Genomic DNA, 115343 nt, shown 5'->3' on the forward strand with positions numbered 1-115343 from the left:
GTGCCGCCTCTTGGCGTTGGCGTTCTGCTTCATCTTCCGCCGCTTTGATTGCGGCTAGCTCGGCTTGGCGCTGACGCTCTGCCTCTTCCTCTGCCTTTTTAATAGCAGCTTGGTCTGCTTGATACTGACGCTCTGCGGCTTCTTCAGCCGCTTTAATTGCAGCCTGCTCCTCTGCTTTTTTCTCTTGATACTGACGTTCAGCTTCTTCTGCCATTTTTGCAGCATCAATGTCTTGTTTTTGCAGCTCTATCTCTTTGTCTGCATCTATCTTTTTTTGTTGTTCTGCTTCTTGCTGTTGAGCCTCTTTCTCGTCTTTACGACCAAAACCCAACCATGAGAAAAAGCCTTTTTTCTTGTCTTTAGCCATCAGCCACTACACTCCTCGCGGTAAAAACATGGCGCTTCATAATTAAATCGCAATAAAATTACATGCAGTCTATCATTTCATCGCGCCGCAACACATATCTGAAAGAAAAATCATGACAATTTAATCTGATTTTTTAAGTTAAAACTGTGAAAATGGCGCGTTACAATAAGACAACGCATTTTATAAAGCTCAACAAAACTGAGTAGCAATGGATATTATGGCAAAAAAACCACAAAGCGCCTCTTTAGGTCAGATACGCATTATCGGTGGCAAATGGCGCGGGCGAAAGCTCCCTGTTCGTGATAGTGAGGGCTTACGTCCCACTACAGATAGAATCAAAGAAACTTTATTTAACTGGTTAATGCCTATCATACGTGAAGCTCGTTGCCTTGACTGCTTTGCTGGTAGTGGTTCATTAGGATTTGAAGCACTATCACGCTTTGCCGATAGTGTGACGTTTATTGAATTGGATAAACAAAACGCCCAGTTACTAACAGAAAATAAAGCGCGCCTGCAATCTGATAATGCTAACATTATCAACGGTAACAGCCTTGAAATACTGGGTCAAAATGGTACACCTTTTGATGTTGTATTTATTGATCCTCCTTTTCGTAAAGGACTCTTAAGCGACACTATCCAGTTGTTAGAAAAAAACCAATGGCTGGCAGATGAAAGCTGGATATATGTTGAGTCAGAGGCGGAGTCACCACTTACTGACATCCCCACTAATTGGCAACTGCATCGTGAGAAAATTGCGGGGCAAGTGGCTTATCGTTTATTTATTCGCCATTCAATTGAGGAAAACAGCCATGCTAGTTAATGCAGGTCGAGTGCTAATGATTTGCGTTTGGGGGTTTATGATATTTAATCTAATCCAGCCTTTTCCTAAGCCATTTAAATATTTTATGGATATTGCCATGATATTTATGATTGTTATGCATGCACTGCAAACTGTCCTCCTGAAAGCAACACTCGCTAAAGGAGAAAAATTATCCGGCTGGTTACAGACCCGAATTTTTTTCTTCGGTGTCTTTGAAATGTTAGCAATGCAAAAAAAGCAAAAACAAGCGCTTGAGAATAATAAGAAAGAATAATTAGGTTATTCGTCAGGCTCAAAACTTAAGAACCGGGTTCCTTGCATACGGAGCGTTCCTTGGCGACCCTGTTCAATAGCTTGATATTGAGATTCACTGACGATCACTTTAATCACAGCCGTATTATTTAGTGGTTTAAAATAGACCTCATAACGAAAGGTTTCAGGTGAAACCACATCCCGTTCACGGGAACGCATATTGGGATAAGGGTAATCTTTTTTACTATCAACAACCACCGAATAACTGACTGGCACAGCATTATCATTGATCTCATTTTGCTTGCGTTGGTCAAAAAAGCGCTTTGTTGCCAAGACAGCAATAATCGCCAATACGATAATAAGTAAGATAGGTTTATTCATAAAGTTAACATTGTGCTTAAAGTGTTCATCAGTATAGTTTATCTTAATCATACAGAAGGAACACCACCCTAGTTGCTTCATTCATTGAATTTATAAGGATGTGTTTATGATTAGTTGGCCATTCCTTGCAGTACTTTTTTCTGGTTGGCTGTATGTTGATGCAGCATATCGTGGCCCTGAGTGGCAACGTTGGTTATTTCGTCCCGTCACACTGATACTGTTATTGCTCTGGGGCTGGAATGCAGATTTTCTCACCACACAAGGATATTTGATCCTTGCTGCATTGGCAGTTTCATTACTCGCCGATATGATGAGAATGTTTTCAAGTGAGCGCTTACTTGCATCTGTAACCTTGCTGTTTGTAAGTTATCTTCTTTATACCATCAGTTTTGGTATGCAGTTAGATTTCAGCCTATATCTCCCTTGGCTCCCAATACCTCTGATTATTGCAGCTATCACTTTAGGTGTAATTTGGACAAAACTCAAAGAGTTACAGGCAATGATCTTTGCATTATTAATCATGAGTATGATTATGGCTTGGGTAGCCGGTGACCAATTCTTTGGCCTAGGGCGCGATTACAACTTCTCAATCATGGTTGGGGCATTTTTGCTGTTTATTTCTAACTGTATTTGGCTAATTGCTCGTTTCCGCTTTCCTTTTAAAGCGTCGAAAGCCATTGTCGCGGCCCTCTATTTCCTCGGACAATTCTTCATTATCCGCGCGGTCTATTTATAACTTTCTTCACTGCCAATTGATAAAATTCTCAAATAGCATTTTTTATCAATTGGCATCCCCTAATCTATTTGACTCTGGAGTAGACTCCAAAGTATAGACTTATCAATATTGATTAAGGTCATTGTTTGATAAGGGGGCGCATATGCACTCACACAACCATAAAGAAGCACATCAACATAATAGCGCTTGCTGTTCGAGCAGCAGCTGCTCTTCAACTGCGGTTCAAAACAGTAAAAATGTAAGTAATGACTCACATACTCACGAACACGATACTGTCGAGAAACATCCTGACGATGATGAGGAGGCTCATCAGCACCAGAGCTGCTGTTCAACCTCTCATCAAGCACATGATCATCAAGAACATGAGCATAGCCATCAGCATACGGCATGTTGTAGTTCTTCAAGTGAGCTGCAAAATGATGTTGCACCTGCACAAGCCGCAGGGCAACGTTTCAATTGGATAATTCGCGGTATGGATTGTCCTAGCTGCGCTCAAAAAATCGAAAATGCGGTAAAACAAATCACTGAGGTAAAACAGGCTAAAGTCCTATTTGCCACAGAAAAACTCGTTGTTGATGCCGATAAAGATATTAGTTCCGCTGTCCGCGCAACCGTAGAAGCGGCTGGCTATGAGCTATTAGATGTTGGTATCAATAGCGCTGCTGCTATTACACCTCCGCCTAGCCTATTAAGCGAGTCGAAGCCTGTGATCATCTTAGCCATCTTAATGGCTATTAGCTGGGGGGTGGAGCGCATTAACCCTCAAATTGGTCTCATTGCTTTTACACTAACGACTTTATTTGGCCTTTATCCCATTGCGCGTAAATCATTACGTTTGATCCGTACTGGTACACCTTTTGCGATCGAGACCCTGATGACTGTCGCCGCTATCGGTGCCATCTTTATTCAGGCAACAGAAGAAGCCGCGATGGTTATCTTACTATTTATGTTGGGGGAAATGCTGGAGTCTTACTCTGCTGGTCGAGCACGACGCGGTGTCAGTGCTCTTATGGCACTTGTACCAGAAGAAGCTTTATTAATTAAAAATGGTCAGAAAACCACAGTTCCAGTCTCACAGCTACGTCCAGGTGATATCATTGAAATTGCACCCGGTGGTCGCTTACCAACTGACGCGGAATTGATCTCCGGCTTCGCCAGCTTTGATGAAAGCTCACTCACGGGTGAATCTGTTCCCGTCGAACGTAATGTTGGCGAAAAAGTAGCGGCAGGCTGCTTATCTGTCGATCGCACAGTACAGATGAAAGTGGTTTCAGAGCAAGGGCAAAACGCGATTGACCGTATTTTGCAATTGATTGAGGAAGCTGAAGAACGTCGAGCACCAATTGAACGTTTTATCGACCGCTTTAGTCGTATCTATACTCCACTGATCATGCTATTTTCAGCATTAGTCGTGGTGATCCCTCCCGTATTCTTTGGCGCACCATGGGAAACGTGGATCTACAGAGGCTTAACCTTGCTGCTGATTGGTTGTCCATGTGCTTTAGTGATTTCTACACCTGCGGCAATCACCTCTGCGTTAGCAGCCGCCACACGTCGTGGTGCATTAATTAAAGGCGGTGCAGCGCTCGAACAGTTAGGTTCAGTCACCACTATTGCACTAGATAAAACAGGAACGTTGACGGAAGGTAAACCTCATGTTACTGATTTGGTTCCTGTCGACGGTATAACTGAAAATGAACTAGTACAAATCACTGCATCTGTTGAGGCAGGCTCTCATCATCCTTTAGCAAAAGCCGTTATAAATAAGGCAGAAGCCTTATCAATTAACGTCGTTGAAGCCGAAAATCGTAAGGCTCTCGCAGGGAAAGGGGTTGAAGGTTATCTTAATGGTAAACATGTGTTAGTGAGCGCCCCAAGCCGTTTGGATAGCCCACTTGATGGGATTTGGCAAAATCGAGTTGAATTACTAGAGGCGGAAGGCAAAACAGTCGTTATCACACTGGAAAATAACCGAGTCATCGGCTTAATCGCGCTGCAAGATACATTACGAAGCGATGCGATAGATGCCATGAGTATGTTAAGGGCTTTGAATGTTAATGCGGTGATGCTAACAGGCGACAATCCTCGCGCAGCCGCAGCTATAGCTGGTCAACTAGGTATGGAATACCGTGCAGGTTTACTGCCTGAAGATAAAGTCACTGCTGTGATGGAATTAAACCGTAACCATAGCACTATGATGGTCGGCGATGGTATTAACGATGCCCCAGCCATGAAAGCATCAAGTATTGGTGTAGCAATGGGTAGTGGAACGGATGTTGCTTTGGAAACTGCCGATGCTGCCTTGACTCATAACCGTTTAACTGGATTACCTGAAGTGATTGCTTTATCACAGTCCACTCGTAAGATTATTCGTGAAAATATCACAATAGCCTTAGGGTTAAAGGCAATCTTCCTAGTTACCAGCCTACTGGGAATAACAGGGCTTTGGGTCGCTGTTCTTGCTGACTCAGGAGCAACAGCTTTAGTGACAGCAAATGCGGTACGTTTACTAAAAGTAAAACTACCACAAATTAAAAAATAATATTTATTGTATTATTAAAGAAGCGCCATAACGGCGCTTCTTTGTTATAAATAGAACGTTTAATCATTATTATCTAGTAAACTATCATTTCTTACATTTTAATTTTTATTAAATAGTAATAAAAACTTTAAATACAACAAGTAATGAGATGTCACTTATAAAAAATAAATTATTTTTTCACGCTAAATTAGGAGTAACTTTTTTCTATTTTATCTCTATATTCGCTAATATCTTCGTAACATAAGGACATTGATGAAGGCGAGTATGATACAAAAAGCCCCTACAACACCACATGATGCCGCTTTTAAAGGTTTTTTAACCCAAATAGATAATGCTCGCGATTTTTTCGACATTCATTTGCCAGAACATATTCAGTCTTTATGTGACTTTAATACATTAGCACTTACTAACTCTTCTTTTATCGATAAAAAACTGCGCTCTCGATTATCTGATGTTCTTTATACTGTACAAACAGAAGTTGGTGATGGCTATCTTTACCTCCTTATTGAACATCAATCAACACCTGATAAATTAATGAGTTGGCGCTTAATGCATTATTCATTTTTGGCAATGAATCAACACCTTCAGCAAGGCCATAAAAGTTTACCACTCGTAGTACCTATTTTATTTTACCATGGAGATAGCTCCCCCTATCCCTATTTGAAAACATGGACTCACTGTTTTTCTTGGCCCGAACTCGCTGATGAACTGTACTTTAATCCATTTCCATTAGTGGATATCACTGTTATTGATGACAATGAATTAGTTAATCATCGAAAGATTGCAGTAATGGAACTTGCATTGAAGCATAAAAATCTACGTGACGAATATCAGCAAGTGACTAGTCTGCTCGCCCAAGCATTAAATAGGCACTATAATAGTGAGCAAGATACCAGCATTATTATTAATTATCTGCTCACTACGTTAGATTCATCTCAGTATTTTGAACAAATAATTCAACAGTTAATTGAACAAATCGAAAACCATCAAGGTGTTGCTATGAATATCGCTCAACGTTTAAAAGATAAAGCCAAACTAGAAGGTAAGATTGAAGGTAAGATTGAAGGTAAGATAGAAGGCAAGATAGAAGGCATGCAAAAAGCCAGGCATGAAAATGCACTTTCACTCCTAAAAAATGGTGCAAGCTTCGAACTTGTGATGAAGAGCCTAAATTTTAGCTATGAGGAGTTACAACTTATCATTCAAGAGGATAAGGGTACTTACCAGTAATAATGCCATATTCGTGCGATAGCCTTTAAGCTCACCGCACGCAAGCAGCCTATTTAACTAAAAAAGGCTTACAGGCCTTCCGTTTTTTTACGTAACAAATAACGGTATGGGGTTTGTTCCGTTTCAACTGCCAGCAATTCATGCTCCATAAAACGGCAAAAACCGGGGATATCACGTGTAGTTGCAGGATCATCTGCAATGATGAGTAAAGTATCGCCAGCATTCATTCCTCGAACAGTTTTACGAACTAGCATAACTGGCTCAGGGCAACGCAAACCAAGTGTATCAAGAGTTTTAGTGGCATTTAAAAATAAATCAGACATAACTACGCTTCTAAAAAATAAAAGATGCTCTAATTATATAATAAAATTATCCTCTCTGACGTAACAGTTTTGCTTTTGTTGCGCAACAAGCGTATTATGCGCACTTCCCAATGTCGGGAAAGTTTTTTTATGGGTTCCCTCACCCCATTGCTACTTAAAAAGGTACAATATGTTTTCATTCACAGCACAGCAAAAAGCCAGTGCATTAATTTGGCTGTCTTTATTTCATATTTTAATTATTACCTCTAGTAACTACCTTGTACAGTTGCCGATTAATATTTTCGGTTTTCACACTACATGGGGAGCGTTTACCTTTCCATTTATTTTCTTAGCAACTGATCTTACTGTACGTATTTATGGTGCACCACTTGCACGTCGGATCATCACTGCGGTCATGTTGCCTGCTCTACTCATTTCCTATGTTATATCTGCTCTATTTTTTCAAGGTGAATGGCAAGGAGTAGCAGCATTAAATACATTTAACTTATTTGTGGCTCGAATTGCCGCTGCTAGCTTTATGGCTTATGTTCTTGGGCAAATAATGGACGTCAGTGTGTTCAACCGATTACGTCAAAATAAACGTTGGTACGTTGCCCCCGCCTGCGCCATGTTCTTCGGTAATTTAATTGATACCATTGCCTTTTTCTTTATTGCATTTTATCAAAGCAGTGATCCTTTTATGGCTGCGAATTGGGTAGAGATTGCCTTAGTTGACTATACCTTTAAGCTATTTATTTGTATGCTATTTTTCTTACCTGCTTATGGTGTTTTACTCAATTTTATTTTGAAGACATTTTTTGCCAAAACTGCCGAGCAAAAACTCGCCAATCAACATTAGTGCAACTGCGAGGGGGAAATAGCACTCCCCTTCGCTCACCTCTGAAAAATTACCGATCTAACTCTCATTTTATTGGTTTTATTCATCAATAATCTCACAGCCGTGATAGTCTGGTTGCACAATCGAAACGATCCGCGCCAATTCCGTTTTAATTCAACCAAAAAAGAACACAAACGAACAGAAATAACCATCACTCTCTATCTTTTGGAGTTTATAAGATGAAAAAACTGATTAACCGTGTTGAAGATATTATAAGTGAAGTCAATCAAGGGCTTATTGCTGCTCATCCTGAATTACGTTTGAATGTTGACCCAACCTACCTCGTTCATAGTAATACACCTATCAAAGGCAAAGTTGGCCTACTTTCCGGTGGGGGTAGCGGTCATGAGCCGATGCATAGCGGATATATTGGTCAAGGAATGTTAGATGGGGCATGCCCAGGAGAGATGTTTACATCCCCGACACCAGACCAAATGATGGAATGTGCAATGGCCATCGATAGCGGCGAAGGTGTATTAATGATCATAAAAAACTACACTGGTGACGTCCTAAATTTTGAAACGGCCGCTGAACTCTTACACGATGCAGGGATCAAAATCGCTACCGTATTAGTTGATGATGATGTTGCAGTAAAAGATAGTTTATACACAGCAGGACGCCGAGGTGTCGCTAATACCGTTTTGATGGAAAAAATACTCGGCGCGGCAGCGACCAAAGGATATTCTCTTGAGCAATTAGTGGAACTAGGCCACAAGATCAATAATCATGGTTATAGTTTAGGTGTTGCCTTACAAGCCTGTACCGTACCCGCTGCAGGAAAACGCTCATTTGAACTTCCGGATAACGAAATGGAATTTGGCGTGGGGATCCACGGAGAGCCCGGCATTGAACGGCGCAAATTTACTAATTTAGACGATACTGTCGATCAAATGTTTGAAACTTTGCTCGAAAACGGTCACTACGAACGCATAATCCGCCAATGGGATCGTGAAAATGGCTGCTGGCAAGAGCATAAACACACTAAACACCCTCTGAAAAAAGGCGATCGCGTAATTGCATTAGTTAATAACCTTGGCGCCACACCATTATCTGAGTTGTACGCTGTGTACCACCGACTACAAACTTGTTGTCACGATTTTGGTTTGACTATTGAACGTAGCCTTGTCGGCTCCTATTGCACCGCACTTGATATGCAAGGCATCTCAATTACGCTATTAAAAGTGGATGATGAAGACTTAATGTTATGGGATGAACCAGTCAATACCCCGGCTTTACGTTGGAAGTGTTGATAACACAAAACTTCTACTCCCAATAACCAATAAATTAAGCAGTAAAAATGGAGCCAAAACATCATGAACTTAACACAACCGCAAATTTATCATTGGTTGATACAGTGTTCACAAACTTTTGCTGATGAACAAGATCGGCTTACCGAGCTAGACACCGCTATTGGTGATGGCGACCATGGACTCAACATGCATCGTGGTTTTCAGAAAGTAGCCGAAAAATTACCTTCTGTTGAAGACAAAGATATTGCTACCTTACTGAAAACCACCGGAATGACACTCTTATCTAGTGTCGGTGGCGCAAGTGGTCCACTCTTCGGCACATTTTTTATTAAAGCTTCGCAAAGTGCTGCGGGTAAAGAAAATTTAAGCATTGCTGATTTAGCTGAGCTGTTCAAAGCAGGAACGGAAGGTGTTGTATCACGAGGCAAAGCCGAACCTAATGATAAAACCATGTGCGATGTTTGGTGGCCTGTTTGTGAATCACTTGAAAAAGCGACTTCACAAACCTTAAATGAAGCAATAAGTGCGGCTGTAGAAGCAGCAAAACAAGGTGTTGCATCAACAATCCCTATGCAAGCACGAAAAGGCCGAGCCAGTTATTTAGGTGAACGCAGTATAGGCCATGCAGATCCTGGTGGAACATCAGTGTTGCTACTGCTGGAAACTTTACAGAAATCACTTTAACTCTCCATCACGCTGGTATAGTTTACTCATCACCAGCGTGATGTTTTATCGATTTAATTCATAACAAATATCATCATACACAAAACCATTAATCTCATAGTTTGCAGTAATCACTTTTTGTTTAGAAAATCCGTTTTTAACCAACACTTTTTCAGAAGCAATATTACCTTCGGTCACTACTGCTATAAATGTGCGAATTTGTGCATAATCAGGGGATGATAACAGCATTTTCAGAGCCGACGTCGCAATGCCCTTACCTGAAAAAGTAGGGTCAATCAAATAACCAATTTCACCAACTCGCTGTTGATTTACTAATGATAAACAAAAGCCAATCAATCCCATAGGCCGGTGAGTTTCAATATCTTCAATCACTAAACATAGCCAATGTTCAGAATGTAAATTCCATTCGATTAATCGACTTTCAAACGCGGCAAGAATTTCTTTTTCCGTTTTTGGGTTAGAAATAAAACGTAAAACATCGAGGTTCGTATACAGTTGAAAAAAGAAGTCCTTATCTTCTCGCATCAATTTTCTAAGTCTAAAGGAGGGATCCGTGTCTAACATGTCAAACCTATCATTATGCATTAAATCATAAGGTTACTACGACATGATAGAATATGGCAGTACTATTACAAAAAAGGGAGAAAGGTGGGCTCCTTTCTCCCTAACGGGTTAACTAAACAGCTCATTATTTTTATTATAATGCTTTGGCTAACAGGCTTATCGGGTGTTCACATTTTTTACTGGTCGACATCTCTATCTGCCATTTACAGGTTTCGCAATCTGTAATCACCATATCAACCCCACTGTCTTCAATTTGGCGAAATAACCCTGCGCCAATCCCTTGAGAAACTTCATAGTTTTCTTTTTTAAAGCCGTATGTTCCTGCAATACCACAACATTGAGAATCGAGTACGATCAATTCAACGCTAGGTACACGCTTAATCAACTCCAATGTGTATGATGTCCAACCCATTTTTTCCATATGACAAGGCGTATGATAAGCCACTTTCAGAGGTGTATGCTTGAGTTTAAGCTCTCTGCCTTGCTCTAATAAGCGATAGATATAACGTGTTGCTAATTCAATGTTATCGCGCATTTGTGAGGTATCGACATCTAAAACATGTGTATACTCATCACGGAGTGTAAAAGTACACGTCGATGACGTTGCAACAACCGGAATATGTTTCTCAAGGATGGTTTCTTGTAGCGATTCTAAATTAACATTTGCTTGCCGCTTAGCTTGTTTCATAAAGCCATTCGCAATTAACGCCACACCACAACATTTTTCGCGTTTTAATAGTTGAACGCCAATTCCCATTCCATTAAACACTTTAATTAAGTCTTTACCGAGCTGTGGATGGTTATAATTGACATAGCAACCATGGAAAAAGGCAACTTGCTCTGCAAATTTTTGTTGTTCCGCCGCTTGTTTTGCATACCAACGTCTAAATGTTCCAAAGGAATATTTAGGCAACTCCCGACGATGGTCAATTTTTAAAGCTTTATCGAGAATTTGACGAACTGGTTTTAGCCCCGTGATGGTATTTACCACTGGAGCAAAAGGTGTCGATAGTGATCCCATTAAATCGGTATGACTGAGTATTGCATCACGTAATTTCGGCTTTTGTTGGCTGTATGTATTACGAGCACGAGCAATAATATCGCCTATTTTAACATCCGATGGGCATGCAACTTCACAACGTTTACAGTTAGTGCAATATTTCAATGCCTCATCATATAACATTGGGTCTTTTAAACGTAAACGCTCACCATCAGGACCCGCTTGTTTTGGCCCAGGATATAACGGATTAACTTTCGCTACAGGGCAATAGGTCGTACAAACAGTACATTTAATACAACTTTCAAAGCTTGCATCCTGAATACTCATTGCGCCACCTCCGCCTGCATGGTTCTTTGTCGTTCAAAATAGCCCACAATTTCATTTGCTGCATGTAAGCCACTTATCAATGAAACTCCCGCACCACAACCTTCAGTTAAAGGGTCAAAACCGCCTAAAACCGCGCCTGCCACATAGAGATTTTCGACAGTTTGCCCCTCTTTTTGTGCCCGTAGATGCTCATCTGTTTGAACACCAAACGTCATATATGGCTGTGAAGCAAAAAATGCTTTATTGGTCCACTGTGCACGCTGAGGAATATGGCATAAATCAAGGTTCATTAATGGCTCATAAATACGATCGAACTCAGCAACAAGCCCATTATTAAAAAAACTGCCGGTGGCTAAGACAAACTGAGAAGCCTTGAGTGAAATATCACCATGATTACGTGTATTCACTGATTCTATGCGTGACCCAATACAATTCACTGAAGTCACCTTATCACCCGGCATGATGATCCCACCTTGACGGCGAAATTGACGTAACAGCATCTCATGCAATCGGATCCCCAGCAATGAAGGGGGTAATGTAGGCAACAAGTAGATGGGTTTACCAAGCTGCTTTTGTAGCTCAAGCAAAGGCTCTTCACTATCTAATCCGATACACGCTGGCATAAAAATAGTATCAGAATCAACGACTAGTGGTGCTATTTCAGCCACTATTTGCGCCATGTTTTCAGGCCTATCTAACCAACGTGCCACATTGATAGCTCTAAATTCGCTGGGGTTTTCTCTAAGTCTATCAAGGAGCGGCAAATGAACATAATAAGCACTCGCACTGACTCCCTCTCTTTGCAACTCATCAGACACCATTTGCGGCTGAAAATCTAAAAAACCTTCAATACCAACAACCGCTATTTTTCCCATATCCATTTTTTTATGGAGGTTAACTGTAGGCACAAACTCAGGACTCAACCATGTTAGGCGCTTATGACCCAATGGCGTTATGCGATAATGATTTTCATCGCTAGAACCTTTAAGTTTCACGCCACTTTGCTGTAATAGTGTCTCTGCAAGATGAGTGAGTTTAATCACCGAAAGTTTACCAAGCCGGCTATACGGGTGTTCTGGCGCCTGCTCACTCAGTTTATCTAGGGCATCTAATGGTTTTTCTACGCTTTGGCCATCGGGTAAATGCGTTAATAAATCCAAAGATCCAGATGAAAAGTGCAACGCATTTTGCCCTGCGCTCACAATGGCACAAGATAAACCTGATTGCGTTAAGCGAATACCACAGATAAGCCCAGCGAGCCCCCCGCCCATCACGACTGCATCATATTTCATGGTCAGCCTCCTCGTTAGAAACCTTATCTAAGGTACTTTCATTCATGCCACATAAGCCATGGTAAACCCAACTAGTAAATTCACTTTCTCGCAATGCATCCCCCCAAGCGATAGGTCTTACGCCTTTCCAACGCTCATTCAAAAAATGTCCTAGCTGCTGTTCGGTTTCATGTGGTGTTGTCACATTAAAACGGTTTAATAACCCAGCGGCTCGGCAAGCACATAACTCACCTTGGCATGTTCCCATGCCAACGCGAGTCCGACGCCGTAAATCAAGTAAGTTATTAACTGTTAATGAGTTAACAGCATAACGTACTTCACCTGCGGTAACCGCTTCACATTCACAAACAAGGCTCTTATCTAGTCTATCGGTCGTTAATATCGCGGTAGCACGGTCACCATGACGATAGACTGCAGAACCACGAATGGGGGCTGGAATTGAAATAACGTTACGCAGTGCTTCTTCAGCACTATGTTGCGACCCTGGTAAAGGGGCATCTGCTGTAGTGCATTTGGCGGTATGCCCTAATTTTTCACACACTTTATCTGTTGCCCATTCAGCCATGAGGCGATAAGTCATTAATTTACCACCAGTAATTGTGATAAAGTTTTCAAGGCCATCGCGTTTCGCATGGTCCAACAACACAATACCGCGACTCACATTACGACCAGAAGGATCATCATCGCTGGCAACTAATGGCCTAACCCCCGCATAAGCGCGCAATATGCGTGTTTTCGCTAATGCAGGTGAGAGCATTGAACCCTCACGGATCAAAATATCGACCTCTTCCGGTGTCACATACATATTATCAATTTGATCATATTCGATGTGTGTCGATGTTGTGCCGATCAGTGAAATCGTATCTCCAGGTACCAAAATATCCGCATCAGCAGGCTTGCGGCAGCGGTTAATAACCATGTTATTTAATCGGTGGCCTAAGATCAGAAGCGCACCTTTTGCAGGGAACATTTTGATTTTCAGATCTGCGTATTCCGCAATTTTTTGTCCCCAAATCCCCCCAGCATTAACCACAATTTCAGCATAAATATCATATTGTTGTTTAGCTTGATGATCGTAAACTGTTACACCGCGTACTTTATCACCTTCTCGAATTAGTCCGATGACTTCATGATAAGTGAGCACTTTCGCACCATGTTCGCGAGCATCCAGCATATTAGCTGCGGTTAAACGAAAAGGATCAACAGTACCATCAGGCACTCTCACAGCACCGATCAATTGGGGATTGACTGACGGCTCAAGGCGGATCGCTTCTGCGGGGTCGAGAGCATGAGCATCAATACCTGCCGCTTGGCAAGCTTGAATAAATTGCTGTTGGTATTCGAGAGAATCTTCAGGCAACGTAATAAATAAACCGTCAGTTTTCTCAATACAATGATGTGCAATACGTTTTAGTATCTTGTTTTCTTCAATACACTCTCTTGCTGATTCCCCGTCCGTGACAGCATAGCGAGCACCACTATGTAGCAAGCCGTGGTTGCGTCCTGTTGCGCCTGTTGCAATATCATGCCTTTCGAGTAAAACTGCTTTCAATCCTCGGCGGGCGCAATCACGAGCAACACCTGCACCTGTTGCGCCACCACCGATAATGATGACATCCGTTTCAGTCACAGATGAGCCATTCATGTCGCATTCCTCACATTAATCAACATTACTTTTAGTATGGTCTATTTTTATAATCTATAACTAAATATAGACAAGAAACGTGCTTGATGTTTGATAAGGAACAAAAACGAAAGCAATCAAACCAAAATTAGCGATAAAAAGACAAAATTCGTGATGTTAATCACAATAATTTCATCTGTTATGGTTTCTTTTCCTCCTTAAATGACTTTAACTATGCCTCCCATAAATAAAACAGATATTTGTGCAGTAGATTACAGATAGAATGTTTTTTTATGACTATCATAAGAGCACTTATGAAAGAAATTGCTCGAAATTAAATTCGAATACTTTCGTTTTTATCACTCTATCAAGAATAAACACTCACTGTCTTTTATATAGAAAATATAAGAGATAAGAGTAAATAACGATTAATAAGCCATCGGAGGCTATATGTTAAGCATTTTTAAGCCAGCACCTCATATATCGAGGTTGCCAGCAGAAAAGATAGATCCAGTCTATCGCCGACTACGCTGGCAAATCTTCATGGGAATTTTCTTTGGTTATGCAGCCTATTATTTGGTAAGAAAAAACTTCGCCTTAGCGATGCCTTACCTTGTTGAACAAGGCTTTTCCAAAGGCGATCTGGGCTTTGCATTATCAGGGATCTCTATCGCGTACGGTTTTTCTAAATTTATTATGGGGTCTGTATCAGACCGCTCTAACCCACGGGTATTCTTACCGGCAGGCCTAATCCTTGCCGCAGTCGTCATGCTCATCATGGGCTTTGTACCATGGGCAACCTCTAGCATCATGGTCATGTTCGCGTTGCTGTTCCTATGTGGTTGGTTCCAAGGTATGGGCTGGCCTCCTTGTGGTCGTACCATGGTTCACTGGTGGTCACAAAAAGAACGTGGAGGTATTGTTTCTGTTTGGAACTGTGCTCATAACGTAGGGGGTGGTATTCCTCCTCTACTATTTATGCTAGGTATGGCATGGTTCAACGATTGGAAAGCGGCTCTGTATATGCCAGCATTCGCAGCAATCCTTGTTGCAATGATTGCTTTTGCTCTCATGCGTGATACGCCGCAATCATGTGGTTTACCACCAATCGAAGAGTATAAAAATGACTATCCACCTGACTACAAAGAGTCAGATGAAAAAGAGTTAACGGCAAAAGAGATCTTCATGAAGTATGTGTTCCCGAACAAACTGTTATGGATGATCGCAATTGCTAACGTCTTTGTTTACCTATTACGTTACGGTGTGCTTGATTGGTCACCTACCTATCTACGTGAAGTGAAACACTTTGCAATGGATAAATCCTCTTGGGCCTATTTCCTATACGAATATGCAGGTATTCCGGGTACGTTGATCTGTGGTTGGATGTCGGACAAAGTGTTCCGTGGTAACCGCGGAGCAACAGGCGTCTTCTTCATGCTCTTAGTTACAATTGCTACGATTGTATTCTGGCTGAACCCTGCTGGTAACCCAAATGTTGATATGGCTTGTATGCTAATCATCGGCTTCTTAATCTACGGCCCTGTTATGTTGATTGGTCTACATGCCCTTGAACTTGCACCGAAAAAAGCAGCGGGGACTGCTGCTGGCTTTACGGGTCTATTTGGCTACCTTGGTGGCTCCGTTGCGGCAAGTGCTATCGTTGGTTATACCGTTGACTACTTCGGTTGGGATGGTGGCTTTGCCGTCATGATCGGTGGCTCTGCACTCGCTGTAGTTTTACTCTTTATTGTGATGATTAGCGAATCTAAACACAAACGTGAATTAGCGAAAATGAACTAACACTTCATTAAAGATTCACGTTAACGCACTAAGCTCTGGGCTATATCAAAAAACGATATAGCCCTTTTTTTACCAAAAAAGTGACAAGGAGATACAATCATGCACTTCCCATTAAAAACATTGGTGGCAAGTATGGTTTTAGTGATGTCAGCTTCAGCGGTGGCACAAGCCGCCGAGAAAGTCGTGATCGCACACCGTGGTGCCAGTGGTTATCTACCAGAACATACATTACCAGCAAAAGCGATGGCTTATGCGCAAGGCGCCGACTTTCTTGAACAAGATTTAGTCATGACTAAAGACAATGAGTTAGTGGTACTTCATGACCATTACCTTGATCGCGTGACAGACGTCGCTGAGCGTTTTCCTAATCGAGCACGTCAAGACGGCCGCTATTATGCTATCGACTTTACTCTTGATGAAATCAAATCATTAAAGTTCACTGAAGGGTTTGATATTGTCGATGGCAAGAAGGTTCAGAGCTACCCTAACCGCTTCCCCATGGGCAAATCTGATTTTCGGATCCATACCTTCCAAGAAGAAATCGAATTTGTTCAAGGTCTGAATAAATCGACAGGGAAAAATATTGGTATCTACCCTGAAATTAAAGCCCCTTGGTTCCACCAGCAAGAAGGCAAAGATATTACGAAAAAAACACTCGAAGTCTTGAAACAGTATGGTTATACCGATAAAAACTCGAATGTTTACCTTCAATGCTTTGATGCAAATGAACTCAAGCGTATTAAGAACACCTTAATGTCTGAAATGGGGATGAATTTAAAACTTATCCAGCTGATTGCCTACACTGACTGGAACGAAACACAAGAACAGAAACCAGATGGAACTTGGGTTAACTATAGTTATGATTGGATGTTTAAACCCGGCTCAATGAAGGAAGTCGCTAAATATGCAGATGGTATTGGTCCTGACTACCATATGTTGGTTAGTGAAGATTCAACACCTAACAATATTAAGCTAACGGGTATGGTAAAAGATGCCCATGCCAATAATATGGCGGTACACCCTTATACTATCCGGGTCGATAAATTGCCAAAATACGCTAAGGATGGACAACAACTCTTTGATATTATCTACAATCAAGCTGACGTAGATGGTGCATTCACAGATTTCCCTGACTTAGGTGTACAGTTTCTCCAAAAACAGAAACAGCATCCATAATCACTAAAAAGCAGATTGCAGCCCTTTGGCTGCAATCTACACTGTTAAGCGATTGTGACAGGGAAAGCAATCACATCACTGATCTTTTCAGCCTTTAACGCAATCATAATCAAACGATCGACGCCAAGAGCCACACCAGAGCACTCAGGTAAGCCATGGGTTAGCGCAGCAAGCAAATGCTCATCAATTGGATGAACAGGCAACCCCAAGGCTGCACGTCGACGGTTATCTTGCTCAAAACGCTGGCGTTGCTCTTTCGCGTCGGTTAATTCACGAAAGCCATTCGCCAATTCCATACCTTTAAAATAAACTTCAAAACGTTCTGCAACACGATGATCTTCAGTACTAATTTCTGCTAAAGATGCTTGAGTTGCAGGAAAATGATACACCACAACTGGTTTTTCTTTACCGATATGAGGCTCTACGCCCATCGTAAATAACAGTTGCAACAGTGTATCTTTATCTTCTTCGTGCTCAGCGACATTACTCAAATCCAACCGAGCAGCGACTTCTTTTAACTCGCTTTTTTCTGCCGAGAGAGGGTCGATATCTAAATGACGTAAAAAGGCTTGTTGATAAGAAAGTAATTCAGCACTTTCACAATCCAGCACCTGTTGAAGCAAGTCATCCACTTCATTAATTAAACGGTACATATCATAATGTGGACGATACCATTCAAGCATCGTGAACTCAGGGTTGTGGTGTCTCCCTGCTTCCTCATTACGAAAACTACGACAGAGTTGGTAGATTGGTCCACTGCCCGCTGCCAATAAACGTTTCATGTGGTATTCGGGGCTGGTCATCAAATAGAGATCGATCCCTTGTGCTGCACCGGGCCCCACAAAGCGGGTATTAAAAGGTACAAGGTGAATATCTGTGATGGTCGCCTGACTCATGGCAGGAGTTTCAACCTCAAGCACACAGCGCTCTGTAAAAAAACGTCTAATTTCAGCGATGATTTTTGCTCGCTGTAGTAGGTTAGCGATGGGTGCGCTTGGCTGCCAGTCCGCTACTTCACTCATTAATATAACTCCAAAATAAACACAGTCGTGCAGTTTACTCACCTCTTGCCTGACAAACAATCCATTCGCACTAATCAAATGTAATTGATGTATAAGCTGCCGTAATAATCGCTGTAGACAAACAAAAATATAGCAAGGTGAGCGAAATAATGCGTGATTATCCTCGGCTTCAATCGATTAAGCAAAAAAACGTTTTTATACCATTAATCCTTAAGTCAACTTGAGAAAGCAATCATGATTATTTCTAATATGATGTTAACCTGATGTTATAAATGACATTCATTATTAATAAACAAATAGGTTATTATTTCGTGAAAGGAAACGTCAGAAATAACAGCACAAACATACTGTATTTAATTTTTGCGTAAATCTTTAGGACAAAAAATACAAGCTAACAACATTTTTGTTATTATTCTCTTTAGGCCAGTCGATTCCCAATCGTACAAATAGATTTCCCCTCCATCCATTTTGCTAAAGATGATGGTAATTATTTGAATTTATGTTTTTTTTACTCATCACCATACTTAAAATGCCACGCATGAAAAAACAATTAATAAAAACTTGGCATAGATCACACTTTATAGGCTAAATCACCTAAAACCCCCCTCTATATCAAATTTATCATGAGGACTATTCGCTATAATTCAAAGCATGATAAGTCATTATTAGCTATTATATTATTTACTATTAAAAAAGAGAGTTTTTGCAGTATCACATTACGTGGCACTGACAAGCAGATAGCTAAGTATCAAAAGTATTTAAAAGAATTTATCAATTTACACTTGAACAATGGAGAAGCGCAGTGCAAACCTTCAATGCCGATCTAGCGATTATCGGGGCCGGGGGCGCAGGCTTACGTGCAGCGATTGCTGCCGCAGAAGCAAATCCCAACATCAAGATTGCTCTGATCTCAAAAGTTTACCCTATGCGTAGCCATACCGTGGCTGCCGAGGGGGGATCAGCCGCAGTAACTCAGGCCCATGACTCCTATGACTATCATTTTAATGATACGGTTGCTGGTGGAGACTGGCTGTGTGAGCAAGATGTCGTCGAATATTTCGTCGAACACTGCCCAACAGAAATGACTCAACTGGAACTATGGGGCTGTCCATGGAGCCGTAAACCAGATGGTTCAGTTAACGTCCGTCGTTTTGGCGGTATGAAAATTGAACGTACATGGTTTGCAGCCGATAAAACTGGCTTCCATATGCTCCATACCCTCTTCCAAACCTCATTAAAATATCCTCAAATTCAACGCTTTGACGAACATTTTGTCCTAGATATCATCGTCGATGAAGGCCAAGTTCGCGGTCTTGTCGCACTCAACATGATGGAAGGCACAAAGGTTCAAATCCGTGCCAATTCTATCGTCATGGCAACTGGCGGTGCTGGACGTGTTTACCGCTATAATACTAATGGTGGTATTGTAACTGGTGATGGTATGGGCATGGCTTTCCGACATGGCGTACCACTGCGTGATATGGAGTTTGTTCAATATCACCCAACTGGCCTACCTGGTTCTGGTATCTTAATGACAGAAGGTTGCCGCGGCGAAGGCGGTATTCTTGTCAATAAAGATGGCTATCGCTATCTACAGGATTACGGAATGGGCCCCGAAACGCCACTCGGTAAACCTGAAAACAAATATATGGAACTCGGTCCTCGTGACAAAGTTTCACAAGCGTTCTGGCATGAATGGCGTGCTGGCCGCACAATTAGTACCCATCGTGGTGATGTTGTCTATCTAGATTTACGTCATCTTGGTGCAGAAAAACTACATGAACGCCTACCTTTCATTTGCGAACTAGCAAAAGCTTATGTCGGTGTTGACCCAGTCACTGATCCAATTCCTGTTCGTCCGACCGCTCACTATACGATGGGGGGTATCGAAACAGATCAAAACTGTGAAACTCGCATCAAAGGCTTATTTGCTGTTGGCGAATGTTCTTCTGTCGGTCTCCACGGTGCAAACCGTTTAGGCTCTAACTCATTAGCTGAGCTTGTTGTATTCGGTCGCTTAGCGGGTGAGCAAGCCGCAAAACATGCAGCAGAAGCAACCCCAGCGAATGCAAATGCTATTGAAGCACGTACTCGTGATATCGAAGATAATCTGAACAAACTTCTCAACCAAAAAGGTAAAGAAAGTTGGGCGAAAATCCGTGATGAAATGGGTATGTCAATGGAAGAAGGCTGCGGTATTTACCGTACCCCTGAATTAATGCAAAAAACCATTGATAAGATTGCAGAGTTGAAAGAGCGCTTTAAACACGTTGAAATTACCGACCATAGCAGCGTTTTCAATACCGATCTGTTGTATACCATTGAGCTTGGATTTGGCTTAGATGTTGCCGAATGTATGGCACACTCCGCACTCAATCGAAAAGAGTCTCGTGGTGCACACCAACGTCTCGACGAAGGCTGCACTGAACGTGATGATGTGAATTTCTTAAAACACACATTGGCATTCTATAACCCAGAAGGTGCACCTCGTCTTGAATACAGTGATGTGAAGATTACTAAATCTCAGCCAGCAAAACGTGTTTATGGTGCAGAAGCTGAAGCTCAAGAGAAGGCAAACAAGGAGCAAGCTAATGGATGATATGAAACACTTAAAAATGGAGATCATGCGCTACAATCCTGAAACGGATAATGAGCCCCATTTAGTGGCATATGATGTCCCTTATGATGAGCAAACCTCATTGCTGGATGCTTTAGGTTATATCAAAGATAACCTTGCGCCTGATCTGTCTTATCGCTGGTCTTGCCGTATGGCGATTTGTGGTTCTTGCGGCATGATGGTTGATAATGTTCCCAAACTAGCGTGCAAAACTTTCCTACGTGACTACCCTGAAGGGTTGAAGGTAGAACCGCTAGGCAACTTCCCGATCGAGCGTGATCTGGTGGTTGATATGACTCACTTTATTGAGCGCTTAGAAGCTATCAAGCCTTATATCATTGGTAACGATCGTAAGCCTTCAGAAGGTCCGAATAAGCAGACTCCGGCACAGATGGCAAAATACCATCAGTTCTCTGGATGCATTAACTGTGGCTTGTGCTATGCCGCTTGCCCACAATTCGGCCTGAATCCTGAATTTGTTGGTCCTGCTGCAATTACCTTGGCTGAGCGCTACAACTTAGATAACCGTGACCACGGAGCAAAAGAACGCATGCCATTATTGAACGGTGATGATGGTGTCTGGAGCTGTACATTTGTAGGCTACTGCTCTGAAGTCTGTCCTAAGCATGTTGACCCAGCAGCTGCAATCCAGCAAGCGAAAGCAGCCAGCGCGCAAGACTTTATTATCGCCATGCTGAAGCCACGATAAGGAGAATTGAAGTCATGACTACAAAACGTAAACCCTATGTAAGGGAAATGAAGGGCGACTGGTGGCAAAAGTTAGGTTTCTACCGCTTTTACATCGTACGTGAAAGTACCTCCGTTCTTCAGCTATGGTTTAGCCTTTTAGTGTTATTCGGCGTATTCGCATTAAAAGGTGGTCCAGAATCTTGGGCAAGCTTTGTTGGATTTTTAAGTAATCCAATCGTCATTATTATCAACATTATTACACTGGCTGCGACGCTACTTCATACCACAACATGGTTTAATCTAGCTCCAAAAGCCGTCAGTATTATCGTTGGTGATAAAAAAATGTCACAAGAGCCAATTGTTAAAGGTTTTTGGGCATTAACGATCTTAGTTACGGCAGCGATTTTAGCGATCGCACTGCTATTTTAATCAACGGAGGATCTGATGAATCTAACGCCTAAACGTTCCGATGAACCGGTTTTCTGGGGATTATTTGGTGCCGGTGGTATGTGGAGTGCCATTGTTGGACCTGCTATCATCATTCTCTTGGGAATATTAATCCCATTAGGTGTTGCACCTGAAATGCTAAGCTATGAGCGTATTGTCGCATTCTGCCAAAGTTTTATCGGGCGTATTTTCTTACTGCTCATGATAATTCTACCAGTATGGTGTGCTATGCACCGTATTCACCACACACTGCACGACTTTAAAGTGCATGTCCCAGCATCAAAATGGGTATTTTATGGTGGTGCGGCGATTATTAGCGTGATCGCTATTATTGGTGTCATTGCTCTGTAACAGCTTTACTGATCCCTCATATGCCTCACCGCTATGAGGGATTTTTCATTATACTGCCTCTCATCTCCCTTTCTATTTCCACGTTATTAAGCCGCTCTCTGGCTACTGTAATGACCGTTTCTTTATCAAAACTAGCGATTTCAATAAATCTGCTATGGCATGAATGATTACCCTACATGGTGCTATCCAAACTAGATTTGGCGATACCTGTATTATCCACTATTGCGTAAATCAATATGTTCGACGCAACGGCTTAACCCAACACTAGGGTGTCCTATTGGCACTCAACATCTTGGGCTATTATTTTTCTCACCAATTCTCGGGAAATGGCCCAATAAATAAGAGCATCATCCTATTCTTTTGCTCCCTTGCTCCCTGTTACAGAGTCTCATTGATAACAGATGTAACAGCCTTCTCAACCTACTGAGAGATTTAATTAATAAGGTGCCGCATTCCTGTTAAGTTAATTGCTACATCTATTATCGGCAAGATTACCAGACAATATTCACCTTATTCACCGTTTATGATTATCCCCATTTTTATGCTTACTTTTTTATGTTTGACTTGTTGTCTTGAATCAGCGAAAAATCAATAAAGAAGAAAAATAACATATCTGAGATATCACGTTAGTGTATTTCCCTCAATGATAAAACTGCTTTGATTATTACTGGTTGTGTTTTTTATCATGTAATTAATGGGTCAATTTTAATTATTAAAAAATAGAGAGGGGATCCCAATTTTAGACATTGAGATCCCCTCTATTTTATCAATAGATTTTTAATCATTTAGCAAAATGATTTAATTATCTAAAAAGTCTTTTCTCATTGGTACGAATATATCTAAAATTTCACCATTAGATAAACATTCACAGCGATGTTTCTCATTTGAAGGAATATAAACAACATCACCTTCTCCAACTTCTTTAGTCACATGCCCCACTTGATATCTAAATTTCCCTTTGAGTATATAACTCATTTGTTCATGTGGATGAGCGTGTAAGTCACCTGATGTACCGGTTGTGAAAGATAATCTTGCTATCATCATATTTTCACTGCCAGGGAACAACTTACGTCGCGTACCTGAGGCAATGTTTTTTGCCTCTATTTCCTTATCGAAAATAAACATTATGACCTTAACTTTAAATAATATAGCTGTTTAATTTGATTTTTCTAACGATTCATTATCAGGCGTAATCGGCTTAATATTTCTTAACATCACTAAATAAACCAATGCCCCTATTGCACAAGCAATACCAGATACAATTAATGCCCAAATAAACGAACCGGTTGCTGCAATAATATATCCAGTCACAATAGGTCCTAAAATACCGCCACAGTTAGAAACAGCGCTTTGCATTCCACCTAAGACCGACGTCATATTTCGTGGTGCAACATCTCCTGGTAAAGACCATATTGCTGAGGCTGCAAATGCGAGTGCCGCATAAGATAAGCACAGTAAAAACATCATTAAAGTAACAGATTCAACTAACCCCGAAAATGCGATACTGGTTGCAATCAGCATGCCGCCCACAATCGGTAATTTACGAGCAAGGTTGATATTATTATATTTAATATACAGATAATCTGTCGTCCAACCACCCAGCCATTGACCTGCGATCCCACATAGTGGTGGTAACATGGCAGCAAATCCCATTTCTTCTAAACTCATGCCTCGTTCCATCATTAAATAAGCAGGGAACCAAGTAATAAAGAAATAAATGGCGTAGTCCAACATAAAGAAGCCGATACACATAGCTTGTACATTGCGATAACGGATCAACTGATACCACTTCATCGGCTGGATATTATCAATACCATCTTTTTTAATTTGCCCATCACGAATATAAGCAAGTTCTTCAGCACTAATTTTTGGGTGTTGTTCAGGATCGTGATATACCTTTAACCATGCAAAAACCCAGAGAACCCCTAATGCGCCGCAAATAATAAATGCTGATTCCCAGCCCCATTTTGCAATGATCCACACCACTAATGGCATTGCGAACGCTGTTCCAAACTTAGAACCACTATCAAATAATGCCGTTATTCTGCCGCGTTCACGATCTGGAAACCATTTTGCCGCAATACCACTATTACATGGATATGCCCCCGCTTCCCCCATTCCCATTAGAATTCGCGTGGAAATAAAACTCAGTGGTGTTTTGGCTAATGCTGTGGCAGCCGTTGCTAATGACCACCACAACACAGACCCTGCCAACGTTTTTCTTTGACCATATTTATCCGCAATAAAACCCGCTGGTATTTGGCATAATGCATAACTCAAGAAAAACGCCGACATTATCCATCCCATCATCTCTGGCGAAATTTGCAGTTCTTCTGAGATAGTCGGTGCTGCTGCAGACATAACAGTTCTATCTAAGTAATTAATAACAATCGCAAGCGTCATTAATATCGCTATCGAAAACCTTATTTTTGTACCTTTGTTCTTATTTTTCATCGTAACCATACCTTTTAATAAGGAGAGGAAACCAGATAGTGTTGTCACTATCTGGCTTATGTATATGAAGTTACTTAAACAAACGCTCTGGATTAACTGTGAATTTCGCTAATTTATCGATGTCTAACTCAATACCAAGCCCCGGTAATTTTGGGATCGTTAAATACCCTTGCTCATCCACTTTAAATGGTGTTTTAACAATGCCATCAATATATTGGCTACCACCGATAAACTCGACAAAATCCACTTGTGGGAAGGCTGCAGCCATTTGTAAGTCGGCCGCCAGCCCCATTGCGGTATTCCAACCGTGTCCAACATACTTAACACCAAACTCATCAGCCAGCCATGCGATTCGGCGTTGCTCTGAAATGCCGCCCACTTTCGTCACGTCAGGTTGAACAATATCGAATGCCCCCTGAGAGAGCCATGGTAAGAAAGATTGACGACGGGTTAACACTTCACCACCCGCAATCGGCACTGGGCTTTCTTTACGCAGCACTTTAAAGTCCTCAAGGTCATCCGGACGTAACGCTTCTTCAAACCAACCAACTTGATATTCCGCTAACATATGCGATGTTTGGATTGCCCATTTCAAGCCATTTGGCCAATATGCATCACTTGCGCCCGCATCAACTAACAAGTGTGATTCGTAACCTGCCGCATCCCTTGCTGCCTCAACAATTGCTCTATCTAATTTGGCATCATTGTTACGTCCAAATGGGCCCCAACCAATTTTAAATGCTTTAAAACCAAGCTTTTTATAATCAGAGATCACGTTGAACATCGTCTCTGGTTCTTCCATGAGTAAAGAGCAATACGGCTGTACTTTGGAACGATAATTACCGCCAAGTAACGTACTTACGGGGAGTCCTGTTGCTTTACCTAAAATGTCCCACAATGCAATATCAATGCCGCTAATCGTATGTGTTAACGTTCCCCCGCGCCCCATCCAAAATGTATTTTGTCTAAGTTTCTCAGACACTCTTTCTGGCTGTAATGCACTTTCACCAATACATAAAGATGCTAGTACAGGGATGGCGGCTTCAACTAAGCGACCATCAGTGAATACGCTGCCGTACCCCGTGATGCCAGCATCAGTGTGCACCGCAATAATGGCGTGGATCGAATCTTCTGGTTTGATTTCATTGGACCATCCCCCTTTTGGGCTCTCCCCAAATAAAGGCACGGCAACAATTTCAGTAATTTTTATATCTTCAAGCATGTTGTTCATGTCTTTTCCTTCTCTTGCTTAACTGAATTTGAAGCATTTAACAACATTGTAAGATTGTATACAATATTCAATTGTTGAATATGTGATCCATTCTGGGTTTATCTCCCCCTCGAAAAAATATCGCAATAGTGGGTTTTTTATTGGTTTATTGCTGGCCAATGTGATAATTTTGATGCATTAAAGGCGCAATCAACTACCAATTAATTCTTTGATTAGTAACAAATTTAATAGGCTAAACATCATGACAGTTGGAAAAGGGCAACAATCGCAGAAAATCACCTCGCAAGAAGATTACTGGAAGCCAATCAAAGCAAGGACACTCACTGATGATGTGGTAGATAAAATTGTTGAGGCGGCAACCCGTGGATTTATCCTGCCAGGGGATCGTATTGTTGAAAAAGAAATTGCAGAAAAAATGAATGTCAGCCGTGTTCCTGTTAGAGAAGCCTTAAGAGTATTAGAAAGCCAAGGGATCGTGATTAATGAGCCATTTAAAGGCATTCGAATGGCCCCTGTTTCAGAAGAGAGGCTGGATGAACTGATCGAAGTCAGAATTCTATTAGAACGACAGGCTATTAAAACCTTTATCGCCAAAAATAAGCATTTAGATCCACAATCTATCGAACAGTTAAACCAGTGTATTGTGCAAATGGCGCGAGCAGCAAAATTAGCGGATAGCTATGAATTCTCGCTTTGTGACGTGAATTTCCACCGAACATTATGCCAATTAAGCGGTAACAATACCCTAACCGCATTATGGGAAAATGTCTCTAAGCAGTTGACCATTATCATTGGGATATCAACCTTTACCAAGCCTATGGAAGAAATTATTGATGAGCACAAAGTGCTATTAGATAAAATACGCTCAGGGGATCTCAATATTCTAGAAATTGAAATCAAAGAGCATATTCGCAATCAAAATAAAGAGATTAACTTCAATCAAGCTATTGATAAAAAAAGAGAACCCAAGTAAGTAAACCTAGCACAGTTTCCTGATAAAGAGACAGTGTTAATGAGCACACAAGTGAAAACACCTAGCACCTAACCCGAAAAAGAGCATGTTGACTAATGAATAAATGTCTCAGGGAAATTATTTCTACAGGATTTGGAAATATAACGGCGAATTTGGGATCTTCAACGTACTAAAGAACACAAACCTCTAGTCTATATTTTTCGGCACATTTTCACTGATTGAAACTTTATCATCTCCCGTCAATACGGGCGCCTATTTGCCCCCGTATTGACGAGCATATTTATTTTAGCTTGAAACTTTTAAGCCAATTAAACCAATAATAATTAACCCAAGGCTAAGTAAGCGGAATATATTGGCTGATTCACCCAAGAAAATAATCCCGACAATGGCCGTACCAACAGCGCCAATACCTGTCCATATTGCATAAGCGGTTCCTGCTGGCAAATCACGCATTGCGTAAGCTAATAGCCCCATACTCGCAATAATCGCGACGATTGTAATAATACTTGGGGTAAGACGTGTAAAACCGTGAGTGTATTTTAGGCCAACGGCCCAAACAACTTCTAATAAACCGGCAAATAAGAGGATGATCCAAGCCATTGCTTTTCTCCCGAATGTAACCGGGGTCGTCCCCATTATTTAATTAACGTGTGCACTCATCCATATTCGGCTTACAGTATTGTCGACTAAACCCGATTGTATCGGTTTATATGCTTCTATTGTCGTTCTACTGCACTTCAAACGGTTTAGAGTACATATTCAGGTCGTCCTGAAAACGTGAAGTGAAATATCATTATAAATCCTCAATTTCCCCAACTCAAGTAATAAAAAATAACAAATTAGCTGCAATCAACAATAGAAATTTACATATTTGTACTGTATTAAAATTTCTATCGCGAAATTATACAACCAGAGGTAGAGTAGAAAGCTTCACTTACGACAGCCATTGAGAGTAGCATGAGCTTCAAAGATATATTACTCGCCCTGTGTGTGGTTATCATTTGGGGTGTTAACTTCGTGATCATTAAGCTCGGCGTTACCGCGCTTCCACCATTATTATTAGGGGCATTGCGTTTTATATTCGTGGCATTTCCCGCTATTTTTTTCTTTAAACGCCCAAAGATCCCCTTCAAATTATTACTCTTATATGGGTTAACGATTAGCTTTGGTCAATTTGCTTTCCTCTTTTGTGCCATTCGTGTCGGTATGCCCGCTGGGGTCACATCCGTTATTTTACAATCCCAAGCCTTTTTCACCTTACTCTTAGGTGCCGTCATCTTAAAAGAATCTCTACAAGCCACCCATTTCATAGGAATGCTAATTGCCGTCGTTGGGCTAACAATATTGGCTAAAGGTGCAACAGCCAGCGGCTTGGATGATATTCCATTATTAGGATTAACTTTTACGCTAATCGCGGGGCTTTCATGGGCATGTGGTAATATCACCAATAGGATGATTATGCACAATCAGCAAGAGGAAAAATGCAGTGCACTCTCCTTGGTCAGTTGGAGTGCTCTTATCCCTATTATCCCTTTCTTAATAAGCTCATGGCTATTTGAAGGTGAAGAGGCCATTGTACAAGGCCTATCTGATTTTAATTGGCCAGTATTTGGCACCATCATTTACCTTGCTTATCTATCTACTTTTGTGGGTTATGGTTTGTGGGGTGTTCTATTAGGTCGCTATGAAGCTTGGCGGGTTGCTCCTTTTTCTCTGTTGGTGCCCGTATTCGGCCTAAGCAGCAGTGCATTATTCCTTGATGAGCATATAAATAGCATACAATTTGCTGGGTTGATACTCATCATGTTTGGGCTGATTATTACCTTATTTGGTAAAAAGCTCATCCAACGGATCAGAAGCCATTAAGCCAAACTAGGCAGGGTATAGACTTTCAAGCTCTGCCTATGATTTCGCTCTTTATATGCCCCAACCACACCAGCGCATAATAGCAACATAAAAAAAATAAATAGCATTTCTCACAAATCAATCGCTTTCCCTCTAGCTGAAATCGAAATAAAATCCAGTTAACTGCTATTATTTAGTGATATTAATAACAGTTATGAAATTTATTTTTACTCACTGTTAGGTTTCACGTTTTAGCTATCTTGCCTTTCCGTTAACTCTAGCTATATGTGTCAGTAATCTGCAAATACAAAAATGCAAACGGCTTAATAATAAAACGGATGGGATGGCTATGGGTAAACAATTAATTTGGATTGTGCTAGCGATATTAGGCGCTTTTGCTCTCGGTTATATCGCATTAAATCGAGGCGAGCAAATTAATGCGCTATGGATCGTCGTTGCAGCGGTTTGTGTCTATTTAATCGCATATCGTTATTACGGACTGTTTATTGCTAAAAAGGTACTACAAGTCGATTCAACACGAATGACACCCTCTATCCGTCATAACGATGGCTTAGATTACGTTCCGACAGATAAAAAAATTCTCTTCGGTCACCATTTTGCAGCAATTGCAGGGGCAGGACCACTGGTAGGCCCGGTATTAGCTGCTCAAATGGGGTATCTGCCAGGCATGTTATGGCTGCTAGCAGGGGTCGTATTAGCGGGTGCGGTTCAAGATTTTATGGTGCTTTTTGTGTCGACTCGTCGAGATGGCCGCTCACTGGGTGAATTGGTCAAAGAAGAGATGGGGAATACTGCGGGCATCTTAGCCCTTATCGCTTGCTTTATGATTATGGTGATTATCCTTGCAGTGCTTGCGATGATCGTCGTCAAAGCCCTTACACACAGCCCATGGGGCACCTATACAGTCGCCTTTACCATTCCTCTTGCGATATTCATGGGAATATATACCCGTTATATTCGCCCTGGTCGTATTGGTGAAGTGTCTATTATTGGTCTGGTATTCCTTGTATTTGCAATTATTTCAGGTGGCTGGGTTGCCGAAAGTGAAACATGGGCACCGTATTTTGACTATACCGGTGTGCAACTGACATGGATGCTTGTTGGATATGGGTTTGTTGCCGCAGTTCTGCCTGTTTGGCTACTGCTGGCACCTCGCGATTACCTTTCTACCTTTTTAAAGATTGGTACCATCATCGGGTTAGCCATTGGTATTCTTATTTTAAACCCCAATTTAGAAATGCCAGCGCTGACCAAATATATTGATGGCACAGGCCCTGTCTGGGCAGGTGATCTGTTCCCGTTTTTATTTATTACTATTGCTTGTGGTGCTGTTTCTGGTTTCCATGCTTTAATTTCATCAGGAACAACCCCCAAAATGCTTGCGAATGAGAACCAAGCTTGCTTTATCGGCTATGGCGGCATGTTAATGGAATCGTTTGTCGCGATTATGGCATTGGTTGCCGCTTGTGTGATTGATCCCGGTGTCTATTTTGCCATGAACAGCCCTATGGCGATGTTAGCACCTGCTGGTACTGAAGATGTCGTCGCTTCGGCTGCGCAAGTTGTCAGTAGCTGGGGCTTCCAAATAACACCTGAGCAGCTAACAAATATCGCCAATGAGGTCGGTGAAAATAGCATTATTTCTCGAGCAGGTGGAGCTCCAACACTGGCGGTAGGCATGGCCTATATCTTACACGGCGCCCTCGGCGGTTTAATGAATGTGTCGTTTTGGTATCACTTCGCTATCTTGTTTGAAGCGCTGTTTATTTTAACGGCTGTCGATGCGGGAACCCGTGCGGCACGCTTTATGCTACAAGATTTATTAGGCGTGATCTCACCTTCTTTGAAACGAACCGACTCACTTCCTGCAAACCTAATTGCAACAGCATTATGTGTACTTGCATGGGGGTATTTCCTTCATCAAGGTGTTGTTGACCCACTCGGTGGTATCAATACACTCTGGCCACTTTTTGGTATCGCAAACCAAATGCTAGCAGGTATGGCCTTAATGCTCTGTGCAGTAGTCCTGTTCAAAATGAAGCGTCAACGCTACGCATGGGTTGCTTTAGTGCCTACTGCGTGGTTGCTTATTTGTACAATGACCGCAGGATGGGAAAAAACATTCAGTGAAGATGCGCGCGTTGGTTTCCTCGCTGTAGCCAATAAATTCCAAGCAATGATTGATAGTGGAAATATTCCATCGCAATATACTGAGTCACAACTAACACAGTTGATTTTTAATAACCGTTTAGATGCTGGGTTAACAATTTTCTTTATGATCGTTGTCGTGCTACTCGCGATATTCTCAATCCGTACAGCATTAAAAGCATTGAAATCTTCTGAGCCAACAGCGAATGAAGTTCCATATGAACCAATGCCAGCTAACTATCAGGAAATTGTTGCGAATACACGCCATCACTAATTCATCGTGTATGGACAAGATACGCTTAGATTCAACGAAAACGAGCCACCTCATCCTATTTGTGGCTCGAGTTTTCAAATAACGCTCAAGCGCTCTAAAGTTAGAAGCGAAGTAAGGAGATTAAGATGTTTGGTTCACTCGGCAATGCGGCTCGTTACCTTGGGCAAGCAGCCAAAATGATGATTGGTGTGCCTGATTATGACAATTACGTTGCTCATATGCGACTTAATCATCCAGATCAAACACCAATGACATATGAAGAGTTCTTTAAAGAGCGCCAAGATGCTCGCTATGGTGGAAAAGGCGGGTTTAAGTGCTGTTAAATTCAGCTTCTCTTTTTGGGTAAAAAAAACCGTAATGTCTTACAACATTACGGTTTTTTAGCTTCAAGCAAACAGGTATTATTTCACGCGTGAAACGTATTCGCCTGAACGAGTATCAACTTTGATCACTTCACCAATCTGAACGAACAGAGGAACTTTAACCACTGCACCCGTGCTTAAAGTCGCTGGCTTACCGCCAGTACCCGCTGTATCACCTTTCAGACCTGGGTCAGTATCTGTGACTTCTAACTCAACAAAGTTAGGTGGAGTCACCGCGATTGGGCGGCCATTCCACAGAGTCAAGATACAATCAGCTTGGTCGATCAGCCATTTAGCGTTATCACCAACCGCTTTTTCGTCCGCTGCAAGCTGTTCGAAAGTTTCGTTGTTCATGAAATGCCAAAACTCACCGTCGTTATAAAGGTAAGTTAAGTTCATATCCATGACATCTGCGGCTTCGACAGAATCAGTAGACTTAAATGTTTTTTCCAACAGTTTGTTAGAAATCAGTTTACGAATACGAACACGTGCAAACGCTTGACCTTTACCCGGTTTAACGAATTCACTATCAAGAATTGCACAAGGTTCGCCATCTAACATGATTTTAAGACCTGAGCGGAATTCATTGGTACTATAAGTAGCCATGGAGATCCTCTAATTTATACACTAAAAATGGCATAGCCAAAAAATGGTCGATATTGTAACTCAAAATACCTCATCCAGAGAAGTCTGGATACAACAACTTGCTGAAGCAATCACTAATCCTGATGAATTGCTTCAAATACTGGGGCTAGAAAGCCATCAAGCATCGAAAGATGGCAACGACGCACGTAAATTATTTCCATTACGTGTACCAAGGCCGTTTATTTCGCGCATGAAAAAAGGCGATCCACAAGACCCTCTGCTATTGCAAGTATTAACTGCAAAAGCAGAATTTGATACCTATCCGGGGTTTTCTACAGATCCATTAGATGAACAAAATAATGCGATCCCCAGTTTACTCCACAAATATCACAACCGAGCATTGATGTTGGTGAAAGGGGGCTGTGCAGTAAACTGCCGTTACTGCTTCCGCCGACATTTTCCTTATGAAGATAATAAGGGAAACAAAAATAATTGGTTGATAGCTGTGGATTATATAAAAAACCACACTGAACTCAATGAAATCATCTTTTCAGGGGGTGATCCCTTGATGGCAAAAGACAGTGAACTGGATTGGTTAATTGGGCAACTCGAAGCGATCCCCCACATTAAGCGGCTGAGGATCCACTCTCGTTTACCTGTAGTGATCCCCGAACGCATTACCACTAACCTGTGTCAGCGACTTGCCCACTCACGTCTTCAAGTGATCATGGTAACGCATCTCAACCATGCTAATGAGATAGATGATCACTTTAAAGCCGCGATGCAAAAATTAAAAAATGCCGGCGTGACCTTACTCAATCAAAGCGTACTGTTACGTGGGGTGAACAATGATGCAGATACATTGGCGAATTTAAGTAATGCGCTATTTGATGCGGGTATCCTGCCGTATTACTTGCATGTTTTAGATAAGGTGCAAGGGGCTGCGCATTTCTTAGTGAGCGACCAAGAAGCTAGGTTGCTAATACAACAATTGCTTGGGAAGGTTTCTGGCTATTTGGTGCCAAAATTAGCACGGGAGATTGGCGGAGAGCCGAGTAAGACGTTACTCGACCTAAACCTAAGACAGTGCTGAAATAAAACGCCCGCATCGTCTATACGATCGGGCGTCAGATATTCATTTTAGGGGCACTTATAAACTTGGCCGACCATTTTACTATCAACTGGGATAAAACTAGAGAGGATAGTTTCACTTGGGCTAGTCGCACCAAAAATCACATTTCCGCCCATTGCGCCTGCTTTATTACGCAGATCATTTGCCGCGCCGCGCATAGAGCTTGATTCACTATTGACACCGCTCAACCAGTTGCTTTGAGTTCCTGTGACTTGACCAAGAAGCTGGCAATCACTTCCAGGTTGGTTTTCAACAAAACGAACTTGTGAGCCCGCCGCAGTTAAATTAGTTGTTGTCGAACAACCTGCTAAAAGTAGTAATGCAGCAGCACCAAGCAATACTTTAATACGCATGTTTTCCCTCATTTATCATAGTGTTTTTGCAGCTGGTTTGAGAACCACTCATTCCCTTCTTTGTTCAATATACCGTTGCTATTAACGGCATCATTGAATTGATCTTCATTAGCGCTACTAAATTATAGTCACTCGAGCGCCTATTTACAGCCAAAATTCGCCAGATCTATATTGAGAGATATGGATAACGGTTCAAAGTATCAACAAAGGCATGACTATAAAATTTGCCCACCCTCGTCAGCAAACAAAGCTTACCATAAAACGCGTATACTCTAAATAATTCGAAACATCACATGAAATATAAAGAGCCTATAACGCTTTCACCTTTGGTTACTCACCAAACCACCTTTTGCCTTACTCCAAATATAACCTGCCGCACGGTCTTTGCGCAAAAATAAATGCACAATTATACAATTAGCAAATTCAAGGGCTTTTACTCAAAATAAGCGTATCGAAATCTTTCGCGTCATTTTAGATTATCGATATTCTCCACTTTAGACATTCGGTCGGCCTACCATCAATCAACTCAAACATATTTATTCATATAAAAAACCGGTATTGTCGGTTAATACCAACAATACCGGTTAGAAGGCTTAACAGTTCTTATTGACTGTGTGAGCGTGATGCGGCCAATTGGCTTACATCATACCGCCCATTCCACCCATACCGCCCATGCCTGCAGCACCTAAGTCAGGGCCTTCATCTTTAGGCATTTCAGTAATCATCGCTTCAGTTGTGATCATCAGACCAGCGATAGATGCAGCGAATTGCAATGCAGAACGAGTTACTTTAGTTGGATCCAAGATACCCATCTCGATCATATCACCATAAGTGTCAGTTGCTGCGTTGTAGCCTTCGTTGCCTTGAACTGCTTTAACTTTGTTAACAACAACAGAAGCTTCTTCACCTGCGTTAGTGACGATTTGACGCATTGGTGCTTCCATCGCACGCAGTGCAACGCGGATACCCACGTTTTGCTCTTCATTATCGCCTTTCAGTGAAGCCAGTTTAGCGGCAACACGTACCAGTGCAGTACCACCACCAGCAACAACACCTTCTTCAACCGCTGCGCGAGTTGCGTGCAGCGCATCGTCGACGCGAGCACGTTTTTCTTTCATTTCAACTTCAGTTGCCGCACCAACTTTAATTACAGCAACACCGCCAGCTAATTTAGCAACGCGCTCTTGCAGTTTTTCACGGTCATAATCAGAAGTTGATTCTTCGATTTGTTGACGAATTTGTGCAACACGACCTGCGATAGCAGACTCTTCACCAACACCATCAATGATAGTTGTTGTGTCTTTGTTGATGACGATACGTTTTGCTTGACCCAGATCTTCTAATGTCGCTTTTTCAAGCTCCATACCGATCTCTTCAGAGATAACAGTACCGTTAGTCAGGATAGCGATATCTTGCAGCATTGCTTTACGGCGATCACCGAAACCAGGTGCTTTAACCGCAGCAACTTTCACGATACCACGCATGGTGTTAACAACCAGTGTCGCAAGTGCTTCGCCTTCAACATCTTCAGCGATGATCAGAAGTGGTTTGCTCGCTTTAGCAACGCCTTCTAATACTGGCAGCAGTTCACGGATGTTAGATACTTTTTTATCAACTAACAGGATGAATGGGTTTTCCAGTTCAACAACACCCGTTTCTGGCTTGTTGATGAAATAAGGAGACAGGTAACCACGATCGAACTGCATACCTTCAACAACATCCAGTTCGTCTTCCAGACCAGTACCTTCTTCAACAGTGATAACGCCTTCTTTGCCGACTTTATCCATTGCTTCTGCAATTAACTTACCAACGGTTTCGTCAGAGTTTGCAGAAATTGTACCAACCTGTGCGATAGATTTAGAGTCTGAACATGGAACAGACAGTGCTTTCAGCTCTTCTACAGCTGCAACTACTGCTTTATCGATACCACGTTTCAGATCCATCGGGTTCATACCCGCTGCAACGGCTTTCAGACCTTCAGTAACAATAGCTTGCGCCAGAACTGTTGCAGTTGTTGTACCATCACCCGCTGCATCGTTAGCTTTAGAAGCAACTTCTTTCACCATCTGTGCGCCCATGTTCTCGAATTTATCTTCTAATTCGATTTCACGTGCAACAGAAACACCATCTTTAGTGATAACTGGTGAACCAAATGATTTATCAAGAACCACATTACGGCCTTTAGGGCCCAAAGTTACTTTAACTGCATCTGCTAGAATATTCACACCACGAAGCATTTTTACGCGTGCGTCATTACCAAATTTAACGTCTTTAGCTGCCATTATTTCTTTCCTTTAAATTCTTTTCGTTAGTTGAGAAGATCTAAGTGAAAATTACGCTTCAACAATCGCGAGGATGTCACTTTCTGACATGATCAGCACTTCTTCGTTGTCGATTTTTTCAGCTTTCACGCCATAACCGTCGTTAAAAATAACGATGTCGCCGACTTTCACATCCAACGCTTTGATTTCACCATTTTCAAGGATGCGACCATTACCAACGGCGAGGACCTCACCACGCGTAGATTTACCTGCTGCAGTGCCAGTCAGAACGATACCGCCTGCAGATTTTGATTCAACTTCTTTACGCTTGACGATAACACGGTCATGCAATGGACGAATTTTCATTAATAGTTCTCCTATAAATAAAGTCCACACTAGGTAAAAGGACGATACCAGTATGCCTAAATAAACCAGTACCATGTTTCAGCAGATTGGGGCTAATTGGAGTGACTTCAAGGGGGGAAGATAAAATTTTTTTGTTTTTACCTTCCCTATTTTAATGGGGGCTCTTACTTATAGCGGTTATCTTTTTCTGATTCGTTAGAATCATCGGATTTATCGAGTTTATATGATGGATCATCCTGTTTACGTTGGAATTCCCCTTCAAATGTATCACCTTGTTGAAATGGGTTATTACGCCCTGCACTAAAACCATTTCCAGTTTGGGAAAAACGGATATGTGGAATCAAACGCATGACGAACAATTTTTGCACAGGAGGTAACAATAACAGCAAACCAATAAAGTCAGTAAAGAACCCTGGCAGGATTAATAAGAAGCCAGCAAGTACCAACGCAACACTTTTAATCATTTCTGCTGCGGGGCTTTCACCTGCTGCCATTTTTTGCTGGATCTGCATGACATTTTTCATTCCCTGATTTTTGACCAGAGAAATTCCCAAACAAGATGTCAACACAACCAGTATGAGTGTTGCCAATACCCCAATTTCTGAAGCAACACGAACGAATATGACGGACTCAATATAAATGAGAAGGCATATCAATATTAGCGGTAACCAGCGCACAAGTTCTCCTTTATTTCAATCAGCTATCTCCTTCGTTCTTCTTATTGCTCAAGTATCGACCACTCTCTATTCGAGTCATGCTCTCAGAGAGTTTGCCACCTATTCACACCCAGAAGTTCGTTGGATATAGGTTAGTTCTCGCCTCTTGGAAAACCTTTGTGAACTGTATCTAAGAGACAAACAACAACATTCGCTTTTTCACATAGTATAGACATAATGATGGAGGTCACTATAACGCTTTTCAACTCATGGAGATTTCTAATTTTTTTGGTTTCATCTGTGAGTATGTTCACATATTTTGAAATCTGTTTCATAAATCAAACTATATAGTGATCTAGGTTCAAGGTAATCATTAAAGAACCGCATATCATCTACTCATAAATCAGTAGATCATCATGCTGATAATGGAGTAACAGGTGTTTAACACCTAGAATGTTTTGTTTTACGGTATATATTTTTTAAAAGCGCATAATAGACAGTAACTGTAATCTAATTAAGAAGGTTCTCATGTCAAACAATACTCGTATCGAAGAAGACCTGTTAGGTCAGAAAGAAGTCCCATCTGATGCCTATTACGGTGTTCATACTCTGCGTGCGATTGAAAACTTTTATATCAGCGACCGCACCATTAACGACGTGCCAGAATTTATTCGCGGCATGGTAATGGTTAAAAAAGCGGCAGCAATGGCGAACAAAGAACTTCACACTATTCCACGTAACATTGCAGATACCATTATCAAAGCATGTGATGTTGTACTGGATACCGGTAAATGCATGGACCAGTTCCCTGTTGACGTATTCCAAGGTGGTGCAGGTACATCACTAAACATGAATACCAACGAAGTCCTTGCAAACATTGGTCTTGAACTGATGGGTCATAAAAAAGGTGAATATGAATACCTAAATCCTAATGACCACTTAAATAAAAGTCAGTCAACCAACGATGCCTATCCGACAGGTTTCCGTATCGCCGTATACAACTCCGTTGTAAAACTGATTGAATCGGTTGAATACCTGAAAAAAGGTTTTGAGAAAAAAGCAGAAGAATACAAAGACATTCTGAAAATGGGCCGTACCCAATTGCAGGATGCTGTACCAATGACCGTTGGTCAAGAATTCCATGCCTTTGCAACGCTCTTAAAAGAAGAAGAGAAAAACCTAAAACGTAGTATTGAATTACTGTTAGAAGTGAATTTAGGTGCAACGGCAATCGGTACAGGTTTGAATACTGCGCCGGGCTACCAAAAATTGGCTGTTGAGAAATTAGCAGAAGTGACTGGCTTACCTTGTGTACCAGCAGAAGACCTGATTGAAGCGACATCTGACTGTGGTGCATACATCACCGTTCACGCTGGCCTAAAACGCCTTGCCGTTAAGCTATCTAAAATTTGTAATGACTTGCGCTTACTGTCTTCTGGCCCACGTGCAGGCCTCAAAGAGATCAATCTGCCTGAATTACAAGCAGGTTCTTCAATTATGCCAGCAAAAGTTAACCCAGTTATTCCTGAAGTGGTTAACCAAGCTTGTTTCAAAGTTATCGGTAACGATGTTTGTGTTACAATGGCAGCTGAAGCGGGTCAGCTACAGTTGAACGTAATGGAGCCAGCTATCGGTCAAGCGATGTTTGAATCCATTTCTCTGATGAACAATGCGTGCCGTAACTTAGTTGAAAAATGCATTAACGGTATCACAGTGAACAAAGAAATCTGTGAAGCGTTTGTTTTTAACTCTATCGGTATTGTCACTTACCTGAACCCATTCATTGGTCACCATAATGGTGATATCGTAGGTAAGATCTGTGCTGAAACAGGCAAGAGTGTCCGTGAAGTCGTTCTGGAGCGCGGCCTACTGACCGAAGAGCAGCTGGATGATATTTTCTCTGTTGAGAACCTAAAACACCCAGCTTATAAAGCGAAAAGATTTGATGACTAATCGTTTATGCTAACCATAAATAACTCTTAAAAATCAAGGCACGCCTCTCCTTCGGAAAGCGTGCCTTTTTAGTTTTATGCACACACAAAAAATTAACACTACAGTTTCATATTTTTAATTTTAAATTTGTCGAGGAGTAAACACTATGTTAGCCGTAGAATTTATCATTGTTCTGCTGGCCATATTTTTGGGGGCCCGTCTCGGTGGGATAGGTATCGGCTTTGCCGGTGGCCTAGGTGTACTGGTACTCGCTGCTATTGGCGTAAAACCAGGTACTATACCATTTGACGTTATCTCTATTATTATGGCTGTGATCGCTGCCATTTCTGCAATGCAAATTGCAGGTGGACTTGATTACTTAGTCGATCAGACAGAAAAACTACTGCGTCGTAATCCTAAATACATCACCATCCTTGCACCAATCGTGACCTATTTCCTAACCTTATTTGCTGGTACAGGGAATATCTCTTTAGCAACTTTACCCGTCATTGCAGAAGTGGCAAAAGAACAAGGCGTCAAACCTTGCCGCCCACTTTCAACTGCGGTTGTTGCAGCTCAAATTGGTATTACAGCGTCCCCAATCTCAGCGGCAGTTGTGTATATGGCCTCTGTGATGGAAAACTCCGCCATGGTCGGTGCAGGTAACACTGTTAGCTATATTACGTTGCTCGCTATTTTACTGCCATCCACTTTCCTTGCTATCATTTTGATGTCATTCATCATCTCTTGGACGTTTAACTCGAAACTGTCTGATGATCCTGTTTACCAAAAACGTTTAGCAGAAGGCTTAGTTGAACTGCGTGGTAGCCAAGTTAAAGCTATCAAACCTGGTGCAAAATCATCTGTATTTTTGTTCTTGCTAGGCGTTGTCGGTGTTGTTGTCTACGCTATTATCAACAGCCCAAGCTTAGAAATAGTCAAAACACCATTGATGAACACCACTAATGCTATCTTAATCATTATGCTGAGTGTAGCGACCCTCATCACTATTTTATGCCGAGTCAATACTGACGCGATCCTTAACTCAAGCACCTTTAAAGCAGGTATGAGCGCATGTATCTGTATTTTAGGTGTTGCATGGTTAGGTGATACATTCGTACAACATAATATTGATTGGATTAAAGCAACAGCGGGTGATCTGATCCATGAACATTCATGGATGCTAGCCGTGATCTTCTTCTTCTGTTCAGCTCTACTGTACTCACAAGCTGCAACAGCAAAAGCGTTGATGCCTATGGCACTCGCGCTTCATGTTAGCCCACTGACAGCTATCGCATCATTCTCAGCAGTATCTGGTCTGTTTATTCTACCAACATACCCAACACTGGTTGCTGCTGTACAAATGGATGATACCGGAACCACACGCATTGGCCGTTTCGTCTTTAACCATCCATTCTTTATTCCGGGCACTATTGCCGTGATCTTAGCTGTTACCTTCGGTTTCCTATTCGGCGGTATGATCCTGTAGTTATTGGATATTCTACCCATACAAAAACCCGCAATATTTTGCGGGTTTTCTTTTAAAAAACTAAATAGCGTTGCACGGATAACCCAGACCGTATCCTACTAGCAGATTTATTCATACGCCATTGCACAGATAGCAGGGCATGTTTAGATTTGAATGTGCAGTCATCAAGCCATAAACCGCTATCATTCACCTCATAAAAGCAATTAAGTCATCAAAACAGCTATCCGTGATGAATTAACCTATCGTCGCGCGATTAAAGCTTCTGCCCTATTTTTAACACCTTCGCCACATTATAAGCGGTCTGCTGTAAATTAATGGCGCCTTCATTTAATGCTTCGTCGAGCGCGCACAAGCGAGGCAATATGCTAAAGAAAGCATCAATGCCTTCTTGATGTAAAGCGTCCACACCTTTCCCTAACACACCACTTAATGCTATCACTGGAACATAGTATTTTGCCGCCACTTTGGCAACACCAATCGGTGCTTTCCCCCCTGCGGTTTGCCCGTCCATACTCCCTTCACCAACGATCACTAAATCAGCATCCATCATCTCTTTTTCTAAATCGACCGCTTGAATCACAATATCGATGCCCGGTTTTAGTTGTGCTCCCAAAAAGGCGGCTGCGGCGACAGATATTCCTCCAGCCGCACCACCTCCTGCTAAGTGACGGTAATCTATACCTGTTGTGCTTTTTATTACATTTGCCAGTTGATTCAGCCCACGTTCTAACATGGCAACCATTTCAGGTGTTGCCCCTTTTTGAGGACCAAATACTGTAGCGGCACCACGCTCACCAACAAGAGGGTTGTCCACATCACACGCCACATCAATGTCACAATCTTTTAAACGAGGGTCGAGACCTGAAATATCAATACTGGCGATCTTATTGAGTACTTCCCCCCCTTGGCCTAGCCGTTGTTGCTGCTCATCATAAAAAACAGCCCCTAAGGCTTGCAGCATACCAACGCCACCATCAACCGTTGCACTGCCACCAATACCTAAAATAATCTGCTGTACGCCTTTATCTAAGGCATCTTTAATTAATTGACCTGTGCCATAACTGCTGGTTAGCATCGGGTTACGCTCTTTTGGTGGAACTAACATCAATCCACTTGCAGCAGCCATTTCAATCGCTGCTGTCGTTCCTTGATGAAGCAAACCATAAGCTGCTGTTATAGGTTTATTGAGTGGATCAAATACCTCAACAGATACTCTTTCTCCGCTCGCAGCGGCAATCAACGCATCAACCGTACCTTCCCCACCATCTGCTATGGGTAAACTTAAAAATGTTGCATCAGGAAATACCGCTTGGAAGCCTTGTTTCACGGCATCGGCAGCAGATTCTGCACTCATGCTCTCTTTGAATGAATCTGGAGCTATAATAATTTTCATGATGAGTACCTATGAAAAACACGATAATTATTTAATCGTATCATGTTGATAGCTCTCATACTGCAAATTGTCTGACAGTTACCCTGATCACACCTTACCTATTTTTGTCATCAACAATATTGCTCACAAAGCAAACTGCTATAAATCAATAATGATCATTGTTATGATGGGAAGATGAGAACAATATTGTGATGGAGCTAACAATGTCAGTACAGTGCGAACAAATTTTAAGCCATGCTCTAAACCAGTTAGAAAAACAAGGCCTCTCTGCCTCTACCGAGCATCTTCTCCATGAGATAGCCCCTGATTTCAACATGATCCGCCAATTTTGGCCTGATGATGAGGCCTTAGTGTACGATTGCCTGCGTTATCATGGGCAACAGATTGAAATTTGGCAACGTCAAACACGGTTAGATGAGTCGTTAAGCCCCCAACAAAAACTTTCCGCACGCTACCAACAGCTGTACCAACGTGTTAGCGAAGGGCGTTTCCCTGGATGTTTATTTGTCTCAGCCTGTAATCACTATCCTGATCCACAGCACCCTATCCATCAATTAAGCCGAATACAAAAAGATAACTCTTTTCTATATACCAAAGAGTTATTAGATGAATTAGATATTGAAGACCCCGTGCTCGTGGCAAATCAAATGGAATTAGTTTTAGAGGGCTGTTTGAATCGTTTACTGATTCAAAGAGATATTAAAGATGTCGAAATTGCTCAGCATCTCTCAGAGGATATTTTAACTATTGCGTTATGCCGTAAAAAAGGAGCTTTAAGTTAATAAAACAGTAATCGCGCGTTAAACCAACAATTTTTGCTGAAAAAGAAAACACTCAGTTAAAAACTGCGTTTTTTTAGCAAAAATTCGTTGACGCCAACCACCTAATACGGTTTAATGCGCCCCGTTGCCCGGATAGCTCAGTCGGTAGAGCAGGGGATTGAAAATCCCCGTGTCCTTGGTTCGATTCCGAGTCCGGGCACCACTTTCACTTCTACAGTGGTTTCCTCCAATCAAGTAATCCTATAGATATCATCTAATTATCTTAATTTACCACCTTAAAATTTAGCAAAACCACAACTAGGTTGTATGCCTTTTGACGTTTTTGATGGGCTGCGTATGCCATATTGTTTAAGTATTTAACGTTCAAGACTCAAGCCAGAACAAACCTCTTTCAACTGATCGTTTTTTTGCAAAGCCTTTTAACTTTTTAATATCAGAAGATCCCATCACACCATATTTAGCTTTCTAAGATAGTTATTCATCTCAGACCCACCGTTCTCTCAGAAAATACACTCAGCTAGACCGTTATCATGCCATTTGACTAGAGTTGCCGCATTTTTATTTTTGAGTAAAGACCAATTCTACATTCAATAAAATAGTCGTGTGATATAGTCATGACTATAGTTCTTAGCGTGTGATTACCTGAAAAAACGGATCAATGTGCTTCCCGCCCCTTACAGGCTTAACTTACTGTATTCCAGGGATTTACTACATATCATACCGTTTTAATTATCGGTTCCACTGCCGCAAGTACTTCGACAACCTCATCAAGGGTCACAATTAAATAATGCTCTATAATATCATCATGTATATTCTCACTGTAGTGGCATCGTTAATTTGGCCACCTTAATAGAGGTGTTACTATACACCTCATAACTTAACAATTGATAACAATGACAAAGCAAACTCGACGTAATTTCAGTGCGGAATTTAAACTTGAAGCGGCTCAACTTGTGCTTGGCCAGAACTATTCCGTGCTCGAAGCTGCTAACGCCATGGGCATAGGTAAATCCACCCTACTCTGGACAAATGGGTTCGGCAACTAAAACAAGAACGCAAAAGTATTTTACCAAAAACCTCACCGATGACACCAGAACAAGTCGAAATTCGTGAACTGAAAAAGAAAATTGCTCGCCTTGAAGAGCATAATGAGATCTTAAAGAAGGCTACCGCCATGTAATTGAAGCTCGACAGGAAGTTATTCATTATAGTATCTTACAGTCAACTTAGGCCGCATCAATATAATGGCGGTTTAACACCCAATGAATCGGAACGATTATTTTAGAAAAGCTCTAAAACCGTGGTCAGTTTTTATTGACCACTTCACACCATGCTCAATGTGCTTTCCAACATTGCTAGCCAAGCAACTAAAGAAAAAGTTGTCAAAATCAGATAGTATACTGTGAGTTACGTCCATTACCGAGGAAAACTCAACTGATTATTATCAGTAACAACATGATATATAACCCTTTATATAGGAAGTCACTACCCTCTCACTCGCCAAGCCAGACTGTTGATTATCCAGCAAACTGAATGGGAGTAAGATTTTAAGGAAAACTTTATCAGGGCTATCCTAATCTCATAGTGCATCATGAAGTTTTTTAAACCACTCCAATATAGTCAATCCATCTTCTGAGGGTATATAATAGCAATTGTGTTCATACAAATATTTTTCAGGTAACTCTTTTCCTGACTTTATTATTTCCGATAGTTCTTTTTTTAACTTCAAAATAGATTCAGATGTTTCTCTTCTTACAAAATTATTTAATGCCTCTATATCACTAGATGCTTCACAGTCCCAATCTTGATGAAAATAACAGCCTAATAAATAATTAATTCTTTCCATATTCATCATTTCCCTACACTAGTGAGGATACGCAGTTTGAATACGATAACCATTCGGTATTAGTGGATCTTTATCTATTACAATCACTATTTTATTTGAATCAATAGATTTCGTTTGTCCTCTATAGATAACTCTACCTATAGTCCACTCCCCATTGATTAAGACATCCTAAACTAGAGTTTTCTAACTGTTTACGATAAGCCTTCGGTGGGAGGTGATTTAAACTTTCATGCGTTCGGCTAAAGTTATAATCCTGCTGCCAATACCACGCTAATTCTTTAACTTGGCTCAACGATTCAAATAAATAAACATTCAAAAACTCACGGCGGAACGAACCATTAAAACGCTCGATAAAGCCATTTTACTGTAGCTTACCGAATTGAATATAGCATAACGCTATTTGATTATTTTCACAGTAGTTCAATAAATTAACAGCAATTAGCTCTGGAGCATTATCTATGCGAATTTGTTTCGGTAGCCCTCTGTCGACTCTCAAGCGTTCAAGCACTCTAATAACTCGTTCAGCAGGCAATGACGTATCCACTTCAATTGCCAGACACTCTCGCGTTCTTTCATCAATAATATTCAATGTTCGAAATCGGCTACCACAATATAAACCATCATGCATAAAATCCAATGCCCAATGAATATTCGGTGTTTTCTCAATTATTAGTGGTCTTTTTTCACTTACTGCTAGCTAATATCGTTAGCTTCCATGCCAGAATCAGTGAGTTTTAAAATATTAACGATTTGAGTTTCAGTAAAACGGGCTTTTTTCATCATGACCTCTGCAAATTTTAGGGCAGAAAATCTAATTATAGCTGTCTTATTTTAGGGAAAGTGGACATGAACAGTAGCCTACCGAAAGAAGAAAATTAAGATGAACCACGTTCTATAACTTAAAGTTGACATTTTTAAAACCGTTATCAAAGTCATGGATAGCGATTTTAGTGTTCGCTTATCAAAAAAGCGTAAAGCTGAGTTATTCAGGAAAAAATGGGGGTAGCTGATATTACTTATTTAAACCTAGTTACTAATGCTTATTCACGAAAAAAAAATCGCTGGTTATCATTTAGATGGCAACATGAAAATGAATATGGTAAAGAAATTGTTACTTCGAATCTTAAAAAGACAAAGTTCAACAATCCCTATAATCCATCACTCAAATCGAGGGCTACAGTATTGTTCATCGAACTATCTGAAAATCCATAATAATATTCAATGCTCAATGAAAGACATTTTTCATTAAACTATAAACCGCCCAATCAAGTTCATCGAGCGTTTTATACCTGAAGAGTTGTCAACCTATATCAGGGCTATTCGTGAGGTAAATAAATTAAATTAACTCCATGTATAGTTAAGAATATTCTCTTATTTAATAAATTGTGTTCAATTGCCACTGCATTAAATAGGAAAACATCGTATTATATCCATCGTTTTTTAATTCTAATACAGATGGAGTAGTAATGGAAACTAAGCAATACCCTATAAAATGGCAAAAACGTTTTGCATTTTTTGATACATATGGAGCACCAAAAACCCCTGAACACAAAGCTGCCATAAAGCAGCAACCTTATTTTGCTCGCTTTCTTATTATGTTTAATTTTTTTGCTTACTTCTTTGGACCTATCTATTTTGCAATTGTAGGATTATGGAAAAAAGCTCTAATCTTGTTAGCTATAAGCTTATGTATCACCATGCTTTTTGCAACCATTGAACTTATTATAGGTAGAGAATTCCCCAGACCAGTTTGGACAGCTATATCTCTAGGGGTATCTTTCATGTGGGGATTTACTGCAAACTATGCTTATTACCTAAAAAAAGTCAAAGGCCTTGATGGCTGGAACCCATTTGAAGGATTCAGCTTATATTAAATCAATAAGTTATCCGCTTATAACCTACCTCCAATCCCAATAGGATTTTATTCCATACAATAATGCTGCATGTAAAATGCAGCATTATAACAATAAATAAACTTGAAGATTATTTTAGATGCTTGTGAGTATCGAAATGCAGCATAAATACTCTACAAATTGACGGTGTTATAAATGAGGTATTTACAAGAATATCGTAACGGTATTCCGCCCATTCATAACCCAGCGTGCTTTAGAAAATATCGACGGCGACAATGCGGTATTTATTGTCATAGTGATATGAATATCTATTTTTTCATGCCACAGAACATCGCCAATAAATACATAAGTAAAGCTGAACATTTATTATAACCTACTGTAAATAGCAATTCCTCAATGATGAAAGGACACAAATATGCCCTTCATCTATGATCAACCTCAAAAAGCATTAATAATATTAAACTAAAGATGAAAACCCTTGTACCTGTCGCCGAATAACCTCATCACCAATACGTGTTTTATAAGATAATGCAAGTGGTCTTAACATGAATGGTAGATCTTTGGTGACTTTATTACCTGCAACGCCAGTATTGCATTCCTGTACTTCTTTGTTACCGCTATATAGCAAAACACCTTGGAATAATTTTTTCTCTTCATTCGTCAACTTAGCGCCTGGCTTACTCAAACTATAACCTTGATGATAATTGATAGCTTCCCGCTTGATTTCTGCGTCCAGCATACCTGTTCTATCTTTACCACTTTTGCAATTCCAGCAAGGCACTGCACCAATTTCGTAAGCTAACATCGCGATACGTTGTGCTATTTTATAAGGCTCATTACCATCATAACGATATGATTTTTTCTTCCATATTTCCTTTATCTGCTGACATAACTCTTCTACTTTATGCCTATTACTAGCATGAGGATGTTCAGATAAATAGTGACCTACCCATCCCCCCACTTCATTATTAATAAGATAGTTACACCCTAATATTTGGGCTAAAGCGGTTTTATTTAAATTATCATTTTGGCTGATCACCTTCGGGATGGAAAATGCCAGTTCATTAACGCCAAAGTTGAATATCGCAATATCCAGTTTAACTTTAACTTCTTGGGCTTCGCCTTTCTCATTTTTGATATTCAGTTTGATAACGCCATCGTTATTTAACATCTTCCAAGCAGCAACTTGATCATCAAGCATCCCTTTCTCTTTACCTAAATATGTTAGTAAAGAGGTTGAAGCGATCCGCAATGTCACCTCTTCATGATTTAATGCTCTCTTATACAATTCAGGCTTTGCAAACAGCGCAGCCATCACGACCTCTTTTGCTCTATTTTTAGCGCCTTGTAGACGTTCGGCACTGCGCTCAGGAAGGGCGTAAGGCGATAATACTCCGTGGCGGATCCCACTAAATAAAGTGGACTGATTATTATCTTTAACCTCTGAAAGCCATAAATTAACAGCGTGAGTCGTCTCTTCTGCTGATTTCGAACAAACACCTTTCCCTTTATAGCTGTTGTCACAAAATATCTCGTGATTGCCACCACAATATTTCATTTGAGATGCGGGAGTTAAGATAAATGAATATTCGCTATTTCCATAACTCAATTCTGTTTCTATTGTATGCCAATCTTTATTATTAAGATGCCTACTTAGCTCTTTTTGAAAAAGTTTCCCAACATCTTTTAAAGAGATTCTATTATTACTATTGAGCATTTCATGATGAATGATTTTAATTAATTTTTCTTCGAGTTTTTTAGCCTGCAACAATTCCCTTGATTGAATTAGTCTGTTTGGTTCACACGTTAACTGCTTTAATTTATCCGATATTGTAGCTAACACTTCCGTGGATAAATCAAGGTGTTTCAATATATTTTCTGCAGTACTGAGCAGCTCCTGCTGGAAACGAATAAGATCTTTTTTATCTTGAGTTACGTTAGTGAGGTTATTTTTTCTCTCCTCTGAACTTTGACCACGAGGTAGTGTTTTTATTGCCTCTCTAACAAGCTTTTGGCTTTTTATTGTGTTGTTAACTGAATCAATATTATAAGCAAATGTCTTACTTAACTGCTCCTGCCTTCTGGATGTGACATGATAAATTAATGGTTGGGTTTCATCTGACTTTGTTATGCAACACACACGGCTTCTCCATTGAAATAAAAATACTATTCAATCGAGAAATACCTTATAAATATATAAAAAACCGATTGTTTATTTTATTCATCATCACAATTTAAAAATAAGCTCCATCAAATTATTTGAGAGAACTCAACAAAATCCCATCATTGTCTTTAGCCAAAAGCTTAGCTAGGCTTAAAAAAGATAAACGATTATACGATGGAGCATCAAATGCCAAATATTCAATCGGATCATCACAGCTTCTTTATCTTAGCGGATGATAAACAGACTCGTCTTGCTGAAATTACCTTTGTCTATACCGGAGACGAACTCGCTATTATTGACCATACCGTCGTTGATGAAAGCTTAAAAGGGCAAGGTATTGCCAAACAATTGGTCGCAAAAGTCGTTGAAAGAATGCGTTCTGAAAAGCGTAAAATTATTCCTCTTTGCCCATTCGCCAAAGCTATTTTTGATAAAACACCTGAATACCAAGATATTCGCCACTAACCTGTTTTATTGATAAGAGGTAAAAATGAGCATACCGACCCCGAAAAATAACCTAGATTTCCAGCACATTCATGCACGTATCAAAGATGTTGGTGGGATCCCTGTCGCAAGGGTATTACCAACAAAACAACGGCGTTTAATTGGTGCTTGGTGTTTTCTCGACCATGCGGGCCCGACTGTATTTAAAGGTGACTCTGCTGGTATGCGCGTCGCGCCTCACCCACATACTGCACTGCAAACCTTCACTTGGATGCTTGAAGGTGAAATTCTACATCGGGACAGTTTAGGCTACGAACAAGTGATCCGCCCGGGCCAAGTAAATTTAATGACTGCAGGTAAAGGAATTAGCCATTCCGAAGATACCTATGGAGAAAACCGTCATTTACATGCCGTACAACTATGGATAGCACTGCCAGAAGCCGTGAAAGATATGCCCCCTCGCTTTGATCATTACCCTATTTTACCCAAATGGTCAGTTGGAGATATCGAATATCAATTACTCATTGGGGAATATGATTCTTATAAAGCCCCCACATTATCGTTTTCTTCTTTATTAGGCTTAGATATCACCACCCGCAATAGTCACTCATTATCGCTAACGCTACGCCCTGAATTTGAATATGGCATTTTTGTTATCGAAGGGGATGCGATTATCGATTCACAGCGCAGTCATCACAATGAGTTGGTCTATTTAGGCCAAGGCTTGTCGCAAGTCTCACTACAACTTTCAGCCAATAGCCACATTCTATTATTAGGTGGTGAGCCTCTGAATGAATCTGTTTTGATGTGGTGGAATTTTATTGGTCGCACAAAAGCTGAAATCACCGCAGCCGTTGCAGAATGGAACCAAGGTAGCCCTCGGTTTGGTAAAGTTATCAATGATGAACGTACGCCGACACCATCCCCCTTAATGCCATAAATATGCCAACCAAGTCGGTAAAAATGTTTATTCAATAAGTTTGATATTTGTATTGAAGTTATATCCATCAAAGATAATAAAAAGGTAGCCAATGAAGTTGCGCTACCTTTTTCTTTAAAACAAGTTAGCTCGCGGGAGTAAAGTAAATCGGAGAACCAGGACCTACGGGTAGTCCGAGTACAAATACCCAAATCACAAAGAACAGTGACCAGCCAATAAGGAAAATGATTGAATAAGGCAACATCATAGAGACCAATGTACCAATCCCGGCATCTTTCTTATATTTCACAACGATAGCCATAATTAAACCAAAATAACTCATCATTGGAGTAATAATATTGGTTACCGAGTCACCAATACGGTATGCCGCTTGGATTGTCTCTGGTGCATAACCCGCTAACATTAACATTGGCACAAAAATAGGTGCAGTCACCGCCCACTGAGCAGAAGCAGAGCCTATCATTAAGTTGATAAAGGCACAGATAATAATAAAGCCAATAAACAGCACACCACCATGTAAATCGATACTGTTTAAGAAATTGGCGCCTTTCACTGCGACCACTTGCCCGATATTTGTCCAACCAAAGAAGGCAACAAACTGTGCAGCAAAGAAAATAATAACTAAATATAATCCTAGAGTACTCATTGCGTTTGCCATGGCATCTACGACATCTTTATCAGAGCGCATGGTTTTAGCGACATAGCCATATACAATGCCTGGGATCGCAAAGAAGATAAAAATGAATACCACAATGGATTTTAAGAATGGTGAATTACTGACTAATCCGGTTTCTTGATTACGTAAAATACCATTTTCTGGCACGACCATAAGGGCAAGTATGGCGGCTAATCCCCAAAAGGTCACCGATGCCCAAAACAGCGCTTTTTTCTCAAGTGGGGTTACTTCAGCATCAGCACGTAATTTATCTTCATCTTCATCAACACCGCCACCTTGGTAAGGCCCTAATTGCGGTTCAACAATTTTTTCAGTGATGAAATAACCTAAGATAGTGATTAGGAATGTACTGGCAAACATAAAATACCAGTTCGCTTCTGCCCCGACAGTATAGGTTGGATCAATAATTTGCGCAGCCTGCTGGGTAATACCAGAAAGCAGTGGGTCGACAGTACCTAATAATAAGTTGGCAGAATACCCCCCCGAAACCCCTGCAAAGGCAGCGGCAAGACCTGCTAGCGGATGGCGACCAAGTGAATGGAAGATAATCGCAGCCAGTGGGATTAGTACTACATAGCCCAATTCGGCGGCAGTATTTGACATGATCCCCGCAAACACAATTGCCACTGTCGTTAGCTTACGCGGTGCTTTGATAACCACTAAACGCATCGCCGCAGATAAAAGCCCTGCTCGTTCAGCAATCCCAACCCCTAATAAGGCAACTAACACCGTGCCAAGAGGAGCAAAGCCCGTAAAGTTAGTAACAACATTAGAAAGGATTTTACGGATACCTTCAGCGTCTAATAGACTGACAACATGAATAACCCCATCCGCAGCACGCCCTTTTGCCCCCTCTGGACGTGGATCAGCAACGCTGACTCCAAAATATTGACCAATTGCTGAGGAGACCAATAAAATTGCAGTTAAAATAATGAATAAAATGACTGGGTGAGGTAAGGCATTGCCTAACCATTCCACCGTGCGTAACAAACGGCTCCCATCTTGTTTTTTTTGTTCCATATTTTCTCCTTATAAACAAGAGAAATGGACATTACACAATGTTTTGCCATTTAGCTATTTTCAAAAATATAACGCTGATTCAACAATTTATTTATTTTTAGATTGAAACCCCATCCCTATTAAAATTTAATCATAAAATATAGAATTAAAAGTCATCATGACTTAAATAAATAATTAATTTACCCTTTAAATAAAAAACACCGATAATTAATGAAAATGTGGTTCAGATAACAGTTTTTCACTATTTACTGAGTAATTTATTCTCTTTTTAAGCGTTAAATAGCCTGACTTTTGGTCTTTTTAGTAGAAAATCACCTCCAAATATCCGTATTCATGATTAGGTTTTCCCTACTAATTACACAAAGAATAATAAACCATGTAATATTTTTATTTCCCTATTTTAGCTATCTTTATGCCATCGCTGTTATAATCAGCTTATCCTTTTCAACTAAATAAACCATTATGTCTGTTATTGATGATTGGGCAGAACGCCATATTCAAGAAGCGTTAAATAAAGGTGAGCTAAAAAATCTGAAAGGCGAAGGACAACCGCTTTTACTTGATGACGATAGCCAAGTTCCACCTGAATTACGAGCGGGTTATCGTATTTTAAAAAACTCAGGGTATTTGCCCCCCGAATTACAGTACCGAAAAGATGCACTCACGTTGGTCGATATGCTAAAAGGGCTTGCTCATGATGATCCTAATTACCAGCCTCTAAGTAAGCAACTTTCTTTATTAGAGCTCAAACTTAAACAAGCGAATATCAATACTGATTTTTTACATGGTGAGTATGAAGCGCATATCCGCCAGCGTTTTAAACCTGAATAGATAACTTGATAGCTCCTGTTCGATATTCCATAGGAGTTTTACCATAGTATTGGCGGAATGCTTGGCTAAAAGCCGAGTGTGAATCATAGCCTACAGACAATGCAACTTGCTCGATTGAATTCGCCGTCATCAGCAAGCGGCAAGCCGCTTCCATGCGCCTTTGTACAAGTAATTGCATTGCGGTGAGTTGTGTCGCCGCTTTAATTTTCCGTTGTAGCGTACTTACTGACATACAAAACGCATTCGCCATATCTTGGCAACTGAGTGGAAGATGTAAGCGTGCATCAATCCATCGGGTCACCCCATCAATCCACTGCTCTTCAGGTTTCATTTGAGCAAGCAGCAATTTTGCAATGGTCGTATGTTGTTCGAGGGGTTGAGGAAACCGCTGCAACCAATTTAATAGCCCAATAGCAGCGGGAGTTAGCGAAAAAGACGTTGCTTTGTCATCAAGTGCCCATGGAGACGTGCTTGGCATCTCTAAAACATAATTTTGGTTGCCTGATAGACCGCTAAATGCATGACTTACACCAGGTGCAATGACCACACCATTTCCCGCCGCTAATAGAAAATGCTGCCGATGCATATTAATTTCCATGCCCCCCGATAACGCAAAGACAACCTGCCATTGCTCATCGTGTTGATGAGAAATCACATCTTCGGAATATTGGCGATAATGTAATTCAGGCAATAACAAAAGCGCACTCCTCTTTACTGGTAATAGGAGGAGTATAGCCCTTTTAGGGGGAAAAATGCACTTGATCACTTAGGCAAGTAATGCCCCGTTAGGCAACGGTAGATTAAATTCAGCAAGTACTATCGCCCCTTTTTCATCCGGTGCACCTGTGATCAAAACCTCTGATTTAATACCGGCAATACGTTTAGGCTCAAAATTACAAACACATAAAACTCGTTTGCCGATCAGCTCTTCAAGGGTGTAATTTACAGTGATCTGTGCACTTGAGCGCTTCACACCTAATTCACCCAGATCGACGTCCATCACGTAGGCGGGTTTTTTAGCTTTACTGTTCACTTCTGCTTTAATAATTGTGCCAACGCGCATTTCAACGCGAGTAAAATCATCCCATTCAATGAATTGCATAAACCTTACCTGAACTTAGTTATTAATAGACTTTTAGGCTAACACAAAATTGAAATAGGCTTTTATTGCTAAACACGCATTTTTTGTCGCCAAACCGTCATGGAAAATGATACAGATTGATTGGTCGATTTTATTTTAGTTATTCAGATAGTTATAAGTACTATAAACCGATAATAACCTGCCTGCTTTTGATTACCCGCTGTTTTTATATATCCAAAATTGGCTTTATAGAGTGATAAAGCGCTAAAATATATCAGCGAAGCATCCATTCACACTAGAGAAGGTTTAATTATGTCGAATCAATATAAAATTGGTGTCATCGTTGGCAGTCTACGCACAAACTCATACAACCGCCAAGTTGCAGAAGCCTTAGTGAAGCTTTTCCCTGATCATTTCACATTTAACTTTCTCGATATCAGTGAGCTTCCTTTATATAACCAAGATGCCGATAAACAGCTACCCAGCGTTGTTGCTAACTTTAAATCACAAATTGCCGAGTGTGATGGGATTATTTTTGTCACGCCTGAATACAACCGTTCAATCCCGGGCGTATTAAAGAATGCGATTGACCACGCATCGCGCCCTGCGGGGAATAATTCATGGAATGGTAAACCAGCAGGCATTTTAGGGGTATCAACAGGCAATATCAGTACTGCAATTGCGCAGCAGCACTTGCGTGTCTGTCTAGCATCTTTAAATATGCCAACCATGAATCAACCTGAATGTTATTTGAAATGGTTTGAAGGTATGGTTGATGCACAACATAATTTTGCGCCGAAAAGCCAAACATTTATTCAGGCGTGGGTAGATACTTATTGCCAGTTTATTATCCGAAATGTTGCCAACTAATTGAGTGATATAAGAATAAACAACATCTACTTTTATCGGCTATAATCCGTATTAACAACAAAAAAGCACCGTAATTATGAAGTACTCCCATAACGTTGGGGGCTTCATTACGGTGCCTTTTGGTTTGATTAACGTCCTGCTTTTAACTTCTGGAAATACTCTTCATAAATAATGTTGGTATTGCCAACATCACTTTGCCATTCCCCTTTTTGCAATACCTCTTCACTTGGATAAAGAGACGGGTCATTAGCAATTTCCGGTGGTAGCATTTTCTTCGCTTCAAGGTTTGGCGTTGGGTAACCAATAGATTCGGCAACTTGTGCTGCAATATCAGGACGTAATAAGAAGTTGATCAACTTATGTGCCCCTTCAGGGTTTTTCGCATTGGCTGGAATAGCTAAGCTATCCATCCAGAAAATTCCCCCTTCTTTTGGCCAAATCACTTCAATCGGTAAACCTGCTTGGCGAGCAACAAAGGCTGAACCATTCCACAGCATGCCGACATCAACCTCACCTTCGATAAACGGCGTTGCTGGGTTATCAGAGTTAAATGCAAGGATATTTGGACGTAGTTTTTGTAACTCTTTATAAGCTTCTTCAATCTCTTTAGGATCGGTTGTGTTACCTGAATAACCGAGTTTTGTGAGTGCAACTTGGAATACTTCTCGTGCATCATCCATCATTAACAGGCTATTTTTATATTCAGGTTTCCAAAAATCGGCCCAAGAGGTGATTGAGCCTGGGTCGACGGCCTCACCATTAATACCGATCCCCGTCGCTCCCCAAATATAAGGAACGGAAAAATCATTTTGTGGATCGAACTCTTTATACAGTAAATTTGGATCTAGGTTTTTAAAATTACTTAGTTTTTGTTTATCGATTTTTTGTAGCATCCCCTCTTTACTCATTTTAGAAATAAAATAAGTAGAAGGAACGACCAAATCATAAGCCCCTTCTTTATAGGTCTTAAGCTTGGTGTACATACTTTCATTTGATTCGTAGGTGGAGTAAATCACCTTGATCCCAGTTTCTTTAGTAAATTGCTCTAATAAACCGGGGGGAACATATTCTGTCCAGTTATAGAAATACAGTACGTCTTTATTTTCGTCTGCGGCGGTTGCCGTGCCAATACTTGCAGCCATTAAGCCAGCCGCTAGTAGATAGGACCATTTTTTCATTACTGAGCATCCCTCAACAAAGTGTTTTCTTATACTCGCCATATTTCAAGTGACCATTAATGACTTTATTTAGCCGCTAATCGCTTGAATTATCTTGCGTATATATATCGTATAAGCTCATCTAGAGCTCACCCTCTTCGCCAAATGGCATTAAGTATGCGAGCTACCGAACCCAATAGCTCGCGACATTTACAACACAAAAAATCATTTGAGCTATTTCGAAAACTTATCTCTCATCACCCACTGGCTCAAACAGACTAATACTAGCGACATGATCAACAATACAGTCGCCAATGCGTTAACCTCTGGGGAAACGCCCACTTTTACCATCGAGTAGATTTTTAGCGGTAAAATTTCATAGCTAGGGCCTGTAACGAAGGAGGAGACCACAACATCATCCATCGATAAGGTAAAGCTTAATAGCCAGCCTGCCACGACCGCAGGAAACGCTAACGGCAGGATAATTTTACGTAAAATAGTAAACTCACCCGCACCAAGGTCACGCGCTGCCTCTAGCATTTTCACATCAAAATCTTTCAGCCTCGCATAGACGGTAACCACCACGAAAGGTAGACAAAAAGTAATGTGTGAAAACAGTAGCGACCAAAAACCAAGCGAAACCCCTAAAAGCATAAACAATACCAGTAGAGAAATGGCCATAACGATATCCGGCGACATCATCACAACAAATAACATACCACCGACAAAGGGTTTCCCTCTAAAACGATAACGAAACAGTGCAACTGCCGTTAACGTACCGATAATTGTCGCAAACGTGGCAGAAATAATCGCCATCGTTAATGAATGTCCTGCCGCTTGCAACAAACTATCGTTGTTGATTAACAGCTCATACCATTTGGTTGAAAAACCTTGCCAACTGATCCCAAAACGCGATTCATTGAACGAGTTCACAATCAAAATGATAATTGGAATATAAAGATAAGCGTAGACGATGGCCATAAAGCCACCTCGTAACGTGCGACCGATCATTCTTCATATGCCTTTTTATTCAATAGCTTAGCAGCTCGGTAATACACATACAGCAACAGCCCCATCATCACCGTTAAGAAGATGCTGGTTGCCGCACCAAACGGCCAATCACGAATATTTAGGAACTGGCTCTTAATAACGTTCCCTATCAAGAGGTTTTTCGCTCCCCCCATCAGATCCGCAACATAGAACAGCCCCATCGCTGGCAGTAAAACAAGTAAGCAGCCGGCGATAATCCCAGGCATAGTCAATGGAATAATTATCTTCACAAATGTCTGGAGTTTGTTAGCACCGAGATCTCTTGCGGCTTCTAAGTAAGACTTATCCAACTTTTCAATACTGGAATAAAGCGGCATGACCATAAAGGGTAATAAAATATAGATAAGCCCTAACACAACCGCTTCAGGTGTATACATCAGACGTATCGGCTTATCGATAAGCCCTATCCACAGCAAGAAATCATTCAAGTACCCTTTCGTACTCAAAAACACTTTTAGCCCATAAATGCGAATTAAAGAGTTAGTCCAGAAAGGCACTATCAACAAAAAGAGCATTAAAGGCTGTAGGCGTTTAGGTAATTTCGCCAAAATAAAGGCAAAAGGATAACCGATAACTAAGCAGAAGAAAGTGGCGATCAGCGCCATATTCAACGAGTGGAGCATCACCTCAGCATACATGGGATCAGACAAACGGATGTAGTTATCCCATGTAAAGATCATATCAACAAGATTGGTATCACTGCGTGTTAAAAAGCTCGTACCAATGATCATGATGTTAGGCAAAAATACAAAGAGTAATAGCCATGCCACCACGCCCGTGATAATGACATTTTGTAAGATCTTGTGTTTACGCCTGATCATCCAGTACCACCTCCCAGCTTTCAACCCAAGTTACAGCAACTTTTTGGTTTAAGGAGTGGTCTACATCTGGGTCATCTTCATTGAAGAATTCGCTGACCATGATGATTTTGCCATCTTCCATCTCTACCACAGAATCTAACGTCATTCCCTTATAGTTACGTTCACGCACATAACCGATTAAACCGGGATAGTTTTCTGCATCGTTCACCTCTTCTACGCGCAAATCTTCGGGGCGTAATAAAACATGAACCGATTGGCCTTCTTGGACAGGTAAAGTGGTAAAAATGTCACATTCATGCCCTTCAACATTGGCACGAATACGTTGTTCATCAATGCGATATAAGACTTTTGCATCAAAAATATTGATTTCACCAATAAATTGAGCCACAAAGAGGTTTTTAGGCTCTTCGTAAATTTCACGCGGCGAGCCATCTTGCTCAATTTTGCCTTCACGCATAACAATAATACGATCTGACATTGCAAGGGCTTCTTCTTGATCATGGGTAACGAAAATAAAGGTGATCCCCAATTTACGTTGCAGCGCTTTTAGCTCATTTTGCATCTGCTTACGTAGCTTATAATCAAGTGCGGATAAAGACTCATCCAGCAAAAGGACTTTTGGACGATTAACGACGGCACGGGCGATCGCAACGCGCTGTTGCTGCCCACCAGAGAGTTGATTTGGTCGACGTTGTGCAAAATCCTCCAACTGCACCATACGCAATGCTTGATCAACTCGCTTTTGGATCTCGTCAGCAGGAGTTTTCTGCATACGCAAACCAAAAGCAACGTTTTCAAAAACGGTCATATGCGGGAACAGAGCGTAGCTTTGGAATACCGTATTCACAAAACGCTGCTCAGCAGGGATATCTGTAATATCCTGACCATCAAGAATAATTTTGCCTTCATCAACATCTTCTAGGCCGGCAATTAAACGTAGAACCGTTGTTTTGCCACAGCCAGAAGGGCCTAAAATGGTCAAAAACTCACCATTTTGGATGGTTAAGTCAAGCTCGGATATAATTTGTTTGCCATCGAAAGCTTTATTGAGTGCTTTCAATTCGACGAGTGGTGTCAGAGAGGTTGTCTCAGTCATTTATGCTACACTCTATCCCTATGAATAATGCAGATAGAACCGCTACCGTTAAAGACTGTGTAAGCTTATCGGAGATTTACTCTTCATACTTCCCCAGCAAAGCCCAAAACCAGTAGCGCCATTTAAATTTCATTAAGTGGTGCATGATAAACACTGTTTGTGTAAATTGAAAGCCATTTTCAGTACTTTGTTTGCATTTCATTATGAAAACGCAATGAAAGAATTCCCTTTGTCATAAAAACAAGCCACTTAACCATAGTTAAACCAAGCAATAAATCATTGTAAAACAACATAAAACTACACTTAAGTTAGCTTTTCATTGTTCATAACAGAAAGCAACAAAGTATTTGTTATAGTTCAATAAAATATAGACTAGAACAATCGAAAACATCCAAACATTAAAAATAAAAATGATATCGATTTGGTCATATTCTCAATGCCATTTTTACAACTGAATGTCAAAAATAGATAGCCGATAATATTCATCACATATAACCCAAATAAACCGATGTTTATTATTCTGTGACCTTCGGCAAGTTTCTAACTTAAATCAAATGTAATATCGATAATATTAATCGAAATCATATTATTCACCACATCTCGTTGAATATAATCATCTTATCAAGATAGACACGCGATATTTATTATTTCTAATGTGTGCTTATTTTGGTCTTTAACAATTTATATAACGCTGAGGGCCGCTTTAAAGTGCATCTATAAAAATAAATATGCCCTCACTGAATCTATTAACGATATTCCATTGAATTGATATGTGAGTGAACAACATGCCTAATAAAGAGTTTTTCTACCAACCCCTTTATCCTTTATCTGAGGATAAGACTGAATATTACCAATTAACGGATAAATATGTTTCTGTAGAATCCTTCGCAGGTAAGGATATATTAAAAATTGAGCCAGAGGCATTAACCGTGCTTGCCCAACAGGCTATTCATGATTCTCAATTTTTCCTAAGAACTGCACACCAAAAACAAGTTGCCGCCATCTTGTCTGATCCTGAAGCGAGTGAAAATGACAAATACGTGGCTTTACAACTCTTACGTAACGCTGAAATCTCAGCGAAAGGTATTTTGCCAAACTGCCAAGATACTGGCACAACGACGATTGTTGCTAAAAAAGGCCAACAGGTTTGGACTGACTGTAATGATGCCGAGCTATTATCTCGTGGTGTTTATCATGTTTTCCGCCAAGAAAACTTACGCTTTTCACAAAATGCCGCCTTAGATATGTATACAGAAGTCAATACAGGTACTAACTTACCTGCTCAAATTGATATTTTTGCTACCGAGGGGGATGAATACCATTTCTTGTTTGTTAATAAAGGCGCAGGATCAGCCAATAAATCGGCACTATTTCAAGAAACCAAAACGATTTTAGAACCAAACAAGCTAACAGCATTTCTTATCGAAAAAATGAAGGCATTAGGAACCACTGCTTGCCCTCCATACCATATCGCCTTTGTGATTGGTGGTACTTCAGCAGAAGCAACATTAAAAGCAGCCAAGCTTGCTTCAACGAAATATTATGACAATCTGCCTACATCCGGTAATGAACACGGCCAAGCATTTCGAGACATTGAATTAGAAAACACCCTACTTGAAGCAACTCGTCATTTTGGTTTTGGTGCACAATTTGGTGGTAAATATTTTGCGCATGATGTCAGAGTCATACGCTTACCTCGTCATGGAGGCTCCTGCCCAATTGGCTTGGCCATTTCATGTTCTTCTGACCGTAATATCAAAGCCAAAATCAATAAACAGGGTTTATGGATTGAAAAAATGGAGCAGAACCCAGCCCAATATATCCCTGAATCTTTACGCCAACATAATGAAGCTAAAGTGGTTCACATCGACCTCAATCAACCGATGAAAGCTATCTTAGCAGAGCTCAGTAAGCACCCTGTTTCAACCCGTGTTTCACTCAGCGGCCCACTCATTATTGCTCGTGACATTGCCCATATGAAACTGAAAGAGCGCTTAGATAAGGGTGAGGAACTACCACAATATTTTAAAGATCATATGGTTTATTACGCGGGTCCTGCTAAAAAACCAGAAAGTAAAGTTTCTGGCTCTTTAGGCCCCACAACGGCGAATCGCATGGATCCGTATGTCGATTTATTCCAATCCCACGGTGGTAGCATGCTCATGCTGGCAAAAGGTAATCGCACCCAAGTGGTTACTGATGCTTGCAAAAAATACGGAGGATTCTATTTAGGCAGTATTGGTGGTTCAGCAGCAATTTTAGCGCAAGAGTATGTAAAAAGTTTAAGTTGCCTTGAATACCCTGAATTGGGAATGGAAGCCGTCTGGAAAATGGAAGTTGAAGGATTGCCAGCCTTTATTTTAGTTGATGATAAAGGCAATAATTTCTTCGAACAGGTACAAGACCAAACATGTAAAAAGTGTATTAAATAATCAAAAAAATAACGGCGACCTACTCTATGGTCGCCGTTTTTGATGCGATAAATAAACAGGTATCGTCGCTAATAATAATTTATTCGTACAACTGTTGAGGCATTAAATTTCCCCGTATTTACTGTTGGCGCAACTTTTTTAATTGATGCTGTATAATTACGTGTTACTGAAGTGCTGCCTGTCGCTAACGTACCGAAAAACTGGAAATAGTTGAACTTCATTCGATTATTTTTATCGTCAAAGAGCGTTAAGTTTGTACCATTTTTCAAGTCAATCGCATATTCTCCATTAAGCTGTTCAGTCGTTTCAAAATTAATATTCATTGAGAAATTATCTAAACAACCTCTTTTCACCGCTTGTACTTGGAATTGTTTTTTAAATTCTTTCCCTTGGTTAAGATCCGTTACCATTAATTGCCCAAAATCAATTTGTTGTGATTCTGGAAACACTTTAATATCGGCTCCGCATTTCAAAAAACGGATCCCACGTAATCCTGAAATTGAATATCTTAGGTTTTTAGCTCCAGGCGTAGTATTAATCCCCCCACTGCCATCAAATTGGAAAACCGTAAATTGGTTATCCCCATTATAATTCCCCGATGGTGGAACGACCCCCGTCACTTTAATATACAGAGTGAAAGTCACAGTGACCGTCACACTTTGGCCTTTACGAATAGGATTTGTGCCTAAATTGACACGCTGCTGATTTCTTTCTAACTGTTCCCCCTTGTAATTCGCCCCCAACAATAGCCCTGCACCAATCTTTTGGGAGGTCGGGTTAAAATACATATGAACAACGTCAACCGCGTTACCTAATACGTTATTGCAATAAACGGTCACCGTCATTGGGTCTGATTGCCAGATAATAGTATTTGCTGGTGTATCTGCTGGAATGGCTAATTGTCCAACAGGAACCGGAGGTTTAATAACATCACCTGTACCATATTCCACGCAATCTAATGCAAATGCTTTTGTGCTAAAAAATACCAATAACAATAAAAGCGATAATCCACTGTGCTTAATAAATCTGTGTATCATGAGTTATACACCTTATTAAAGATAGGCAATGCTCAACATAATTTGTGCTTTGATATTACCTATGGTTAAGTCTTTCCGAGGAAGGTAGCTTTCTAACATTGAGTAAAGTGTAATTTGCTGATTATCATCGAAATAAATAGAGTAATTGCGATATTCTCCATTAGGTACAATATTGCCATTTTTATCCATTAATCGGATGCCATATCCTTCTAATATCGTCTTGCCGCCAAATAAATCACGGTCTGAGCTTTTTGTTGGCTCAGAAATAAACATTAGCCGAACAACCGGTTTTCTATCATCACGATTAAAAGAGGGAAAAATGCAATCATCAAATTTTAACTTGATCTCTTGCTTAGGGCTTCTATCCCCTATTTCATTAAAGAAATTCAGAGAAATTGGTCCTAAATCAATATTTTGATCCAATGAAGAAAAACTGATCTTACAAGGCAATGAAATGACTTGCCCCGTAAAATTAAGATCGCCCTTCATCATGCTGCTATCGGCATAAACCCAGCTACTTAGCAGCAAAGAAATACAAAGGCTTATTGATATATAACAATTTCTCATTGCCAGCACCTATTTACTTTCGTTAGCCAACTGACAAACAGACGCAGCACATTGGTAAGTCAACATTTTCATACCACCATAATCATCCATATAACCTGTATATAATTGCTTAAATGGCGTTGTAGGAACTGTGACACTTTCCTTTGACATTGGAGCAATCATAACGCTTTCAAAATCAGGAAAATTATTGGTCGTGTTGCTACTTAAATACCCCAAAGTCACATAATATTTAGTTGGGTTTTCAATCAATAAACGGTTACCGGAATGAGTATATTTCAATTCTTTCGCCCAAACTTTATCGCTATTATTTTCAATTTGAGCTGGTCGATAGAACATTTTTAAGCGACTTTGAATTGCAATTTGCACCACGTTTTCTTTATTTGAAACTGGCGGGATCTCTCGGACATTCAGATAAAATAGCGATTCTCTGTCTTGGGGCAATTTATCTATTGCCTCCGTCTTAATAATTTTTATTTGGTTTTTCGTATTTGGCTCAACTCGCTGCATCGGAGGCAGCACCGTAAAAGGCTCTGCAATCTTATTTCCCTTATCATCTTCCATCCATGACTGAGCAAGATAAGGTAATGTTTTACTTTGGTTATTAATAACTAAACTGACTGATTTATCCTGACCGGGAAAAATGATCCGTGTGCGATCGATATTGATTGCGGCAAATGCGGTTTGCACACTGATAAACACGAATGAAAGGCAAACAGTGCCTTTATATAATTTATTCATAACAATTTCCTTTAAAGGCAGGGGATCAAAACTTTACTTTGTTCTTTTCCAGAAAAATTGGTAAAACTTAATTGGCATTGTTCATTTCCACCCGCCCACTTAACGGTATATTTCTCAGTAGGAGTAATCCCTGTTAAATACACAATCCCATTATCAGCAATAATGCCGACCTCTCTCCCTGAGTTGGCTTCTATAACACTGGTGCCTAATGGCGGATATTTCCCATTTCCCATACGAATAATGGCTAATATACGTTTTCCCTGATTGGCTCGAATGGTTTGATAACCTATCGCGCCCTCCGTCAAAGTCTTACCAATAATGTTGTCGTTGACATCAACATCATCAGGTAACGTATTCATATCGATATACACATCTGAATTAGAGAAACTATTTAAATTAGTCGCGACACCGATACCAAAGCGATTAGTCACCGACTGGCCATTATCAATAGAAATTCCTGCAACATCACCACTATCAATGACTACCCGAGGTTCATTACTAGTACCATTACGATGAAGCGCCGCACCATATTTCGTGGCCGTCATGGAGCCGTACCAACTTCCGCCGAAGGCTCGATAAGCATTCACATTTTCAGTCGCATTGAGATTTAATACACCATAAGCCGATGAGTACTGATAACTACCACTGATACTAGGCTCCATTCGGCCAAGTTGACGTTTATCGCCCCCAGCACGTAAGCTCCAATAGTTGTTGTTAATGTTTTCACTGTAATACGCGACTGATTGATTTAACTCTTTGCCATCATTCGCATATTGCTGGTCATAGCTGATAGAGGCACCACTTTCTAGCGGAATAGAGAGTGATAAATACGCTTGGTTATCATCCGTTTCTTGGTACTTTATTTTATTTAATGACAATGTTGCTGACATATTTCTGATATTACCAAGGTTAAATATTTTGCTCAGACTCATGCCAAATGTCGTGGTTGATTCACTATTCCAAAATTGGTGGTGAGACGCATTAAGATATAAGGTGGCATCCAATAAACTGATATATTGGTTAAAGGATGCGGTATACACATTTTTATCTCGCCTAAAATCCAACATACCGTTTGCAGCATCAATGTATTGCGGCATGGTTAAAAATGCTTTATCCGAGAACTTATAACCCGCAAAGGTGATCTGTGAGTTAGTGGATTCAAATCGTTTAGAATAATTTAAGCGGTAGCTATTTCCTGAATAAGTCCCCAAATTATTTAACTTCGCCTTAGCGCGTGTAATATCAAATGAAAGAGCGCCGAACTGGTTCATGTTTTGCCCAATACCAACGTTAATGGCTTGATATTCGTTGTTATTAAGCGTGGCAATCACTCCCCCGAATAAGGATGTACGACTAAAAAGGCCATAAGAGGCTTCACCTGCAATAAACCGCGGTTTAGTACGTTGTGAACGGCCAAATGGGCTAGATTCCCCCACTGAAAGCTTATATAAAAATTGCCCCTGCCGCGTTAAAAAAGGCAGCGATGCCGCGGTGACTTGATACTGTGTTTGGCTGCCATCTTCCTCTTGAATGGTGACATCTAACGTACCTTGTACCGCCTCGGTGATGTCCTGAATATTAAAAGGCCCTGGTGCAACACGAGCTTGTTTAATCACACGCCCATTTTGAGTAATAGTGACCATTGCATTCGTTTTGGCAATTCCTGAAATTTGTGGCGCATAACCACGCATCGAAGGGGGTAACATGCGAGTATCACTAAAAATCGACGCGCCAACAAAACGAAAACTGTCAAAGAGCTCCGTTCTTAAATATGACTCTCCTAATAAAATTTTTGCCCCTAATTCAGGGAAGGCTCTAAAGGCATAAAATTGCGTCCAATCAAATCGTTGGTTTGTTTTACCTTGTGAGCGATTATATTGATATTGATAGTCAGCACGGAAACGCCACGCACCTAAATTCACCCCCGTCGTTCCGTTGCTACTGGCGCTAAAGGTTTCATTGCTATTTTTTGGCGCAGAATAGTTAGTAAATAGATTGTAGTCTATTAATAAACCTGCAATTCCATTATCCCATTGCGATGGTGGCACCCAGTAAGGGTCATCATATTCCAACCAAGCTTGAGGGATTGAAAATAGAATATTTTGGTTTGCTTTATCGAAAACATAATTTATGTTCATTGATTTAGGCAATTCAATACACTGATTACGCTTATCCTGTAATATTTTATTCCTAATGCTCGTTTTTAAGGAAAAAAGCTCTATCATTTCAGGCGTAATACAGAGTGCTGAAGTGTCTTTATTAACTTCAATAAACTTAATGAAATATTGTCCAGATAACTTACGACCATTTAATGTAATGTCTGTAAGATATTCACCTGCAGGTACAAAATCTGGATTGGAAAATTGACTGAGATCGATGTTGTCTCTATCTTTTGCATCAATAATATTCATATTAAACTCTATTGCATTAGATACACTTGATACCGACAGTGTAAGAAAAATAGAGAATAATAATTTATTCATATTTGGTTGAAGCGACAAAAACATGATAATCCCAGTCAAATAGATAAACTAATCAAAACAAGGGGAAAAGCAACAGGCAAATAAATGCCTGTTACTGATATGTACTCAAAATAATTCACATTTTATCTAAATAACAAACGGAATAGCTTTTACCACTATCAAGAGTAATAAAACTCATTAAGCCATTACATTCTTAATAAAGAATAAAATAACTTTAAGTATAATGTGAAAAATTATAGGTAATTTAAGGCATAAGTTGCTTGAGAAATAATACTACCTGTTTCTACCTTATTACCATTTGCTTCAACGCGTGCGCTAAATGTTAATTTATTCGCACCATTCACCAGTGGCATTTCAACGCTGGTATCCCCAACTTTCATGACTGCACCGTCTGCGTTAATTAGGCGAACGCCAACACCTTTCGATGTTCCCGTGTTAGCCAATAAATCCTTTTTCGTGGTATCTGGAGTACCAGAGAATGTCACTTTCACTTTACTGACCGCAGGGAAAAGCACTTTGTCGTCTGCACCCGTCACCGCAGCCAGATCACAATTCTCTAATGCAATAGTGTACTGAACGCTTTGGCTAAATTTATTGCCCGTTTCTAATACTTTATTCGCGACTTGACCTAAATCGACATTAACTGTTCCATCGCCAGGTAAACTGCACGGTGCATTAATGACTTTACCTGTAAAGTTAATAACACCACTTCCTTGGTCAATAGCTGCATTTGCAACTCCAGTAGCACATGAAGCAACAATAGTTGTAGCTAATATGGTTTTAACAAATTTCATTTCATTTTCCTATTTAAGACAAAAGACTAACGTACATAAACTCCCTAACGATAAAAATCGTTAGGCAGAAATTTATTATTATGTTGTGGCTGAGGAAGGCTATGAAGTAGTAATATGAAGTTTATAGATAATGATTAACTACCATATGATTCACAAGGTTATTTTTAATTTCATTGTCATTTATTAATTCAACACGACCTTCTATTGAAAAGATTTCATCGTTAAAAAAACAGATCAAATCGGTTTCAAGTGCTTTAGCCAAACTAAGAAGATTATCTAATGTAATATTACATTCACCCCTTTCATAGCGTGAAACTTGCTGTTGACTGATACCAACTAATCCAGCAAGTTCAGCACCTGAAAGCCCTAATTCTTTTCTTCTTTTGCGAATTTCTTTACCAACGATCTGGTTTACATTTTTCATTTATTAAGACCCGACCTAATTTAAAATAGTCAATAATGACATGGATAAAGCAATAAAAGCTCATTTGTTTATTATTATTATTTTAATTTATCCCTACTTAAGAAATAGAGATAATCGTAAAGGTCTAATTTGGAGTGATTATAGAACGCATTGCTCGAAAGTAAAACTGTTTGTAACGATCGATACGATCAATCAAATTAGACAAAACCTATCAAAAACATCTATTAAAAAAAAGAATAATGCCTCAATAAACCTATTCATATTTTATTATGTTTTTATTATCCCCCTAAAATAATAAATCTATTTTAAACGGATGATATTTAACATTAATTCATTTTACCCCCCACCGTTGTAAACATAGAAAAGAATAGAATATTAATAACGAATTAAGAGTACTAACCAACTATACTCAATAATGCTTTTTTATTGTTGAAATATAAGAATAATTTATAAAATATATTCAAAAATTCAAATTTAATCATTCTTTTTAGATTCTAATTATTTTACCATCGCCAGTGGTTTATTTATTTTATCTTATGTGAACAAGTAAAAAATTTAGTAGCAAAATCATACTCGGTATAGGAGTATAAAATATGTTAAACATCCGCTTTATTGCTCTTATTTGCATTTTAACTTCCTTTAGTAGGGGTTAGGTGGTTTTCAATCGTTACATTTGATACAAAGTAAACTTATTAGTAGTTTTTACTAATACCCTCTCTTGTGAAAAAATATATAACCCCTTATAATCAACAACATATAGTTTTTACTAAGTGTAACAAAGTAATATTGAATGTTTCTATTTGCTGTAATAGCTATATTTGGCTGACGTTAAATAGCACAAAAAGACTATTCGTTATCAACCATCAATAAGCTCAAAAAACGTTAATCCTGAGTTTATTAGATAGTTTGACTTAAAACCTAAAAATTGATAGAGAGAATAGAGAGATATAAAACAATCTATTCTTAAGCTAGCACTAATGCTAACGTTCTTTGAAATATTTTTTTATCGATGCCTTTACAGATAAAGCAACAAAAAATCCAATAGCTTTGGCCGTCTTATAGAGTGAAATACTATGCTTCTAAATAAGATTGGAGTAAAAATTGGCTGATCATTTTTCACTATCATGGAAAATAAATCGCTATTTTGTGCGGAAGCCATTTAATAACCATTGGTTATCGAATAAGAGAATATCTCATTATACCTAGCTCAAATTATATGGTGTTATCTACTCATCGTAAGAGAGGAGATACCCTATGTCGACACCAATTCGAGTCGCCACCGTACAATTCCAACATAAAGCCTCTGATAAGGCTTATAACCTAAAACAGATCCATGCATTTATCGATCAGGCCGCATCTCAAGATGTGCAAATACTTGTGCTGCCAGAAATGTGCATTACAGGTTATTGGCACGTGCCTAAGCTGCCTAGCGAAGCTGTCTATCAGCTCAGTGAAACTTTACATGATAGCCCATCATTAACACCTATCCGCCAACGTGCAAAAGAGCTTAATATGATCATTGGCGTGGGGTTAATTGAAAAAGGCTTAGATGATAAATGCTATAATACTTGGGTTGCTTGTATGCCTGATGGCACGTATCACGCCCATCGGAAATTACATGCCTTTGAGCATCCAAGTATTCATTCAGGCGATAGCTACACTGTGTTTGATACGCCGTGGGGAGTGAAAGCAGGGATCTTAATATGTTGGGATAATAATTTAGTCGAGAACCCACGAGCAACCGCATTAATGGGAGCTGATATTATTTTAGCACCACACCAAACGGGGGGAACTCATTCCCGTAGCCCATACAGCATGAAGCCAATTCCTCTTCCTTTATGGGAGAACCGAGAAAAAGATCCTGAAGCATTACGAGAAGCCTTTCAAGGGGAGCATGGTCGTGGCTGGTTAATGCGTTGGTTACCTGCTCGCGCCCATGATAATGGCGTCTTTTACATTTTCAGTAATGGCGTTGGTTTAGATGACGATGAAGTCCGTACAGGTAATGCCATGATCATCGACCCATATGGTCGTATTATCAACGAAAGCGGTGCTATTGATAATGATATGGTGATCGCCGAGCTAGACTTAAGCTTACTTCCAATGTCAACTGGTCGCCGCTGGATGTCAGGCCGTCGCCCTGAGTTGTATAATATTTTGACAAAAACAATGGGTTATGAGCGTGATGCGCGAAGTGTGCGATTTGCTGATAAGCCTGTCGCAATTTCAAAATAACAACAGCACATTTCCTTAAATGGATAATATACTTGTAGAGACGCCATTCAGGGTCTCTACAAGTTAACATGACTGATAAATTTACTGATGAGGCGTAATGGATACCCGATTATTACGTGCTTTTGTTGTTTTAGCTGACACGGCAAACTACCATACGGCTGCATCCCAATTGTGTATCACCCAACCCGCACTAACGAAGCAGATTAAACTGTTAGAGCAACAGCTCTCAATAACGTTATTTGAACGAGGTCGACATGGTGCACAACTGACTGAAAATGGTCGTAAGCTGCTCCCTTTTGCGCAACAAGTATTATCTCAAGCTGAGCTACTTTTGAACCGAGCAAGCGAATTGAGTACCCAATTCCCGAAATCTATTCATGTTGGATTTGGCATATCAACGTTCCAAGAAGCCTCTTTTTTCGTTGCGCGTTTGCGAGAACATTTAAAACAGACAACGATTTACTTTGATGATATGCCGTCAGATATCATGTCGCAAAAATTAGAAAATCACCAATTACAGGTTGCATTTTTACGCCGTCCTGAAATTGCATTTTCTACAGATTTTACAGTGCACCCGTTAAAACAAGAGACCTTGGCTCTCGCCATTTCGACATCACAACTCAGTGATGACCCCGTGAAACAGCTATTAATAAAGCACCCTTATTTATCGCTGCGTAAAGAAAGAGGTAGCGGACTATCACATCAAATCGAACGGTTCCTGGGCCAACAGGGGATCTCATTAGAGCCGGTACAAGAGGCTAGCGATATTCAAACCATCATCGCACTGGTTGCCGCTGGTGTGGGAGTCAGTTTAGTTCCTTATAGTTCAAGGCATATTAGCCGCCACGATGTGGCTTTTATCCCCATTGAAGACAGCCCATCGGCTATGTGGAATATTGATGTAGTTTGGTCATTAGCACTGCCTAAGCCTTGGCAAAATACCATTATGACACTACTTAAAGAAACTATGCTTCGTTTCAATCATAGCCCGAGTCTAAAATAATACTATTTAGTGATTGCTATGGTCATGTCAGGCTTCTTAATCGTAATTCCATAAAGGAAAGCGCATTCGCTTTCCTTTATTATTCGTCGCTATGCTTACCTATCAACCACAATATTTTTATTGACGATATTATCACTGCGGTTCCCCACCATCTGAGCGAACTTTTCGATAGGATCTGTTTTTAGTGCATACAATCTTTTTAATGCCAATGGGTTATCCCCTAAGCGTACTTTGCCTTGTATAGTCGTTACAGCAAGGTGCATTCCTGCTTGTTTTGCTGCGTTCATTGCCGTTTGGTTAAAACCACCAAATGGATAGGCTAAATAACGTTGCTCACGGGTAAATGGTTGTAAAGCATGCATAGAGCGTTGGAAATCTAAGAAAATAGTATGCTCTTTGCGACTAAAAATAACAGGGTTTTTACGAGCATCTAGCTTATGTAAGAAATGCGTGTGTGACTGAATATTAAACACATCTTGGCTACTTTTAATTTCCTGCTTACTCATAAATTGCAAACCATCTGCCGACCACTTTTGCGGCACACTTTTAATACGCGAAGAAATAACGAACAATGTGGCCTGTTGATGGTTATTTTTTAAAATTGGATACGCGTAGCGATAAACCGATTTCAAGCCATCATCAAACGTCAACACCACCGATTTAGCAGGCAAATTAACCGATTTATCTAAATATCCCTCAAGATCAGATAATGACAGTGTTTGGTAACCCGCCTGCTTCAAGTAATCCATTTGGGCGCGAAATGCCTCGACAGAAGTGGTCGTCGATGTATGCTGAAATTTTTTATTCTCACTTTCTTTGAGTAAGTGATGATAAGTGAGAACCGGTATCCCTTTGTCTATCTCAACCTCATCTGATTTGATATACCCTAAGCGGTCACCTAAGCGAATGGTTAACCAAGCTGTTTTTTCACCATTTTTTTCTGTTTTGATCATCCGATCCAACACGGGATAACGCAAATTACCAAATAGCATCGCGATTGGCTGGCTATTTGCTTTTGCTGAGCGATAGACTAATGTGTTTTGTGTCGTGATCAGATAATTGTAGATAGGGTTATTTAAGTCATTTAACCTATCGTCTTCCGGTTTTAAGCGTGGTTTTAAAGGTGATACTTCTTCTGTGTTCACATAAGCATAATCATTACCAAACTGCATAGGTCGATAATCACCAGCAGGCTCATACATATAGAAACCATGTTCAGAATAAAGCTCGGCGACGGCTTTCATTTCCCCAGCAATAGGCGCAAAAATCGTCTCATTCTGTTTAATCTGCATGAGTGTTGGTGGGGTATCAGCCAATTGCCAATCTTCTGTACTTTGTGGCGGTGTTAGAGCAAATGATTTTGGGATCAATAAAAAAATGAAAATAACAAATAATATCCACGACTGATTACGCATACTCTACCCATAATAACGACCAGAGAAAAAAACCGGCTTATTCTAAACCGACTCAATAGCTATTATCCCTATACTTTACAAAAAATAATTTATCTAAATAAGATGATGACGAGAGATAACACACTCAGTGTATTCTCATCATTGTCTCAATTCGTATAACGAATAACCAATTTTTAGTGGAGGGGGCGATAGTGGTGGGTCGTATTCGCTATGTTGATATAGCCCTTTCATTCAGGGCTATACCACAAATTTAATCATATTTAACGATAGAAAATTGCCTTTTCAGCCGCTTTCACATCAAGCGATTGCTGCCAATTCACTAACGTCAAATGGGCAAGTTCCGCGAGTCCGACATAGAAAGGAAAATGGGCATCTGCCTGCATTTTATTAAGATAGTGCACACCCCAAGGCAATATGTGTTGAGCCAACAGTTCATTGAGTTTGGCAGGGTTATTTTCTGCCACCCATGCGACCATCATTAATAATAAGCCAAAGTGATCTTCTGGTTCATTTTGCGTTAAACAAATATCAATCTGGTTATGTTGCATCCACTCGCGTAGTTGCAATGTTGATTCACCAAAAATCACATTCTCTTTATCGAGCCAAACAGATCCCCAAGGTGGTGCTGGTAACGCATATGGGCCTATAAATAGCCGCTGATATGCGTCATCCAATGTTTCATTATCTGTCTGTATTATTGCCATTTTATCGGCGATCGCCTGCTTTTGCTCCTCAGAGCCATACGGCCACTCTTCCGCCCATTGTGGCGTTGATAGCAATGCGATAATGTCTTGGATATCATTCGGTGCATAATAAAAGGCAGCACCGAGTACGCGTGCTGTCAAAGAGATAGAATTTAAAGTTTGTTCACTCATGGTGTATTTTATTCGCTTATTATTCGATACTTAACGGCTGTTTGCCTTGATTTAACCACAAATAGTTTAAAAGGCTTAGCAGTAAATCACTAAGCCTTCTTCTCAGTTTAATTAACCGCCATACCAACGGTCATATGTAGGCCGTAAAAAACACCACGCCCCACGATTTCACCTGCGAGCACGAATAAAAAACCGATCCCCATATTAATCACAGAAGGGTTACGTTTTGCCACTAATGGCATTATCCAACAACCTAACCCCATTGCGATGGCAACGATTTTAATATCCATGAGTATTCCATAATCTGGCACTAGGTCGACCGCTTTTTGTACGGGTGTTTCTATACTTGCCAAATCAAAGCCTTGGGTGATTGCCACACATACACTGACGAGTAATGCAACCACACTCAATGCAGGAATACGGCGAATACATTGCAAATCAAACCCAGCGATACGTAACAACAGTGCAGCTAAGATTGGGCCACCAAGGAATGCCGTTAAGACAAAATTTAGGGTGGTATAGCTGTTATTCCAAGTTGGAACAGTATCAATCAGGTAAACGCGAGATGTTGCAACAATAAAGACTGCTGCCATGACCATCACGACTAATAGCCATAATTTGCCGAGTGCCGCTGGCATTTTATTAAGCACCGCCAGAAGCCAGTAAAAACCGCCCAAGGCAAAAAACAGCGCCCCACTCGCTACCTCATTACTCAGTGATGATGCCCCTAAGCGATTAAATGAGTTGAAAGCGCGTAACGGTGTTCCCATATGTGTCGTGGATAATAGGAAGCCTATCCCCATCAATAGCCACAAACCAAACATGCTGTAATGCACTTTACGGTTAAGCTCTGTTGACAGTTTTCCACTGAGTATCACCGCTGCCATAAAAATAAAAGCACCCGCCACGCTTTGGCCTATCACCGTGAAAAACATCAATGGCCATTCATGAATTCCCGATCCCATATTATACCTCCTCCGGGTTAGCCAGATGCCCAGTGGTATCTCCGACAGGACGGCTATTGGCATTCAATTTTAAGACAATGTTTGGATGCGTATATTTTGCCGATGGCAATGGCGCGATTTCCGCTAAAGTCCCATATTTTTCGCGTAGCTCTTCAATAGGCGCCATATCCAGTGCTCGTAATGGACAAGACTCAACGCAGATAGGTTTTTTACCTTCTGCCACTCGCTCATAACAGCCATCGCATTTTGTCATATGCCCCTTCACTTCATCGAATTGTGGAGCACCGTAAGGGCACGCCATACTACAGTAACGGCAACCGATACACACCTCTTCATCGACAATAACAAAGCCATCTTCACGTTTATGCATCGCGCCACTTGGGCATACTTTAGTACAAGCAGGATCATCACAGTGGTTACAAGATATTGACAGATAATAGGCAAAGATATTCTGCCCAAATACACCATCCTGCTCGGTCCAATCTCCTCCTGCATATTCATAGATGCGGCGGAAGTTAACTTCCGGAGATAAGTTTTTAAAGTCTTTGCATGCTAGCTCACAGGTTTTGCAGCCAGTGCAACGACTTGAGTCGATATAAAAACCATATTGCGTTGACATAACTGACATCCTTAAGCTTTAACAACTTCAACAAGATTAGAATGTGATGGGTTCCCTTTCGCCAAAGGCGATGGGCGTTGGGTGGTTAACACGTTAATACTTCCAGCGTGATCCACACGGTTACCATCTGGGTCATACCAAGCCCCCTCACCCAAACCAACGACACCCGGAACAATACGTGGTGTGACTTTCACTTTCACACGTACCTCGCCTCGGTCATTAAAAACGCGGACTAAATCACCATGCTTAAGATCCCGTTTTGCGGCATCTTGTGGGTTGATCCACAACTCTTGTGGGCAGGCGGCTTTCAGAACATCCACGTTGCCATAAGTAGAGTGAGTACGTGATTTATAGTGGAAACCTGTTAACTGTAATGGGTACTTATCCATAAGTGGGTCGCCATATTGCTCAAAACCCGGTGAATAAACAGGTAATGGGTGGATCACATCTCCCTCGTCTAGCTCCCACGTTTTTTGCAATTCAGCTAATTGGGAAGAGTAGATCTCAATTTTACCTGACGGTGTCGTCAGTGGGTTCGCAACGGGGTCTTCACGGAAGTTACGATAGGCAACATGATGGCCTTTCGGATCCCGTTTTTTGAAAATACCTTGTGCGCGGAACTCTTCAAATGTTGGTAATTCAGGCAATGCTTCGCGAGATTGTTCGTATAAATGACGTAACCACTCCTCTTGGGTTCGATTCTCGGTGAACTGCTCACCAACGCCCATACGCTTAGCAATTTCGCTCGTCATTTCATAGATATTGCGGCTTTCAAAACGAGGTTTAATCGCCTGATCAGCAAAAATAACGTAAGACATGTTGCCCGCCGAGGCATCCATACAGAAATCCATCTGCTCCGATGCGGTACAATCAGGCAGCAAGATATCCGCATATTTTGCTGAGGCTGTCATGTGGTTATCAATCACCACAATCATTTCGCATTTAGATTCATCCTGTAAAATTTCATGAGTGCGGTTAATCTCTGAATGCTGATTCACTAAGCAGTTTCCTGCGTAGTTCCACACCATCTTAATCGGCACATCAAGCTTATCTTTACCACGGACGCCATCGCGGGTCGCTGTCATCTCAGTGCCACGTAATATGGCATCGGTCCACATAAACATTGAGATGCTGGTTTTGACTGGATTGGTTAAGGTCGGCATACGAACAAAGGGAATGCTGTACGACCCTTCCCGAGCACCAGTATTGCCACCATTAATCCCGATATTACCGGTTAAAATAGCGAGCATGGCGATCGCGCGAGAGGCTAATTCGCCGTTAGAGCGACGTTGAGGCCCCCAACCTTGAACGATATAAGCAGGCTTCGCCATGCCGATCTCGCGGGCGAGTTTCACGATACGTGCAGCAGGGATACCTGTAATAGGAGCTGCCCATTCAGGCGTTTTTGCTTGTCCATCGGGGCCGTCACCTAAAATATAGGCTTTATAATGTGCATTTTTCGGGGCCCCAGCAGGCATTGTCGTTTCGTCGTAGCCCACACAGTACTTATCAAGAAATGGCTGATCGACTAAGTTTTCTTTGATCATCACATAGGCAAGCGCACTCACTAACGCCGCGTCTGTTCCCGGTCGAATCGGGATCCATTCATCCTCGCGTCCAGCGCCTGTATCGGTATAGCGGGGATCGATAATGATCATTTTTGCATTCGATTTTTCGCGAGCTTGTTCAACATAATAGGTTACCCCGCCGCCGCTCATACGCGTCTCACTCGGGTTGTTGCCAAACATCACGACCAATTTGGAATTTTCAATATCAGAAGGACTATTACCATCAGCCCAGCCGCCATAGGTATAGTTCAGCCCTGCGGCAATTTGCGCGGTACTATAGTCACCATAGTGATTTAAATAACCGCCACAGCAATTCATCAAACGAGCAATTAATGTTGCACCCGGTGGCCATGATTTTGTCATCGTGCCACCTAACGTACCTGTACCGTAGTTTAGGTAAATAGATTCGTTACCGTAGTCATTGATTAAGCGCTTCATGTTGTTAGCGATAACATCAAAAGCCTCATCCCAACTAATACGTTTGAATTTTCCTTCACCACGTTTACCAACACGCATCATGGGGTAGCGTAGGCGGTCTGGGTTATACACGCGACGTCGCATTGAGCGTCCACGTAAGCAAGCACGTACTTGATGCAGTTCTTCATATACATCATTACCCGTGTTATCGGTTTCGACGTATTTAATTTCACCATCAACGACGTGCATACGTAATGGGCAACGGCTTCCACAGTTTACAGTACATGCACTCCAAACTACTTTCTCTTCTCCGGTGGGCGTCGCTGTTTTTTGCTCTGCGGCAGCGGAGGCGCTGAAAGGCAGAGAGAACCCTCCAGCCGCTGCTGCCAAACCCGTGATAGTTCCGGCCTTAACAAAGCCACGACGGGTAAGAGGAGCAAAAACGGATGCTTTCTCTTTTATATTTGCCATACATAACTCACTCAATTAATTTGCTTTAAATGTTAAAAAGTAAACTTCCAACAAAACGGAATAAAATATATTTAAGGTGTGTACTGCCAGTAATAGACACGATTAATCACATGGGTGAAAAATAAGATTTTGATAATTTAATGATAACAACCCATCAAATTAAGAGATTGTTTTACATCAATAAACAGACTAATAACTCACGTTATTAACCAAACTAACCTATTGAAAATATAAATAATTTATAACATTACCGATATGTACAGCAGTATATACTGATGAATTTTTATGATAAATTGATAGATGAAATCAGAATTAAATATCGATAGCTTTATTTATCAAATAATATTTTTAGTGAATTATACCTAAAAACAAAACGTCTATATTAAGTTAAAGAATAATTAACAAAAAAATTAAACTAATAATGTTAATAAAAATACCGATTATTCATATCTATCATGATAAAATACATAATATAAACTTTATAAATAAATAATAAACTAAAATGATAATTATTAGTATTTATTTGAGTTTTCGATAAACCAACTCTATTTGGCTGATGGCACATTGAATGCAAACATCTTAAAAAATCATTTATTTCAATATATTATGATATTTTTCGTATGCAGATTAGCTGTTTCAATAAAATAAAAAATTAAATGGCAATATCGAAACAGAACAGTGAATATTCAATAATTCCTCTCCTATCATCGATAATACATTTATTTTTTTAATCTAAATACGTTACTTTTTATATTTAAAATGACGTCTAATATGATATTTTTACGCATATTCTTAGCATGAAATTATTTTTATTTACGAGTATTCCGAATAAAGATAAAGCGCATGTAACAAATAAGCTAAAAAGTAAAAAAACTCATATAAAACACTCAGTTAGTCAAAACATTTAGTGTTGTTAGTTATCTAAAAATGACATGAAAAACAGGATATCGATCTCAATATTTAATTTACATTACCGTCAAATATTGACTCACTAAGTAAATACCGCTATTTGTTGAATTATTGTTAACTAATATTGCGGTGGTGATAAATTGGAAATATCTCAAGATAATGTAAAAAGAACGGATGCAACGCTAGATGCCAATGCAAGATCAAAATGCATTCGAGGAATTGTTGGAGCAGCTTCTGGTAACCTAGTGGAATGGTTTGATTTCTATATCTACGCTGTTTTTGCTGCCTATTTTACTAAAGCGCTTACTCCGCAAAATATGGATCCACTGACGCAATCTATCTATGTCTGGGGGGTGTTTGCTGCAAGTTTCTTTATGCGTCCAATTGGTAGTTGGCTATTTGGTCGGATTGCTGATCGCCATGGTCGAAAGCGTTCGATGGTCGCATCCATTTATTTGATGGGGTTTAGTTCTTTCTTGTTTGCCGCCTTGCCAACTTATGAGCAAGTCGGGATGTTTGCACCATTGTTATTGCTACTCGTGCGCTTGTTGCAAGGCTTATCTGTCGGTGGCGAATATGGTGCCGTCGCAACCTATATGAGTGAACTCGGCCTTAAAGGACAACGGGGCTTTTTTGCTTCATTCCAATATGTCACATTATCCGGAGGGCAGTTATTAGCAAGCTTGCTCAGTGTTATTTTATTAGCGTTTCTCACTGAACAACAGCTACAGGATGGTGCTTGGCGTATTCCTTTTGTCATTGGGGGGATTGCAGCGATAGTCTCATTAATTGCTCGAAAACGCCTTGATGAAACCTTAAGTAATGAAGCATCAGAAGCAAAAGAGTCAGGTTCTTTAATCGCTCTTCTAAAACAGCATTGGAAATCTTTCTTTTTAGTCGTTGGTTATACTGCCGCAGGTTCTCTCTGCTTTTATATTATAACCGTTTACTCAAAGACCTATCTCACAAACATCGGTATTGATAGCAAAGTGGTTGGTTACATTATGACCGTATCACTCTTTGTGTTCATGCTGTCTCAACCTGTGTTCGGCATTATTTCTGATAAAATTGGCCGCCGAGCAGCAATGATTACCTTCACGCTATCCATGCTGCTATTTATCTACCCAGTGATGGTGATTGGCATGCGTTATTTTGCTCAGTCTCCTATCATTATCGCCTTATTACTGATTTTCTTAATGATGCTGTTAAGTTTTTACACTTCTATTAGTGGGCTAGTAAAAGCTGAAATGTTCCCGCCTCATTTACGAGCGTTAGGTGTTGGGGTCTCATATGCGATAGGGAATGCTATTTTTGGCGGCTCGGCTCCCTCTGTTGCACTACAATTTAAAGCCAGCGGCGCAGAAAACGCCTTTTTTATCTATGTCATGGTTGTATTGTGTATCTGCTTATTTTGCTGCTTCCAGCTGCCTAAAGAGCCTGAGTATTTAAATGACCGCCATTAATTAACTTATACAATCAAAAGACCCCCAATCATTGGGGGTCGCTTCAAATCCTTGACGTTTTTTACCTAAATCCATTACTGCCCTGGTAATGGCACTAAATCACTTTCAATATAACGTCTGACCAAGGTGGCTAATGCAACCAGTGAATCAACGTGCGTTCTTTCCCAACCATGTGAGCTATCCAGTGCAAAACAAGCCAATGCCACGCGGATATCCCACCCTGCATCGACGGCAGCGGCACTGTCTGAGCGGTAGTGTTTAAAGGTATCTCTCACATGAGGAATATCATACTGTTGGCACAGCTTAAGTAGGTGGCGTGTGATAGCTAAATCAAATGGACCTGTTCTATCACGAAATGCCAATGTTAACGCATCATCCCGCGTTGTTTGATCGGGAGCCGACACCGAGTTATCAATGGCTAACAGTTCTTGTACTTCAGCACCAAAGCCATGCGTTCCCCCAATACCGACTTCCTCTGAAATAGTAAACATGATTTGGCAAGCCACTTCAGGCAGTACTTTATCATCCACCAGCGATTTCAATGCAGCTAATAACACTGCACAGCCCGCTTTATCATCAAGATGGCGAGAGACGATAAAACCATTATCAATAAACTCAGGCTGTGCATCGACTGCAACCATATCCCCTACATTAAAGCCATGTGCTAATAAATCAGCATGGTTATAACAAGGTGCATCAAGGCGGATTTCAAGGTTATCCCAATCGGCAATCTGGGTATCCACTTCAGTATTAAAACGGTGCCCCGATGCTTTTAACGGCAGAATAGTTCCCCGATATTGGTTGTTGTCACAAAATACTGTGACTCTCGCTCCTTCAGCGAAACGTGCGGCCCATGTTCCCGTGTTACGTAGTGCCAATCGCCCATTCGGCTTTAATTGTGTCACCATTGCACCGAGAGTATCTAAGTGTGCCGCTAGTGCCCTTTTGGGCTCACCATTGCCTAACGTAATATGTAGCACACCTCGGCGGGTGTATTGCGGTTGAAAACCTAATTCTGCGAGCCATTGATGAGTCTGCGCTACGGCATTCTCTGTCATACCTACAGGGCTAGGCGTTTGTAATAGCGTCTTTAATACAGATTTAAGATAATCTTGATCAATCATGTCATTACCTGTCTTCACTTAAAAATCGTTCTTGTAAGGTTGCTTGCAAGGCCAGCATGGCTTGTTCCGCATACGCCATATGCGCTTCCATAATCGCTTTCACTCTAGGAGCATCTTTACGGCGCATGGCGTCAATAAGTTGATATTGATAGTCAATCCCTTGTCGACGATCGACAGGTTCAGGCTTTAGGTAGATGTCTTTGCAAATCGCCAAATCCTTAAGCAACCGTTGAAGAAAATGACAGATAAACACTAAAAGTACGTTATCAGAGTAGCTCGCAACAACAGCGTGAAAATCCAATTCGGCCATCCGCTGCTGCCAACGTTCGGCTTCATCAACTGGCTCATGATCATAAATCGCTATCGTGTCATACAGTTTTTGAAAACCTTCATTATCCATATTGTCGATAGCGCTAACTGCCACCACAGGCTCTAATAATTTACGTAAGGTATAAATGTCTTTTATCGAAATATTCCGTGTAAACAAATAATTAGACAGTAAACTCATCGCTCGCGCTTCTGTCATAGAATCAATAAATGCACCGCCACCAGGCCCCGTTTTCGTTTTTATCAACCCTTGGACTTCTAGCGATTTTAAAGCTTCTCGAACGGTGCTTTTACTGGCGCTATAACGCTCTATTAGATCTTTCTCTTGTGGCAGTCGATCACCTGGCATTAAATTATCCGCCATGATCGATTCTTTAATCGCATTCACAATTTCATCCGTGCGTTTAATTCGTCCTGTTTCTGTCATCGGCTGTTTCTCTGTGTTCATATTTTTCTTCCGGCCGTCGTCTGTTGTTCTATTTTTCATCTCCACACTCGCCTTTTACTCAAAAGAGAGCCTTGGCGCGCTGGTCAATAAATTCTGGGTATAACTCTGTTCAGGGGCAGCAAATAAACGATGAGTTTCCTGACATTCTAGCAAATCACCTAAATAGAGCACGGCCACTCTGTCAGCAATTGATTCAACGACGGCTAAATCATGACTTATAAATAAGTAAGATAACGAAAATTGTGTTTTTAGCTCTTGTAGCAACAACAACACTTGCGCCTGTACCGAAACGTCCAATGCGCTAACAGGCTCATCGAGAACGAGGATCTGTGCATCGGCTGCCAATGCTCGTGCAATCGCTAAACGCTGAGCTTGCCCACCCGAAAACTCATGTGGATAGCATGCCAGCGCATCCAATGGCATACTTACGGCCTCGAGTAACTCATGTAATCTATGGGTTTGTTCAGATTTATTCATCTGCTTAAGGTACTTTAAAGGTACGGATAAGGTTTCTCCGATCGTTTTACGTGGGTTCAATGATGCAACAGGATCTTGGAAAACATATTGGATAGCTTGACCGAAGGCTCGTGCTCCTTGTTTTTGCCACTGAGAACGGTTTTTTCCCAATATGCGGATCTCCCCTGATGTTTCCTGCTCCAATCCAACTAAAATACGGGCAAGAGTACTTTTCCCCGAACCGCTTTCCCCAACGATCGCCAATGTTTCACCTTCATAAAGATCTATTGAGATGTTTTTTAGGGCTTTAACTTCTCTACTTGTTGGATGAAAAAGGTTAGGTGGGCGACCAAACGTTTTTACCAATTGATTGACTTCAATGACCTTATTCATGACACCTCCTGCACCGCGTCTGGCTTAGCGCTATAAATATCTGCAACATGGGTAAGAAATGCTTTTCCTTCTCCCAGTTTTGGCACACTGGCAATCAAGCGACGCGTATAAGGGTGCTGTGGCTGATGAAGTACCGTTTGTGTTGCGCCCGTTTCTACAATTTGGCCTTGCTGCATCACCGCCACCCGATCACAAATTTGGTTAATCACCGCAAAGTCATGGGTAATAAAAAGTAGCGCAACCCCTCTTTCACGACGTAACTTATTGAGTAATTCTAAAATGCGTGCCTGTACAGTGACATCCAGTGCCGTTGTCGGCTCATCGGCAATAATTAACACCGGATCATTCGCAAGAGCCATGGCAATCCCAACACGTTGGCGTTGCCCTCCAGAAAGTTGATGGGGATAAGCGTGATAACTCTCTTTTGCTGATGGAATACCAACACTCTCAAGTAACTCAATCGCCTTATTCTTCGCTTGTTGATCGGAAAGGGATTGGTGAGCGGTGATCGCCTCTTGTAATTGTGCACCTATCGAAAACTGTGGATGCAGTGTCGTCAACGGATCTTGAAAAATATAAGAGACTCTAGCGCCACGGCGTTGCTGTAGCGCCGATAGAGATAATGACAACATCTCTTCTTCATTAACATAGATCCCACCACCGGTGATCACCGCTGGCGGGGAAGCTAATAGCCCCATAATGGACAGTGCTGTAACACTTTTACCAGAGCCACTTTCCCCTATCAGCCCTAAACACTCACCACGCGCCACTGAAAAACTGATATTTTTAACCGTTGGGCGCAATAGAGGCCCTTGACGAAAACCAACACACAGTGACTTCACTTCTAACACCGCCTTGCTGCCTTCCGTACGTGCTGGAATATCAATACGTGCGGTTTCTGTCACTGGTTGCGAGCGATGCAAAGCCCCTGATTTGAGTCTTGGATCAAGTAAATCGCGAATGCCATCACCTAATAAATTAAAGCTAATGACGATAAGAAAAATCATAATGCCGGGCACTAATGCAACATGGGGCGCCACGAACATCTGTGCTCTACCTTGCCCTAGCATTGATCCTAAGTCGGCATTCGGCGGCTGTGTTCCTAACCCTAAAAACGACAACCCCGCCGTTTCCAAAATCATCCACCCTATCGTGGTTGACATAGTCACGACAATAATAGGCAATACATTCGGTAAAACTTCCGTTAATAGAACTTGAATATGGTTTTTACCTGATAACCTTGCCGCCTGAATAAAATCACGATCGCGCAAGCCTACTGTTAGCCCTCGAATATTACGTGCAAAGAAGGGAATATTAACCAAAGCTATCGCGTATAACGCATTAAGTAAGCCCGGCCCAAGTACAGCGACAATCGCCAATGCCAGTAAAATATAAGGAAAAGCCATTAACATATCGATGCAACGCATCAATAGGGTATCAGTTCGCTGCCCAACATAGCCGGCAATTAAGCCAATTAGCGTACCTAATACGGCTGCAATTAACGTCGCAGAGATCCCCACAAGCAGTGATACCCGTGTTCCCCATAATAACCGTGACAAGATATCACGCCCAAGATGGTCGGTTCCCAACACATGACCCGAAGAAAAAACAGGTAATAATCGATTAATGAGATCCGTATTATCGGGATCAGGCAGTGGCAGCCAAGGTGCTAGTAATGCTGACAACATGATGACCAATAAGATCGCTAGCCCTAATGCAGCTAAACGATTAGTCATTAACAAAGACCAAGCCGATTGGCGATAACGTGGCTGGATAACCGGTGTAGTAATTTGGCTCATGATTTTAACCTCGGATCCAAAAGTGCCTGCATCAAATCAGCAAACAAATTAATAAATACATAGGCTGCTGCTGCAATTAAAACACCGCCCTGCACTAAAAAGAGATCACGTGTCGCAACCGCTTTGACCAACATGGCACCTAGCCCCGGCCACTGGAATACGGTTTCGATATAGACAGCACCGCCTAGAACAAAACCAGCTTGAATCCCAATAACGGGGATCACTGACACGAGCGCCATACGAAAAGCATGACGAAAAATAACTTTGCGTTCGCTAAGTCCTTTTGCTCGAGCTGTACGAATAAAATCTAAGCGCAAGACCTCTAACATCGCAGTACGAGTTAATCGAGCAATGACCCCTGTCGCAACTAAAGAGAGCGTCACTGCTGGCAGAACAAGATGGTGCAATAAGTCGCCGAACCCACCGCCTTGCCAAATCGAATACATCCCTGACGCAGGAAACCATTGCAGTTGTACCGCAAACAGCATGATCATCAATAGGCCGATCCAAAACGATGGCATCGAAATGCCCAGTAACACGGCTAGCGTGATCATTTTGTCACTCCAGCTAAACTGACGGATCGCCGAAATAATGCCTGCCAGCAACCCTAAAACAGAGCTGAGCAACAGCGCACTGCCCCCAAGAATTAAGGTGGCTGAAAAACGTTCTAATACCTCGTCAGTGACAGGACGATTGAGTACGAATGAGCGCCCAAAATCCCCCTGCAATAAATTACTTATCCAGATAAAATATTGTTGATATAGCGGCTTATCTAAACCAAGTTCCTGTTTTACCCGCGCCACATTCTCTGGTGTTGCCCATGGCCCGAGCAGTGCTTGAGCGGGGTCACCAGGGATCAACGCCATGATGAAAAATACGATAAGCGTGAGCCCAATTAAAATGGGTATCGTCGCTAAAATTCGTTTAACACAATATAGCCACATAGGTTCTTCCCCAGTAAATCTTCCCGTCGTAACCGTTGTAATGCCGAGTAAAGGCTCGCTACTTTGTTATGCCGTGAAATTAAGCCAATTGATCCGTTAATCTTTATGAACGTCTTTAAGCAATAAATTAAAATTTGGCTGTAATTTAAAATTACTGATCCGCGCACTGGCGACCGCATTTTGCTTCCAATTTGCCACAAACAGCCATGGCGCATCTTGGTGAACTCTCTTTTGTACCTGCCGATAAAGCCGTGCCCTCTCAGCCATATCGTTTGTTACTCTTGCCTTATCTAATAAGCTATCGAGTTGTTTATTCGCGTAATAGCCAGAATTAAATCCCCCTTTCTCTGGCCATGATCCAGAGTGCAGCGTCAAAAAGGGTAAGGTGTCAGGATCGTTCGTCATCCATGCCATTTCCGCCATATGTGCTTGTTTAAGCCCTGAATTCACCTTTGATAAATAGGTATTCCACTCAAAAGTCTGTATTTCAACTGACAGCCCAACGGCCTTTAGGTCGGCCTGAATCGCTGTCGCCATCGGGATCGGATCCAACATGCCAGATCCTCCCTCTGTGACATAAAAAATAATTTTTTGCCCTTCTGCTCCCGCCGCTTTAATCAATTCACGCGCTTTTTGAGGATCGTAAGGGTAAGCCTCCGTTTCAGGATCAAACGCCCAATCGAAAGCTGAAGGGATTGGCCCCTGTGCAACATCTGCGGAGCCTTGAAGGATATATTTAACGATATTCTGTTTGTTGACTGCGTAATTCACGGCTTGCCTGACACGCACATCGTCAAATGGTGGACGTGATGCATTCAACATGCCATACCAAACATGCGGGCCTGTTGCTTGATACAAGTGAAAACGTTTATCAGAGGCAAACAGTGGTACATTATCCGCGGGCACTTCAACCATCGCATCAATCCCTCCCGACAGCATTTCAGCCACGCGAGTATTAGCGTCAGTTATTGGGCGAAAAACCACATATTGCAGTGACGGTCGCCCTCCCCAGTACTGATCATTGGCTTCCACAACAACACGCTGATTCGCCGTCCACTCGGTAAATTTAAAAGGCCCTGTCCCACTTGGATGGCGACCAAAATTTTTATCGTATTGTTTAACGGCGGTTGGCGAGACAATCAAACCTGCGGGGGTTGCAAGATTGGATAAAAAAGGAGCAAACGGCTCTTTTAACCGGAAGATCACCGTGGCGTTATCGGGCGTTTCAATGTTGTCGATAACAGAAAAGAAAAATGATAAAGGAAAAGGCCCTGTATGATAGTAAGGATGCTCACGATTAAGCATACGTTCGAACGTAAACTTAACCGCTTGTGCATCTAATGGTGATCCATCATGAAAGCGAACCCCTTTGCGTAAATGAAATGTGTAAGTCAGTCCATCCTCACTCACATTCCATGATTCGGCCAGTGCAGGCTCAAGCTTTAATGAACCATCAGAATTGCGCACCAACCCCTCATAAATATTCACCAAGATCCGTGAATCATTGGCAGCCGTCGCCACCTGAGGATCTAATGATTGCGGTTCAGCCACTTGCCCTAATAACAATACATGGCTGTTTTCATCGCCCCATAGCGGAAATGAAAAAGCGAAGAGAAGTGAAACTGTGGCTACCCATCTGCGTAAACACATGCCCATATTTGTTCTCCCTGGTGTGGTGACGATGCTGTGATATGTGTCAATTTTGTTAAAATTATTCTCTTTTTCTTTATTTATGATGATAAATTAACTTTCTCGCAATAATTTATAATGATAAATTTGATCGGTGTCTAATTTATGAGGTGTAAAATGACTTTTTCTATCGTCGCTCGTTGTGCAAAAACGGGGGAAATTGGAGCAATAACCGCAACAGGTGGTCCCGCAGTAGGGGCATTAGTTCTCCATGGGGCAAGTTATCATGGTGCGATTGCCACACAAGCCATGACCAACCCCATGGCAGGTATAACCGGAGTTGAATTCCTTCGAGAGGCTATGCCAGCTAAAACCTGTTTAGATGTTTTGCTTAAAAAAGATGCCGCCCCCACATTAAGGCAATTGATCATTATTGATAAACAAGGCACCAGTGCGCATTGGACAGGACAGGCATGTTTACCTTGGTGTGGTGGCTTATCTGAAACCAATTTAGCAATTGCAGGTAATATGCTCGCAGGAGAGCATGTTTTACACGCGCTATACGATACCTACCATAAATACTCAGAGTTAGCGCTAGCAAATAGGCTATTAATGGCAATGAAAGCGGGTGAAAAAGCGGGAGGTGATTATCGAGGAATTCGTTCAGCGGCACTCAAAATATGGCACCGTCGCCAATATGCAGATATTGATATTCGCGCTGATTGGTCACAACAACCTTTATCTGACTTAAACGTTATTCTGCATCAAATATGCTCAAGCGACTACGCCGATTTCTTCGCACAAATTCCCACTGGAAATGAATAATCAGCTTCACTTAACAGCAATTACGTAATTCAACTTAGGAAATTAATACTCATAATATGAAATTATCTCTAAAATAGCCGTCAAACCTTTGACAGAATGTAACAAAATGAAACATTTTAGGCGACAATTAACTATTTCAAATAGAACAAATTAGTAAACACATTTACTCTTTTTACGTCATAATTCGAATTATAAATAAAATAACCTTCTTAAAATGACGATGTTTTCATAGGTTTAAGCTCTCAATTTTCAAAAAATTTACGTGAATACCAATAGTATAAATCAGCATTTCCAATAAAAACAAACATAACAATAGTTATAAACTATCAAAAATCACTGTTTATTAGGTATAAACATTTTTACACCTACAGCAGACTCGTTATAGTAGCGCCCAAATAGAGGCGATGAGTAGAAAACTAAATAATGGAAGAAAACAAACTCAGTACACTATCGGGTTACTTTTTACGCAAGGCAAGAAAGGAGAAGAAAATCACGGGCAAAGAATTAGCCAAATTAATGGGGATCAGCCAGCAACAAATTTCTCGCTATGAAAACGGGATAACGCCACTCACAATTGATTTACTGTATAAATTTCTATTGATCTTGGAGATTGATGGCGCAAGTTTTATACAAAAAATTTTCCACGAATACGCGAACGGTAGCAATAATAAAGAGCCTGCTCCCGCCACACCACCATCACTCAGCCAATATATCAGACACTTTATTAAAGATAAAAATAGCGCAACACGCGATGAAATACGTTATTCCAATCACAATAGAAAAAATTTAGAGACCTATTCCGTCCAGCTCAAGCCACTCAATGGCGCCAAAATAAAGAGAGTTAATTCTAAAAAGGAATAAATCGCCCTATAATAAATTACACTCCAATAATAGAGGTTTATACTAAATAAGCACTTCTACCTAAGTAAATTAATTGTCATTTCCCACTGGGTTCGCCAAACTTTTAATCCATGATTTTTCTGGCATGATGATAATAAGCACAAACTATGTATGCCAATTGGTTAAAAAATAGATAACTCAAACTGTTGCCTAAATAAAAAACCTGATTTATTGTAAGGATTACTTATTTAGATAACACTTTAACCAGCTTAGTCGTATATTTTACTTTTACCACTATGTGTGACTAAAAAAATAAACAAATTTAGGATTATTATTAGTAACAGTCGTTATTGAAAGGGTTAAACTGGATAAGAATTCGTCTTTGACTATTTTATCAACAGACACAAAGATAAACATATCTTCATGTTTTTTAATGATAAATCAGAGGTAAAATATATTCCTAATAGGCGTTTCAATAACAAAATATATTTTTTCAACTTTATTTTAAAATAGTGTAAACCTAAAAAGACGCTACGAATTTTCCTGTTACTGAAAAAATTGAGAATTTAGTTCAAAAAAACGACAATATAAAAAACACAAACATTTAGATATTTAATTAAATGTTTTTAAACTAATACGTATTTTATCTATTTAACCTTTCAAGAGTAAAAAGAAGGATAACCACCAACCCTCATAAAATCGGATATTTCATTCTCCTACCCTTATTAACCACACAATATAGCATTGTTTAACACTTGGCTCATTCTAGTATTTTTGCTAATTACTCACTCTACGAAACAAATATCCACCGCATCTAAGTTGATTAAAAAATCACTGTACACATTATCTGACATTTCACTTTATTTTCTGCCCTCTTAAAAAGATTGAATTTTATTAAAATAGCTCGCAAACCCCTTACAGGCTTGATTATTTCTGATTATGAATATTCACATTTCTCTTACTTTTGTTAACAAATATTAACCATAGTTAACAACATCATGAAATATGATAATATGATTATCTTAAATTGTAATTATTTACTATATAAAAACTAAGGTTATTATTGAGGTTATAGATGAAAATCTCGAGAAGAAAACTACTTTTAGGGGTCGGTGCTGCGGGTGTTCTCGCAGGTGGTGCTGCGGTTGTTCCAATGATCCGCAGAGAAGGTCGGTTTGAGTCCACCAAATCTCGTGTTCCTGCTGTAGCAGGCACAGAAGGTGCATTACCAAAATCCGCTGATGCCGTTATTATCGGTGCAGGCCTTCAAGGTATTATGACTGCAATTAATCTCACCGAAAGGGGGATGAACGTTGTTATTTGTGAAAAAGGCGTTGTAGGCGGCGAACAATCAGGCCGTGCTTATAGCCAAATTATTAGCTACAAAACTTCCCCAGAAATTTTTCCATTACACCACTATGGAAAAATTTTATGGACTGGCATGAATGAAAAAATCGGTGCTGATACAAGTTACCGCATTCAAGGCCGTGTTGAAGTTCCTTCTAGCGAAAAAGATCTAGAACTCACCAGAGAGTGGATCAAAAAGACAGCAGAAAACCCAGGTTTTGATACACCTTTAAGAACTCGCATGATCGAAGGTGAAGAGCTGGCAAAACGCTTACCTAATGCACAAACTCCATGGAAAATCGGTGGATTTGAAGAAGACGCAGGTAGTCTCGACCCAGAAGTGGTTACACCAACCATGGCTAACTACGCCAAATCAATCGGGATCCGCATCTATACCAACTGTGCAGTAAGGGGCATAGAAACCGCTGGCGGTAAGATTTCCGACGTTGTGACCGAAAAAGGTTCCATCAAAACTTCTAACGTAGTGCTGACTGGTGGTATCTGGTCTCGCCTATTTATGGGTAACCTAGGCGTTGATGTTCCTACACTGAACGTTTACCTCTCTCAACAGCGTATTACTGGCGTGCCTGGTGCACCGAGAGGTAACGTGCATCTACCAAACGGTATTCACTTCCGTGAACAAGCTGATGGTACTTATGCGGTAGCACCACGTATCTTTACCAGTTCTATCGTTAAAGATAGCTTCCTGCTAGGCCCTCGCTTTTTACACCTACTCGGAGGCGGAGAGCTGCCATTAGAATTCTCAATCGGTAAAGATCTCTTTAACTCCTTCACCATGGCAACCTCATGGAAGCTGGATGAGAAAACGCCATTTGAAGAGTTCCGTACCGCAACTAACACACCAAACAATGAGCACTTGGATGGCGTTCTAGAAAGACTTAGAAATGAATTCCCTGTGTTTAAAGACTCTAAAGTGGTTGAGCGTTGGGGCGGCACTGTTAGCCCAACTGACGATGAGATCCCAATCATTTCGAAAATCGAACAATACCCTGGCCTTGTTATCAACACTGCAACAGGTTGGGGTATGACAGAAAGTCCAGCATCTGGACAGTTGACTGCTGATCTATTGATGGATACTAAGCCTATCATCGATCCACGTCCATACAGACTTTCTCGTTTTAGCGAGTAATATAAAACGCTTTTACGCAGGATTTGGATGCACTCTTCACTTATGCTAATTAGGTGAAGAGTGATTGGAATGGCGCGTGAATGGTTTGTAGCTTTGCTACTGCGTTTGATATATAGCTCAATAAAATAGCCTCTATGCTAACAAGCAATAGAGGCTATTTTTTTATAAAAATAAAATGACTTCGTTTAGTAATACATCGCTATCAATTTATTATCGACAGATTTAATCTCAATAGGAGTATCAAAGATATCTTCGATAATATCGACCTTCATAATGTCATTAGGCGCCCCATGATAAACTAACTTCCCTGCTCGCATAGCGATAATATGGTCGGAGTAGACAGAGGCAAAATTGATATCGTGGATCACCAAAATAATCGTTTTGCCTAACTCGTCTGCCGCGCGACGCAGCAATTTCATCATAATGACCGCGTGCTTCATATCAAGGTTGTTGAGTGGTTCATCTAACAGCACATATTCAGTGTCTTGACATAAAACCATCGCCACATAGGCTCTTTGCCGTTGACCACCTGATAGCTCATCCAAATAACGATGACGCAAGTTAGATAAATTTAAGAATTCGAGTGACTCATCGATTTTCTTTTTGTCATCAAGGGTTAAACGCCCTTTTGTATAAGGATAGCGACCAAAACCAACTAACTCTTCAACGGTTAATCGACTTGCGAACTGGTTTTCTTGTCGCAACACTGACAAATAAGTCGCTAGCTTATCACTTGGCGTTTTTACAACATCTAGCTCATTAACCTTCACATGCCCAGAATCGGCCATTAATAAGCGCCCAATGATTGATAAAAGCGTCGACTTACCTGCTCCATTAGGCCCAATAATCGATGTAATACCACTATTTTTAATCGTTGTTGTGATGTTATCTAAGACCTTAGTATCCTGATAACTTTTCGATATCTGATTAATTTCAATCATACTAAAACCTTCTTAACACCATATAAATAAAGAATATGCCGCCGATAAACTCAATCACAACAGATAGCGTACCCGCCATGTTCAAGCCGTAATCAAGGATCAATTGCCCTCCAATAAGCGCAATCACTCCTAATAAGAAAGAGACGGGCAACAGATAACGGTGCTGACTACTACCACTAATAAAATAAGCAAGGTTCGCCACCATTAACCCTAAGAAAGTTAATGGCCCTACTAATGCTGTCGATACCGCCACTAATATCGATATCAGTAATAAAATCACCGTCACTTTATGGCGATAGTTAATTCCTAAATTGATCGCATTTGCCTGACCGAGAGCTAAAACATCGAAACAATAGCGCATACGCCACAGCAAAATACCAACGACTAGCGTAATTGCTAAAGTAAAGAAGATCAGCTCAGGGGTCGCTCGTGTAAAAGTCGCAAACATACGACTTTGTAGAATTGAGAATTCATTCGGATCCATCAACCGCTGTAGTAACGTCGCCGTACTTTTAAATAACGTACCAAGAATAATACCAACCATCAAAACGAGGTTGATATTCAACTTAGCTGAAACAAACAACCAGCGATAAAGTAATACGGAGAATAGAACGAGTAGCGATGACTCTAGCAAAAACTTCCCAATATTGAGCAACCAAGATGCAGGGAAGCTATCGGTATAAAACACAAAGATTGACTGTAATAAAATAAATAACGCCTCTAAACCCATAATAGAGGGCGTCAATATCTTATTATTGGCTATGGTCTGAAAAAGAACGGTCGAGACTCCAGAAGCAAAAGCGACCAGAATCATCGTCAGCACCATATAACCTCGGTGTGGCAAAATATAAGCAAGGTTATTGCCAAGATTGATAGTCATAAAAAGTGTAATAGCTATAACCGACAGCCCCAGTAATAGCCATATTCTTTGTAATGGTGTCATCCCTTTTTTGGGTAACACCACTGATGCATTAACTTTTTGCATAACGCTGCTGCTTCAACAGTAAAAAAAGGAAAATAATGGCGCCAATAACACCTAAAATCACACTTGCAGGTATTTCGAATGGATAACGGACTAAGCGACCGACAATATCACAGAGTAAAACTAACCCTCCGCCAGCAATACAGATCCATGGCAGCGTTTTACGAATATTGTCTCCCATAATTAAACTAATGAGATTCGGGATAATCAGTCCTAAGAATGGCAATGCTCCGACAACGACAACAACAACCCCGCTTATCAGTGCAATAATCGATAAACCAATTGTCATTACCTTACGGTAATTTAGCCCCACGTTGATGGCAAACTCACGCCCCATACCCGCAACCGTGAAACTATCCGCAATCCAACAAGCAAGTAATGTGAGTAAACCGACTAGCCATAAAAGCTCATAACGCCCCTGAATGATGCTAGAAAAATCCCCGCTCATCCAAGCACTTAATGACTGTAGCAGGTCAAATGAATACGCGGTAAAGATTGTCAGTGCGCTAATAACGGCTCCTAACATTATGCCGACCAGCGGCACAATCAGCGCTGATTTTAAGATAACCCTGCGCAACAGCATCATAAACAGCATTGTACCCAGCAATGCAAACCCGCTTGCCACTACCATTTTGGTCATAATATCGGCGGTAGGGAACAGTATCATCACAAATAATAAGCCCAAACTCGCTGACTGTGTTGTTCCCGCCAACGAGGGCTCAACAAAACGGTTTTGGGTTAGGAGCTGCATGATAAGCCCAGCAACACTCATAGCGCTGCCTGCTAGGATCAAGGAAATAGTTCGAGGAATACGACTGATAAAAAAGATGTCTTGCATCTCTGGATCGGTGAAAAGTGAAACGGGTGACACGTCACCCGCTCCAATAAACAAACTCATCACCGCTAATACCAATAAGGCGATAATTCCAAAAAAAAGATAAAGCGTTTTCATTGATTAGTTTGTTTGGTTTTTTTCTAATGCGTTATTAACATCATCCATTAACTGAGAATAAGTTTGAATGCCACCAGCGATGTAAACAGCAGACGGATCAAGATAAGTCACTTGTTGTTTATTCCATGCCGATGTTTTTCTTACTAACGCATTGTCTAAAACTTGGGCTGCTGGCTGAGCATCTGTGCGGCCAATTGCGCTATCACGGTCAATGACAAACAACCAATCTGGATTCAGTTTGACTAGCAATTCTGCGTTAACAATGTTGCCATGTCTGCCTGTATCTTCAGTGAAGACATAAGCAGGCTCAAAGCCCAATTCATCAAAGATGAAGCCAAAACGTGAGCCTGGACCATAAGCAGAGATCTTACCGCCACTCACTAAGATCACCATCGCTTTACCTGCGGTTGGTGTTTTTTGTTTGATTTGAGCAATTTTTTCTTTGAAATCAGAAACCAGCTTTTTAGCTTGTTCTTCCTTACCGAATAGCATACCTAATTCAGTTGTGCGTTCAGTTAAGCTATCAATAAAGCGTTTATTATCAATATCCATTGAGATAGTTGGCGCAACAGCACTGAGTTTGTCGTATGCGTCGCGAGCGCGGCTACCAGCTAAAATTAAGTCAGGTTGTGCATTGCTCAGCACTTCATAAGCAGGTTCAAATAGTGTGCCTGCGTTGATGTAATCCGGGGAGTTATACTTAGATAAAAATTCAGGTAATTGAACGTTTGTTTTTGGTAGGCCAGCGACTGGGGCGCCTAAGGCATCCATAATATCCAGTGTTTCCATACTCATAACAAACACTTTTTCAGGATGGCGAGGAACTTCTGTTTTACCTTGAGCGTGCTCGATAGTGATCGTTTGTTTCTCTGCCGGTGCAGAAGTTTCTGCCTTTTCTTTAGATTGATCACAACCAGCCAATACTAAGGCTGACACTAAGACGAGCCCTGAAGTTAGTGATTTTACAAACATCCAATTTCCTCCATCTATCTCTAAATAATGTGAGTTGTCGCTTTAAGCCCGATAAATCTACCCGATTTGGTAAACGCATCAATGCTCAGCGCGGCTAGCAGCTTCATAAAAAGAACCCATAGCGCTGCCACCGACTCCACCCATAGCACAAATAATAGCGCTATCTTACCTTGTACTTAGTACAAATGATATTAGTTTACATTTGCATTCAAAAGAAATGGTAGCAAACGCACAAATTCCTAAAATAGATCTTGCCCCCTAGCACGCAAAGGCTTTCATGCTATTGTGTTTGGTTTTACCATCATAAGATACGAAAGAAGAGAGGAACCTAAGAGAAACAGGCATATTGGGTAGTGCACTGATGCCACCACAGACACCACAGAAATAGCACCCAGCAAAGTCGTTAGCTAGAAAAGATAAAAATTATGTTACTCATTCGTTTAAAAGTGCATTTTCCCTAGCAGAAACAAACGCCAAATAGCAATAATCGCAAATAAACATTCAAACATTGTAAAATGTGTTATTGACAGTGCCTATTGCTGATTTTTTCAAACCCAAAACACGGAAATAGGTACCGCGCTATTATTAGACCGTGCAAAAGCCTACCGCCCTCACGTTATTCAATTGGTCAACTCGCTTCTCATTCAGTGTGCCACTACAATATATCTCCGCATTAATTTGTTTTTAGGATAACGCTTTCAAAAGGAATAAAAATGCCCGTAACCAACCCAGACGTTTTGAAGCTCCGTTTATTAGGTGAAATGTATGATGACAGCTATTTTCCTGATCATCTGGTGAAGCAGGGTGAGGCCATTCTTCTGCGATTGTGTGAGGCACTGGAAAACAATCCACCGAACGGACTGACGGAGTTGTATGTGCTGACACAGCAGTCAACGGAAGAATTTAACGATTTGCAAGATGCCTTTGAAGAGGCGGGCAGTGAGATTGAAACGGTTGCCCGTGATGCTATCGGCGAATCATTTTACTTGATTGCTCGGGCATACGGCTTTTTAGATGCAGATCCGGAGGAGCTGATTGCAACACGGGAGTGGTAATTAAATAACAATCATACCGTGGCCAACTAATATTGGTCACCGCATTAGGCTGTTCATAGAGCAGCCGCCCTGCTCCATAGACTCTTCTTGGCTCTCGCCAAGTAAAAATGGCTAAATGAAAGTGAAGAAGCGATAAAACGCCACATGAGAAACTTGTAGTGTTTTACATAAAAAGGATTATAGGAATCTGATTTATATGAAATACATATATAATACAATAATTATCATTTATATGTTTTTCTTATGCATGATGATAACGGTTTTTTCTATATCCGATTATGAATGGATGATTGGGGAGAGTGAAATAACAAACTTATGTCAGTTACCCATGGGAGGAAGATATACACTAGAGCCAATGTTGGTTATTTTACCGTTGCTAGTGCCATTATTTATAATTAGAAATAAGAAAATACGCTATTTATGTATTTTGATTGCTGGCTTTTATATCTATTGGTCCTTTTTCCTGAGATTTAATCTCTGCATGCCATTTTAGGTACCGTTAAACATTGTATATACGATATGGGTACTGCCTGTTTACCCTCGCCATGACCATTATATTAAAAAATGAGTTAATTGACTAAAACAGCCCGCCGCTCCCAACCAAAGCTCATCAAAGCCATGCTCAGGCACAATCACCCAGTCACCCTGAAAATTCCTATTCCTTTGGGTTTGTTTTTAACATTTCTTTTTTAAATCCCAAAATATGGTTACGTCTTAAAAACACTCAATGCTTTATAAGATAATGGCGTATGAAAATACAAAAAATTCAACTTCGAAACAGAGATGCGTAAATGGAAAAGACGTAATCAAATTGTAAAAAGGAAAAAAGCTCAAAAAACATAATACTTCATCAAAGTGATAGCATCATCCTTTTTCTTCTCTCCATGAGCGGTTATTAAGCTATCACTTCTTAGGTTGTTAATTTTACTAAGCTTGAGTTTCTATCGATGGTGTAATCCAAAGGTGCTGTATCCGTTGATTGATTCTCTTATGTGATATATCGCAAATAACCACTATATTCGGTTCATTATTTCATAAATAGCCATGTAAGATATGGCGTTAAATAACAAGTGCATTAGGAAATCACTATGACCAATTATCGTCATATACTGCTTTGTATCCTATCGGCTAGCCTATTTTCCCCAATCGGCCTTGCCAATACCCACACAGTCACAGTATTCCAGTGTGTGAATAAAAACCAAAAAAAGGTTAATATCAGCCTAGCAAATGGTCAGTACATTTATCAATTCGGCAAACTTAATCAAAAACCTGATATCACTATGGTAAGAAAGCCTGAACAATTAGCTGCACGTTATCTCACCCCTAAGGGAGATAGATTCAATGGAAAAATCTATGAGGTTGATTTTCGAAATGGCGACTATACCTATACCGTTTCCTCTTCCTATTTAGACTCAAAGCATATCGCTCATGTGGATGTATATCAAAAAGATAAATTACTTACTTCTATCTCTTGTTTGCCAAATACCATTGTTGATAACCTTCATGAACATATTTTCGATTTGCCAAGTGATGATTAAATAATGGCTCACACTATGCCAATAATAAAACACCTCGATCAACAAAGTTTTACAGAAGCGCTTTTTAATCCAGAACAACAAGGGCAGATAGCTATTATTTATTTTTCTGCCTCTTGGTGCCAGCCTTGTAAAAATATGCAACCGATCTTTGAGCAACTCCCTCTATATTTGGATAGCTCAGCCATTAATTTTGGCATCGTTGACATCGCTCAATCACCTACTCTAGCACCGATGTATGGTATTAAATCGGTGCCTTCAATCGCATTATTTAACGACTCACGTTTGGTTGCTATCGTGGCTGGGGAAGTCTCACTACAGCATGCCATAACAAAGATACGGTCTGCTCTCCCCATTGATTAATTACCTCCCCTAAGGCCCCACGATACATTAATGAAGTTCTGATTGAACATGCCGTAAACTACGTACCCACGGCTTATCACGTTGAATTGCCGAGGGTAAATTTTTCAATGCTCGTTTTGCAGAAGCTATATTAGAGAATTCACCATAAACCAATACATACCATTGGCGACCATGACGAACGGTTTCATACACTAAATAATTTGACAATTTATGGCGGCGCGCATGTTCATAGAGACCAGCTGGTGAACTGGCACTACCAATCTGCAATGTGTAATGCCGAGGGGATGCAGTGCGAGGATCGCCTCCTAAATTATACATAGGTTTCATGTCTGACGAAGGCTTCTTGGCTACTTCAACCGTTTTCTCCATTCCAGATGCCGCCTCCTCTTTAACCACGGTTTCCTTCAGTTCAATTCTAAAATGGAATATTCCATCCTTAGGCAAATTAGATAGCGTAGACGCCAATTTAGCTAGCTTTGTATCAACCCTTTTTTCAGAAACTTCAGAATTCAATGAATCAGCAACTTTCTCTTTAACGTTTGCTGATCCTTCTATTGATGGAGCCATTGGTACAGTTGCATGTTTGGCAAGCTCACCTTGTTGCTCAGGTGATAACGGGATAGCCGATGTAACTTGTTCTGTTTTTTCAGGGGAGTGATTAACAATACCAACCGGGTTTATTTGTTCTACTGACACCTGATTATTTAAAATATGGCGTGAAAGTAATATCCATTTCTTTGATAAGCCATTTAGTGCGTCATCATAGATTTCAATACTGCTACGAATAACATGGCTTAAGCTAGGAATAGCTGCAATTTTTGTCTGAAATTGGTTCCTTTTTAACGATTGGATAGTAGGGTCAAATATGGGCACTGAAATGATAGCCTTTTGCAGTAATACAAGATCAATTTTCGATTCTGGCTTTGGCTCTAACTTAAAGGGATGCACTCCAATATGGTCATTTGCTATTTTAGGTAACTGCTGACACAGCTTTTGATCTGGCACTGTCATGAGCACACGAGACGATGACATTGCAGTTTCTTTTTGAATGTCAGAAAGAAAATCCTTTGCAATGTCATGCACTTCCCCTTCCGCCTGTAATGCTTTTTCTAACCACCATTGCGCGCAAGCGGTATTTTGTACGCCGCCATCACCAAAATAAAATAAAATCCCTAGATGAAGCTGCCCGAGGGGATATCCTCGTATAGCTGATTGATGGATATAATAACGGCCTTTAATTAAATCGACCGGAACGCCATCACCGTTAATTAATTGCACGCCCATATCATGAATAATTTCAACGGGTGTACGCTGTGCTTGTGCAACAGACTGACACACTACTGCTCCTGCAAAAACAGTAGATAGAATAGCGAATTTAGCGATACTACAATGATGCTGTGATATAAACATGAAATAATTCCAAATAGGTAATATAAAAATAAATGGAATGCACTTTGATAATAAAATTAAGCACTATCTTTCAAATCTAAGGCCGGTCTGGTAAATAAGGGGAATTTAAAACCAATTTATACCAAACACCATTTGTACGTTTCATTGTTAATACACCAAAAAATAATGCCAGTTAATCGCAGTGAGTAGACTCAATGGATTATTCCTCGTTAATTTAAATTTTTTAAGTCACCCATGGTTAAAAATCACTGTCTAAGCTTGAGTCAGTGTTAAATTAATAATGATCAGATAGCTCAATTTTGGTAAACACTGGCAGATATCATGTTCTAATTCATTATTCCTTTTTAATCCGTTACAGCGGGGAGACTGAACTCGTTCCTAGCCCGCATAAATAAGCATTTTACCATCATGGGAGTATCCATTTCGATTATATCCTTACTAATGACCTTCACCCCATACTGAAGCAGTATTTAATAAACACCGGGCTAGTTACCACTTTCTCTAGTCCATCCCACTCGATACTTTCATATCCTAGTCTACTATCTAAGGAAATACCAAATAATATCTATTATCGTAACCCTTGTTTATTTCCTACTTAATTACCCGCTATTTTAAAAGATTCATAATGCCTTATGCGTAATACGCCTCATTTAAAATGGAAGGGAGATGTGTATATTTCTCATATCATAACCCTATAACATAAAATAATTTGTCAGCATTAAAACAGTCACTCCAATTTAATAATTATGCGTTTATTTAGCAAAATCGATTTTTCTAACCATTTAAATTCATCTTAAAAATTCTTATTTCTCGCCCCCGAAACTTAAATAAGATGAATACCCTTAGGTTTATTAAGTAAAAATACCAATATTTGAAATATAATATAAAAACCCTAGGTAAACCCACTAATCGATGATGATTATGTGTGATTAAAAAACGCTGTGTTTTGACATATCAAACACAGCGAAGATTGTAATATTAACGAACTAATGTCTCTGATTGCGCTAACCACTCATATTGGCCAAAAACGTTGCGCCCCTTGAGCCAACGTTGCAACATATCCAACATTAACATCACACTGACATCTTGTTTGACCTTAGTACTATGATTACTTGGCATATAACGTACACGCTGGGCATAGCTTTTTTCGGATGTATATAATGCTAATGATAGACAGCCATCGTTAGCGCCTCCAACCGCTAAACCAATATGTGCTTTTTCTTGTTTAGCGACCTCACTAGCATGGCCTATCAGTGCTAATAAACTCTGGTCTTCTTGTTGGTTTATCACTTTACAGCCATTGAGTGGGGCCGATACTGCATTTAAAGTCCAATTGAGTAAACCTGCGCTAAACTCTTCACAAATAGCAACCCTAAGCTGTTTTTCATTTAACTCACGGCATATCACGCTAGGTAAGCCTTCAATACCCTCAAAAACTACATTTTCACCAACACCTTCTTTGATCACTTGCCATTGCGCTAACATTTCCTCTTTCAATGTTGCAGGCCCTGTGAGTTTCAATTCAATAATAGGCATAGAGGAGCGGTATCCAAGTACACAGCCTTCCGGAAGAGCGAGTGAATCAAATTGCTTAGCTAAACTACTCTCACTTCGTCCAAAACTGGCTAAACGTAGGCATAACGGGGGTTCGTTCAATGGATATCGTTGGCGTAATCTTGGCAAAATTTGATCATGTACCATCACTTTAAACTCTGAAGGTACGCCAGGCGTAAAAAATAACCAACAACCATTGAGCTCCATGGCAAAACCACATGCCGTACCAATCGGGTTATCCACCAATTCTGCACCTTCCGGTAACAGCGCTTGCTTACGATTCGTTTCTGGCATTACCCATTCTCTGGAAGCAAAATAGCATTCCATAACCGTAATCCATTCAGCATGCTCAACTAAGGGCACCCCAGCAGCCGTTGCTGCCGCCAAAGTACTTAAATCATCACGAGTTGGTCCTAGTCCACCATTAACGATCAGAATATCTGCATGTTGACTTCGCGCTTGTAAAGTGTGTACTAGGTCGTTCAGATTATCACCAACTGTCGTTCGCCCACTCAGTGGGAAGCCTTCTTGAAAAAAGCAATCAGATAACCAAGCTGCGTTAGTATCAATAATTTGCCCATGCAGTACCTCATCTCCGGTACTTAACATCTCTACAATTAGCATCCATAAGCTCCAGTTTGCGAATGTTTAATGATTTTCCATTAAGCTACCCTATATTGGCATTCGCTAAAATAAATATTTGAGATAACTTCGTTAAATTTACTCATTCCTCTATTTTTCTTTGGTATGACTTTTTATTACTCACTCATAGAGGCGCTAACTAACTGCTATACAATGCATTTAATAGATGAATTTATCTAAAATTTTTGTATATTAACTAAGTGAAATTAAGGAATTTAACGTTGTTATTAAAAAAGGATATACTTATATGAATCCACCTAAAAGCCGCCTCACTCATTTACTCATTTGCATCGGAGCATTTGTCGCTTGGTTTTTTTCTTCATTCATTATACTGTTGATGCCTAATGCACTTTTGTTACTGCAATCCCAATATGCTATCCCCGCTATATCATTGCTATTACTGTTGCCTTGCGCCTTAGTTTGTTGGTTTTTTTACCAAAATAGCTTCAAACTTATGCCTATCGGTAAAACCAATTTAAATGAATTAAAACTCCCCATCTTGGCTATATTTGGCTTAATATTTCTCAATATGCTATTGGGAGCACAAGAAGAGTGGCTTGAAAGTATCAGTCACATGACTGGCTTTGCCTTTTTTCTCTATGTAATAACGATTATTATCGCAGCCCCGATTAGCGAAGAAATTATATTTAGAGGCTTTTTACTTAATGCGGGCATGTGGTATGGCACGGCTGGAAAATGGATAGCCATTATCGCTTCTTCATTTTTATTTGCTTCAATACACTCACAGTATCAATCTGTAAATACCCTTATTACTATCTTTATAATGGGCGCTATTTTATGCCATGTAAGGATCAGCACTCGCTCATTAATTGCACCAATATTACTCCACGCTTTAAATAACACGATTGCGACTATATTCATATTTGCAATGTCATTTTAGTAGTGGTAATTCGCCAGCGCTTCCGGTAAAGTTTGCCGCCTTTTCGGCGAGTAATTAAAGCATTGGGGGCAAAATGTTTATTGGTTTTGACTACGGAACATCAAACTGCGCGGTCGCAATTATGGATAAGGGAAAGCCTACACTGTTACCATTAGAAGGTGATAGTGCTTATATTCCGTCAACCCTTTGCGCGCCAACTCGAGAATCTGTTTCTGAACATTTATTCCGTCATCTTAATATATTACCGTCAGATGAAGTGGGCGAACAAATACTGAGGCGTTCCATCGCATATAACCGTGAAGAAGGGATTGAACTACTTCCTGAGGATATTGTTTTTGGCCAAGCAGCATTAGAGCTATACCTAAAAGATCCTCGCGATGTCTATTATGTCAAGTCACCAAAATCCTTTCTTGGTGCTTCAGGCCTTCACGAAGTGCAACTCAGTTTCTTTGAAGATTTAGTGTGCGCCATGATGGCGAATATTAAACAAAAAGCCGAACTGCATTTACAACACACAATTACTGATACTGTCATTGGCCGCCCAATTAACTTTCATGGCCGTGGTGGTGAATTAGCTAATCAGCAAGCTGAAGCTATTCTTATTAAAGCCGCAAAACGCGCTGGGTTTAAAAATATTGCCTTTCAATTTGAGCCAGTTGCCGCTGGGCTTGAATATGAAGCGGCTTTAACGCAAGACCAAACTATATTAGTTGTCGATATCGGTGGAGGCACAACCGACTGTTCACTGATCAATATGGGGCCAAGTTATCAAGGTAAAACCGACCGAACAGCAAGTCTATTAGCTCACACCGGTCAACGTATTGGAGGTAACGACCTTGATATTTATTTGGCTTTAAAACAATTAATGGACTCATTTGGTATGAGCAGCCAAACAGTATCTGGAATTAAAATGCCGATAAGCCAGTTTTGGAATCCTATCGCGATTAATAATGTGGAAGCACAAAAAGAATTTTATGCAAAACAGAATTTAACAGCGCTCAATCGATTACGCCAAGAAGCACAAGAGCCTGAAAAATTGCTGCGTCTTATTGAGGTTTATAATGAAACCCTTGGCTATCGCTTAGTGCGCCGCGCTGAAGAAGCGAAAATTGCTTTATCAGACAGTGAAAATTACTTGGCTCATATTGAATTAATGAATGAAACTCTCGAAATTAATATTCACCGTGACCAGATGGTAGAGGCTATCGAATCACCAAAAAGTAAAATGATAGAGCTGGTTAAAGAAGCCGTGACACAAGGTGGTGTGCAACCAAACGCGATATTTATGACAGGAGGCTCTGCCCAATCCCCCGTCCTATGTCAGGCCATAAAACAAGAATTACCCAATATTCCTATTGTCCGAGGCAATGATTTTGGCTCAGTCACCGCTGGCCTCACCCGTTGGGCTGAGATCTGCTTTAGATAATCGATGCAAACGCCGTATGCCATACGGCGTTTTTTCTTTGCATAATAACTTAGATTACGTTTGGTTATCTTGGTGAACCGCTACATACCGCTGATAACGAGAAGGTTTCAACTTCGTCAAATCCACCAATACCAAGCCATCAATACAATTGTTGAAAGCAGGGTCGGTTCCAAAATCAATAAACTGTACGCCACCCGGCTCACATAGCTCGGTGTATTGCTTATATAAGGTTGGAATCGAACAGCCAATATTATTCAACAGACTTTTTAGCTTAACTAAATCTTCGTGATAATTATTCCCCGAAAACTGTGCTAATACCTGTGGTAATGAGGCAGGATACGGCTGGCGAGACTGTGCCAACGAATGATCCGCTGAGAAATAGAGGCGATAAAACGTAATTAATAGATCACGAGCGGCAATTGGCATCGTACCCGATATCGAAACAGGCCCAAATAAGTAACGATATTGCGGGTATTTTGCAAGATAAGCGCCAATACCTAACCAAAGATAGTCAAGACCACGCTTACCCCAATAAGTAGGTTGAATAAAACTACGGCCTAATTCAATCCCTTGCTCAAGTATCGGTAGCATCTCTTTATCGTAATGAAATAACGTATAACTGTAGATACTTTCGATGCCCTTTTTCTTCAACTGCTCGGCAGTAGGAATAAATCGATAAGCGCCAACAATTTCTAATGCATCTTCATCCCATAAAACGAGATGATAATAGTCATCATCATAGCTATCTAAGTCGCGCCGCCTTCCTGAACCCTCACCGACAGCACGAAAAGCAATTTCACGTAATCGACCTAATTCACGTAAGATAGGCGTTCTATCCTCATCTTTTCTACGATACAGAAAAATCGCCTTACCATCTGGGGCTGTGCCTAACCGCTCACACGCCATCAATGCTTTTTTCAATTCTAAGCGATCTTCCGGTAATGCAATGGCAGATTCACTGGTAAAAAGCCCTTTTTTTCCTTGCCCAAGAAGATAAACATGGCGGCGAAAACGTTCTGCGAGATCATGCGATCGAGTATGCCCATCATGCCAATGAGTAAATGGGATACGGCCACCAATTCGAATTTTTATTCTGCCATCACGCTGCTTAAACATTTCTCGTACGAGCAATAATGTCGATAATGGACGGTATATTAATGAGGTTAAATAAAATAGAGGGCTATTACGACCAGTAACGTGAATAGGTACAATTGGCGCACGAGCTTTGGCCGCTAAACGTAAAAAACCAGTATGCCAATGACCATCCCGGATCCCTTTCGCACTTAATCGGGAAACTTCACCAGCAGGAAATAAAATCAAAGCCCCTTGCTTATTTAAATGCTCCTGCATCGCCTCAATTTGTTTGCGGCTAGTGCGATTCCCCATATTATCAACAGGAACAAATAAGCTACTCAGTGGCTCAATATAATTCAAAAACTGATTTGCTACGATTTTAACATCTGGGCGAATTGTCGCGACCGTACGTAATATTGCTAAACCATCCAAAGAGCCTATCGGGTGATTAGCAACTAATACAAGAGGACCTTGAGAGGGAATATTTTCTAAATCGCCATCAACTAACTCACAACGAATATTAAAGTACTCGACGATTTGCTCAACCAGATCTAAACCTTTTAGGTGAGGATAATTTTCAGAAAATTGTTTAAATTCTTTTTCAAATAGCAGGAACTTTAGTAAATTCCGTTTCCAAGCGGGAGGCGCTCGGTCTGGGAATACATCTTGTAGCAAAGCATCCAAACTAAACATCTTAATTGTCTCCTAGTTTAGCTATTGCAAACCTAAGCTAGAACAATGGCAGTAGCGTGTCAATTTAATGACAAAACGGTTAAACTCATCCAATAATGACAATATCCCTATCTTATGAGTTACAAATAAAAAACATAATATATTCAATTAATTAATATTCTATAAATACAACACAGCTCAATTATGGATAAACCTTGATCCTACCACAACTATATATAGCTTAACCCTACGTTTTCTGACCTTTTTAATCTATTTTGATATTTTTATTATCATACTCAATCAAAAATATTCACTCGTCATATTCTGATAATGAACTAATTTGATTAGTTTATCCTTGATTAAAAATTTACAGAGTGTTTTTTATAAAAATAAAGTAGATTACGCTATAAGATGAGGATGAAAAATAGTATTAATTTACCGCTGTTATTAGTAAACGACAAATAACAGCGATTTTATTGTTGGCAGTAACTTTACTTAGCAAATAATTCAATCAGGCAAAAGTCACTCTTTGGTTGAGTGACAAGGTCATATTGCAAAGAATTTCCATCATTTTCCACCAATAATGTTTCAAATTCTTTTAAAGTATGCAAGTTCAAACCAATAGTAACGCCAAGCTCGCCACCCGCATTAAATATTAATACCCTGTCAGCATCACTTATCCACTGCGTCACATTGTGTGTCTTGAACCATTGCAGACGAGCGATGTACTTATCAGGGTTATAGATAAGATTGAAATCGCGAATAGCCTCACCTAATAGCTCAGCATACACATCACTTTCACCATGAAATGCAAAAAATTGTTTTTGACGGAGTGTTACAGGAGAATTTTTATCCACCTGCAAGGTTAGCCCTTCTCCGCCATCTAATACGCCAATAATCCGTTTCCTACTCGGAAAATAAGAAAAGGCTCCAGCCGCTTTCACATCAGCAATAGAAACTCGCCAATCAAAATCGGTTAATCCTACACCGTGACTACGCGCAATTTCTAAAGTAAAACCTTGCCCATTTTTCCATGGCATTTTTTGGTAGTTTTTCGCTGTTAACACTCGGATCATGGTTTAAATCAACCTTTAAGTAATCGTGTCATTTTAGTCAGTAAACATATACTAAAAGGGAAAACTCCTCCAGTATCAGAGTCAAAATCATATCGTGTTAACCGACTTATCGGAGATGAGCGAAAAAGCCTCCTTGCTTAATTGAAATACCATGACTGACTTCATTATCACTGACTCATTTTAGGGAGAGTGGATATTTTTTACGCGATAACAAAGCCACAACTTAATGTAGCACCTTCAATTTTTCCACATATCGTCCAACGAACAACCCAATAAACATGATCCCCAAAGCGATCAAAAACGTAGTGATAAATAATACCCACAAATTCTGATACACATAAGGTTGCACAATCCCATAAGCAAAGATTAGCAAAGGGAAATGCAGAATATAGATCGTATAAGAGCTCGGCGTTAATTGTTTACCAGGTAAATAAAACCGAACACGGTGAAAACTCATCAAATAAAATAAATAGCAGAAACTAATGCCACACAAAGTGCCATACAACGCCAACAAATATTTTTGTTTGTCGAAACTGAATGGAAAATAAAAAACGCCAACCACAGCTAATGTCAATAGTGTTAAAGCAATCAAGCTAAAACTGGTAATGAGCGTTTTTCGTTTTAATTGATACTGGTGATTATGAAGCAGTGCAGCAATCACACCACAACACCAAATTAAGGCATACAAGAAAAAAGTATAATTCAATACACTAAGAGTGAGTAATAATAGAATACCGATAATCGTACACCAACGCTGATTAGGCATCATAAATAAGGCAAACAGTGTATAGAACCAAACCTCAAATGGTAATGACCAAAATGCAAAGTTACTTGGTGGAGTATCTGTAATAAAGCCGTTGATAAACAACAATACTCCCACAAAGCTCTTAACATCCAGCGCCATTCTCGCCTGAGTCATCGTATCGCTAATAATATTAATGTCACGGCTACCACTAGCAAAAAAATAGGGAGAGATAAAATATAAAAGTAGTAAGACAAGACAGCCTAAATAAAAAGGCGGCAAAATACGATTTAACCGTGAAGTTGCATAGCGCCTTACTTTAAAGTAAGTATTTCGTTGAATATTGTAGCTAACCGACTTACAAATCAAAAAACCACTTAACGCAAAAAAAGCCATGACACAGCTATGACCAAATAAATATAGCGGCAGCATCACGATAGGCCATACTGGATATAAAAAGACTAAATATGCATGCCCAAATAATACTGTCGCGGTACAAAATCCCCTTAACATATCCAATTGTTCAGAAACATTTGGGTCAATCGGTGCAAAACGTTGGAATAATTTATTAGAGATCATCGGTATTAATGCGCCTGTGTTGAAAGTGAGCGAGGCACAAACTGCAACACGTTATCGCTGTACCACTGGGATTGCCCTTCCGGACTAAAAGGAAGGTTTTGATATTTTCCTTTCAACCAATCCTCAATATTATCGGCATAATGACGACTTGCAGGATTGGCAGACTGCCCCGCATTATTCATTACCCATACTGGATCTTGTTGGCTGAAATCAACAATTAAGCGCATTGCAGGGATCAACAAAGTATCAAAATTATCGCCCATACTATAGCTGGAAATATTGACCGTATTGAGATTTCCACCCGCTGGATAAGGGCCTCGATTCAAATAGCTATCGAGTCGTTCAATCGTCCTACGTTGTTCTTTTGGAAGATATTCCGCCATTTGTGATGACAAGCTATTCCATTGATAGCGGTGTAATTTTCCCCACTGCCAACGTGAATAATTTTTGCCAAATTGCTTTTCACCTTGTTGGTTAGCCAGTGCTAATGAATAGGCAATGATTTTCGCTTTACCGCTACGAGCCGGGTCCGATTTTTGCCAAAAAGGACTCGCATTGGCACTTTTGTCATCTTGCCAAAGCAGATGCTCAGCTTGCGCTGAATAAGATTTGGAGCTTTCAACAAACGCCTTCCACGCCTGCGGTGAATCGACGAAGCGATCTGCAAATAATTGCTGGCTGAACTGAGCTAAAAATAAGTTATACAGCGCCGCACCGGCACTATCGGCATGCAGGTAACCATCAAATGCCAACAAGCGTTGTTGAGCTAGCCTCGCTTGTTGTTGTTCTGATTGTGGGAGTTGAGCGATCGCGTTTTGTAATGCAGGGTCTCTGAGATAAACCTGTAACTTCGTCACCATAGGGTCGAATTGATCATACTGCATCTGCTGCATGCTATCTAAATTATGTCGATCCGTTGCATTCAATAGCGCTGAAATTCGTTCAAAACGTTCTGGGTGCGCCCATGTTTGAGAAAAATTAACAGGATAGCCCTTCTCTACAACTCGCTGATTTGCAGTCGCCAACCAACCTTTTCGAGTTTTAATTGAGGTTGGATAATGCTGATTAGACACCCTGCCGATCCAATCATATTCCCCTTCCCATGCCGGAGAGGGAAATAACCCAAGCCCTTTTTTGCGCAATGGATAACTTCCCGTTAATTGCCAGCCAATTTGTTGCTTATCGGCGAACAGCATATTAACGGAGATCACGCTAATTTCTTTTGCTAATTTAATGGCTTGGGAAACACTCTTTTGTTTAGGTAGATCCATTAACGCATCGATACTAATATCATCGGTAGCGGGCAGCAGGCTACTAAAGGCGATCCCGTATTGCGTTCTGACCTCAAGGGGTTGCAGCAAATAACTGCGCTCTTTCAGCGACTCATTTAGCAACACACCATGTTGCGTATGATAGACATTTTCGACTCTATCGGGGCGACCTTTTACATGAAACACGGTTTGAGTTTGCTTTACCGGATACCATTGCTGTTGATAGAGATATTCAAATCCATTGTCCGTTTCTCTGATCTGCTCCAAAAATAGATCCTGATTATCCGCCATCACCATGGTATATCCCCACGCCAGATCAGGTGTTGCACCTAATACAATCGCGGGGATCCCTGAGATCGCCGCACCAACCATAGATAGCTCAGGAGTCTCAATCTGAATAAAACTCCATAAAGAAGGTAAGCCGATTGGAAGGTGGGTATCATTAGCCAGTAATGTACCATTGTTTTGTGTGAGATCTGCGGTTACAGCCCAGTTATTGGATGCCATAACATCATGTAAATGAATATTTTTTAGAGATTGGCTAGCAAGTGTTAACTGGTCGATGTCTTGTTTAAACGGTTCTAAATTTAGCCCTTGCAATTTCTTTGCTTCTTGGTGAGGAAGAGGCTCATCAGGATAAGTTGGAAATAGCCAAGGTAGCATATCCGCCCCCAACTGCTGAGCAACGATTAAGCTATCAATCTCTTCATGCAGGTTTCCCGCCAAGCCGAAATTAGCGAGAGATAGAATTAAAATTGCATCATCGGGGCGCCATTTCGGAACAACATAATCTGCCGCTGATAAATCCATAGGTAGTTTATCTTGATGATTATCTAACCAAAGATTGACACCATTGGCATAAGCTTCAAGATAACGACGATTTTGTGGACTGACATTTCGATATAAAATAGTCGTCGCTTCACGAAAACCCATTTTGCGCATAAAACTATCAATGCCAATGGCCGGTTCGCCGAGGTATTCTGCTAAACGACCTTCTGCCGTGAGGCGCATCAGCTCCATATGGCTAATGCGTTCTGATGCATGAATATAACCCCATGTTAAATAAACGTCTTCAAGGTTTTGCCCTTTGATTAAAGGAACGCCCATTTGGTTATAACGTACAGTAGTGGGGGCTTTTAACCCTGCAAGAACCACTTGTCCTTCTGTTTTAGGGAGGGTATCAGCATAGTAGTTATTGAGTAAGCTGTGACAGCCAGATAGCAATAGTACCCCGCTGATAATACAAGATAAAAACAGTCCTTTGCGTTCCATCTATTGCCTCATATATCAGAACTACCACCAAAGAATTTCTCATTATAGGCATGACCTAAAGTTAAATTAAATAAGGGGATTCTTATCGTGGTATAGGGGGATTTAAAGTGGATATCACCGAAGGTTTCTAAAAAACGAAGATTATGTGTTCAATTATAGATAAACAAATGATTTTTAAATTAATTTCATTAGAAATAGTTTATAATGTAAAAGATAATTAAAAATTCAACATAAGATAGTTTAAAATTATTAAAATATATTTAACAATAAATTTAGGTGAAAATAATTGGACAGTTTAATTGCTAATTATGCTGAAATACTTCAGAAAATAGATTTTACGAAATTTGAAACAATTGAGGATAAATATTCAGGGGTTTTTCTACCGATTCCTTTTGATGAATATTGGCAGTCCGAGATAAAGGTTATGCTTATCGGACGTGAAACTTCAGGTTGGAATACTGATAATAACAAAAATACAATCAATCGAATCTCTCAGTTTGTTGCAAGCAATGACATTCATACAATTATTAAAGAGGCGACCAATCGATATAAAAATCATTTACAATTAGATCAAAGGCAGAATGTCATTACTAAATCAAAAAGTCGTTTTAAGCAATATTATTTTCAGTTATCTAAGGAACTGAACATCCACCCTAAGGCGATATTTTACACAAACCTCTTTGCTTGGGATTACAATAAGAAAACACCTCTGAATAGACCTACTCTTGAACTCCAAGAAATAAAAGACATATCAAACAAGCTATTAGCTGCACAAATTAATCATATAAAACCTGACTATATTATATTTGCAACAGGTGTATGGCGTATCGATAGTGTAATAAAAAGCTTATTTAATGAACACTTTGATGGTTATCAAACCATAATACCTGTTATTTCAGGGAAATTATGGGAATTTGTTGCTAACAATACACCCTGTTTTCGTATCGCCCACCCAAGAGCAATGAAGGGACATCAAAAATATAGAAAGGAGGTTATTAATCGAATTCAGGATAAAATTAAAGCGGAAAAAATTAAGTTAATAGATTGAAAAAATAATGTTGATTTATGAGTAATTTTTCTTCACCTATAGTGTTGTCAACGTCCTTAACCGTGTAATTTTGGTAGAGGAGCAGTGAAGCAACTTCAAATTTAAATTCACCACTGAAATTTCATTGAGTTTTATATGCCTCAATGTCACCTATTAATGATTAGGTGTATAATATCGATTCTACTCAATGCCCAAATTACCTACACCAGTATAGTATGAGCTATTACATCATTAATTATATTACATAAAACTTTAGTAAGTTTATATATTATAAAAGCTAATATTTATAGATTCATCAAATTAGTTACGTAAAAAACCCTTAAAAAAACAAAAAAATTACGTTATAATTGACGTAAGTCATAGTGTTCTTCATAGGAAATAGATAATGCATTATCAAGATTCAGACTATTGCTATTCCTTCCCAGCTGCACGAGGAATTCAAGCAGGAAGAGCTTTTTACATAGCTATGTGCCCTATGCGTATAATTCCCAAAATATTTAGCTTCGATGAAAGTGAAGTTCCACCTGAGTTAAGGGCTCAGCGTACATTAAATAAAGCTAGAATTCCAGAAATGGTTCAGTATCTACTTGAAAACCCAAAAGATTATGTTTTTTCAGCGCTCACGGCATCTATAGCTACTAATGTACAGTTTGAAGAATATCCTAGCTCAAATAACTTAGGAATTCTTAAAGTACCAATGGAAGCTCAAATCCTCATAAACGATGGGCAACATCGTCGAAAAGCTATTGAAGATGCATTAGAAGCACGCCCTGAATTAGGTCAAGATAACATTCCTGTGCTATTTTTTGTCGATGAAGGCTTAGTTCGTAGTCAACAAATGTTTGCTGATTTAAATAAGTATGCTATTAGGCCTAGTCCATCACTTTCTACCTTATATGATCACAGAGATATAAGTTCTAATTTAGCTCGTGATTTAGCGATGTCGATAGAGCCATTTTTGGGATTAACAGAACTAGAAAAATCAAATATTAGTCTTCTTTCAAATAAATTATTTACCTTAAGTAGCATTAAGCAAGCCAATCGTGCTTTATTTGGAAAACAACCTAAAAAAGAAAATTTTGAAGAATACTTGAACATTGCAACTTCTTTTTGGACCGCAATATTTCATGTAATGCCAGACTGGCAACTAGCAGCTAAAAAAGAAGTATCTCCATCACAATTACGCCAAGAATATGTGCATGCACATGGTATTGGCCTACAAGCTTTAGGGTTATTAGGGCATTCAATTTTGTTCGACTACCCAGACCAATGGGAGCAAAAATTATCTGGTCTGAAAGGCTTTGATTGGCGTAAAAGTAACCCTGAGATGATTAAACGAGCAATGTCTCATGGAAAATTAAGTAAATCAAACACAGCAATACAACTAACTTGTAATGCTATAAAAATAGCACTGTCAATTCCTCTCACAGAAGAAGAGGAAAAATTAGAAATACAGATGGTAGCCTAATGAGTAAATTAATACAGGCTTATGATTTAGCCGACTATGAAGATTTTATTAATCAAGAAAATTTTGCAGGGCAACCTTTATCACTTTACGTATCAGAAGTACAGCGTATATATTGCTCAGATAATCGCCCATGGGTAATTGGTTATAGTGGAGGAAAAGACTCTTCCGCTGTTATCACACTTGTATACTTAGCCCTATTAGGGCTTCCTCCTGAAATGAGGACTAAAGATGTATTCGTAGTCTCCTCAGATACATTAGTAGAGACCCCTGTTGTAGTAGATTTGATAAAAAAAACAATGCTACAAATCGAATCTGGGGCAAAACGTGACGGATTGCCAATTACTCAGCATGCGGTTACACCTAAAACCCACGAAACATTTTGGGTAAACCTTTTAGGTAAAGGGTATCCAGCCCCTACTAGAAGTTTTCGCTGGTGTACTGAGCGCATGAAAATTAATCCAGTTAGTGAATTTATTAAAGATAAAGTATCACAATTTGAAGAGGTAATTGTGGTTTTAGGCTCGCGTAGCAGTGAAAGCGCATCTCGAGCTCAAGTAATTGCCAAACATAAAATCGATGGTTCTAGGCTTGCAAGACATACAACTTTATCTAATGCATTTATTTATACTCCAATAGATACTTGGGATGTTGAAGATGTATGGAAGCTTCTAAGAGGTGCATTTCGTTATGCATCAGAAGACATAGAAGAATGGGAATCACCATGGGGAGGGAATAATCGGCCTCTTTGGACTTTATATATGGATTCTTCCGCCCAAGGAGAATGCCCACTAGTAATTGATGATAGTACCCCGTCATGTGGTAATTCACGCTTTGGATGCTGGACCTGCACCGTAGTAACCAAAGACAAAGCAATGGAAAGCCTGATACAAAATGGTGAAGATTGGATGTCACCATTACTGAAATACCGAGATCTATTGGCATTTACAACTGATCCAGCAAATAAAGATACTTTTCGTAATTACAAACGTCGAACAGGCAAGGTTAGTTACCAATACGCTAAAGATGGTGAAGAGATCACTGCAGAACGAAAACATGTCCCTGGCCCTTATTGGCTAAAATATCGACAACAATGGTTAAAGGATCTGTTAATTATTGAGCGAGATCTAAACGCTCAAGGACATAATATTACTTTAATCACCGAGCCAGAATTACATGCTATCCGTCAAGAGTGGCTGAAAGACCCTAACGAACCAGATTGGTATGATACCCTACCTGGTATTTACCGAGAGGTATACCAAAAAGATTTAGATTGGGTAATCGACGATCAATCCCGCTTTGATGCCAGTGATGCTGATTTACTCGCTCAAATAGCACAAGGATTTGATGTAGTACCTGAAATGGTTATGAAATTAATTGAACTTGAAGTTTCAATGGAAGGACTCAGCCGCCGTCAAGGTATTTTTGATAAGCTTGGAACAATCCTTAAGCAAGACTGGGGAAGCCTTGAAGAAATAAAAGAACAACAAATAATGCTACAGAAACGTAACGAACGAGATCTTCACCAGGAAGAAGTCGCCAAACTGGAAGCTGAACTTCAGGTTTTACAGCGTAGAATTATCGATGCCGGTGAAACATTACAGCACACCAGTCAGGAAAGAGAACATGTTAATTAAAAAACTAGTGTTACATAATTTTCGGGTCTTCAGCGGTACACATGTTATAGACCTGGCACCTAGAAAACGCCAGTATGATACTAATCCACGGCCTATCGTATTATTTGGTGGTTTAAATGGTGCAGGAAAAACTTCAATTTTATCAGCAATCAGATTGGCACTATACGGTCGTATGGCATTTGGCCTTGCTATCCAACAACAGGAATATATCGAACAACTCAGCACACTGATTCACAATGGTGAACGCAATACTGAACAGCCAGAAGAGGCCTCGATAGAACTGACTTTTACCTACAATAAAAATGGCTGTGAAGCCGAATTTACTGTCACGAGGACTTGGAAGAAAGGTAAAAAAGACCGCCTTTCTCTACAGCAAGATGGACAGCTACTTAATGAGCTAGATTATGACCAGTGCCAGGGGTTCCTTAATGAATTAATTCCACACGGTATCGCTGACCTTTTCTTTTTTGATGGCGAAAAAATCGCGGAACTAGCAGAAGATGAATCTGGCAATATTCTGCGTACTGCTGTACGTCGCCTATTAGGCTTAGATTTGATATCTAAACTACGTAATGACTTAATGATTTTTGTTAAACGTCAGCAATCCAGACAATTAATTGGTTCTCAACAACAACAACTTATTGAGCTTGAGGCACAGAGTAAGAAGCTAGCAGGCCAGACAGAAGAGCTACTAGAAAAAGCTGATTTTACTAAAATACGTATTGAACTCTTATCTAAAGACATCATCCACTATGAAGGTCTATTGAATGCGCAAGGCGGTGCATTTGCCCAAACAAAAGTAAAAGAAGAACAGAAAGTTGAAACTTTACTGAAAGATAAAGAACGTCTGGAAAAAGCGTTACGTCAAGAATGCGATGGGGCACTACCTTATGCCTTAGCTCCTAGTACCTTATCTCGTTTGCTACAACAGATTGCTGATGAAACTCAGATAAAGCAGGCGAAAATTTTTGAGCAAGAGCTGAGTCAATTTTTAACTCGGCTTGGAAACGATATTGCATTACGCTCTAGTACCACTAGTAAAATCGCAACTGAAGCTATTACTGATAATCTTAAAGAATATATGGCAGCGAAACCTAAAGGTGATTTGCTTTTTGATATATCTGAGCGTGAAGCCGGTATGCTTCAACAATCTATAGAACAAGAAAGCAAAAGGGCATGGCAACGATTTGATCTTTATCGTAGCCAATTAGCTAATGTCGAAGAACAGCTTGAACAAGCCGCCGCTAATATAGCTCGAGCACCAGAAGATGACCAGCTAATAGCTCTCTTTGAAAAACTGCGAGACCTAGATCGTCAACGCGAAGCTCAACGGCAAAATTATCGCACACTGCTAGAGCAGGCCAAACAGACAAAACAACAACAGCTAGATTGTGTTCGTCGAGTGCAAAAAATACATGATACCGCCCGCTATCAACATAATTTTAGTAGTGCTCTTAAGAATGCTCAGGAAACAATAAACTTACTCGATCGTTACAGCGATGTTCTCACACAAGCAAGAGTAAAAACACTATCGACAAATTTTGAGCAATCCTACCGTAAATTAGCTCGTAAGGAGGACTTACAGCTTAGCGCGCATAT

99 protein-coding genes, 1 tRNA gene and 3 pseudogenes (1 of these 103 running past the window's edge) are annotated in these 115343 nt (G+C 40.4%); 47 read left to right on the plus strand and 56 right to left on the minus strand.

Features of this window, described 5'->3' with window-relative positions; all coding sequences use genetic code 11:
* Positions 1-367 (minus strand): annotated as a pseudogene (locus tag PR709_RS17640) (signal recognition particle-docking protein FtsY); the annotation flags it as partial.
* A gap of 217 nt (positions 368-584) precedes the next feature.
* On the opposite strand from PR709_RS17640, the gene rsmD reads away from it, so the two are divergent.
* Both rsmD and PR709_RS17650 read left to right on the plus strand, forming a co-directional pair.
* Positions 585-1187, plus strand: a complete 603-nt coding sequence (rsmD, locus tag PR709_RS17645) for a 16S rRNA (guanine(966)-N(2))-methyltransferase (protein WP_169342330.1) — start codon at positions 585-587, stop codon at positions 1185-1187.
* Entirely contained in the window at positions 1177-1461 is a 285-nt protein-coding gene (locus PR709_RS17650) for a DUF1145 family protein (RefSeq protein WP_004925735.1), read from the plus strand. Before rsmD ends, PR709_RS17650 begins: the two co-directional genes overlap by 11 nt.
* 5 nt (positions 1462-1466) lie before the next feature.
* Here the strand turns inward: PR709_RS17650 and PR709_RS17655 are convergent, their stop codons facing one another.
* The gene (locus PR709_RS17655) at positions 1467-1820 is read right to left on the minus strand and encodes a DUF2500 family protein (protein ID WP_171830701.1); all 354 of its coding nucleotides are present in this window, start codon (positions 1818-1820) and stop codon (positions 1467-1469) included.
* 106 nt (positions 1821-1926) lie between these two features.
* Between PR709_RS17655 and PR709_RS17660 the strand changes: the two genes are divergently transcribed.
* From PR709_RS17660 to PR709_RS17670, 3 genes are all read left to right on the plus strand, one after another.
* A complete protein-coding gene (locus PR709_RS17660) occupies positions 1927-2556 on the plus strand; it encodes a lysoplasmalogenase (RefSeq protein ID WP_004925743.1) in 630 nt (209 codons plus the stop codon).
* Positions 2557-2698: 142 nt separating this feature from the next.
* Complete coding sequence (locus PR709_RS17665; RefSeq protein ID WP_150376319.1) at positions 2699-5098, plus strand: zinc/cadmium/mercury/lead-transporting ATPase; 2400 nt, start codon at positions 2699-2701, stop codon at positions 5096-5098.
* A 264-nt stretch (positions 5099-5362) separates the two neighbouring features.
* A complete protein-coding gene (locus PR709_RS17670; RefSeq protein ID WP_249890520.1) occupies positions 5363-6328 on the plus strand; it encodes an Rpn family recombination-promoting nuclease/putative transposase in 966 nt (321 codons plus the stop codon).
* A 68-nt stretch (positions 6329-6396) separates the two neighbouring features.
* Here the strand turns inward: PR709_RS17670 and tusA are convergent, their stop codons facing one another.
* A complete protein-coding gene (gene tusA / locus PR709_RS17675) occupies positions 6397-6651 on the minus strand; it encodes a sulfurtransferase TusA (RefSeq protein ID WP_004925753.1) in 255 nt (84 codons plus the stop codon).
* 169 nt (positions 6652-6820) lie between these two features.
* On the opposite strand from tusA, the gene PR709_RS17680 reads away from it, so the two are divergent.
* From PR709_RS17680 to dhaL, 3 genes are all read left to right on the plus strand, one after another.
* Positions 6821-7489 (plus strand): 7-cyano-7-deazaguanine/7-aminomethyl-7-deazaguanine transporter, encoded by a 669-nt coding sequence (locus PR709_RS17680; RefSeq protein ID WP_004925758.1) that lies wholly within the window; start codon positions 6821-6823, stop codon positions 7487-7489.
* Positions 7490-7707: 218 nt separating this feature from the next.
* Positions 7708-8778 carry a dihydroxyacetone kinase subunit DhaK gene (gene dhaK, locus PR709_RS17685; protein ID WP_004925762.1) on the plus strand — a complete coding sequence of 357 codons (1071 nt, stop codon included), beginning with the start codon at positions 7708-7710 and terminating at the stop codon, positions 8776-8778.
* A 63-nt stretch (positions 8779-8841) separates the two neighbouring features.
* Complete coding sequence (gene dhaL / locus PR709_RS17690) at positions 8842-9462, plus strand: dihydroxyacetone kinase subunit DhaL (RefSeq protein ID WP_004925767.1); 621 nt, start codon at positions 8842-8844, stop codon at positions 9460-9462.
* 45 nt (positions 9463-9507) lie between these two features.
* Here dhaL and PR709_RS17695 read toward each other — a convergent pair whose 3' ends face one another.
* The 4 genes from PR709_RS17695 to glpA all read right to left on the minus strand — a co-directional run bounded on the left by PR709_RS17695 (position 9508) and on the right by glpA (position 14290).
* Positions 9508-10047, minus strand: coding sequence for a GNAT family N-acetyltransferase (locus tag PR709_RS17695; RefSeq protein WP_150376315.1), 540 nt, complete (start codon positions 10045-10047; stop codon positions 9508-9510).
* Between the two features lie 112 nt (positions 10048-10159).
* Entirely contained in the window at positions 10160-11353 is a 1194-nt protein-coding gene (gene glpC / locus PR709_RS17700; protein WP_150376313.1) for an anaerobic glycerol-3-phosphate dehydrogenase subunit GlpC, read from the minus strand.
* Positions 11350-12645: a glycerol-3-phosphate dehydrogenase subunit GlpB gene (glpB, locus tag PR709_RS17705; RefSeq protein ID WP_150376311.1), complete on the minus strand. Its 1296-nt coding sequence runs from the start codon at positions 12643-12645 to the stop codon at positions 11350-11352. Before glpB ends, glpC begins: the two co-directional genes overlap by 4 nt.
* Positions 12635-14290 carry an anaerobic glycerol-3-phosphate dehydrogenase subunit A gene (gene glpA / locus PR709_RS17710; protein WP_004925779.1) on the minus strand — a complete coding sequence of 552 codons (1656 nt, stop codon included), beginning with the start codon at positions 14288-14290 and terminating at the stop codon, positions 12635-12637. The genes glpB and glpA overlap by 11 nt, the downstream gene beginning before the upstream one ends.
* A 429-nt stretch (positions 14291-14719) precedes the next feature.
* Here glpA and glpT point away from each other — a divergent pair, with 429 nt between their 5' ends.
* Together glpT and glpQ are read left to right on the plus strand one after the other, a co-directional pair.
* Positions 14720-16069 carry a glycerol-3-phosphate transporter gene (gene glpT, locus PR709_RS17715; RefSeq protein WP_004925781.1) on the plus strand — a complete coding sequence of 450 codons (1350 nt, stop codon included), beginning with the start codon at positions 14720-14722 and terminating at the stop codon, positions 16067-16069.
* Between the two features lie 99 nt (positions 16070-16168).
* Positions 16169-17245 (plus strand): glycerophosphodiester phosphodiesterase, encoded by a 1077-nt coding sequence (glpQ, locus tag PR709_RS17720; RefSeq protein ID WP_150376309.1) that lies wholly within the window; start codon positions 16169-16171, stop codon positions 17243-17245.
* 44 nt (positions 17246-17289) lie between these two features.
* Here the strand turns inward: glpQ and epmA are convergent, their stop codons facing one another.
* The gene (gene epmA / locus PR709_RS17725) at positions 17290-18267 is read right to left on the minus strand and encodes an elongation factor P--(R)-beta-lysine ligase (RefSeq protein WP_004925785.1); all 978 of its coding nucleotides are present in this window, start codon (positions 18265-18267) and stop codon (positions 17290-17292) included.
* A gap of 802 nt (positions 18268-19069) precedes the next feature.
* Here epmA and frdA point away from each other — a divergent pair.
* From frdA to frdD, 4 genes are read left to right on the plus strand one after another with little or no spacing between them, the layout of a single operon-like run.
* Positions 19070-20866: a fumarate reductase (quinol) flavoprotein subunit gene (gene frdA / locus PR709_RS17730; protein WP_004925792.1), complete on the plus strand. Its 1797-nt coding sequence runs from the start codon at positions 19070-19072 to the stop codon at positions 20864-20866.
* Complete coding sequence (locus PR709_RS17735) at positions 20859-21593, plus strand: succinate dehydrogenase/fumarate reductase iron-sulfur subunit (protein ID WP_004925796.1); 735 nt, start codon at positions 20859-20861, stop codon at positions 21591-21593. The genes frdA and PR709_RS17735 overlap by 8 nt, the downstream gene beginning before the upstream one ends.
* Before the next feature lie 14 nt (positions 21594-21607).
* Positions 21608-22003, plus strand: coding sequence for a fumarate reductase subunit FrdC (gene frdC, locus PR709_RS17740; protein ID WP_004925800.1), 396 nt, complete (start codon positions 21608-21610; stop codon positions 22001-22003).
* A gap of 15 nt (positions 22004-22018) precedes the next feature.
* Entirely contained in the window at positions 22019-22372 is a 354-nt protein-coding gene (frdD, locus tag PR709_RS17745) for a fumarate reductase subunit FrdD (protein WP_004925804.1), read from the plus strand.
* Positions 22373-23170: 798 nt separating this feature from the next.
* Here frdD and PR709_RS17750 read toward each other — a convergent pair.
* From PR709_RS17750 to PR709_RS17760, 3 genes are all read right to left on the minus strand, one after another.
* Entirely contained in the window at positions 23171-23497 is a 327-nt protein-coding gene (locus PR709_RS17750) for a cupin domain-containing protein (RefSeq protein ID WP_060560751.1), read from the minus strand.
* A gap of 30 nt (positions 23498-23527) precedes the next feature.
* Positions 23528-24826: an MFS transporter gene (locus PR709_RS17755; protein ID WP_014657513.1), complete on the minus strand. Its 1299-nt coding sequence runs from the start codon at positions 24824-24826 to the stop codon at positions 23528-23530.
* 70 nt (positions 24827-24896) lie between these two features.
* Entirely contained in the window at positions 24897-26057 is a 1161-nt protein-coding gene (locus PR709_RS17760) for a mandelate racemase/muconate lactonizing enzyme family protein (RefSeq protein WP_004925816.1), read from the minus strand.
* A gap of 241 nt (positions 26058-26298) precedes the next feature.
* Between PR709_RS17760 and PR709_RS17765 the strand changes: the two genes are divergently transcribed.
* Positions 26299-27030: a GntR family transcriptional regulator gene (locus PR709_RS17765; protein WP_004925825.1), complete on the plus strand. Its 732-nt coding sequence runs from the start codon at positions 26299-26301 to the stop codon at positions 27028-27030.
* A gap of 285 nt (positions 27031-27315) precedes the next feature.
* Here the strand turns inward: PR709_RS17765 and sugE are convergent, their stop codons facing one another.
* Positions 27316-27630 carry a quaternary ammonium compound efflux SMR transporter SugE gene (gene sugE / locus PR709_RS17770; RefSeq protein ID WP_014657512.1) on the minus strand — a complete coding sequence of 105 codons (315 nt, stop codon included), beginning with the start codon at positions 27628-27630 and terminating at the stop codon, positions 27316-27318.
* A 357-nt stretch (positions 27631-27987) separates the two neighbouring features.
* On the opposite strand from sugE, the gene PR709_RS17775 reads away from it, so the two are divergent.
* The 3 genes from PR709_RS17775 to PR709_RS17785 all read left to right on the plus strand — a co-directional run bounded on the left by PR709_RS17775 (position 27988) and on the right by PR709_RS17785 (position 31641).
* Positions 27988-28896, plus strand: a complete 909-nt coding sequence (locus PR709_RS17775; RefSeq protein WP_004925830.1) for an EamA family transporter — start codon at positions 27988-27990, stop codon at positions 28894-28896.
* 328 nt (positions 28897-29224) lie between these two features.
* On the plus strand, positions 29225-31318 hold the full coding sequence (gene cstA, locus PR709_RS17780; protein WP_014657510.1) for a pyruvate/proton symporter CstA: 2094 nt from the start codon (positions 29225-29227) through the stop codon (positions 31316-31318).
* A 125-nt stretch (positions 31319-31443) separates the two neighbouring features.
* On the plus strand, positions 31444-31641 hold the full coding sequence (locus PR709_RS17785; protein WP_004925837.1) for a YbdD/YjiX family protein: 198 nt from the start codon (positions 31444-31446) through the stop codon (positions 31639-31641).
* A 78-nt stretch (positions 31642-31719) separates the two neighbouring features.
* Here PR709_RS17785 and efp read toward each other — a convergent pair whose 3' ends face one another.
* Positions 31720-32286 (minus strand): elongation factor P, encoded by a 567-nt coding sequence (gene efp, locus PR709_RS17790; RefSeq protein WP_004925840.1) that lies wholly within the window; start codon positions 32284-32286, stop codon positions 31720-31722.
* A 43-nt stretch (positions 32287-32329) separates the two neighbouring features.
* On the opposite strand from efp, the gene epmB reads away from it, so the two are divergent.
* Complete coding sequence (epmB, locus tag PR709_RS17795) at positions 32330-33358, plus strand: EF-P beta-lysylation protein EpmB (protein ID WP_004925842.1); 1029 nt, start codon at positions 32330-32332, stop codon at positions 33356-33358.
* 47 nt (positions 33359-33405) lie between these two features.
* Here epmB and PR709_RS17800 read toward each other — a convergent pair whose 3' ends face one another.
* The 4 genes from PR709_RS17800 to PR709_RS17815 form a co-directional block, all read right to left on the minus strand.
* The gene (locus PR709_RS17800; RefSeq protein WP_014657509.1) at positions 33406-33750 is read right to left on the minus strand and encodes a DUF4156 domain-containing protein; all 345 of its coding nucleotides are present in this window, start codon (positions 33748-33750) and stop codon (positions 33406-33408) included.
* A gap of 638 nt (positions 33751-34388) precedes the next feature.
* Positions 34389-36032, minus strand: coding sequence for a chaperonin GroEL (groL, locus tag PR709_RS17805; protein ID WP_004925846.1), 1644 nt, complete (start codon positions 36030-36032; stop codon positions 34389-34391).
* A 51-nt stretch (positions 36033-36083) separates the two neighbouring features.
* Positions 36084-36377 carry a co-chaperone GroES gene (locus PR709_RS17810; RefSeq protein WP_008914587.1) on the minus strand — a complete coding sequence of 98 codons (294 nt, stop codon included), beginning with the start codon at positions 36375-36377 and terminating at the stop codon, positions 36084-36086.
* Positions 36378-36541: 164 nt separating this feature from the next.
* Positions 36542-37054, minus strand: a complete 513-nt coding sequence (locus PR709_RS17815; protein WP_004925855.1) for an FxsA family protein — start codon at positions 37052-37054, stop codon at positions 36542-36544.
* Positions 37055-37561: 507 nt separating this feature from the next.
* On the opposite strand from PR709_RS17815, the gene aspA reads away from it, so the two are divergent.
* Together aspA and PR709_RS17825 are read left to right on the plus strand one after the other, a co-directional pair.
* On the plus strand, positions 37562-38986 hold the full coding sequence (gene aspA, locus PR709_RS17820; protein WP_004925857.1) for an aspartate ammonia-lyase: 1425 nt from the start codon (positions 37562-37564) through the stop codon (positions 38984-38986).
* Positions 38987-39131: 145 nt separating this feature from the next.
* Positions 39132-40454, plus strand: a complete 1323-nt coding sequence (locus tag PR709_RS17825; RefSeq protein WP_004925858.1) for an anaerobic C4-dicarboxylate transporter — start codon at positions 39132-39134, stop codon at positions 40452-40454.
* A 253-nt stretch (positions 40455-40707) separates the two neighbouring features.
* Here the strand turns inward: PR709_RS17825 and PR709_RS17830 are convergent, their stop codons facing one another.
* Entirely contained in the window at positions 40708-41847 is a 1140-nt protein-coding gene (locus PR709_RS17830; protein WP_004925860.1) for a glycerate kinase, read from the minus strand.
* 203 nt (positions 41848-42050) lie between these two features.
* On the opposite strand from PR709_RS17830, the gene dicD reads away from it, so the two are divergent.
* The 3 genes and pseudogenes from dicD to PR709_RS17845 all read left to right on the plus strand — a co-directional run.
* On the plus strand, positions 42051-42629 hold the full coding sequence (gene dicD / locus PR709_RS17835) for a division control transcriptional repressor DicD (protein ID WP_042117259.1): 579 nt from the start codon (positions 42051-42053) through the stop codon (positions 42627-42629).
* A gap of 126 nt (positions 42630-42755) precedes the next feature.
* Positions 42756-42831, plus strand: a tRNA-Phe gene (locus PR709_RS17840).
* A gap of 691 nt (positions 42832-43522) precedes the next feature.
* Positions 43523-43794: pseudogene (locus PR709_RS17845) on the plus strand (transposase); the annotation flags it as partial.
* Positions 43795-44208: 414 nt separating this feature from the next.
* Here the strand turns inward: PR709_RS17845 and PR709_RS17850 are convergent.
* The 3 genes and pseudogenes from PR709_RS17850 to PR709_RS17855 all read right to left on the minus strand — a co-directional run.
* A complete protein-coding gene (locus PR709_RS17850; protein WP_127891332.1) occupies positions 44209-44475 on the minus strand; it encodes a contact-dependent growth inhibition system immunity protein in 267 nt (88 codons plus the stop codon).
* A gap of 18 nt (positions 44476-44493) precedes the next feature.
* Complete coding sequence (locus tag PR709_RS19650; RefSeq protein ID WP_157849601.1) at positions 44494-44634, minus strand: RNase A-like domain-containing protein; 141 nt, start codon at positions 44632-44634, stop codon at positions 44494-44496.
* Positions 44609-45160: pseudogene (locus PR709_RS17855) on the minus strand (integrase core domain-containing protein); the annotation flags it as partial. The gene PR709_RS19650 and the pseudogene PR709_RS17855, both read right to left, overlap by 26 nt.
* 781 nt (positions 45161-45941) lie before the next feature.
* Between PR709_RS17855 and PR709_RS17860 the strand changes: the two are divergent.
* Positions 45942-46349 carry a DUF2628 domain-containing protein gene (locus PR709_RS17860; protein WP_004917310.1) on the plus strand — a complete coding sequence of 136 codons (408 nt, stop codon included), beginning with the start codon at positions 45942-45944 and terminating at the stop codon, positions 46347-46349.
* A gap of 436 nt (positions 46350-46785) precedes the next feature.
* On the opposite strand, the gene PR709_RS17865 is transcribed toward PR709_RS17860, so the two are convergent.
* Entirely contained in the window at positions 46786-48468 is a 1683-nt protein-coding gene (locus PR709_RS17865) for an inositol phosphate phosphatase SopB (RefSeq protein WP_272571073.1), read from the minus strand.
* Between the two features lie 198 nt (positions 48469-48666).
* Here PR709_RS17865 and PR709_RS17870 point away from each other — a divergent pair, with 198 nt between their 5' ends.
* Positions 48667-48957: a GNAT family N-acetyltransferase gene (locus PR709_RS17870; RefSeq protein WP_004917316.1), complete on the plus strand. Its 291-nt coding sequence runs from the start codon at positions 48667-48669 to the stop codon at positions 48955-48957.
* A 25-nt stretch (positions 48958-48982) separates the two neighbouring features.
* Positions 48983-49876, plus strand: a complete 894-nt coding sequence (locus tag PR709_RS17875) for a pirin family protein (RefSeq protein ID WP_004917318.1) — start codon at positions 48983-48985, stop codon at positions 49874-49876.
* A 124-nt stretch (positions 49877-50000) separates the two neighbouring features.
* Here PR709_RS17875 and PR709_RS17880 read toward each other — a convergent pair whose 3' ends face one another.
* Positions 50001-51572: an AbgT family transporter gene (locus PR709_RS17880; protein ID WP_004917320.1), complete on the minus strand. Its 1572-nt coding sequence runs from the start codon at positions 51570-51572 to the stop codon at positions 50001-50003.
* A gap of 462 nt (positions 51573-52034) precedes the next feature.
* Here PR709_RS17880 and PR709_RS17885 point away from each other — a divergent pair, with 462 nt between their 5' ends.
* Positions 52035-52403 (plus strand): DUF1992 domain-containing protein, encoded by a 369-nt coding sequence (locus PR709_RS17885; protein WP_004917323.1) that lies wholly within the window; start codon positions 52035-52037, stop codon positions 52401-52403.
* On the opposite strand, the gene PR709_RS17890 is transcribed toward PR709_RS17885, so the two are convergent.
* On the minus strand, positions 52390-53100 hold the full coding sequence (locus PR709_RS17890; protein ID WP_014657412.1) for a helix-turn-helix transcriptional regulator: 711 nt from the start codon (positions 53098-53100) through the stop codon (positions 52390-52392). The two genes, PR709_RS17885 and PR709_RS17890, sit on opposite strands and share 14 nt — an antisense overlap.
* 69 nt (positions 53101-53169) lie before the next feature.
* Positions 53170-53505 carry a tRNA-binding protein gene (locus tag PR709_RS17895; protein WP_004917327.1) on the minus strand — a complete coding sequence of 112 codons (336 nt, stop codon included), beginning with the start codon at positions 53503-53505 and terminating at the stop codon, positions 53170-53172.
* 291 nt (positions 53506-53796) lie between these two features.
* On the opposite strand from PR709_RS17895, the gene PR709_RS17900 reads away from it, so the two are divergent.
* On the plus strand, positions 53797-54354 hold the full coding sequence (locus PR709_RS17900; protein WP_004917329.1) for an NADPH-dependent FMN reductase: 558 nt from the start codon (positions 53797-53799) through the stop codon (positions 54352-54354).
* Positions 54355-54482: 128 nt separating this feature from the next.
* On the opposite strand, the gene potD is transcribed toward PR709_RS17900, so the two are convergent.
* The 4 genes from potD to potA all read right to left on the minus strand — a co-directional run bounded on the left by potD (position 54483) and on the right by potA (position 58478).
* Entirely contained in the window at positions 54483-55532 is a 1050-nt protein-coding gene (gene potD / locus PR709_RS17905; RefSeq protein ID WP_014657409.1) for a spermidine/putrescine ABC transporter substrate-binding protein PotD, read from the minus strand.
* A 213-nt stretch (positions 55533-55745) separates the two neighbouring features.
* Positions 55746-56522, minus strand: a complete 777-nt coding sequence (potC, locus tag PR709_RS17910; RefSeq protein WP_004917333.1) for a spermidine/putrescine ABC transporter permease PotC — start codon at positions 56520-56522, stop codon at positions 55746-55748.
* Positions 56519-57382 (minus strand): spermidine/putrescine ABC transporter permease PotB, encoded by an 864-nt coding sequence (gene potB / locus PR709_RS17915; protein WP_004917336.1) that lies wholly within the window; start codon positions 57380-57382, stop codon positions 56519-56521. Before potB ends, potC begins: the two co-directional genes overlap by 4 nt.
* Positions 57369-58478, minus strand: a complete 1110-nt coding sequence (gene potA / locus PR709_RS17920; RefSeq protein ID WP_004917339.1) for a spermidine/putrescine ABC transporter ATP-binding protein PotA — start codon at positions 58476-58478, stop codon at positions 57369-57371. Before potA ends, potB begins: the two co-directional genes overlap by 14 nt.
* Before the next feature lie 785 nt (positions 58479-59263).
* Between potA and PR709_RS17925 the strand changes: the two genes are divergently transcribed.
* Positions 59264-60910: a fumarate hydratase gene (locus PR709_RS17925; RefSeq protein ID WP_004917343.1), complete on the plus strand. Its 1647-nt coding sequence runs from the start codon at positions 59264-59266 to the stop codon at positions 60908-60910.
* Between the two features lie 68 nt (positions 60911-60978).
* Here the strand turns inward: PR709_RS17925 and PR709_RS17930 are convergent, their stop codons facing one another.
* The 6 genes from PR709_RS17930 to PR709_RS17955 all read right to left on the minus strand — a co-directional run bounded on the left by PR709_RS17930 (position 60979) and on the right by PR709_RS17955 (position 66953).
* Positions 60979-61947, minus strand: coding sequence for a fimbrial protein (locus PR709_RS17930; RefSeq protein ID WP_004917347.1), 969 nt, complete (start codon positions 61945-61947; stop codon positions 60979-60981).
* Positions 61948-61962: 15 nt separating this feature from the next.
* The gene (locus tag PR709_RS17935; RefSeq protein ID WP_014657408.1) at positions 61963-62514 is read right to left on the minus strand and encodes a fimbrial protein; all 552 of its coding nucleotides are present in this window, start codon (positions 62512-62514) and stop codon (positions 61963-61965) included.
* Between the two features lie 9 nt (positions 62515-62523).
* On the minus strand, positions 62524-63252 hold the full coding sequence (locus PR709_RS17940) for a fimbrial biogenesis chaperone (protein WP_004917351.1): 729 nt from the start codon (positions 63250-63252) through the stop codon (positions 62524-62526).
* A gap of 11 nt (positions 63253-63263) precedes the next feature.
* Positions 63264-65663, minus strand: a complete 2400-nt coding sequence (locus PR709_RS17945) for a fimbria/pilus outer membrane usher protein (protein ID WP_272571074.1) — start codon at positions 65661-65663, stop codon at positions 63264-63266.
* 305 nt (positions 65664-65968) lie between these two features.
* Positions 65969-66529 (minus strand): fimbrial protein, encoded by a 561-nt coding sequence (locus tag PR709_RS17950; protein WP_004917353.1) that lies wholly within the window; start codon positions 66527-66529, stop codon positions 65969-65971.
* Between the two features lie 121 nt (positions 66530-66650).
* Positions 66651-66953, minus strand: coding sequence for a helix-turn-helix domain-containing protein (locus PR709_RS17955; RefSeq protein ID WP_004917356.1), 303 nt, complete (start codon positions 66951-66953; stop codon positions 66651-66653).
* A gap of 1254 nt (positions 66954-68207) precedes the next feature.
* On the opposite strand from PR709_RS17955, the gene PR709_RS17960 reads away from it, so the two are divergent.
* Both PR709_RS17960 and PR709_RS17965 read left to right on the plus strand, forming a co-directional pair.
* Positions 68208-69188 carry a nitrilase family protein gene (locus PR709_RS17960; RefSeq protein WP_272571075.1) on the plus strand — a complete coding sequence of 327 codons (981 nt, stop codon included), beginning with the start codon at positions 68208-68210 and terminating at the stop codon, positions 69186-69188.
* A gap of 97 nt (positions 69189-69285) precedes the next feature.
* Positions 69286-70191 (plus strand): LysR family transcriptional regulator, encoded by a 906-nt coding sequence (locus PR709_RS17965; protein WP_004917362.1) that lies wholly within the window; start codon positions 69286-69288, stop codon positions 70189-70191.
* A 95-nt stretch (positions 70192-70286) separates the two neighbouring features.
* On the opposite strand, the gene PR709_RS17970 is transcribed toward PR709_RS17965, so the two are convergent.
* The 5 genes from PR709_RS17970 to dmsA form a co-directional block, all read right to left on the minus strand.
* A complete protein-coding gene (locus tag PR709_RS17970; protein WP_004917363.1) occupies positions 70287-71606 on the minus strand; it encodes a polysaccharide deacetylase family protein in 1320 nt (439 codons plus the stop codon).
* A gap of 260 nt (positions 71607-71866) precedes the next feature.
* On the minus strand, positions 71867-72481 hold the full coding sequence (gene dmsD / locus PR709_RS17975; RefSeq protein WP_004917365.1) for a Tat proofreading chaperone DmsD: 615 nt from the start codon (positions 72479-72481) through the stop codon (positions 71867-71869).
* 107 nt (positions 72482-72588) lie between these two features.
* Positions 72589-73446 (minus strand): DmsC/YnfH family molybdoenzyme membrane anchor subunit, encoded by an 858-nt coding sequence (locus PR709_RS17980; RefSeq protein ID WP_014657405.1) that lies wholly within the window; start codon positions 73444-73446, stop codon positions 72589-72591.
* A 1-nt stretch (position 73447) separates the two neighbouring features.
* On the minus strand, positions 73448-74065 hold the full coding sequence (locus tag PR709_RS17985) for a DMSO/selenate family reductase complex B subunit (protein WP_272571076.1): 618 nt from the start codon (positions 74063-74065) through the stop codon (positions 73448-73450).
* Positions 74066-74076: 11 nt separating this feature from the next.
* Positions 74077-76521, minus strand: a complete 2445-nt coding sequence (gene dmsA, locus PR709_RS17990) for a dimethylsulfoxide reductase subunit A (RefSeq protein ID WP_036942829.1) — start codon at positions 76519-76521, stop codon at positions 74077-74079.
* 1049 nt (positions 76522-77570) lie between these two features.
* Between dmsA and PR709_RS17995 the strand changes: the two genes are divergently transcribed.
* Complete coding sequence (locus tag PR709_RS17995; RefSeq protein ID WP_004917375.1) at positions 77571-78893, plus strand: MFS transporter; 1323 nt, start codon at positions 77571-77573, stop codon at positions 78891-78893.
* A 74-nt stretch (positions 78894-78967) separates the two neighbouring features.
* Here the strand turns inward: PR709_RS17995 and PR709_RS18000 are convergent, their stop codons facing one another.
* From PR709_RS18000 to PR709_RS18020, 5 genes are read right to left on the minus strand one after another with little or no spacing between them, the layout of a single operon-like run.
* Positions 78968-80017 carry an osmoprotectant NAGGN system M42 family peptidase gene (locus PR709_RS18000; protein ID WP_014657402.1) on the minus strand — a complete coding sequence of 350 codons (1050 nt, stop codon included), beginning with the start codon at positions 80015-80017 and terminating at the stop codon, positions 78968-78970.
* A 4-nt stretch (positions 80018-80021) separates the two neighbouring features.
* A complete protein-coding gene (locus PR709_RS18005) occupies positions 80022-80792 on the minus strand; it encodes a FadR/GntR family transcriptional regulator (protein ID WP_041705166.1) in 771 nt (256 codons plus the stop codon).
* 54 nt (positions 80793-80846) lie between these two features.
* Positions 80847-81641, minus strand: a complete 795-nt coding sequence (locus tag PR709_RS18010) for an ABC transporter ATP-binding protein (protein WP_004917382.1) — start codon at positions 81639-81641, stop codon at positions 80847-80849.
* The gene (locus tag PR709_RS18015) at positions 81638-83440 is read right to left on the minus strand and encodes a dipeptide/oligopeptide/nickel ABC transporter permease/ATP-binding protein (protein ID WP_072502728.1); all 1803 of its coding nucleotides are present in this window, start codon (positions 83438-83440) and stop codon (positions 81638-81640) included. The genes PR709_RS18010 and PR709_RS18015 overlap by 4 nt, the downstream gene beginning before the upstream one ends.
* On the minus strand, positions 83437-84384 hold the full coding sequence (locus tag PR709_RS18020) for an ABC transporter permease (RefSeq protein WP_014657400.1): 948 nt from the start codon (positions 84382-84384) through the stop codon (positions 83437-83439). The genes PR709_RS18015 and PR709_RS18020 overlap by 4 nt, the downstream gene beginning before the upstream one ends.
* Between PR709_RS18020 and PR709_RS18025 the strand changes: the two genes are divergently transcribed.
* Positions 84305-84484 (plus strand): hypothetical protein, encoded by a 180-nt coding sequence (locus PR709_RS18025; RefSeq protein WP_172955137.1) that lies wholly within the window; start codon positions 84305-84307, stop codon positions 84482-84484. The genes PR709_RS18020 and PR709_RS18025 overlap by 80 nt on opposite strands.
* On the opposite strand, the gene PR709_RS18030 is transcribed toward PR709_RS18025, so the two are convergent.
* Positions 84481-86040, minus strand: coding sequence for an ABC transporter substrate-binding protein (locus PR709_RS18030; RefSeq protein WP_004917390.1), 1560 nt, complete (start codon positions 86038-86040; stop codon positions 84481-84483). The two genes, PR709_RS18025 and PR709_RS18030, sit on opposite strands and share 4 nt — an antisense overlap.
* Before the next feature lie 150 nt (positions 86041-86190).
* Here PR709_RS18030 and PR709_RS18035 point away from each other — a divergent pair, with 150 nt between their 5' ends.
* From PR709_RS18035 to PR709_RS18045, 3 genes are all read left to right on the plus strand, one after another.
* Positions 86191-86838: a DUF1028 domain-containing protein gene (locus PR709_RS18035; RefSeq protein WP_004917392.1), complete on the plus strand. Its 648-nt coding sequence runs from the start codon at positions 86191-86193 to the stop codon at positions 86836-86838.
* A 423-nt stretch (positions 86839-87261) separates the two neighbouring features.
* On the plus strand, positions 87262-87699 hold the full coding sequence (locus PR709_RS18040) for a helix-turn-helix domain-containing protein (RefSeq protein ID WP_004917394.1): 438 nt from the start codon (positions 87262-87264) through the stop codon (positions 87697-87699).
* 1054 nt (positions 87700-88753) lie between these two features.
* A complete protein-coding gene (locus tag PR709_RS18045; RefSeq protein WP_004917397.1) occupies positions 88754-90175 on the plus strand; it encodes an NAD(P)/FAD-dependent oxidoreductase in 1422 nt (473 codons plus the stop codon).
* A 185-nt stretch (positions 90176-90360) separates the two neighbouring features.
* Here PR709_RS18045 and PR709_RS18050 read toward each other — a convergent pair whose 3' ends face one another.
* From PR709_RS18050 to PR709_RS18065, 4 genes are read right to left on the minus strand one after another with little or no spacing between them, the layout of a single operon-like run.
* A complete protein-coding gene (locus PR709_RS18050; RefSeq protein WP_004917400.1) occupies positions 90361-91116 on the minus strand; it encodes an iron ABC transporter ATP-binding protein in 756 nt (251 codons plus the stop codon).
* Position 91117: 1 nt separating this feature from the next.
* Positions 91118-92101 carry an iron chelate uptake ABC transporter family permease subunit gene (locus tag PR709_RS18055; RefSeq protein WP_004917402.1) on the minus strand — a complete coding sequence of 328 codons (984 nt, stop codon included), beginning with the start codon at positions 92099-92101 and terminating at the stop codon, positions 91118-91120.
* Positions 92088-93050 (minus strand): ABC transporter permease, encoded by a 963-nt coding sequence (locus PR709_RS18060; protein WP_004917404.1) that lies wholly within the window; start codon positions 93048-93050, stop codon positions 92088-92090. The genes PR709_RS18055 and PR709_RS18060 overlap by 14 nt, the downstream gene beginning before the upstream one ends.
* A 3-nt stretch (positions 93051-93053) precedes the next feature.
* Positions 93054-94022, minus strand: coding sequence for a siderophore ABC transporter substrate-binding protein (locus PR709_RS18065; RefSeq protein WP_004917406.1), 969 nt, complete (start codon positions 94020-94022; stop codon positions 93054-93056).
* Between the two features lie 713 nt (positions 94023-94735).
* Here PR709_RS18065 and PR709_RS18070 point away from each other — a divergent pair.
* From PR709_RS18070 to PR709_RS18085, 4 genes are all read left to right on the plus strand, one after another.
* Positions 94736-95077 carry a DUF5713 family protein gene (locus PR709_RS18070; RefSeq protein WP_272571077.1) on the plus strand — a complete coding sequence of 114 codons (342 nt, stop codon included), beginning with the start codon at positions 94736-94738 and terminating at the stop codon, positions 95075-95077.
* Positions 95078-95273: 196 nt separating this feature from the next.
* Positions 95274-95570, plus strand: a complete 297-nt coding sequence (locus PR709_RS18075; RefSeq protein WP_014657396.1) for a DUF2645 family protein — start codon at positions 95274-95276, stop codon at positions 95568-95570.
* Between the two features lie 595 nt (positions 95571-96165).
* On the plus strand, positions 96166-96615 hold the full coding sequence (locus PR709_RS18080) for a hypothetical protein (RefSeq protein ID WP_014657395.1): 450 nt from the start codon (positions 96166-96168) through the stop codon (positions 96613-96615).
* Positions 96616-96630: 15 nt separating this feature from the next.
* Complete coding sequence (locus tag PR709_RS18085) at positions 96631-96975, plus strand: thioredoxin family protein (RefSeq protein WP_223854657.1); 345 nt, start codon at positions 96631-96633, stop codon at positions 96973-96975.
* A 27-nt stretch (positions 96976-97002) separates the two neighbouring features.
* On the opposite strand, the gene PR709_RS18090 is transcribed toward PR709_RS18085, so the two are convergent.
* Positions 97003-98385: an SPOR domain-containing protein gene (locus PR709_RS18090; RefSeq protein WP_272571078.1), complete on the minus strand. Its 1383-nt coding sequence runs from the start codon at positions 98383-98385 to the stop codon at positions 97003-97005.
* Between the two features lie 978 nt (positions 98386-99363).
* Positions 99364-100563 carry a nicotinamide mononucleotide deamidase-related protein YfaY gene (locus tag PR709_RS18095; protein WP_272571079.1) on the minus strand — a complete coding sequence of 400 codons (1200 nt, stop codon included), beginning with the start codon at positions 100561-100563 and terminating at the stop codon, positions 99364-99366.
* A gap of 265 nt (positions 100564-100828) precedes the next feature.
* Here PR709_RS18095 and PR709_RS18100 point away from each other — a divergent pair, with 265 nt between their 5' ends.
* On the plus strand, positions 100829-101482 hold the full coding sequence (locus tag PR709_RS18100; protein WP_004917420.1) for a CPBP family intramembrane glutamic endopeptidase: 654 nt from the start codon (positions 100829-100831) through the stop codon (positions 101480-101482).
* Positions 101483-101555: 73 nt separating this feature from the next.
* A complete protein-coding gene (gene yegD, locus PR709_RS18105; RefSeq protein WP_004917421.1) occupies positions 101556-102908 on the plus strand; it encodes a molecular chaperone in 1353 nt (450 codons plus the stop codon).
* A gap of 54 nt (positions 102909-102962) precedes the next feature.
* Here the strand turns inward: yegD and PR709_RS18110 are convergent, their stop codons facing one another.
* The 4 genes from PR709_RS18110 to PR709_RS18125 all read right to left on the minus strand — a co-directional run bounded on the left by PR709_RS18110 (position 102963) and on the right by PR709_RS18125 (position 109594).
* Positions 102963-104675 (minus strand): lysophospholipid acyltransferase family protein, encoded by a 1713-nt coding sequence (locus tag PR709_RS18110; RefSeq protein ID WP_004917422.1) that lies wholly within the window; start codon positions 104673-104675, stop codon positions 102963-102965.
* A 470-nt stretch (positions 104676-105145) separates the two neighbouring features.
* Entirely contained in the window at positions 105146-105730 is a 585-nt protein-coding gene (locus tag PR709_RS18115; protein ID WP_272571080.1) for a HutD/Ves family protein, read from the minus strand.
* A gap of 223 nt (positions 105731-105953) precedes the next feature.
* Positions 105954-107051, minus strand: a complete 1098-nt coding sequence (locus PR709_RS18120) for an acyltransferase family protein (protein ID WP_072502722.1) — start codon at positions 107049-107051, stop codon at positions 105954-105956.
* Positions 107052-107056: 5 nt separating this feature from the next.
* A complete protein-coding gene (locus PR709_RS18125) occupies positions 107057-109594 on the minus strand; it encodes a penicillin acylase family protein (protein ID WP_272571081.1) in 2538 nt (845 codons plus the stop codon).
* Between the two features lie 286 nt (positions 109595-109880).
* On the opposite strand from PR709_RS18125, the gene PR709_RS18130 reads away from it, so the two are divergent.
* The 4 genes from PR709_RS18130 to dndD form a co-directional block, all read left to right on the plus strand.
* Positions 109881-110642: a hypothetical protein gene (locus tag PR709_RS18130; protein WP_163767680.1), complete on the plus strand. Its 762-nt coding sequence runs from the start codon at positions 109881-109883 to the stop codon at positions 110640-110642.
* 385 nt (positions 110643-111027) lie between these two features.
* Complete coding sequence (gene dndB / locus PR709_RS18135; protein ID WP_154625381.1) at positions 111028-112110, plus strand: DNA sulfur modification protein DndB; 1083 nt, start codon at positions 111028-111030, stop codon at positions 112108-112110.
* A complete protein-coding gene (dndC, locus tag PR709_RS18140; protein ID WP_272571082.1) occupies positions 112110-113744 on the plus strand; it encodes a DNA phosphorothioation system sulfurtransferase DndC in 1635 nt (544 codons plus the stop codon). Before dndB ends, dndC begins: the two co-directional genes overlap by 1 nt.
* A protein-coding gene (gene dndD, locus PR709_RS18145; protein WP_154625379.1) for a DNA sulfur modification protein DndD crosses the window boundary here: on the plus strand, positions 113734-115343 show its 5' portion. It continues 391 nt past the right edge of the window; 1610 of the gene's 2001 nt are visible here — the first part of the coding sequence; its start codon is at positions 113734-113736; its stop codon lies beyond the right edge, outside the window. The genes dndC and dndD overlap by 11 nt, the downstream gene beginning before the upstream one ends.

Origin of the sequence: Providencia sp. PROV267, from assembly GCF_028477825.1 — a bacterium.
GTDB classification, from domain to species: Bacteria; Pseudomonadota; Gammaproteobacteria; order Enterobacterales; family Enterobacteriaceae; genus Providencia; species Providencia stuartii.

Coding starts and splice junctions, on each gene's coding strand:
- rsmD (WP_169342330.1), top strand. CDS start 585: ATGGCAAAAAAACCACAAAGCGCCTCTTTAGGTCAGATACGCATTATC.
- PR709_RS17650 (WP_004925735.1), top strand. CDS start 1,177: ATGCTAGTTAATGCAGGTCGAGTGCTAATGATTTGCGTTTGGGGGTTT.
- PR709_RS17655 (WP_171830701.1), bottom strand. CDS start 1,820: ATGAATAAACCTATCTTACTTATTATCGTATTGGCGATTATTGCTGTC.
- PR709_RS17660 (WP_004925743.1), top strand. CDS start 1,927: ATGATTAGTTGGCCATTCCTTGCAGTACTTTTTTCTGGTTGGCTGTAT.
- PR709_RS17665 (WP_150376319.1), top strand. CDS start 2,699: ATGCACTCACACAACCATAAAGAAGCACATCAACATAATAGCGCTTGC.
- PR709_RS17670 (WP_249890520.1), top strand. CDS start 5,363: ATGATACAAAAAGCCCCTACAACACCACATGATGCCGCTTTTAAAGGT.
- tusA (WP_004925753.1), bottom strand. CDS start 6,651: ATGTCTGATTTATTTTTAAATGCCACTAAAACTCTTGATACACTTGGT.
- PR709_RS17680 (WP_004925758.1), top strand. CDS start 6,821: ATGTTTTCATTCACAGCACAGCAAAAAGCCAGTGCATTAATTTGGCTG.
- dhaK (WP_004925762.1), top strand. CDS start 7,708: ATGAAAAAACTGATTAACCGTGTTGAAGATATTATAAGTGAAGTCAAT.
- dhaL (WP_004925767.1), top strand. CDS start 8,842: ATGAACTTAACACAACCGCAAATTTATCATTGGTTGATACAGTGTTCA.
- PR709_RS17695 (WP_150376315.1), bottom strand. CDS start 10,047: ATGCATAATGATAGGTTTGACATGTTAGACACGGATCCCTCCTTTAGA.
- glpC (WP_150376313.1), bottom strand. CDS start 11,353: ATGAGTATTCAGGATGCAAGCTTTGAAAGTTGTATTAAATGTACTGTT.
- glpB (WP_150376311.1), bottom strand. CDS start 12,645: ATGAAATATGATGCAGTCGTGATGGGCGGGGGGCTCGCTGGGCTTATC.
- glpA (WP_004925779.1), bottom strand. CDS start 14,290: ATGAATGGCTCATCTGTGACTGAAACGGATGTCATCATTATCGGTGGT.
- glpT (WP_004925781.1), top strand. CDS start 14,720: ATGTTAAGCATTTTTAAGCCAGCACCTCATATATCGAGGTTGCCAGCA.
- glpQ (WP_150376309.1), top strand. CDS start 16,169: ATGCACTTCCCATTAAAAACATTGGTGGCAAGTATGGTTTTAGTGATG.
- epmA (WP_004925785.1), bottom strand. CDS start 18,267: ATGAGTGAAGTAGCGGACTGGCAGCCAAGCGCACCCATCGCTAACCTA.
- PR709_RS17735 (WP_004925796.1), top strand. CDS start 20,859: ATGGATGATATGAAACACTTAAAAATGGAGATCATGCGCTACAATCCT.
- frdC (WP_004925800.1), top strand. CDS start 21,608: ATGACTACAAAACGTAAACCCTATGTAAGGGAAATGAAGGGCGACTGG.
- frdD (WP_004925804.1), top strand. CDS start 22,019: ATGAATCTAACGCCTAAACGTTCCGATGAACCGGTTTTCTGGGGATTA.
- PR709_RS17750 (WP_060560751.1), bottom strand. CDS start 23,497: ATGTTTATTTTCGATAAGGAAATAGAGGCAAAAAACATTGCCTCAGGT.
- PR709_RS17755 (WP_014657513.1), bottom strand. CDS start 24,826: ATGAAAAATAAGAACAAAGGTACAAAAATAAGGTTTTCGATAGCGATA.
- PR709_RS17760 (WP_004925816.1), bottom strand. CDS start 26,057: ATGAACAACATGCTTGAAGATATAAAAATTACTGAAATTGTTGCCGTG.
- PR709_RS17765 (WP_004925825.1), top strand. CDS start 26,299: ATGACAGTTGGAAAAGGGCAACAATCGCAGAAAATCACCTCGCAAGAA.
- sugE (WP_014657512.1), bottom strand. CDS start 27,630: ATGGCTTGGATCATCCTCTTATTTGCCGGTTTATTAGAAGTTGTTTGG.
- PR709_RS17775 (WP_004925830.1), top strand. CDS start 27,988: ATGAGCTTCAAAGATATATTACTCGCCCTGTGTGTGGTTATCATTTGG.
- cstA (WP_014657510.1), top strand. CDS start 29,225: ATGGGTAAACAATTAATTTGGATTGTGCTAGCGATATTAGGCGCTTTT.
- PR709_RS17785 (WP_004925837.1), top strand. CDS start 31,444: ATGTTTGGTTCACTCGGCAATGCGGCTCGTTACCTTGGGCAAGCAGCC.
- efp (WP_004925840.1), bottom strand. CDS start 32,286: ATGGCTACTTATAGTACCAATGAATTCCGCTCAGGTCTTAAAATCATG.
- epmB (WP_004925842.1), top strand. CDS start 32,330: ATGGTCGATATTGTAACTCAAAATACCTCATCCAGAGAAGTCTGGATA.
- PR709_RS17800 (WP_014657509.1), bottom strand. CDS start 33,750: ATGCGTATTAAAGTATTGCTTGGTGCTGCTGCATTACTACTTTTAGCA.
- groL (WP_004925846.1), bottom strand. CDS start 36,032: ATGGCAGCTAAAGACGTTAAATTTGGTAATGACGCACGCGTAAAAATG.
- PR709_RS17810 (WP_008914587.1), bottom strand. CDS start 36,377: ATGAAAATTCGTCCATTGCATGACCGTGTTATCGTCAAGCGTAAAGAA.
- aspA (WP_004925857.1), top strand. CDS start 37,562: ATGTCAAACAATACTCGTATCGAAGAAGACCTGTTAGGTCAGAAAGAA.
- PR709_RS17825 (WP_004925858.1), top strand. CDS start 39,132: ATGTTAGCCGTAGAATTTATCATTGTTCTGCTGGCCATATTTTTGGGG.
- PR709_RS17830 (WP_004925860.1), bottom strand. CDS start 41,847: ATGAAAATTATTATAGCTCCAGATTCATTCAAAGAGAGCATGAGTGCA.
- dicD (WP_042117259.1), top strand. CDS start 42,051: ATGTCAGTACAGTGCGAACAAATTTTAAGCCATGCTCTAAACCAGTTA.
- PR709_RS17850 (WP_127891332.1), bottom strand. CDS start 44,475: ATGGAAAGAATTAATTATTTATTAGGCTGTTATTTTCATCAAGATTGG.
- PR709_RS17860 (WP_004917310.1), top strand. CDS start 45,942: ATGGAAACTAAGCAATACCCTATAAAATGGCAAAAACGTTTTGCATTT.
- PR709_RS17870 (WP_004917316.1), top strand. CDS start 48,667: ATGGAGCATCAAATGCCAAATATTCAATCGGATCATCACAGCTTCTTT.
- PR709_RS17875 (WP_004917318.1), top strand. CDS start 48,983: ATGAGCATACCGACCCCGAAAAATAACCTAGATTTCCAGCACATTCAT.
- PR709_RS17880 (WP_004917320.1), bottom strand. CDS start 51,572: ATGGAACAAAAAAAACAAGATGGGAGCCGTTTGTTACGCACGGTGGAA.
- PR709_RS17885 (WP_004917323.1), top strand. CDS start 52,035: ATGTCTGTTATTGATGATTGGGCAGAACGCCATATTCAAGAAGCGTTA.
- PR709_RS17895 (WP_004917327.1), bottom strand. CDS start 53,505: ATGCAATTCATTGAATGGGATGATTTTACTCGCGTTGAAATGCGCGTT.
- PR709_RS17900 (WP_004917329.1), top strand. CDS start 53,797: ATGTCGAATCAATATAAAATTGGTGTCATCGTTGGCAGTCTACGCACA.
- potD (WP_014657409.1), bottom strand. CDS start 55,532: ATGAAAAAATGGTCCTATCTACTAGCGGCTGGCTTAATGGCTGCAAGT.
- potC (WP_004917333.1), bottom strand. CDS start 56,522: ATGATCGGTCGCACGTTACGAGGTGGCTTTATGGCCATCGTCTACGCT.
- potB (WP_004917336.1), bottom strand. CDS start 57,382: ATGATCAGGCGTAAACACAAGATCTTACAAAATGTCATTATCACGGGC.
- potA (WP_004917339.1), bottom strand. CDS start 58,478: ATGACTGAGACAACCTCTCTGACACCACTCGTCGAATTGAAAGCACTC.
- PR709_RS17925 (WP_004917343.1), top strand. CDS start 59,264: ATGCCTAATAAAGAGTTTTTCTACCAACCCCTTTATCCTTTATCTGAG.
- PR709_RS17930 (WP_004917347.1), bottom strand. CDS start 61,947: ATGATACACAGATTTATTAAGCACAGTGGATTATCGCTTTTATTGTTA.
- PR709_RS17935 (WP_014657408.1), bottom strand. CDS start 62,514: ATGAGAAATTGTTATATATCAATAAGCCTTTGTATTTCTTTGCTGCTA.
- PR709_RS17940 (WP_004917351.1), bottom strand. CDS start 63,252: ATGAATAAATTATATAAAGGCACTGTTTGCCTTTCATTCGTGTTTATC.
- PR709_RS17945 (WP_272571074.1), bottom strand. CDS start 65,663: ATGAATATTATTGATGCAAAAGATAGAGACAACATCGATCTCAGTCAA.
- PR709_RS17950 (WP_004917353.1), bottom strand. CDS start 66,529: ATGAAATTTGTTAAAACCATATTAGCTACAACTATTGTTGCTTCATGT.
- PR709_RS17955 (WP_004917356.1), bottom strand. CDS start 66,953: ATGAAAAATGTAAACCAGATCGTTGGTAAAGAAATTCGCAAAAGAAGA.
- PR709_RS17960 (WP_272571075.1), top strand. CDS start 68,208: ATGTCGACACCAATTCGAGTCGCCACCGTACAATTCCAACATAAAGCC.
- PR709_RS17965 (WP_004917362.1), top strand. CDS start 69,286: ATGGATACCCGATTATTACGTGCTTTTGTTGTTTTAGCTGACACGGCA.
- PR709_RS17970 (WP_004917363.1), bottom strand. CDS start 71,606: ATGCGTAATCAGTCGTGGATATTATTTGTTATTTTCATTTTTTTATTG.
- dmsD (WP_004917365.1), bottom strand. CDS start 72,481: ATGAGTGAACAAACTTTAAATTCTATCTCTTTGACAGCACGCGTACTC.
- PR709_RS17980 (WP_014657405.1), bottom strand. CDS start 73,446: ATGGGATCGGGAATTCATGAATGGCCATTGATGTTTTTCACGGTGATA.
- PR709_RS17985 (WP_272571076.1), bottom strand. CDS start 74,065: ATGTCAACGCAATATGGTTTTTATATCGACTCAAGTCGTTGCACTGGC.
- dmsA (WP_036942829.1), bottom strand. CDS start 76,521: ATGGCAAATATAAAAGAGAAAGCATCCGTTTTTGCTCCTCTTACCCGT.
- PR709_RS18000 (WP_014657402.1), bottom strand. CDS start 80,017: ATGATTGATCAAGATTATCTTAAATCTGTATTAAAGACGCTATTACAA.
- PR709_RS18005 (WP_041705166.1), bottom strand. CDS start 80,792: ATGAACACAGAGAAACAGCCGATGACAGAAACAGGACGAATTAAACGC.
- PR709_RS18010 (WP_004917382.1), bottom strand. CDS start 81,641: ATGAATAAGGTCATTGAAGTCAATCAATTGGTAAAAACGTTTGGTCGC.
- PR709_RS18015 (WP_072502728.1), bottom strand. CDS start 83,440: ATGAGCCAAATTACTACACCGGTTATCCAGCCACGTTATCGCCAATCG.
- PR709_RS18025 (WP_172955137.1), top strand. CDS start 84,305: ATGATGAAAAATACGATAAGCGTGAGCCCAATTAAAATGGGTATCGTC.
- PR709_RS18020 (WP_014657400.1), bottom strand. CDS start 84,384: ATGTGGCTATATTGTGTTAAACGAATTTTAGCGACGATACCCATTTTA.
- PR709_RS18030 (WP_004917390.1), bottom strand. CDS start 86,040: ATGGGCATGTGTTTACGCAGATGGGTAGCCACAGTTTCACTTCTCTTC.
- PR709_RS18035 (WP_004917392.1), top strand. CDS start 86,191: ATGACTTTTTCTATCGTCGCTCGTTGTGCAAAAACGGGGGAAATTGGA.
- PR709_RS18040 (WP_004917394.1), top strand. CDS start 87,262: ATGGAAGAAAACAAACTCAGTACACTATCGGGTTACTTTTTACGCAAG.
- PR709_RS18045 (WP_004917397.1), top strand. CDS start 88,754: ATGAAAATCTCGAGAAGAAAACTACTTTTAGGGGTCGGTGCTGCGGGT.
- PR709_RS18050 (WP_004917400.1), bottom strand. CDS start 91,116: ATGATTGAAATTAATCAGATATCGAAAAGTTATCAGGATACTAAGGTC.
- PR709_RS18055 (WP_004917402.1), bottom strand. CDS start 92,101: ATGCAAAAAGTTAATGCATCAGTGGTGTTACCCAAAAAAGGGATGACA.
- PR709_RS18060 (WP_004917404.1), bottom strand. CDS start 93,050: ATGAAAACGCTTTATCTTTTTTTTGGAATTATCGCCTTATTGGTATTA.
- PR709_RS18065 (WP_004917406.1), bottom strand. CDS start 94,022: ATGTTTGTAAAATCACTAACTTCAGGGCTCGTCTTAGTGTCAGCCTTA.
- PR709_RS18070 (WP_272571077.1), top strand. CDS start 94,736: ATGCCCGTAACCAACCCAGACGTTTTGAAGCTCCGTTTATTAGGTGAA.
- PR709_RS18075 (WP_014657396.1), top strand. CDS start 95,274: ATGAAATACATATATAATACAATAATTATCATTTATATGTTTTTCTTA.
- PR709_RS18080 (WP_014657395.1), top strand. CDS start 96,166: ATGACCAATTATCGTCATATACTGCTTTGTATCCTATCGGCTAGCCTA.
- PR709_RS18085 (WP_223854657.1), top strand. CDS start 96,631: ATGCCAATAATAAAACACCTCGATCAACAAAGTTTTACAGAAGCGCTT.
- PR709_RS18090 (WP_272571078.1), bottom strand. CDS start 98,385: ATGTTTATATCACAGCATCATTGTAGTATCGCTAAATTCGCTATTCTA.
- PR709_RS18095 (WP_272571079.1), bottom strand. CDS start 100,563: ATGCTAATTGTAGAGATGTTAAGTACCGGAGATGAGGTACTGCATGGG.
- PR709_RS18100 (WP_004917420.1), top strand. CDS start 100,829: ATGAATCCACCTAAAAGCCGCCTCACTCATTTACTCATTTGCATCGGA.
- yegD (WP_004917421.1), top strand. CDS start 101,556: ATGTTTATTGGTTTTGACTACGGAACATCAAACTGCGCGGTCGCAATT.
- PR709_RS18110 (WP_004917422.1), bottom strand. CDS start 104,675: ATGTTTAGTTTGGATGCTTTGCTACAAGATGTATTCCCAGACCGAGCG.
- PR709_RS18115 (WP_272571080.1), bottom strand. CDS start 105,730: ATGATCCGAGTGTTAACAGCGAAAAACTACCAAAAAATGCCATGGAAA.
- PR709_RS18120 (WP_072502722.1), bottom strand. CDS start 107,051: ATGATCTCTAATAAATTATTCCAACGTTTTGCACCGATTGACCCAAAT.
- PR709_RS18125 (WP_272571081.1), bottom strand. CDS start 109,594: ATGGAACGCAAAGGACTGTTTTTATCTTGTATTATCAGCGGGGTACTA.
- dndB (WP_154625381.1), top strand. CDS start 111,028: ATGCATTATCAAGATTCAGACTATTGCTATTCCTTCCCAGCTGCACGA.
- dndC (WP_272571082.1), top strand. CDS start 112,110: ATGAGTAAATTAATACAGGCTTATGATTTAGCCGACTATGAAGATTTT.